The 113471-nt window shown below is 60.9% G+C and carries 108 protein-coding genes and 2 riboswitches (1 of these 110 cut by a window edge); of the genes, 51 read left to right on the top strand and 57 right to left on the bottom strand.

The annotated features are described in order from the left end of the window. The 4 genes from AB4N92_RS24500 to AB4N92_RS24485 all read right to left on the bottom strand — a co-directional run. On the bottom strand, positions 1–105 hold the 5' portion of the coding sequence (locus tag AB4N92_RS24500; protein ID WP_010210855.1) for a GNAT family N-acetyltransferase. Its footprint begins 387 nt before the window's first position; 105 of the gene's 492 nt are visible here — the first part of the coding sequence; it begins with the start codon at positions 103–105; the stop codon falls past the left edge of the window. A 171-nt stretch (positions 106–276) separates the two neighbouring features. Continuing rightward, a complete protein-coding gene (gene zapE, locus AB4N92_RS24495; protein ID WP_010210856.1) occupies positions 277–1380 on the bottom strand; it encodes a cell division protein ZapE in 1104 nt (367 codons plus the stop codon). 15 nt (positions 1381–1395) lie between these two features. Next, entirely contained in the window at positions 1396–1731 is a 336-nt protein-coding gene (locus AB4N92_RS24490; RefSeq protein WP_010210857.1) for a nuclear transport factor 2 family protein, read from the bottom strand. A 52-nt stretch (positions 1732–1783) separates the two neighbouring features. Next, on the bottom strand, positions 1784–2500 hold the full coding sequence (locus tag AB4N92_RS24485; protein ID WP_045792232.1) for a helix-turn-helix transcriptional regulator: 717 nt from the start codon (positions 2498–2500) through the stop codon (positions 1784–1786). A gap of 159 nt (positions 2501–2659) precedes the next feature. On the opposite strand from AB4N92_RS24485, the gene AB4N92_RS24480 reads away from it, so the two are divergent. After that, positions 2660–3706: an aldo/keto reductase gene (locus AB4N92_RS24480; RefSeq protein WP_236267205.1), complete on the top strand. Its 1047-nt coding sequence runs from the start codon at positions 2660–2662 to the stop codon at positions 3704–3706. A gap of 52 nt (positions 3707–3758) precedes the next feature. Here the strand turns inward: AB4N92_RS24480 and pepN are convergent, their stop codons facing one another. From pepN to AB4N92_RS24450, 6 genes are read right to left on the bottom strand one after another with little or no spacing between them, the layout of a single operon-like run. Continuing rightward, positions 3759–6416 (bottom strand): aminopeptidase N, encoded by a 2658-nt coding sequence (gene pepN, locus AB4N92_RS24475; protein ID WP_236267206.1) that lies wholly within the window; start codon positions 6414–6416, stop codon positions 3759–3761. Between the two features lie 13 nt (positions 6417–6429). After that, positions 6430–7260, bottom strand: a complete 831-nt coding sequence (locus tag AB4N92_RS24470) for a DUF2797 domain-containing protein (RefSeq protein WP_021491804.1) — start codon at positions 7258–7260, stop codon at positions 6430–6432. Further along, on the bottom strand, positions 7257–7517 hold the full coding sequence (locus AB4N92_RS24465; protein WP_010210866.1) for a YeaC family protein: 261 nt from the start codon (positions 7515–7517) through the stop codon (positions 7257–7259). Before AB4N92_RS24465 ends, AB4N92_RS24470 begins: the two co-directional genes overlap by 4 nt. Before the next feature lie 14 nt (positions 7518–7531). Next, positions 7532–8401, bottom strand: coding sequence for a rhomboid family intramembrane serine protease (locus AB4N92_RS24460; RefSeq protein WP_021491805.1), 870 nt, complete (start codon positions 8399–8401; stop codon positions 7532–7534). Next, positions 8398–9372 carry a metallophosphoesterase gene (locus tag AB4N92_RS24455; RefSeq protein WP_373422413.1) on the bottom strand — a complete coding sequence of 325 codons (975 nt, stop codon included), beginning with the start codon at positions 9370–9372 and terminating at the stop codon, positions 8398–8400. The genes AB4N92_RS24460 and AB4N92_RS24455 overlap by 4 nt, the downstream gene beginning before the upstream one ends. After that, positions 9369–10259, bottom strand: a complete 891-nt coding sequence (locus AB4N92_RS24450; RefSeq protein ID WP_010210870.1) for an NAD(+) kinase — start codon at positions 10257–10259, stop codon at positions 9369–9371. Before AB4N92_RS24450 ends, AB4N92_RS24455 begins: the two co-directional genes overlap by 4 nt. A 144-nt stretch (positions 10260–10403) precedes the next feature. Here AB4N92_RS24450 and AB4N92_RS24445 point away from each other — a divergent pair, with 144 nt between their 5' ends. Then, positions 10404–11351 (top strand): DUF1853 family protein, encoded by a 948-nt coding sequence (locus tag AB4N92_RS24445; RefSeq protein ID WP_176332207.1) that lies wholly within the window; start codon positions 10404–10406, stop codon positions 11349–11351. Between the two features lie 114 nt (positions 11352–11465). Here the strand turns inward: AB4N92_RS24445 and AB4N92_RS24440 are convergent, their stop codons facing one another. Genes AB4N92_RS24440 through cobW form a run of 4 tightly spaced genes read right to left on the bottom strand, consistent with a single transcriptional unit; the run spans position 11466 to position 18008 of the window. Further along, positions 11466–12068 (bottom strand): vWA domain-containing protein, encoded by a 603-nt coding sequence (locus AB4N92_RS24440; RefSeq protein WP_137206305.1) that lies wholly within the window; start codon positions 12066–12068, stop codon positions 11466–11468. A gap of 53 nt (positions 12069–12121) precedes the next feature. Next, positions 12122–13120, bottom strand: a complete 999-nt coding sequence (locus AB4N92_RS24435; RefSeq protein ID WP_176332208.1) for an ATP-binding protein — start codon at positions 13118–13120, stop codon at positions 12122–12124. Positions 13121–13175: 55 nt separating this feature from the next. After that, the gene (cobN, locus tag AB4N92_RS24430) at positions 13176–16937 is read right to left on the bottom strand and encodes a cobaltochelatase subunit CobN (RefSeq protein WP_021491685.1); all 3762 of its coding nucleotides are present in this window, start codon (positions 16935–16937) and stop codon (positions 13176–13178) included. A gap of 3 nt (positions 16938–16940) precedes the next feature. Further along, positions 16941–18008, bottom strand: a complete 1068-nt coding sequence (gene cobW / locus AB4N92_RS24425) for a cobalamin biosynthesis protein CobW (RefSeq protein WP_021491686.1) — start codon at positions 18006–18008, stop codon at positions 16941–16943. Positions 18009–18101: 93 nt separating this feature from the next. Continuing rightward, positions 18102–18301: riboswitch (cobalamin riboswitch) on the bottom strand. 514 nt (positions 18302–18815) lie between these two features. Next, positions 18816–19020, top strand: a riboswitch (cobalamin riboswitch). Between the two features lie 96 nt (positions 19021–19116). On the opposite strand from cobW, the gene AB4N92_RS24420 reads away from it, so the two are divergent. The 4 genes from AB4N92_RS24420 to cobM all read left to right on the top strand — a co-directional run bounded on the left by AB4N92_RS24420 (position 19117) and on the right by cobM (position 21226). Further along, the gene (locus tag AB4N92_RS24420; protein WP_010210882.1) at positions 19117–19305 is read left to right on the top strand and encodes a CbtB domain-containing protein; all 189 of its coding nucleotides are present in this window, start codon (positions 19117–19119) and stop codon (positions 19303–19305) included. A gap of 11 nt (positions 19306–19316) precedes the next feature. Next, on the top strand, positions 19317–20021 hold the full coding sequence (locus AB4N92_RS24415; protein WP_010210883.1) for a CbtA family protein: 705 nt from the start codon (positions 19317–19319) through the stop codon (positions 20019–20021). After that, a complete protein-coding gene (locus AB4N92_RS24410) occupies positions 20018–20410 on the top strand; it encodes a cobalamin biosynthesis protein (protein WP_010210884.1) in 393 nt (130 codons plus the stop codon). The genes AB4N92_RS24415 and AB4N92_RS24410 overlap by 4 nt, the downstream gene beginning before the upstream one ends. Before the next feature lie 69 nt (positions 20411–20479). Then, the gene (gene cobM, locus AB4N92_RS24405; RefSeq protein ID WP_010210885.1) at positions 20480–21226 is read left to right on the top strand and encodes a precorrin-4 C(11)-methyltransferase; all 747 of its coding nucleotides are present in this window, start codon (positions 20480–20482) and stop codon (positions 21224–21226) included. 65 nt (positions 21227–21291) lie between these two features. Here the strand turns inward: cobM and nfuA are convergent, their stop codons facing one another. Then, complete coding sequence (gene nfuA, locus AB4N92_RS24400) at positions 21292–21876, bottom strand: Fe-S biogenesis protein NfuA (protein WP_003173594.1); 585 nt, start codon at positions 21874–21876, stop codon at positions 21292–21294. A 519-nt stretch (positions 21877–22395) separates the two neighbouring features. Beyond that, the gene (locus tag AB4N92_RS24395) at positions 22396–24687 is read right to left on the bottom strand and encodes a fatty acid cis/trans isomerase (RefSeq protein WP_010210888.1); all 2292 of its coding nucleotides are present in this window, start codon (positions 24685–24687) and stop codon (positions 22396–22398) included. Positions 24688–24853: 166 nt separating this feature from the next. Between AB4N92_RS24395 and metH the strand changes: the two genes are divergently transcribed. Then, positions 24854–28564, top strand: coding sequence for a methionine synthase (metH, locus tag AB4N92_RS24390; RefSeq protein ID WP_038453191.1), 3711 nt, complete (start codon positions 24854–24856; stop codon positions 28562–28564). Positions 28565–28631: 67 nt separating this feature from the next. Next, complete coding sequence (locus tag AB4N92_RS24385; RefSeq protein WP_010210891.1) at positions 28632–28850, top strand: DUF2970 domain-containing protein; 219 nt, start codon at positions 28632–28634, stop codon at positions 28848–28850. Here AB4N92_RS24385 and AB4N92_RS24380 read toward each other — a convergent pair. Then, complete coding sequence (locus AB4N92_RS24380; protein WP_021491690.1) at positions 28847–29914, bottom strand: ABC transporter substrate-binding protein; 1068 nt, start codon at positions 29912–29914, stop codon at positions 28847–28849. The genes AB4N92_RS24385 and AB4N92_RS24380 overlap by 4 nt on opposite strands. 411 nt (positions 29915–30325) lie before the next feature. Here AB4N92_RS24380 and AB4N92_RS24375 point away from each other — a divergent pair, with 411 nt between their 5' ends. Together AB4N92_RS24375 and AB4N92_RS24370 are read left to right on the top strand one after the other, a co-directional pair. Beyond that, a complete protein-coding gene (locus AB4N92_RS24375; protein ID WP_010210897.1) occupies positions 30326–31984 on the top strand; it encodes a nitrite/sulfite reductase in 1659 nt (552 codons plus the stop codon). Continuing rightward, complete coding sequence (locus AB4N92_RS24370) at positions 31968–32465, top strand: DUF934 domain-containing protein (protein WP_010210898.1); 498 nt, start codon at positions 31968–31970, stop codon at positions 32463–32465. The genes AB4N92_RS24375 and AB4N92_RS24370 overlap by 17 nt, the downstream gene beginning before the upstream one ends. A gap of 97 nt (positions 32466–32562) precedes the next feature. Here AB4N92_RS24370 and AB4N92_RS24365 read toward each other — a convergent pair whose 3' ends face one another. After that, the gene (locus AB4N92_RS24365; RefSeq protein ID WP_236267169.1) at positions 32563–32967 is read right to left on the bottom strand and encodes a MerR family transcriptional regulator; all 405 of its coding nucleotides are present in this window, start codon (positions 32965–32967) and stop codon (positions 32563–32565) included. Positions 32968–33038: 71 nt separating this feature from the next. Here AB4N92_RS24365 and AB4N92_RS24360 point away from each other — a divergent pair, with 71 nt between their 5' ends. Then, on the top strand, positions 33039–34271 hold the full coding sequence (locus AB4N92_RS24360; protein ID WP_236267170.1) for an NADH:flavin oxidoreductase/NADH oxidase family protein: 1233 nt from the start codon (positions 33039–33041) through the stop codon (positions 34269–34271). A 77-nt stretch (positions 34272–34348) separates the two neighbouring features. Beyond that, positions 34349–36073 carry a ubiquinone-dependent pyruvate dehydrogenase gene (gene poxB, locus AB4N92_RS24355; protein WP_021491691.1) on the top strand — a complete coding sequence of 575 codons (1725 nt, stop codon included), beginning with the start codon at positions 34349–34351 and terminating at the stop codon, positions 36071–36073. Between the two features lie 105 nt (positions 36074–36178). Here poxB and AB4N92_RS24350 read toward each other — a convergent pair whose 3' ends face one another. After that, positions 36179–36736 carry an NADPH-dependent FMN reductase gene (locus AB4N92_RS24350; RefSeq protein ID WP_021491692.1) on the bottom strand — a complete coding sequence of 186 codons (558 nt, stop codon included), beginning with the start codon at positions 36734–36736 and terminating at the stop codon, positions 36179–36181. A 227-nt stretch (positions 36737–36963) separates the two neighbouring features. Here AB4N92_RS24350 and AB4N92_RS24345 point away from each other — a divergent pair, with 227 nt between their 5' ends. Further along, a complete protein-coding gene (locus AB4N92_RS24345; RefSeq protein WP_016979714.1) occupies positions 36964–37200 on the top strand; it encodes a hypothetical protein in 237 nt (78 codons plus the stop codon). A 60-nt stretch (positions 37201–37260) separates the two neighbouring features. Here the strand turns inward: AB4N92_RS24345 and AB4N92_RS24340 are convergent, their stop codons facing one another. Beyond that, positions 37261–37605, bottom strand: a complete 345-nt coding sequence (locus AB4N92_RS24340) for a hypothetical protein (protein WP_045792236.1) — start codon at positions 37603–37605, stop codon at positions 37261–37263. Between the two features lie 109 nt (positions 37606–37714). Here AB4N92_RS24340 and AB4N92_RS24335 point away from each other — a divergent pair, with 109 nt between their 5' ends. Next, positions 37715–38635: a LysR substrate-binding domain-containing protein gene (locus tag AB4N92_RS24335; RefSeq protein ID WP_042571586.1), complete on the top strand. Its 921-nt coding sequence runs from the start codon at positions 37715–37717 to the stop codon at positions 38633–38635. On the opposite strand, the gene AB4N92_RS24330 is transcribed toward AB4N92_RS24335, so the two are convergent. The 5 genes from AB4N92_RS24330 to AB4N92_RS24310 all read right to left on the bottom strand — a co-directional run bounded on the left by AB4N92_RS24330 (position 38625) and on the right by AB4N92_RS24310 (position 43635). Next, the gene (locus tag AB4N92_RS24330) at positions 38625–39191 is read right to left on the bottom strand and encodes a GNAT family N-acetyltransferase (protein WP_031290712.1); all 567 of its coding nucleotides are present in this window, start codon (positions 39189–39191) and stop codon (positions 38625–38627) included. The genes AB4N92_RS24335 and AB4N92_RS24330 overlap by 11 nt on opposite strands. A gap of 8 nt (positions 39192–39199) precedes the next feature. Beyond that, positions 39200–41455, bottom strand: coding sequence for an Orn/Lys/Arg family decarboxylase (locus tag AB4N92_RS24325; protein ID WP_236267171.1), 2256 nt, complete (start codon positions 41453–41455; stop codon positions 39200–39202). Between the two features lie 127 nt (positions 41456–41582). Then, a complete protein-coding gene (gene dnaQ / locus AB4N92_RS24320; protein ID WP_167337377.1) occupies positions 41583–42323 on the bottom strand; it encodes a DNA polymerase III subunit epsilon in 741 nt (246 codons plus the stop codon). A gap of 70 nt (positions 42324–42393) precedes the next feature. After that, positions 42394–42846 (bottom strand): ribonuclease HI, encoded by a 453-nt coding sequence (rnhA, locus tag AB4N92_RS24315; protein WP_010210917.1) that lies wholly within the window; start codon positions 42844–42846, stop codon positions 42394–42396. 30 nt (positions 42847–42876) lie between these two features. Then, positions 42877–43635, bottom strand: coding sequence for a methyltransferase domain-containing protein (locus AB4N92_RS24310; RefSeq protein WP_010210918.1), 759 nt, complete (start codon positions 43633–43635; stop codon positions 42877–42879). A 65-nt stretch (positions 43636–43700) separates the two neighbouring features. On the opposite strand from AB4N92_RS24310, the gene gloB reads away from it, so the two are divergent. The 18 genes from gloB to AB4N92_RS24220 all read left to right on the top strand — a co-directional run bounded on the left by gloB (position 43701) and on the right by AB4N92_RS24220 (position 68508). Next, on the top strand, positions 43701–44468 hold the full coding sequence (gloB, locus tag AB4N92_RS24305; protein WP_021491694.1) for a hydroxyacylglutathione hydrolase: 768 nt from the start codon (positions 43701–43703) through the stop codon (positions 44466–44468). A 98-nt stretch (positions 44469–44566) separates the two neighbouring features. Then, the gene (locus tag AB4N92_RS24300; RefSeq protein ID WP_010210924.1) at positions 44567–45982 is read left to right on the top strand and encodes a lytic transglycosylase domain-containing protein; all 1416 of its coding nucleotides are present in this window, start codon (positions 44567–44569) and stop codon (positions 45980–45982) included. Positions 45983–46193: 211 nt separating this feature from the next. Next, positions 46194–48023, top strand: a complete 1830-nt coding sequence (locus tag AB4N92_RS24295; protein WP_021491695.1) for an extracellular solute-binding protein — start codon at positions 46194–46196, stop codon at positions 48021–48023. Continuing rightward, entirely contained in the window at positions 48020–49852 is a 1833-nt protein-coding gene (locus AB4N92_RS24290) for an extracellular solute-binding protein (RefSeq protein WP_010210928.1), read from the top strand. Before AB4N92_RS24295 ends, AB4N92_RS24290 begins: the two co-directional genes overlap by 4 nt. After that, positions 49853–50929, top strand: a complete 1077-nt coding sequence (locus tag AB4N92_RS24285; protein WP_010210929.1) for a microcin C ABC transporter permease YejB — start codon at positions 49853–49855, stop codon at positions 50927–50929. It begins immediately after the preceding gene. Between the two features lies 1 nt (position 50930). Next, positions 50931–51950, top strand: a complete 1020-nt coding sequence (locus AB4N92_RS24280) for an ABC transporter permease (RefSeq protein WP_010210931.1) — start codon at positions 50931–50933, stop codon at positions 51948–51950. A gap of 1 nt (position 51951) precedes the next feature. After that, complete coding sequence (locus AB4N92_RS24275; protein WP_010210935.1) at positions 51952–53547, top strand: ABC transporter ATP-binding protein; 1596 nt, start codon at positions 51952–51954, stop codon at positions 53545–53547. Between the two features lie 121 nt (positions 53548–53668). Continuing rightward, positions 53669–53950, top strand: a complete 282-nt coding sequence (locus AB4N92_RS24270; RefSeq protein ID WP_010210937.1) for a peptidylprolyl isomerase — start codon at positions 53669–53671, stop codon at positions 53948–53950. A 130-nt stretch (positions 53951–54080) separates the two neighbouring features. Further along, positions 54081–55940 (top strand): extracellular solute-binding protein, encoded by a 1860-nt coding sequence (locus AB4N92_RS24265; RefSeq protein ID WP_069672658.1) that lies wholly within the window; start codon positions 54081–54083, stop codon positions 55938–55940. Continuing rightward, a complete protein-coding gene (locus tag AB4N92_RS24260) occupies positions 55940–57001 on the top strand; it encodes a microcin C ABC transporter permease YejB (RefSeq protein ID WP_198729709.1) in 1062 nt (353 codons plus the stop codon). Before AB4N92_RS24265 ends, AB4N92_RS24260 begins: the two co-directional genes overlap by 1 nt. Beyond that, on the top strand, positions 57001–58023 hold the full coding sequence (locus tag AB4N92_RS24255) for an ABC transporter permease (RefSeq protein ID WP_042571592.1): 1023 nt from the start codon (positions 57001–57003) through the stop codon (positions 58021–58023). The genes AB4N92_RS24260 and AB4N92_RS24255 overlap by 1 nt, the downstream gene beginning before the upstream one ends. A 10-nt stretch (positions 58024–58033) precedes the next feature. After that, positions 58034–59605: an ABC transporter ATP-binding protein gene (locus tag AB4N92_RS24250; protein WP_010210944.1), complete on the top strand. Its 1572-nt coding sequence runs from the start codon at positions 58034–58036 to the stop codon at positions 59603–59605. A 30-nt stretch (positions 59606–59635) separates the two neighbouring features. Next, positions 59636–61045: a sigma-54 interaction domain-containing protein gene (locus AB4N92_RS24245; RefSeq protein WP_010210945.1), complete on the top strand. Its 1410-nt coding sequence runs from the start codon at positions 59636–59638 to the stop codon at positions 61043–61045. Positions 61046–61328: 283 nt separating this feature from the next. Beyond that, positions 61329–62720, top strand: coding sequence for a GntP family permease (locus tag AB4N92_RS24240; RefSeq protein ID WP_010210946.1), 1392 nt, complete (start codon positions 61329–61331; stop codon positions 62718–62720). A gap of 7 nt (positions 62721–62727) precedes the next feature. After that, positions 62728–63501 carry a 3-hydroxybutyrate dehydrogenase gene (locus AB4N92_RS24235; protein WP_010210947.1) on the top strand — a complete coding sequence of 258 codons (774 nt, stop codon included), beginning with the start codon at positions 62728–62730 and terminating at the stop codon, positions 63499–63501. Between the two features lie 98 nt (positions 63502–63599). Continuing rightward, positions 63600–65558 carry an acetoacetate--CoA ligase gene (locus tag AB4N92_RS24230; protein ID WP_137206325.1) on the top strand — a complete coding sequence of 653 codons (1959 nt, stop codon included), beginning with the start codon at positions 63600–63602 and terminating at the stop codon, positions 65556–65558. 135 nt (positions 65559–65693) lie between these two features. Beyond that, on the top strand, positions 65694–68189 hold the full coding sequence (locus AB4N92_RS24225; protein ID WP_010210950.1) for a PAS domain-containing hybrid sensor histidine kinase/response regulator: 2496 nt from the start codon (positions 65694–65696) through the stop codon (positions 68187–68189). A 43-nt stretch (positions 68190–68232) separates the two neighbouring features. Continuing rightward, positions 68233–68508 carry a peptidylprolyl isomerase gene (locus AB4N92_RS24220; RefSeq protein ID WP_003174397.1) on the top strand — a complete coding sequence of 92 codons (276 nt, stop codon included), beginning with the start codon at positions 68233–68235 and terminating at the stop codon, positions 68506–68508. Between the two features lie 81 nt (positions 68509–68589). Here AB4N92_RS24220 and AB4N92_RS24215 read toward each other — a convergent pair whose 3' ends face one another. The 8 genes from AB4N92_RS24215 to AB4N92_RS24180 all read right to left on the bottom strand — a co-directional run bounded on the left by AB4N92_RS24215 (position 68590) and on the right by AB4N92_RS24180 (position 75082). Further along, a complete protein-coding gene (locus tag AB4N92_RS24215) occupies positions 68590–69501 on the bottom strand; it encodes a sugar kinase (RefSeq protein ID WP_236267172.1) in 912 nt (303 codons plus the stop codon). Between the two features lie 10 nt (positions 69502–69511). After that, positions 69512–70720: an amino acid deaminase gene (locus AB4N92_RS24210; protein WP_021491703.1), complete on the bottom strand. Its 1209-nt coding sequence runs from the start codon at positions 70718–70720 to the stop codon at positions 69512–69514. Positions 70721–70729: 9 nt separating this feature from the next. After that, entirely contained in the window at positions 70730–71494 is a 765-nt protein-coding gene (locus AB4N92_RS24205) for an IclR family transcriptional regulator (protein WP_010210956.1), read from the bottom strand. A gap of 166 nt (positions 71495–71660) precedes the next feature. After that, entirely contained in the window at positions 71661–72050 is a 390-nt protein-coding gene (locus tag AB4N92_RS24200; protein WP_010210958.1) for a RidA family protein, read from the bottom strand. Between the two features lie 16 nt (positions 72051–72066). Then, positions 72067–72849: an amino acid ABC transporter ATP-binding protein gene (locus tag AB4N92_RS24195; protein ID WP_460128452.1), complete on the bottom strand. Its 783-nt coding sequence runs from the start codon at positions 72847–72849 to the stop codon at positions 72067–72069. Continuing rightward, positions 72846–73508: an amino acid ABC transporter permease gene (locus tag AB4N92_RS24190; protein ID WP_010210961.1), complete on the bottom strand. Its 663-nt coding sequence runs from the start codon at positions 73506–73508 to the stop codon at positions 72846–72848. The genes AB4N92_RS24195 and AB4N92_RS24190 overlap by 4 nt, the downstream gene beginning before the upstream one ends. 11 nt (positions 73509–73519) lie before the next feature. Then, a complete protein-coding gene (locus AB4N92_RS24185; protein WP_010210962.1) occupies positions 73520–74182 on the bottom strand; it encodes an amino acid ABC transporter permease in 663 nt (220 codons plus the stop codon). A 51-nt stretch (positions 74183–74233) separates the two neighbouring features. Continuing rightward, positions 74234–75082 carry a transporter substrate-binding domain-containing protein gene (locus tag AB4N92_RS24180; RefSeq protein WP_010210965.1) on the bottom strand — a complete coding sequence of 283 codons (849 nt, stop codon included), beginning with the start codon at positions 75080–75082 and terminating at the stop codon, positions 74234–74236. A 333-nt stretch (positions 75083–75415) separates the two neighbouring features. On the opposite strand from AB4N92_RS24180, the gene AB4N92_RS24175 reads away from it, so the two are divergent. Beyond that, entirely contained in the window at positions 75416–75664 is a 249-nt protein-coding gene (locus tag AB4N92_RS24175) for a hypothetical protein (protein WP_010210966.1), read from the top strand. A gap of 58 nt (positions 75665–75722) precedes the next feature. Then, positions 75723–76064 carry a thioredoxin family protein gene (locus AB4N92_RS24170; protein WP_021491704.1) on the top strand — a complete coding sequence of 114 codons (342 nt, stop codon included), beginning with the start codon at positions 75723–75725 and terminating at the stop codon, positions 76062–76064. Here the strand turns inward: AB4N92_RS24170 and AB4N92_RS24165 are convergent. The 3 genes from AB4N92_RS24165 to rpiB all read right to left on the bottom strand — a co-directional run bounded on the left by AB4N92_RS24165 (position 76054) and on the right by rpiB (position 79385). Next, positions 76054–77616, bottom strand: coding sequence for a TerC family protein (locus AB4N92_RS24165; protein WP_045792241.1), 1563 nt, complete (start codon positions 77614–77616; stop codon positions 76054–76056). The two genes, AB4N92_RS24170 and AB4N92_RS24165, sit on opposite strands and share 11 nt — an antisense overlap. A 263-nt stretch (positions 77617–77879) precedes the next feature. Further along, positions 77880–78860, bottom strand: a complete 981-nt coding sequence (locus tag AB4N92_RS24160) for a sugar-binding transcriptional regulator (RefSeq protein ID WP_010210972.1) — start codon at positions 78858–78860, stop codon at positions 77880–77882. A 63-nt stretch (positions 78861–78923) separates the two neighbouring features. Continuing rightward, positions 78924–79385 (bottom strand): ribose 5-phosphate isomerase B, encoded by a 462-nt coding sequence (gene rpiB, locus AB4N92_RS24155; RefSeq protein ID WP_010210973.1) that lies wholly within the window; start codon positions 79383–79385, stop codon positions 78924–78926. A 283-nt stretch (positions 79386–79668) separates the two neighbouring features. On the opposite strand from rpiB, the gene AB4N92_RS24150 reads away from it, so the two are divergent. The 7 genes from AB4N92_RS24150 (at position 79669) to dhaL (ending at position 86867) form a co-directional block, all read left to right on the top strand. Then, positions 79669–81156, top strand: coding sequence for a sugar ABC transporter ATP-binding protein (locus AB4N92_RS24150; protein WP_010210976.1), 1488 nt, complete (start codon positions 79669–79671; stop codon positions 81154–81156). After that, positions 81153–82130 (top strand): ABC transporter permease, encoded by a 978-nt coding sequence (locus AB4N92_RS24145; protein WP_010210977.1) that lies wholly within the window; start codon positions 81153–81155, stop codon positions 82128–82130. Before AB4N92_RS24150 ends, AB4N92_RS24145 begins: the two co-directional genes overlap by 4 nt. A gap of 34 nt (positions 82131–82164) precedes the next feature. Beyond that, entirely contained in the window at positions 82165–83172 is a 1008-nt protein-coding gene (locus AB4N92_RS24140; RefSeq protein ID WP_010210978.1) for a substrate-binding domain-containing protein, read from the top strand. A gap of 87 nt (positions 83173–83259) precedes the next feature. Then, on the top strand, positions 83260–84015 hold the full coding sequence (locus AB4N92_RS24135; RefSeq protein ID WP_069672662.1) for an SDR family oxidoreductase: 756 nt from the start codon (positions 83260–83262) through the stop codon (positions 84013–84015). Between the two features lie 27 nt (positions 84016–84042). Next, positions 84043–85158: an erythritol/L-threitol dehydrogenase gene (locus tag AB4N92_RS24130; protein ID WP_010210982.1), complete on the top strand. Its 1116-nt coding sequence runs from the start codon at positions 84043–84045 to the stop codon at positions 85156–85158. A gap of 56 nt (positions 85159–85214) precedes the next feature. After that, entirely contained in the window at positions 85215–86216 is a 1002-nt protein-coding gene (locus tag AB4N92_RS24125) for a dihydroxyacetone kinase subunit DhaK (protein ID WP_010210984.1), read from the top strand. Positions 86217–86219: 3 nt separating this feature from the next. Next, complete coding sequence (gene dhaL / locus AB4N92_RS24120; protein WP_010210985.1) at positions 86220–86867, top strand: dihydroxyacetone kinase subunit DhaL; 648 nt, start codon at positions 86220–86222, stop codon at positions 86865–86867. Here the strand turns inward: dhaL and AB4N92_RS24115 are convergent. Beyond that, the gene (locus AB4N92_RS24115; protein WP_021491707.1) at positions 86824–87720 is read right to left on the bottom strand and encodes a LysR family transcriptional regulator; all 897 of its coding nucleotides are present in this window, start codon (positions 87718–87720) and stop codon (positions 86824–86826) included. The genes dhaL and AB4N92_RS24115 overlap by 44 nt on opposite strands. A gap of 150 nt (positions 87721–87870) precedes the next feature. Here AB4N92_RS24115 and AB4N92_RS24110 point away from each other — a divergent pair, with 150 nt between their 5' ends. Then, on the top strand, positions 87871–89406 hold the full coding sequence (locus AB4N92_RS24110) for an MFS transporter (protein ID WP_176332212.1): 1536 nt from the start codon (positions 87871–87873) through the stop codon (positions 89404–89406). Between the two features lie 118 nt (positions 89407–89524). On the opposite strand, the gene sohB is transcribed toward AB4N92_RS24110, so the two are convergent. Continuing rightward, positions 89525–90550, bottom strand: a complete 1026-nt coding sequence (sohB, locus tag AB4N92_RS24105; RefSeq protein ID WP_010210988.1) for a protease SohB — start codon at positions 90548–90550, stop codon at positions 89525–89527. Between the two features lie 193 nt (positions 90551–90743). Between sohB and AB4N92_RS24100 the strand changes: the two genes are divergently transcribed. Beyond that, complete coding sequence (locus tag AB4N92_RS24100) at positions 90744–91454, top strand: histidine phosphatase family protein (protein WP_176332213.1); 711 nt, start codon at positions 90744–90746, stop codon at positions 91452–91454. A gap of 56 nt (positions 91455–91510) precedes the next feature. Further along, positions 91511–91825: an SCP2 sterol-binding domain-containing protein gene (locus tag AB4N92_RS24095; RefSeq protein ID WP_010210990.1), complete on the top strand. Its 315-nt coding sequence runs from the start codon at positions 91511–91513 to the stop codon at positions 91823–91825. A gap of 56 nt (positions 91826–91881) precedes the next feature. Here the strand turns inward: AB4N92_RS24095 and AB4N92_RS24090 are convergent, their stop codons facing one another. The 4 genes from AB4N92_RS24090 to AB4N92_RS24075 are packed head-to-tail and all read right to left on the bottom strand — an operon-like array spanning position 91882 to position 93700. Beyond that, positions 91882–92370, bottom strand: coding sequence for a periplasmic heavy metal sensor (locus AB4N92_RS24090; protein WP_045792245.1), 489 nt, complete (start codon positions 92368–92370; stop codon positions 91882–91884). Continuing rightward, complete coding sequence (locus tag AB4N92_RS24085) at positions 92367–92798, bottom strand: hypothetical protein (RefSeq protein WP_010210994.1); 432 nt, start codon at positions 92796–92798, stop codon at positions 92367–92369. The genes AB4N92_RS24090 and AB4N92_RS24085 overlap by 4 nt, the downstream gene beginning before the upstream one ends. Further along, the gene (locus AB4N92_RS24080; protein ID WP_045792247.1) at positions 92795–93373 is read right to left on the bottom strand and encodes an RNA polymerase sigma factor; all 579 of its coding nucleotides are present in this window, start codon (positions 93371–93373) and stop codon (positions 92795–92797) included. The genes AB4N92_RS24085 and AB4N92_RS24080 overlap by 4 nt, the downstream gene beginning before the upstream one ends. Before the next feature lie 15 nt (positions 93374–93388). Next, positions 93389–93700, bottom strand: coding sequence for a YXWGXW repeat-containing protein (locus AB4N92_RS24075; RefSeq protein ID WP_021491709.1), 312 nt, complete (start codon positions 93698–93700; stop codon positions 93389–93391). A gap of 213 nt (positions 93701–93913) precedes the next feature. Between AB4N92_RS24075 and AB4N92_RS24070 the strand changes: the two genes are divergently transcribed. After that, the gene (locus tag AB4N92_RS24070; protein ID WP_010210997.1) at positions 93914–94054 is read left to right on the top strand and encodes a hypothetical protein; all 141 of its coding nucleotides are present in this window, start codon (positions 93914–93916) and stop codon (positions 94052–94054) included. Here the strand turns inward: AB4N92_RS24070 and AB4N92_RS24065 are convergent. Then, entirely contained in the window at positions 94051–94299 is a 249-nt protein-coding gene (locus AB4N92_RS24065) for a DUF1652 domain-containing protein (protein ID WP_010210998.1), read from the bottom strand. The genes AB4N92_RS24070 and AB4N92_RS24065 overlap by 4 nt on opposite strands. Positions 94300–94548: 249 nt before the next feature. Between AB4N92_RS24065 and AB4N92_RS24060 the strand changes: the two genes are divergently transcribed. Then, positions 94549–95493 carry a GGDEF domain-containing protein gene (locus AB4N92_RS24060; RefSeq protein ID WP_021491711.1) on the top strand — a complete coding sequence of 315 codons (945 nt, stop codon included), beginning with the start codon at positions 94549–94551 and terminating at the stop codon, positions 95491–95493. Positions 95494–95762: 269 nt separating this feature from the next. On the opposite strand, the gene AB4N92_RS24055 is transcribed toward AB4N92_RS24060, so the two are convergent. The 5 genes from AB4N92_RS24055 to AB4N92_RS24035 form a co-directional block, all read right to left on the bottom strand. Then, positions 95763–96002 carry a hypothetical protein gene (locus AB4N92_RS24055; RefSeq protein WP_236267173.1) on the bottom strand — a complete coding sequence of 80 codons (240 nt, stop codon included), beginning with the start codon at positions 96000–96002 and terminating at the stop codon, positions 95763–95765. Positions 96003–96006: 4 nt separating this feature from the next. Further along, positions 96007–96453 (bottom strand): GNAT family N-acetyltransferase, encoded by a 447-nt coding sequence (locus AB4N92_RS24050; protein WP_010211001.1) that lies wholly within the window; start codon positions 96451–96453, stop codon positions 96007–96009. Between the two features lie 122 nt (positions 96454–96575). Next, positions 96576–96905: a hypothetical protein gene (locus AB4N92_RS24045; protein ID WP_010211002.1), complete on the bottom strand. Its 330-nt coding sequence runs from the start codon at positions 96903–96905 to the stop codon at positions 96576–96578. Positions 96906–97045: 140 nt separating this feature from the next. Next, positions 97046–99547, bottom strand: a complete 2502-nt coding sequence (locus AB4N92_RS24040; RefSeq protein WP_010211003.1) for a TonB-dependent siderophore receptor — start codon at positions 99545–99547, stop codon at positions 97046–97048. Positions 99548–100445: 898 nt separating this feature from the next. Continuing rightward, positions 100446–100883 (bottom strand): DUF3995 domain-containing protein, encoded by a 438-nt coding sequence (locus AB4N92_RS24035; protein WP_010211004.1) that lies wholly within the window; start codon positions 100881–100883, stop codon positions 100446–100448. Positions 100884–100976: 93 nt separating this feature from the next. Between AB4N92_RS24035 and AB4N92_RS24030 the strand changes: the two genes are divergently transcribed. Then, a complete protein-coding gene (locus AB4N92_RS24030; protein WP_106119696.1) occupies positions 100977–101366 on the top strand; it encodes a DUF2946 domain-containing protein in 390 nt (129 codons plus the stop codon). A 95-nt stretch (positions 101367–101461) separates the two neighbouring features. Next, positions 101462–103588: a TonB-dependent receptor gene (locus AB4N92_RS24025; protein ID WP_106119695.1), complete on the top strand. Its 2127-nt coding sequence runs from the start codon at positions 101462–101464 to the stop codon at positions 103586–103588. A 91-nt stretch (positions 103589–103679) separates the two neighbouring features. On the opposite strand, the gene AB4N92_RS24020 is transcribed toward AB4N92_RS24025, so the two are convergent. Further along, positions 103680–104696 (bottom strand): ABC transporter substrate-binding protein, encoded by a 1017-nt coding sequence (locus AB4N92_RS24020; protein ID WP_021491715.1) that lies wholly within the window; start codon positions 104694–104696, stop codon positions 103680–103682. Positions 104697–104829: 133 nt separating this feature from the next. Further along, positions 104830–105279, bottom strand: coding sequence for a hypothetical protein (locus AB4N92_RS24015; protein WP_010211009.1), 450 nt, complete (start codon positions 105277–105279; stop codon positions 104830–104832). Positions 105280–105692: 413 nt separating this feature from the next. Here AB4N92_RS24015 and AB4N92_RS24010 point away from each other — a divergent pair, with 413 nt between their 5' ends. The 3 genes from AB4N92_RS24010 (at position 105693) to AB4N92_RS24000 (ending at position 106615) form a co-directional block, all read left to right on the top strand. Further along, positions 105693–105968: a hypothetical protein gene (locus AB4N92_RS24010; RefSeq protein WP_236267315.1), complete on the top strand. Its 276-nt coding sequence runs from the start codon at positions 105693–105695 to the stop codon at positions 105966–105968. Between the two features lie 111 nt (positions 105969–106079). After that, complete coding sequence (locus tag AB4N92_RS24005) at positions 106080–106310, top strand: hypothetical protein (protein WP_010211011.1); 231 nt, start codon at positions 106080–106082, stop codon at positions 106308–106310. 68 nt (positions 106311–106378) lie between these two features. Continuing rightward, positions 106379–106615, top strand: a complete 237-nt coding sequence (locus AB4N92_RS24000; RefSeq protein WP_010211012.1) for a DUF2789 domain-containing protein — start codon at positions 106379–106381, stop codon at positions 106613–106615. A 6-nt stretch (positions 106616–106621) separates the two neighbouring features. Here the strand turns inward: AB4N92_RS24000 and AB4N92_RS23995 are convergent, their stop codons facing one another. The 7 genes from AB4N92_RS23995 to AB4N92_RS23965 all read right to left on the bottom strand — a co-directional run bounded on the left by AB4N92_RS23995 (position 106622) and on the right by AB4N92_RS23965 (position 113367). Further along, positions 106622–106825, bottom strand: a complete 204-nt coding sequence (locus tag AB4N92_RS23995; RefSeq protein WP_010211013.1) for a hypothetical protein — start codon at positions 106823–106825, stop codon at positions 106622–106624. Positions 106826–106940: 115 nt separating this feature from the next. Continuing rightward, a complete protein-coding gene (locus tag AB4N92_RS23990; RefSeq protein WP_373422412.1) occupies positions 106941–108173 on the bottom strand; it encodes a methyl-accepting chemotaxis protein in 1233 nt (410 codons plus the stop codon). A gap of 543 nt (positions 108174–108716) precedes the next feature. Beyond that, positions 108717–109121 (bottom strand): TraR/DksA family transcriptional regulator, encoded by a 405-nt coding sequence (locus AB4N92_RS23985; protein ID WP_003191666.1) that lies wholly within the window; start codon positions 109119–109121, stop codon positions 108717–108719. A 423-nt stretch (positions 109122–109544) separates the two neighbouring features. Next, positions 109545–110567, bottom strand: coding sequence for an ABC transporter permease (locus AB4N92_RS23980; RefSeq protein WP_010211015.1), 1023 nt, complete (start codon positions 110565–110567; stop codon positions 109545–109547). 26 nt (positions 110568–110593) lie between these two features. Continuing rightward, positions 110594–112147, bottom strand: coding sequence for a sugar ABC transporter ATP-binding protein (locus AB4N92_RS23975; RefSeq protein WP_010211017.1), 1554 nt, complete (start codon positions 112145–112147; stop codon positions 110594–110596). Positions 112148–112212: 65 nt separating this feature from the next. Beyond that, positions 112213–113142 carry a sugar ABC transporter substrate-binding protein gene (locus tag AB4N92_RS23970; RefSeq protein ID WP_042572060.1) on the bottom strand — a complete coding sequence of 310 codons (930 nt, stop codon included), beginning with the start codon at positions 113140–113142 and terminating at the stop codon, positions 112213–112215. A 48-nt stretch (positions 113143–113190) separates the two neighbouring features. After that, positions 113191–113367: a hypothetical protein gene (locus AB4N92_RS23965; RefSeq protein ID WP_167337367.1), complete on the bottom strand. Its 177-nt coding sequence runs from the start codon at positions 113365–113367 to the stop codon at positions 113191–113193. Positions 113368–113471 lie beyond the last annotated feature (104 nt).

Here is a 113471-nt window from a genome sequence, read left to right as displayed (position 1 = left end):
GCCCATCGGGTCCTCGGCGTAATGGTTGAGCACGCGGCCAATGGCTTGCGCATGCACGGGATTGGTATAGCTGGCTTGCAGCACCAGGATATCTGGGGTGTCCATTTCCGTCCTCAATCACGACTACAAGGGAATCGGCTCCCTATAGGGGCACGATTGTAAGCGTGGAGCCGGACACAGATGAAGGAGATTAACTACAAAAATGCGCATGAAAGCGCCAAGGCTGTGCCGTTGAAAGCCGACAATCAGCCGATTCCTGTGTTTTTTCACACACCCTCAGGCGAAACGCAGCAACTGCATTTCCCGCAGGCGGCTCAATGTCCGACGGAACGCAAACTCCAGGTAACCCTCGGTATAAAGACACTCCAGAGGTACCCGCGCCTCGATGAACAATGGCACCTTGCGGTCGTAGCACTCGTCCACCAGGGCGATGAAACGACGCACACTGTCATCGTGCACCGACAATTGCGGCAACTCGCGATCACCCGCCTCCACGCGCTGTGCGCCATCTTCGGTACCTCGGGCGATCCGGCCGGGGCGTTTTTGCGCACTGAGGTTGGGCACTTCACCCAACAGGATCGCCTTGAAGCGATCGCACAGCAGCATGAAATCCATCGCCGCGAGGGGTTGCTCGCACAGGTCCGCGTAATTGCACCAGAGCACTGTGTCGCTGGACTGCTGCGCGATGATCGAGCGATGACCGACAGTCACCGGCCCACTCTGCACCGCCTGCCCTTGCGCCAATTGCTTGAATACACCGGCCAGCGCGTCGGGTTGATTGACCCAATAGCGCTGAAACGCCACGCCCGGGTGCAAGCGGTGGTCCTTTTCGCCGTCCACGGCCACCACCTGCATATGCTGTTCTATTGCCGCAATGCCCGGCAAAAAACGCTCCCGGTTGAAGCCATCGGCGTACAACTGCCCAGGCGGTTGATTCGACGTGCAGACCATCACCACGCCTTCCTCGAACATCACCTGAAACAAGCGTCCCAGGATGATCGCGTCACCGATGTCATTGACGAACAGCTCATCGAAGCACAGCACGCGCACCTCCTGGCTCAGCTCGCGCGCCAGGGCCTGCAAGGGGTCATGGGTGCCTGTCAGTTGGAACAGCCGTTGATGCACCCACGCCATGAAGTGATGAAAGTGCTGGCGCCGCGCAGGCACCCGCAGGCTCTGGTAGAACTGGTCCATCAGCCAGGTCTTGCCACGCCCCACTGGCCCCCACAGGTAGACGCCGATGATTGGCGCACGCCCCCGATGTAGGGCTTCATGGCAGGCTTGCAGCGCGTCGACCGCTCGACGCTGAGCGTCGTCGGCAACGAAGCCCGGTTGAGCAATGGCGTATTGGTAGGCAGCGCGGGGCGAGTCGAAAGTCATGCCCGCCAGTATGACCTACAGGGAAATATCCAGTCGCGAAATCTTACCCTGCTCGTTCAATCGAAAGGTGTAGCGCAGCTCCAACGGGCTTCCGGGAAAATTGCCAGACACCACATTACTGACCAGCACCTTGCCCGTTCGGTGTTGCACCTTGAGCACTTCGACCCGCGGCTGGTAACGGCGCGCGGTGTCTTCCATCCAGCGCGCGATGGCAACGGTGCCGACTTGATGCTGCCCCTCATCGAACACATTGGCGTCGTCGGCAAAACAATCGGCGACAGCCGAGGTGTCACGGCTGTTGGCCGCCTCGAGGTAGGCCATGATGGCCGGCGCCAACTCGGGAATAGACATGGCACAGCTCCTTTGTAGGTGATTGGTGACGCCATGCTAAGCCAGGGTTGTGTCAGTTTTTGTCAGGAGTAAACGGCCCGTCCTCATTCTGTTCCATCAGCTTGCGCCAGGCCCGTAGCCAATCACTGCGCCGCCCCGGATAACGCTCGCCATGGGCTTGGGCACTCGCCACGCGGTCGGTGCGGAAGGTGCGATACGCGCCACGCAATTCACACCAGGCGACGATCACCCGCACTTCGTTCAAGAACCCCAAGGCCAGGGGCCAAATCAGACGTTGGCTCTGGGTCTGGCTGGCGTCTGCGTAATCGATCTGCAATTTGGCCTGGCTGCGAATGGCTTCGCGAAACACGTTGAGGGGTACGCGGTTTTCCGGATAACCGAACCCTGGCGGGCCGGGCAATACCGTTGGGTTGCGCAAGGCTTCCTGAGCGGCCGGGTCGAGCACGTCGGCGATTTTCGCCAAAGCATTGGCGGCGGCGCGGCTGAGCACGTCATCACCGCGCTGATCCACGTAACGCAAGCCGAGCACGATAGCCTCGGTTTCCTCGGCGTTCAGCATCAAAGGCGGCAGAAACAGGCCGCTTCGCAACACATATCCAACCCCCGCCTCGCCGAAAATCGGCGCGCCCAATGCAGTCAATTCGGCAATGTCGCGGTAAAGCGTACGCTCGGACACCTCTAGCTGCGCCGCCAGCACGGCAGCAGTCACCGGGCGTTTCTTGCCCCGCAAGGCCTGGAGCAAAGTCAGTAGACGAGTGGTGCGCGACACGGGAATGCCTGCCGAGAAAAAAAGTGATGCAGCTTAGCAGAGCCCCCTGTCAGAAAACGTCAGCAGTGAAAAAGCCTCTTGACCGAATACATTACCAGCATCATATTTAATACATGTTGATAAACATGTATGAACCATCACAGCCTCAGGAGTCCTTGTATGCGCAATAAAGTCTTTGGCCGCCGCAGCGGTCTGCAGGTATCTGAACTGGCCTTGGGCACCGCTAATTTCGGTACGGGATGGGGCCATGGCGCCGAACGCGATGAAGCCAAACAAATCTTCGACGGCTACCTTGAGGCCGGCGGCAACTTTCTCGATACCGCCAACGGCTACCAGTTCGGCCAGGCCGAAAAACTGCTGGGTGAGTTTATCGCCACCGAGCGTGACAACCTGGTGGTGGCCACCAAGTACACCTTGCGCTCCCAGCCATCGGATGAAGGCACGATCAGGCTGGGCAACAATCGCAAGAACCTGGTTCGCTCGGTGGAAGACAGCCTCAAACGCCTGAACACAGACCGGATCGACCTGCTCTGGGCGCACATGAGCGACAACGTCACGCCCATGGAAGAGATCCTGCGCGGCCTCGACGACCTGGTCCGCGCCGGCAAGATCCACTACGCCGGCCTTTCCAACTTTCCCGCCTGGCGTATTGCCCGCGCCGACCTGCTGGCCGAAGTGCGCAACTTCGCGCCGATCATCGGCATCCAAGTGGAATACAGTCTGGTCGAGCGCACCGCCGACCGCGAATTGCTGCCGATGGCAGAAGCCCTGGGCCTGGTTGCAACACTGTGGTCGCCCCTCGGCGGTGGCTTCCTGACAGGCAAGTACCGCAACACCCAGGACGACAACCGTGCCAATAAACTTGGGATCCTGGTGCACGCCGAACACAGCGCCCGTGAAACCGCCGTGCTGGATACCCTGCTGGCGGTCGCCGCCGAAGTTGAAGCCTCCCCGACCCACGTTGCCATCGGCTGGCTACGGGAAAAGGCGCGCCGCTCCACCACCGCACTGATCCCGATCCTGGGTTCGCGCACTCGCGCCCAACTGGACAGCACCTTGGGCGCGTTGAATGTGCAATTGTCGGCCGAGCACGTCACCCGTCTCGACCATGCCAGCGCCATACCACTGGGTGTACCGCACGGCATCATCGCCGAGCGTTTCCCCATCGATATCGGCCTGGACTCCCCTCGCCCGCCGGTTATCTGAGGCGAAAAAAAACGGCCTGTCGAACAGGCCGTTTTTTATTCATCGCTCCAGCTTAAGCCAGGCTCTTGCTGACCACTTCGAACACATCGCTCGACAGCTCACCAGACGACCGAATGCGCTCCAGCTCTGCCCTCATCAGCGCCTGGCGTGCGCTGTCGTATTTGCGCCAGCGGGTCAACGGCGCCAACTGCCGCGAAGCGATCTGCGGATTGAAACCATTCAACTCGATCACCAGGTCCGCCAGGAAGCGATAACCCGAACCGTCCGCCGCGTGGAAGTTGATCAGGTTCTGCCCGGCAAAGGCCCCCATCAAGGCGCGCACCTTGTTGGGGTTCTTGATGTTGAACGCCGGGTGTTCCATCAACGCCTTCACGCGCGCCAGCCCGCCCGGCAAGGTGCTGCCGGCCTGCACGCTGAACCACTGGTCCATGACCAACGGGTTGTCCTTGAAGTTCTCGGCAAACACCGCCAGGGCCTGGGCCTTCTCCGCTTCGAACGGCGAATTCACCAGCACCGCCAGCGCGGTCAGGCGCTCGGTCATGTTGTCGCTGGTGTCGAACTGCTCAAGGGTCGCCGCCAACACTTCCGGCTTGCCGCTGAGCATTAGGTACGACAGCGCGATGTTTTGCAATGCGCGACGGGCGAAGTGCTCGGCGGCCGCCACGTACGGCGTTTGCTTGGACAGCTCGCGATTGGCCTGGTAACGCAGCCACAGGGCTTCATGCAGGTTATCCGCCAATTGCTTGCGCGCAAACTCGCGGGCGGCGTGGATGGCATCCACATCCGCCACCTCGCTGATTTCGGTCAGGTAGGCTTCACCCGGCAGCGACAGCATCTCCGCAACCATCGCCTGGTCCAGGCTTTCGTCGCTCAACACGCTGCGCAGCGCGGTGATCAAGCGCTGATCCATGTGCAACGCCTGGCCCTGTTGATGCTGGGCAATCAGCTCCTGCAACACCTGCACCGACAACTGCTGGCCGGCATCCCAGCGGTTGAAACCGTCGCTGTCATGCTGCATCAGGAACATCAGTTGATCGCGGTTGTACGGGAAACTCAGCTTGACCGGCGCAGAGAACCCGCGCAGCAGCGAAGGCAACGGTTGCTCAGGGATATCAACGAACGTGAAGGTCTGCTCGGCCTCGGTCACCGAGATCACGCGCGACGTGGCGCCAGCGGTCGCTTCACCGGCCAGGCGCAAGGCCATACTGCTGCCCTTAGCGTCCAGCAAGCCCAATTCCACAGGGATCACGAACGGCAGTTTTTCCGCCTTGTCCGGGGTTTCCGGGCAGCTCTGGCGGAAGGTCAGGCTGTAGGTTTTGGCCACCGCATCGTAGGACTCGCTCACCGCCAGACGTGGCGTGCCGGCCTGGCTGTACCAGCGTTTGAACTGCGTCAGGTCGACGCCGTTTGCGTCTTCCATGGCCTTGATGAAGTCGTCGCAGGTCACGGCCTGGCCATCATGGCGTTCGAAGTACAGATCGCTGCCTTTGCGGAATCCTTCGGCACCGAGCAAGGTGTGGATCATGCCCACCACTTCGGAGCCTTTTTCATACACGGTCAGGGTATAGAAGTTGGAGATTTCGATGAAGCTGTCCGGACGCACCGCGTGGGCCATCGGGCCCGCGTCTTCGGCGAACTGGTGGGTGCGCAAGTACGCCACGTCCTGGATGCGCTTGACCGTGGCCGAGTTCATGTCGGCGGAGAAGCCCGAATCACGGAACACGGTGAAGCCTTCCTTGAGCGACAGCTGGAACCAGTCGCGGCAGGTCACGCGGTTACCCGACCAGTTGTGGAAGTATTCGTGGGCGACGATTGCCTCGACCCGCTGGTGCGCGGCGTCGGTAGCGGTTTCGGCACGGGCCAGCACCGCACTGGAGTTGAAGATGTTGAGGCCCTTGTTTTCCATGGCGCCCATGTTGAAGTCGTTCACCGCCACGATCATGAAGATGTCGAGATCGTACTCGCGACCATAGGTTTCTTCGTCCCAGCGCATGGACTTCTTCAGGCTGGTCATCGCGTGCTGGCACTTGTCGATGTTTTCCGGCTCGACGTAGATGCGCAGCGCTACGACACGGTCAGTCATGGTGGTGAACGTATCTTCGACACACCACAGGTCACCTGCAACCAGGGCAAACAGGTACGCCGGCTTCTTGAACGGGTCTTCCCAGGTTGCCCAGTGGCGGCCGTCTTCGCCAGGACCGCTGGCGATCGGGTTACCGTTGGACAGCAGGATCGGGTAGCGATGCTGTTCGGCGATGACCGTGGTGGTGAAGGTACTCATCACGTCCGGGCGGTCGAGGTAGTAAGTGATCTTGCGGAAACCTTCGGCCTCGCACTGGGTGCAGAACATGCTGCCGGACTTGTACAGGCCTTCCAGGGCGGTGTTCGTTTCCGGGTGGATTTTTACCGTGGTGTCCAGGGTAAAACTCGCACTTTTCGGCTGGACCGTCAGGTGGCTGTCGGTCAGTTGGTAGTCATCAGGGCCGAGTGCCTGATCGGCAAGGTTCACACTCAACAATTCCAGCTGTTGTCCATCCAGCACCAACGGCGGCAACCCCGCGCCGCGCTCAGGATTGCGGCGCATCACCAGCTGCGCGTGGACCAGGCTGTGGTCCTCGAACAACTCGAAGGTCAGGTGCGTCTCTTCGATCAGGTAGTCCGGCGCCTGATAGTCCTTCAGGTAAATCATCTTCGGTTGTTCGGTGCGCATGGGTGGCATCCTTCTACTGATGCACGGCGAGCTGGTAGGCCGTGTACTTACGAATATTGATAACGCCGGTGTCGAAGATCAGGTATTGGCCCTTGATCCCCAGCAGCGTGCCTTCGGCAATCGGGTTCTTGTCCAGGTTGAAGCTGACGATCTTGGCCGGATACTGCTCCACCGGGTAGCGGATTTCGATCGGTTCGATGTCGGTCACCGGTTGGATGGCCTGCAGGCCAAAGCGTTCCTGCAAACCGAGCAAGCCTTCGGCGCAAGAAGCGAACAGCTCATCGCGCACCTGCTTGAGGTCGACCGCTTGGGCGTCGCCCTTGAGCAGCGCGCGCCAGTTGGTTTTGTCGGCCACCTGACTGCGGAACAAGTCTTCGACGAACCCAGACTGCTGGCGCGTCGCCACGCGCATGATCGGCAGCGCCTGGCTTGCGCCCTGGTCCAGCCAGCGCGTCGGCAACTGGGTGGCGCGGGTGATGCCAACCTTGATCCCCGACGAGTTCGCCAGGTACACCACGTGGTCGGTCATGCAGAATTTTTCGCCCCAGCCCGGATCGCGGCAGGTGCCGGCATCGTAATGGCAACGCTCGGGGCTCATGATGCACAGGTCACACTGGGCCAGCTTGGTCATGCACGGGTAGCAGTAACCCTGGCTGAAGCTGGTCTTGGTCTTGCGGCCGCAATGGCTGCAATGAATGGCACCGAGGTATTCCAGGCGCACGTGAGTACCGATCAATGGATTGACCGGTACCTCGGCATCGCCTAGGCGAAACGCATATTGAACGGTCGGCTCACCGAGTTGCGCCGACATTTTGCTGACTGCACCGCGACCAATTTCAATCAATGGATCGCATCCGACTTGAACAGGATGTTCGGCACCGGCGCGGACTTGGACGCACATTCCTGCGGGCCCATGTAGCCGGTGCGCTGGTCTTCCGGCAGGTTCTGGATTTCCCAGGCGATCATGGCCTGCAACGACAGTTCGCGCTGTTCGGCAGAGAGCTTGCGGCCATCGGACCATTTGCCGATCTCCACGGCGAGCTTGAGGCTCTCGTAGATGTCCGGCGTGATGTTTTCGATCATTTCAGCAAAAGAGGACATAAGGCTCTTCCTTATCAAATAGACGCTTTGCGGCGGCTGTATAGCCCACCCAGCAAACCCGTCAGGCAACCGATAACCAGGCCGCCGACATGGGCAGCGTTGGCGATTTCGCCGAAACCGATCATCGAGACCAGCCCCGACAGGCAGAGCAGCAGCCATACCAGCATCATCACCAGCACCCCGCGGGGCAAGCGATAGGCCGGGTTAGGCGACAATAATTGAAAAATCCAGCAATGCCCGAGCAGGCCATACAGCACGCCGGACAACCCACCGAACAGGCCGGGGCCGCCATAAGCATATTGAGCGTAGTTGGACACCAGGCTGAACAACAGCGTCAGGCCCAGCAAGTTGATGCTGCCCTGGCGCGCTTCGATGCGCCGGCCCAGTTCCCAGTACCACATGCCGTTCATGGCCAGGTGCAGGATGCCAAAGTGGATCAGCATCGGGGTGACCAGCCGCCACCACTGCCCCGCCGCCAGGCTATCGGCCAGCGGCGTGAACTGGATGTACTCGCCGACGATGCGAAATGGCAGGAACGTCAGCCAGCTCATGGCTTGCAGGTTTTCACCGAGCAAGGTCACGGCGCCAACAATGATACTTGCCAGCAGCACCAAAGCGGTCAACGGGCTGTGCCGCAGTTGCTGGATGAACCCGGGCCGCTTGACCGGAGCCTGCTCGGGAATATCCAGTTGCTGGTCCGGGTCCCCGGCAGGAAAGCGTTGGTACAGTACGCGCACGTCGTCGCTGATGTTCTCGGGCACCCACAACACCTGCTCACCCGCCTCTTCACTGACACGATGGGGGACTTGCATACGTTGCAGCAGCAGGACAAAGCCGCCCAGGTCGACGCTCAAGGGTAAGCGTAATACCGCCACAGCACTCATTTGATGACCTCGGGCCGCTCAACGTCGACCCATACGAATTTATTCGGATCCAGCCGCGTCTCCTGATCCAGACGGTAGGCCACCAGCTTGCCGTACAGCACTGCGCTGTAGTCCAGGCAGGCCAGGTTTGGTCGGATCGGCGCCGGTTTGCCGCTGCGCCAGTAATGGCCGACGAACAGCAAGGGTTCGTCGACGCCGTAGCGCAGCAGGGAATTCTTTTCGGTGGACGACAACGGCGTACGCGCCACCGGTTCCGGCAAGGCGTCGGGCTGGAACACGATATCGCCGTAGGTCTTGGGGTCGTCTTCCCAGAACTTGGTGCGGAAGAATGAGCGCGTCAGGCCATCGCCACCGGTCAGCGTCAAGCCATCCGGCAGGCGCATGTCGGTGCCACGCAGCAGGCGGTCGAACGCATTACAGGCAAAACTGCCCGGTACGGCGGCGGCCTGCAGGAAATGCTGGTCGATGCAGCCGTTCGGAAAAGTCGCGCGCAGCGGATCGATAAAGCCGTTATCCCAGCAGGCGTGCACCACGCGGAAGCGTCCGGCATCGACAAACAGCGGCATGTCGTAGAACCAGCCGAGGAAGTCGTGCCAGTCGGCCGGGTGCTGTTCGAATTGGGTCAGGGTCTCGTGGATCAACCGCGCGTGCCGTGGGTTGTGCTCGCGCACGAACTGTTTGCCACTGCCTGGCGGTGCGGGCGTGGTCCAGCCCAGGGCGTTGAACTCATGGTTGCCCATGATGCACAGCGCCTGGCCGGCCTCGGCCATGTCGTGGACGATGTGCAAGGCCTCGCGGATGCGCGGGCCACGGTCGATGATGTCGCCGAGGAACACCGCCATGCGCGACGGGTGACGCCAGGTGCCGCCCTGCTTGTGGTAGCCCAACAGGTCGAGCAGGTGCTCAAGGGTATGGGCGCAACCGTGCACGTCACCAATCAGGTCGTAGCTACGCGCGGGATCGAGCATCAGTCGCCTCCACCCCCCAAGCGGCTGCCCCAGCCCAGCTTGGTGCGGCACACTTCGTAGTAGTTGTGGTCCAGCGGGTGGATCAACCGCAACTTCTGTGCCTTCTTGCTCACGGTGATGGTGTCACCGGGGGCGCAGGTGAAATGGTTCTGCCCGTCACACGACACCTGGGGGTAGATCTGCATGTCTTTGGACACCACGATTTTCAGCTCACTGTTGCCATCGACCACAATAGGCCTGCTCGACAACATATGGGGGTACATCGGCACGATCACAATGGCATCCAGCTTGGGATGCATGATCGGGCCGCCCGCCGACAGTGCGTAGGCCGTGGAGCCGGTAGGCGTGGCAACGATCAGGCCGTCGGCCTTCTGACTGCACACGAACTGGCCGTCTATATAGAGCTCGAACTCGATCATCCGCGTGGACTTGCCGGGGTGCAGCACCACGTCATTCAAGGCATCGCCCTGGCCGATGGCTTCGCCGTGGCGACGCACTTCAGCTTGCAGCAGGAAGCGGTTTTCCACCAGGTAATGGCCGTCGAGCACCTTGGCCACTTCGACTTCCAGGTCATCGGGGCGGATATCGGTGAGGAACCCCAGGCTGCCACGGTTGATCCCCAGCACCGGCACGTTATGCCGAGCCAAGGCCCTGGCCGCACCCAGCAGGCTGCCATCGCCACCGACCACAATCACCATGTCACAGACTTCGCCGAGCATCTTGCGCGATGAAGTCTGCAGGCCGTGGCCGGGGAGGATTTCAGCGATGGTGTCTTCGAGGATCACATGCAGATGGCGTTCCAGCAGGAATTTTTTCAGCCGGCGGACGGTGTCCAACACCTGGGTACTGCCCAGGCGACCGATAATGCCGATATTGCGAAATTGCTCCATGGGGCTCCTGCGGGATGTGGGGTGTGGCAAAAAGAAGGATTATGGGCGAAAGGCCGCCCCAGGCAAAATCCTTTGTCGCCATGAAGCCTTGATGACAATAGTTCTCAGCCACCCATGCAACCTTTAAACGGCTATGCTCGGACCATGACTGTGTTCCCGGATCTGCACACCCTGCCCCGACAGCTGCGCCACCCCGAGGTGCGCGACCTGGCGTGGGTAATGCTCGCCCCGCCGATGCTCGCGCACACACCGTGGCCGCAACGCCACCCGCTGGCCGGCAGCGATTGGGTGCAGGCACCGCATCAACTGGAACGCTGGCTGCGCCAACTTGATCAGGACAGCGGCGCCTTGCAGCAATGGCTCAGCCTGCCACGCACGCGGCGCCTGGGCCTCTATTACGAACGCCTGTGGCAGTTCGCGGTGCAACATGCGCCGGGCGTGGAATTGCTGGCCGCCAACCTGCCGATCCGGCGTGCCGGGCATACCCTCGGCGAGCTGGACATGCTGCTGCGCGACCGCGATGGGGTGCATCACCTGGAGCTGGCGATCAAACTTTATCTTGGGCCACAGGATGGCAACGGCCAGGACACGGCGCAATGGCTGGGGCCAGGTTGCCATGATCGGTTGGACCGCAAACTGGCTCATCTGGCCCAGCATCAACTGCCGATATCAGCGCGTGCGGAAAGCCGCGAGGCGTTGGCGGCGTTGGATATACAGCAATTCGATGCGCATTTGTGGCTGGGCGGTTACCTGCTCTACCCTTGGCCCGGCCAGGCTCAAGCCCCCGTCGGCGCCCATCCGCAGCACCTGCGTGGGCGCTGGTTGCATCAGCGCGATTGGCAAGCGTTTGTCAGCCTCAGCCAGCCGGGCCGCTGGCAACCCCTGCCCCGGCATGCGTGGCTGGCGCCGGCGCATTACCCGGCGGATCAGGTGTGGAGCGAGGCGCAGATGCAAGGCTGGCTGGCCGACCTGGACCCCATGGCCCCGGCGCAGTTGCTGGTGCGACTGGTGCAGGTGGGTGAGGATTGGGAGGAAGCTGAGCGGCTGTTTCTGGTGGCGGACCTTTGGCCGAATGTGCCGGGGGCGGGCTGAAGGATTTTTGGTGTATTGGAGGGCCTTATCGCAGGCAAGCCAGCGGCCACATTTTGACTGCACCGCCGATCAAATGTGGGAGTTGGCTTGCCTGCGAAAGCGATCGTCCAGGCGCTACAAGTCATCGATATGCCGATAATCCAGCTGCAACCCAGCCGCCAACTCTTGAGCCCGACCCAACCTGATCGGCCCACGCTCGATATCCACCAGCACGCCAGGGCACTCCAGCAACGGTAACCCGGCGATATCCTTGAGTCGTCCGTCAGTGATCACCAGCAACCGCTGTTGCTCAGCCGGGTAACGCGCACGCCGCAGTGCCAGCCAATGCCTGGCCTCTACAAGCGCCGCGAGTAATGGCGTGCCGCCGCCCGCGCCCAACTGGTCCAGCCAACCCGCCAAGCCCTTCGCCGCCTTCAATCCCTGGACCTGCCATTTGGGCGAATGCCCGCTGGCTGTCAACAACGCCATCCGTGCCCGCTGGCGGTAGGCATCATCAAACAACTGCGCCAACACGCCCTTGGCGTCGGAAAGCGCGTGATGTCGCCGGGTGGACGCCGACGCATCGACAATCACCAGCCACGCCGCGGGGGCCGAACGACTGCGCAGGTGATAAAGCAGATCCTCACGGGTTTGCGGGCGCCCACCGAGCAAGGTGCCCGGCCAATTGATCGAGCCCTGTTTCGCGCTGCGCGCCTTGCCGTGCCTGCCTCTGTCCAGTTGCCCCGCGTTGGGGCGGGCATCCGCCCCCGCGTCAGGTCGGGGGCGAATGCCTAGGGCTTTTTTGGCCAGGTGGGGATTTCCCGGCGTGCGCCCGTGGGCAAGGCCGGTGCGGGCATGTCACCCCATTGGCCTTGGCCTGGGGAAGCGTCGGAGGACTTGGGCGATTGCCCTTCACTCGGTGGGCTCGATAGAGTGGCCTGCTCTTGGCGGCGATGGCGCAAGGCAAACTCCGCCACAGCTTCAATATCTTCCTCGCCGATAGCATGGGCACCCCGCCAGGCGGCATGGGCCCGAGCGCCGCGCAACCAGACCAGGTCCGCACGCAACCCGTCGACGCCCGCAGCGAAGCACCGTTCGGTGATCCGAGCCAGCGTCTCATCGTCCAGCGCGATGGCATCCAGCCGCGCCCGCGCCTGAGTGCAGCGCTCTCGCAAGGCTGCCTGCGACTCATCCCATTGTGCGCAGAACGCCGCCGGGTCGCTGTCGAAATCCAGGCGACGACGAATGATCTGCCCACGCTCGACCGGCAAGGTCTGCCCACTCAACGCCACGTTGAAACCGAAACGGTCGAGCAGCTGCGGTCGCAACTCACCTTCCTCCGGGTTCATGGTGCCGATCAGCACGAAGCGCGCCGAATGGCGATGGGAAATACCATCGCGCTCGATCAGGTTGGTGCCGCTGGCGGCCACGTCCAGCAGCACATCCACCAAGTGGTCGGGCAGCAGGTTGACCTCATCGACGTACAATACGCCGCCATCGGCCTTCGCCAAGACCCCGGGTGAGAACTGCGCCCGCCCCTCGCCCAACGCGGCGTCCAGGTCCAGCGTGCCCACAAGGCGCTCTTCGGTGGCGCCCAAAGGCAACGTCACGAACTGACCACTGGCCAACAGGTCCGCCAAACCGCGCGCCAAGGTCGACTTGGCCATGCCGCGCGGACCTTCGATCAGCACACCGCCGATCTTCGGGTCGATGGCAGTCAGGCACAGCGCCAGTTTCAGGTCATCGGCGCCGACTACGGCGGACAGCGGGAAATGGGGAATATCAGTCATGCGATCCCTCTTCAAATTCTGCGACACAAGCCTGCTCACCACAACGAGCCCGCCTTTAGCCGTCCTCTTCTATATCCAGCAACAGGTTTTCCAGCGCCTCGCGATACGCCCCCGGCTCCTGCCACATGCCCCGCTGCTGGGCTTCGAGCATGCGCTCGGTCATGTCCCGCAAAGCGTCGGGGTTGTGTTGCTGCACAAAGGCGCGGGTGTCGGGGTCGAGCAGGTAGGCATCGGCCAGCAGCGCGTATTGATGATCGTCGATCAGCGCCGTGGTGGCGTCGAAAGCGAACAGGTTGTCCACGGTCGCCGCCATCTCGAATGCACCTTTATAGCCATGGCGCTTCACGCCTTCGATCCACTTGGGGTTGGCGGCGCGGGAGCGGATCACCCGGTTCAGCTCTTCCTTCAGAGTGCGGATCTTCGGCAGGTCCGGTTGGCTGTGGTCACCATGGTAGCTGGCGGCCTTGTCACCGCTGAGGGTTTCCACGGCAGCGAGCATGCCGCCCTGGAATTGGTAGTAGTCGTTGGAATCCAGCAGGTCGTGCTCACGATTGTCCTGGTTCTGCAGCACCGCCTGCACCTGGCTCAAGCGCTGAGCGAATTGCGCACGGGCGGCGGTGCCTTCATCGGAACCTCCATAGGCGTAGCCGCCCCAGTTGAGGTAAACCTCGGCCAAGTCCTCACGGCTTTGCCACAGGCGACCGTCGACCGCGCCCTGCACGCCCGCACCATAGGCGCCCGGCTTGGCGCCGAAAATGCGCCAACCGGCTTGTTTCGCCGCAGCTTCTGCGTCCAGGCCAGATGTGAGCAACGCCTCACGCTCACTGCGCACCTTGGCGGCCAGCGGGTTCATATCGTCCGGTTCATCCAGCGCCGCCACTGCCTGCACCGCGGCGTCGAACAGGCGGATCAGGTTGGCGAAGGCATCGCGGAAGAACCCGGACACACGCAGGGTCACGTCGACACGCGGGCGGTCCAGCAGGCTGATCGGCAGTATTTCAAAATCATCCACCCGTTGGCTGCCGGTCGCCCACACCGGGCGCACGCCCATCAGCGCCATGGCCTGGGCGATGTCGTCGCCGCCGGTGCGCATGGTGGCAGTGCCCCATACCGACAGGCCGAGTTGGCGCAGGTGGTCGCCGTGGTCTTGCAAATGTCGCTCGAGAATCAGGTTGGCGGATTGAAAGCCGATGCGCCAGGCCGTGGTAGTGGGCAGGTTGCGCACGTCGACGGTGAAAAAATTGCGACCCGTCGGCAGCACATCCAAACGTCCGCGGCTCGGCGCGCCACTTGGGCCGGCAGGCACAAAACGGCCACTGAGGGCATCCAGCAAGCCACACATTTCCGCCGGGCCACAAGCGTCCAGACGCGGCGCCACCACGATGCGCAGGCTTTCGATAACGGCCTTCACATCCTCCCAACCGGGCTCTTCCAGCTGTTCAAGCGGCCCCTCCAGCGCCTGTTCGATCAGCCGCGCGGCATACAGCTCCAGGCGCTCGCGGGTATCGCCGGCGGTGCGCCACAACTGCGCATCGATCTTCTGCAAGACCTGGGGACGGCGCCCGGTCCAGGGCTCGGCCAAAGCGCAATCCAGCGGATCAAAGCCCAAGTCAAAGGCCTTGGCCAACACACGCAGCAGACTCGATTGCGGACCACGGCCATCGCCACGCGGGATGCGCAGCAAGGCCAGCAAAGTATCGATACGCAGGCGACCTGCCGGCGACTCGCCAAAGATGTGCAGGCCATCGCGGATCTGCGACTCTTTCAAGTCGCACAGGTACGTGTCCAGGCGCGGCAGCCAGACGGCGGCGTCGGCGTCGCTCTCCAGCTCAAGTTCCTGGTCGATGCGGGTTTCGCGCACCAGCTTGAGGATGTCTTTCTGCAACTCCAGGGCGCGACGCGGATCCAGCAGTTGCGCTTCGTAGTACTCGTCCGCCAGCAGCTCAAGGTTACGCAGGGGGCCGTAGGTTTCGGCACGGGTCAGGGGCGGCATCAAGTGATCGATGATCACCGCCTGGGTGCGTCGCTTGGCCTGGGCGCCCTCGCCCGGATCGTTGACGATAAACGGGTAGATATTCGGCAGCGGCCCCAGCAGCGCATCGGGCCAGCAGTTTTCCGACAAGCCGACGCCCTTGCCCGGCAACCATTCAAGGTTGCCATGTTTGCCTACATGGATCACGCCGTGGGCACCGTAGGTGTGGCGCAACCAGAAGTAGAACGCCAGGTAACCGTGGGGCGGTACCAGGTCCGGGTCGTGGTAAACGGCGCTGGCGTCCACCTGATAACCCCGCGCCGGCTGGATACCGACGAACGTCAGGCCCAGGCGCAGGCCGGCGACCATCATGCGGCCATCGCGGAACATCGGGTCGTGATGAGGCGTGCCCCAGCGCTCCAGCACCGCCTGGCGATTGGCCGCGGGCAAGCGGCTGAACATCGCCTCGTAGTCCTCCAGGCCCAGGCTTTGGTGGCAGGGGCGCAGGTCGAGGCTGTCGAGGTCATTGGTAACGCCGCCGAGCAAAGCGTGGATCAGTGCCGTGCCGCTTTCCGGCAATGCATCCGACACCGGGTAGCCTTCGGCCTGCAGGGCACGCAGGATATTCAACGCCGCCGCCGGCGTATCCAGGCCGACACCATTGCCGATACGACCGTCGCGGGTCGGGTAATTGGCGAGGATCAGCGCGATGCGCTTGTCGCCATTCGGCACTCGCGCCAACTCGACCCAGCGCCGCGCCAGCTCAGCAACAAAATCCATGCGCTCCGGCGCGGCGCGGTAGCACACCACATCCGACTGGCTGCGCTCACTGCGCCAGGCCAGGTCCTTGAAGCTGATCGGCCGGCTGATGATCCGCCCGTCCAGCTCCGGCAAGGCAATGTGCATCGCCAGGTCGCGGGGGCCAAGACCTTGGTCGCTCGCTTCCCAGCCGGGCTGGTTGTCCTGGGCGCAGATCGCCTGGATCACCGGGATATTGCGGCGAAACGGCCGCAAGTGCGGCGCTTCCGGGCTGGACTGGGCGAAGCCGGTGGTGTTGAGAATCACCGCCGCGCCGACCTCGTCCAGCAGGTCCTCGACCACCGCCAGGCAGCCGGGTTCTTTCAAACTGGCCACCGCCATCGGCAACGGGTTGAGACCCGCCGCCTGCAAGCGCTGGCAGAACACATCGATAAAACCGGTATTGGCTGCCTGCAAATGCGAGCGATAGAACAACACCGCCGCCACCGGCCACTCAGCATTCCAGTCGGCCTGCCAATCATTCAGCCGGGCGCTGGCACGGTGCGGGTGATAAATCGCCGTGCGCGGCAAGGTTTGCGGCTCGGCCCAGGCGTAATCACGGCCCAGGTAAGTGCTGGCCAGGCAGCGATAGAAATCCAGGGCATTGCCCAGGCCGCCCTGACGCAGGAAGTGCCAGAGGCGATCACGCTCTTCGGCGCCGACGGTACTTAGTCCGCTGAGCTCAGGGTCCGGGCGATCATCCCCCGGCACCAGAATCAGTTGAACGCCACGCTCGGCCAATTCCACCAGACGCTCAATGCCGTAACGCCAATAACCGATGCCACCATGCAGGGAAATCAGAATGACCTTGGCGTGGCGCAGCACCTCATCGACATACAGGTCGACCGAGGCATGGTTCTGCACCTGCATCGGGTTGGCCAAGCGAAAGCTGGGGTAATCGTCCGGCAACTGCTGGGCCGCTTCGGCCAGCAGCGCCAGGCTGGAATCGCCGCTGCACAGGATCACCAGATCAGCGGGGGTTTGTCCGAGGTCGGCAATATTGTCGTCCGAGACGAAACCACCGGGCTGGGTCCTGAGCAGGTGCATGGGTTAAACGCTGAGGGCTGCGCGCAGTTGCGCTTCAAGGCCCGCCGCGTCGAGGTCCTGACCGATCAGCACCAAGCGTGTGATGCGTGCTTCGTCCGGGCCCCAGGCACGGTCGAAGTGCTTGTCGAAACGCGTACCCACCCCTTGGATCAGCAGGCGCATCGGCTTGTTCGGAATCGCAGCGAAGCCTTTGACGCGCAGGATGCCGTGTTGCACCACCAACTGGGTCAGGGCGTCGAGCAGCAGCGCTTCATCGGCCTGCGGCAGGTCGATGGAGATGGAGTCGAAGGCGTCGTGATCATGGTCATGATCGTCTTCACCGTCATGGTGATGGTCGTGATGACTGTGGCGACCGTCGATATGCTCTTCAGAGCCGGCACCCAGGCCGATCAGCACGTCCAACGGCAAACGACCGCTGCTGGCTTCAATGATCTTCACCGCGGGCGGCAGTTCTTCCGCGACTTCCAGGCGCACACGGGCCAGGTCTTCAGGGCTGATCAGGTCGCTCTTGTTGAGGATCACCAGGTCGGCGCTGGCCAGTTGGTCGGCGAACAGCTCATGCAGCGGCGACTCGTGGTCCAGGTTCGGGTCGAGCTTGCGCTGGGCATCCACCTGGTCCGGGAAAGCGGCGAAGGTGCCGGCGGCCACGGCCGGACTGTCGACCACGGTGATCACAGCGTCGACGGTGCAGGCGCTGCGGATTTCCGGCCACTGAAAGGCTTGTACCAGCGGTTTTGGCAGGGCCAGGCCGGAGGTTTCGATGAGGATATGGTCGAGGTCGCCGCGACGGGCCACCAACTCGCGCATCACTGGAAAGAACTCTTCTTGCACGGTGCAGCACAGGCAGCCATTGGCCAACTCGTAGACGCGGCCGTTGGCTTCTTCTTCGGTGCAGCCGATGGAGCACTGCTTGAGGATTTCACCGTCGATACCCAGTTCGCCGAATTCGTTGACGATCACGGCGATGCGACGGCCCTGGGCGTTATCGAGCATGTGGCGCAGCAAGGTAGTCTTGCCCGAGCCGAGGAAGCCGGTGACGATGGTGACGGGGAGTTTGGCCAGTGTTTTCATCGGATGCCCTTGGGGGCGGGCATACGGGACGATAGGCCCTGCGACGGCGCGCAGCAGCGGATTTCGTCACCGGATCACCCCGCCCGGTTGAAGTAGAAAATCGGTTGCGAGGCAGGTCTCCTGGCTTGGGGCTTGCGGGTCTTGCGACCGGCGCTGGCTGCGCCTTCCCGCCTTGTCGGCAGTGGCGTGGCAGTCAGCTGAACCCTTTACAGTTGCGGGGGCAGCCGCGGCTTGGACCGCGTTCCCTTCTTAGCTTCGGCCTGGGCCGAAGAACCTCGAAGGGTGTAAGGCTACGCAGTGCTTGGGGGATGGTCAATGATGGGGTTGGATTGGTTGGGTTAGTGTACATATCCGTTTCTGCGGTAACGGCTGAAATGGGTTCCGCCCTTACGGCGGGTCACTTTGGAAAAGAGCCCCAAAGTAACCAAAGGGCTCTTGCCCCAACACTCGGCACCTCGCTCACGCTCGGTGTGCCCGTAATCCGACAGGGATTTGGGGGGCCGCCGCCACGCGCCATCCATGGCGCGGGGCGGCTAAACCGGCATCCCTGCCGGTTTACCCCCCAAATCCCTGTCGAATTCCGGCCAGCGTGTTTGACGGGGCGCTTAGGATCAAGATCAAGATCAAGATCAAGATCAAGATCAAAAGCAAAAGCAAAAGCAAAAGCAAAAGCACAGCGGCCTGACAGCCGGCTTGAGTGGTGTAGAGCAAAGGCGGTTCGCTGTAGGAGCGGAACCCATTTCAGCCATCACCGCAGCAACGGATATGTACACACCCCAATTGACTCCCCTCCCACCCCCATGCTCTCCTACACATCTTGTTTCGGGTGCCCTTCACAGGGTGAAACGGGAAACCGGTGCGTCATAGCGATATGACCAGTCCGGTGCTGCCCCCGCAACGGTAAGCGAGTGAAGCGTCAGATCCACTGTGCCTCGACGGCATGGGAAGGCGATGCTTATTAGGCACATTGCCCCTCGCAAGCCCGGAGACCGGCCCGAAAAATTCAGATAACAAACCCGCGGTGGGCGGGCGCTGTTCAAACCCTGCGTGCCTGGCTCGCGGGGTTTCCATGCGCTCGTTTCACCCAGACACCTGAAAGGGACGCGCCATGTCGATCGTCAGCAGCACCTCGCACTCCGCCAGCAGCACCGCCACCCTGAGCCAACGCCTGACCGCCGCCATCGGCGCGTCGATCCTTGGTGCGTGCCTGGTGTACTTTGCCGGTTTCTCGCACATCGAGGCCGTGCACAACGCTGCCCACGATACCCGCCACAGCGCTGCGTTCCCGTGCCACTGAGACCTGCCGACATGATCAAGCGTATCGCGCAAACTGCAGGTTTCACCGGCCTGCTGGCCGCCCTGTTGCTGACCTTGCTGCAAAGCTTCTGGGTCGCCCCGCTGATTCTGCAGGCGGAAACCTTTGAAAAGGCCCCGGCCGCCACCGAAGTGGCCCACGAACACACCGAAGGCGCTGCCGCCCACACCCACGATGCCGAAGCCTGGGAGCCGGAAGACGGCTGGCAGCGCGTGCTCTCCACCACAGGCGGTAATCTGGTGGTCGCGGTCGGTTTTGCGCTGATGCTGGCCGGTCTCTACACACTGCGCGCGCCAACCCGCACCGCCCAAGGCTTGCTGTGGGGCTTGGCCGGTTACGCAACCTTCGTGCTGGCACCGACGATGGGCCTGCCGCCTGAGCTGCCGGGCACTGCCGCCGCGGACCTGGCGCTGCGCCAGACCTGGTGGATCGGCACTGCGGCTTCTACGGCTGCCGGCATCGCTTTGATCGTATTTGGTCGTAACTGGCTGTTGAAAGTGCTGGGCGTGGCGATCCTCGCCGTCCCCCACGTGATTGGCGCGCCACAGCCCGAAGTGCATTCGATGCTGGCACCGCAAGCCCTGGAAGCACAATTCAAGATCGCTTCACAGTTGACCAACGTCGCTTTCTGGCTCGCACTGGGCCTGATCAGCGCGTGGCTGTTCCGCCGCAACCGTGACGACCAATACTCGGCATGACCCTGGTGATCGGCCTGGGTTGCCAGCGGGGTTGTGATCTTCACACCTTGCTGGCGCTGTTCGATTCGGCCCTCGCCGAGGGCGGTATCGAGCGTCACCGCATTAGCGCGCTGGCCAGTATCGATCGCAAACAGAATGAACCGGGGTTACTGGCTCTGGCCCAGAGGCTGAACCTGCCACTGCAGTGTTTCAGCGCCGAGCAACTGGCGGCGTTTGAACACCGCCTGAGCCACAAATCCGACATCGCTTTTGCCCACACCGGCTGTTATGGCATCGCCGAAAGCGCCGCGCTGGCACTCGCCGAGCACCTTGCAGGCAGCCCTGCCCGCCTGTTGATCACTCGCAAAAAAACCGCCCAAGCCACCTTTGCATTAGCCTGCGCCGGCTAAAATCCCGATAATTGCCGCCCCCGATCATGAGCAACATTCATGCTCGCCCGTTTTTCGACAGGAACCACCATGACCGTCTACTTCATCGGCGCAGGCCCCGGCGACCCGGAATTGATCACCGTCAAAGGCCAGCGGCTGATCCGTAGTTGCCCGGTAATCATCTATGCCGGCTCATTGGTTCCGGCGGCGGTATTGGACGGCCATTCGGCGCTAACGGTGGTCAACAGCGCCGAATTGCACCTGGAACAGATCATTGACCTGATCAAAACCGCCCACGACAACGGCCAGGACGTGGCCCGCGTCCATTCCGGTGACCCGAGCCTGTATGGCGCCATTGGCGAACAGATCCGCCATCTGCGGGAGCTGGGCATTCCCTTCCAGATCATTCCCGGCGTCACCGCCGTGGCCGCCTGCGCCGCCCTGCTGGAAACCGAGCTGACCCTGCCCGATATCGCCCAAAGCGTGATCCTGACCCGCTATGCCGACAAAACCCGCATGCCCGCCGGCGAGGATTTCGACAGCCTGGCCCGGCATGGCACCACCATGGCGATCCACCTGGGGGTCAATCACCTGGAGAAGATCGTCGCTGAGCTGCTGCCGCACTACGGCGCGGATTGCCCGATTGCCGTGGTGCACCGGGCAACCTGGCCGGATCAGGATTGGGCGATGGGCACGTTGAGTGACATTACCGAGAAGGTGGCGGCCAAAGGCTTTCGGCGCACGGCATTGATTGTGGTGGGCCGGGTGTTGGCAAGTGACAGCTTCAGTGAGTCGTCGCTGTATCGCGCGGGCCATGCTCACCTTTACCGCCCCTGAAACCCAGGCATAAAAAAACGGCGCTCACGGGGCGCCGTTTTTTCTGCTCGCAGTGAACGCCTTATTCAGTAGTAGGCGTTTTCTTTCTGCGTGTGGTCGGTCACGTCACGCACGCCCTTGAGCTCTGGAATACGCTCCAGCAAGGTGCGCTCAATGCCTTCACGCAGGGTCACGTCCGCCTGGCCACAGCCTTGGCAGCCGCCGCCGAATTTCAACACCGCAATGCCGTCTTCGACCACGTCGATCAGGCTGACCTGGCCGCCGTGGCTGGCCAGGCCTGGGTTGATCTCGGTCTGCAGGTAGTAATTGATGCGCTCGTTCACCGGGCTGTCGGCGTTGACGTTCGGCACCTTGGCGTTTGGCGCCTTGATGGTCAACTGGCCGCCCATGCGGTCGGTGGCGTAGTCGACCACGGCGTCGTCGAGGAAGGCTTCGCTGAAGGCATCGATGTACGCGGTGAAGCTTTTCAGCCCCAGGGCGGTGTCTTCAGGTTTCTCTTCCCCAGGCTTGCAGTAGGCAATGCAAGTCTCGGCGTATTGGGTGCCGGGCTGGGTGATAAAGACGCGGATGCCGATACCCGGGGTGTTCTGCTTGGACAGCAGGTCAGCCAGGTAATCGTGGGCGGCGTCGGTAATGGTTATGGCAGTCATGGAAACTCCTCACAGGCTTGCCAGCAGTTTACGCCAAAATATTACGCAGGTACAAAGTCCTAGTGTTTTTGTCGGGATAGGTTTTTTAGGGGGGTGTACATATCCGTTATTTGGGTGATGGCTGCTATGGGTTCCGCCCTTACGGCGGGCCACTTTTGAAAAGAGCCCAAAAGCAACCAAAAGGCTCTTGCCCCAACACTCGGTGTGCCCGTGATCCGGCAGGGGTTTGGGGGGCCGCAAGAGCACGGCGGCCTGAGTGGTGTAGAGCAAAGGCAAGGGCAAACGCAGTCCCTGTAGGAGCTGGCTTGCCTTCGATGGTGGTTAACGATGACGCGGGTAACCAGACAAAACGCGGCGTTCTCACGTTTTTCGCCGGCAAGCCGGCTCCTAAAGAGGACGAAAAGCGTATCCACGATGCGAAGCGAGTCGCGCTTGCTCTGGCTTTTGATCTAAGGCGCCGTAAGGGCGGAACCAATATCAGCCGTTACCGCAGCAACGGATATGCACTCCGAAAAGATCTCACAAGTTCTGATACCGATTCATATCCAACACCCCCTCTTCCACCGGCGTAGTCTCCCGAATGTACTGCGACACATCATGGAAGTACTGCCAAAACAAAGGATGACTGCGCCGCACACCCCAGCGGTCCACAATCTTCTCGAAACGCTTGGCATCCTTGGCCCGCTCCATTTCAGCCACAAACTCCGGCACTTCCTGGGCAGGGATATTGAACATAAAGTTTGGATAGCTGCTCAGCACGCCAGGATAAATCGTCACCGTGTCCAAGCCCGGCTGATAGCGATAAGCCTCACCCAGCAGAAACGCCACGTTACTGTGGGCACGATTGCGCAGCATGCTGTAGAGCACACGCTTACCGCTGGCGGTCTCGACACGCAGCATCGTCGCTTCAGGCAGTTGGTCGATGACCTTGAGCCCGGCGGCCGGGCGTGAAGTCAGGCGGCTCAGCGCCTGCTCCGCATCCTGAATGGCTGGGTCCACGCCGTCACGCGAGCAATAGGCGCCCGTGCAGCGGTTGATCGGATCCGGGCTCGCATTCAAATCGCCATAACGCGTGAGCAACTGGTTGGCAAAGTCGCGCTTCGGATCGTTTTCATTCAGGTGCAGGCCAGTGGGTTTATCGTCATCAATGGCTTCATAGTCCAGCCATAGCTTGAGCTTGCCGCTGTTCTGGTACCAGTCATCCAAGAAGCCCTCGCGGGAATCGGCCGGCATCAGGCGCAGGAAGTTCTGCTCGGCACCGTTGCGAATCAGGTCGAAATACAACCGGGTCTGGGCCTGGTGCGACACGTTGCCGAACACATCGAAGTTCACCGCCAACTGATAATAGGTGCGCTCCAGCAGCGGGTAGTCGAACAGCCACAGGGTTTGCGGCACCTCGCCAATCAGGCCTTTGGTCACCGAAGCGCTGTCGAAGTGGCGGAAGATGCTCAGCAAGGCATTGTCATTGCCCGCCCACAGGGTCGACCAGCTTGGCGGCGGCAAGTCAGCATAGCTGTCGCGGCGCAGGGCCTCGTATTCATTACGTTTGTCGCGGTACGCCAGCCACAGGCTGAGCACGCTGCCGACGTCATCGTTCTGCCCCGGCATCGCCAGCAACGGCGTAGCCTGGCCGCGATAGCGCGCATCGGTGATGTACAGGTCGTGGTCCGGGTCTTGGAACAGGGTCCAGAAGTTGTCACGGATCACGTCCGTGGCAATCTGCCCACGGCACACCGGCCCACGGATAAAGGTGCGTACGAAGTATTCGGCGTTGTCCAGCATGAACTGGTAACGCGCCTTGGCCGGGATGGCTTCGAAGGTTTCGAAGGGGTTGGCGCGACGGCCTGGACCATAGCCCGGCAAGGCGTTGACCTGCCAATTGCCGGCGTAGAACAGTTCTTTGATCCGCGCCATCTTCTGGGCACTGAACGGGTACGCGATGTGGGTTTTATGCACAATCACACCCTGCACCGGCCACAGGCGGTAATACACACGGGTGCCTGGATCATCATTGGGGCGACGGGTGGCGATCAGATCGATCGGCTGGCCGCTGGGCGTACGCGAACGCACCCACTGGAAGAAATGCCCCGGTTCGCCGTTTTCGAAGTAGATGTGCGCGAGAAACAGATGTTCGAACAACCAGCGCGCCACCAGGCTCTCCCGCGCACCCGGCTGGTTGAACAGGTTTTCCCACTGCTGCACCTGCAGGGCTTCCTTGGCGCTGGGCGCCAGGCCTTGTTCATCGATAGGAGCGCCGGACGCGAGCCAGCGTTGCAGGGTCTGGTATTGCTGGTCCGTCAGGCCGGTGACCGCCAGCGGCATGCCTTCCTTGGGATGGGCACCGGCGTAGGCATTGAACTCGCCGGGCATGGCGCACATGTTTTCACGGTTCAGGCCCAGTACGATATCTTGAGGCAACTTGGCGTTGGGTTGCAGCGGTGCGTTATGGCCCAGCTCCAGCATGCGTGCCATCAAGGCCGCCTGGCTGCCCTGGGCGTCCAGCACCGAGTAAAAGCCCTTTTGCTGCCAGGCCTGCTTGCCAAAGGCGTCATAGAACAGCCGCGTGGTCGGGGTCGCCTGGCTGCGCTCGCCATCATAGACCGGCACTTTGTTTGCACCCCGGGCCGCGCCCTCGCCACTGCCCAGGTTGAGCTGGCAGGCGGAGTCGTAGCAGGCGTGGCAGGCCACGCACTTCTCGGTAAAGATTGGTTGAATGTCGCGAGTGTACGAAATCGCCGGGGCGGGTCCGTCAGCCTGTGCGATGCAAGCGACCAGCGCCAGGACGGCGCTGGTGATGAGGCGAAGTGACATGTATCGGGTCCCGGTTCAATGCGTGCGCTGAAAATTTGCCGGTGATTCTACCGGGCCATACTCCCCAGCAACATGAACGATATTCATGCAAAAACTGCGCATGCTCTAAATCGGCACAGGTTTGTTATGATTCACGCCCTCCGAAATGCCTGACCAGAGTAGTCCCATGTCCGATCGTAGCGTTCGTCTGCAAGCCCTTCATCAAGCCCTCAAGGAACGTATCCTGATCCTCGACGGCGGCATGGGCACGATGATCCAAAGCTACAAGCTTGAGGAAAATGACTACCGTGGCAAACGCTTCGCCGACTGGCCCAGCGACGTCAAGGGTAACAACGACCTGCTGGTGATCACCCGTCCAGACGTAATCGGCGGCATCGAAAAAGCCTACCTGGATGCCGGCGCCGACATCCTCGAAACCAATACCTTCAACGCCACGCGCATTTCCATGGCCGACTACGGCATGGAAGCGCTGGCGTTTGAGCTAAACGTAGAAGGCGCACGCCTGGCGCGCAAGATCGCCGACGCCAAAACGGCGGAAACCCCGGACAAGCCGCGTTTCGTCGCAGGCGTGCTCGGCCCGACCAGCCGCACCTGCTCGCTGTCGCCCGACGTGAACAACCCCGGCTACCGCAACGTGACCTTCGATGAATTGGTGGAAAACTACACCGAGGCCACCAAAGGCCTGATCGAAGGCGGTGCCGACCTGATCCTGATCGAAACCATTTTCGACACCCTCAATGCCAAGGCCGCGATCTTCGCCGTGCAAGGCGTGTTCGAGGAATTGAATATTGAGCTGCCGATCATGATTTCCGGCACCATCACCGACGCCTCCGGCCGTACCCTGTCGGGCCAGACCACCGAAGCGTTCTGGAACTCCGTGGCCCACGCCAAGCCGATTTCCGTGGGCCTCAACTGCGCCCTGGGTGCCAGCGAGCTGCGTCCGTACCTGGAAGAATTGTCGAACAAGGCCAACACCCACGTTTCTGCCCACCCGAACGCCGGCCTGCCCAACGAATTCGGCGAATACGACGAGTTGCCGTCACAAACCGCCAAGGTCATCGAAGAGTTCGCCCAGAGCGGCTTCCTCAACATTGTCGGCGGCTGCTGCGGCACCACGCCGGGCCACATCGAGGCCATCGCCAAGGCCGTGGCCGGTTACGCGCCGCGCCAGATCCCGGATATTCCGAAGGCTTGCCGCCTGTCAGGCCTGGAGCCGTTCACCATCGATCGCAGCTCGTTGTTCGTCAACGTCGGCGAGCGCACCAACATCACCGGCTCGGCCAAGTTCGCCCGCCTGATCCGTGAAGATAACTACACCGAAGCCCTGGAAGTCGCGCTGCAGCAGGTGGAAGCCGGCGCCCAGGTGATCGACATCAACATGGACGAGGGCATGTTGGATTCGAAGAAGGCCATGGTGACCTTCCTCAATCTGATCGCCGGCGAGCCGGACATCTCCCGCGTGCCGATCATGATCGACTCCTCCAAGTGGGACGTGATCGAGGCCGGCCTCAAGTGCATCCAGGGCAAGGGCATCGTCAACTCCATCAGCATGAAGGAAGGCGTGGAGCAGTTCATCCACCACGCCAAGCTGTGCAAGCGCTATGGTGCTGCGGTGGTGGTGATGGCGTTCGATGAAGCCGGCCAGGCCGACACCGAAGCGCGCAAGAAAGAGATCTGCAAACGCTCCTACGACATCCTGGTGAATGAAGTCGGCTTCCCACCGGAAGACATCATCTTCGACCCGAACATCTTTGCGGTCGCCACCGGTATCGAAGAGCACAACAACTACGCCGTCGACTTTATCAACGCCTGCGCCTACATCCGTGACGAGCTGCCGTATGCACTGACCTCCGGCGGCGTGTCCAACGTGTCGTTCTCGTTCCGTGGCAACAACCCGGTGCGTGAGGCAATCCATTCGGTGTTCCTGCTGTATGCGATCCGCAATGGGCTGACCATGGGCATCGTCAACGCCGGCCAGCTGGAGATCTACGACCAGATCCCGGCCGAGCTGCGTGATGCCGTGGAAGACGTGGTGCTCAACCGCACGCCGGACGGCACCGACGCCCTGCTCGCCATCGCCGACAAGTACAAGGGCGACGGCAGCGTCAAGGAAGCCGAGACCGAAGAATGGCGTGGCTGGGACGTGAACAAGCGCCTGGAACATGCGCTGGTCAAAGGCATCACTACGCACATCGTGGAAGACACCGAGGAATCGCGGCTGTCGTTCGCGCGCCCGATCGAAGTGATCGAAGGCCCGCTGATGTCCGGCATGAACATCGTCGGCGACCTGTTTGGCGCTGGTAAGATGTTCCTGCCCCAGGTGGTGAAATCTGCCCGCGTGATGAAACAGGCGGTAGCGCACTTGATCCCGTTCATCGAACTGGAAAAAGGCGACAAGCCGGAAGCCAAGGGCAAGATCCTGATGGCAACCGTAAAAGGCGACGTGCACGACATCGGCAAAAACATTGTCGGCGTGGTGCTCGGCTGCAACGGCTATGACATCGTCGACCTAGGCGTAATGGTGCCGGCAGAGAAGATCCTGCAGGTGGCCAAGGAACAGAAGTGCGACATTATCGGGCTGTCCGGCCTGATCACCCCGTCCCTGGACGAGATGGTCCATGTGGCTCGCGAGATGCAGCGCCAGGACTTCCACCTGCCGCTGATGATCGGTGGCGCCACCACCTCCAAGGCGCACACGGCGGTAAAGATCGAGCCCAAGTACAGTAACGATGCCGTGGTGTACGTCACCGACGCTTCCCGCGCCGTGGGCGTGGCGACGCAGTTGCTGTCCAAGGAACTGAAAGCCGGCTTCGTGGAACGCACCCGCGAGGAATACGTGGAAGTGCGCGAGCGCACCTCGAACCGCAGCGCCCGCACCGAGCGCCTGAGCTATCCCGCCGCCATCGCCAAAAAGCCACAGTTCGACTGGAGCACCTACAGCCCGGTGGTGCCGACCTTTACCGGCGCCAAGGTGCTGGACAATATCGACCTCAAGGTGCTGGCCGAGTACATCGACTGGACACCGTTCTTCATTTCCTGGGACCTGGCGGGCAAATTCCCACGCATTCTTACTGACGAAGTCGTCGGTGAAGCGGCCACCGCGCTGTACGCCGATGCCCAGGAAATGCTCAAGAAATTGATCGACGAAAAACTCATCAGCGCCCGTGCGGTGTTCGGTTTCTGGCCGACCAACCAGGTGCAGGACGACGACCTGGAAGTCTACGGCGACGACGGCCAGCCGATCGCAAAACTGCACCACCTGCGCCAGCAGATCATCAAGACCGATGGCAAGCCAAACTTCTCCCTGGCCGACTTCGTAGCGCCCAAGGACAGCGGTGTGACTGACTACATCGGTGGTTTTATCACCACCGCCGGTATCGGTGCCGAAGAAGTCGCCAAGGCCTACCAGGACGCGGGCGACGACTACAACTCGATCATGGTCAAGGCCCTGGCCGACCGCCTGGCCGAAGCCTGCGCTGAATGGCTGCACCAGCAGGTGCGTAAAGAGCACTGGGGCTACGCCAAGGATGAGCAATTGGACAACGAGGCGCTGATCAAAGAGCAATACAGCGGCATCCGCCCTGCCCCCGGCTACCCCGCGTGCCCGGATCACACCGAGAAAGCCCAGTTGTTTCAACTGCTCGACCCCGAGGCCCGCGAAATGCATGCAGGTCGTAGCGGCGTGTTCCTCACCGAGCATTACGCGATGTTCCCGGCGGCGGCCGTCAGCGGCTGGTACTTCGCCCACCCGCAGGCGCAGTACTTTGCCGTGGGTAAGGTCGACAAGGACCAGGTGGCGAGCTACACCGCGCGCAAAGGCCAGGACCTGAGTGTGACCGAACGTTGGCTGGCGCCGAACCTGGGCTACGACAACTAAGCCCACGACAACTAAGCCCGGCTGGATTGTCTATGCTATCCCTCACACACCTGGTGTCGAGGGATGTATGGACGATCCAATCAACAACAAGCCCCCTACCTTCTGGCAGATGCTGCACAGCGTGATCGCGGCCGCGTTTGGCGTGCAAAGCGGCAAGAACCGCGCTCGCGACTTTACCCACGGCAGGCCCAGCCACTTTGTAGCGTTGGGCATTCTGTTCACGGTGGTGTTTGCCCTGACGTTGTTCGGTATCGTCAAGCTGGTGCTGCTGTTGGCCGGCGTCTAGCGCAGCAGCAGTTGCAGGCTGAAGGGGTAACGGTAGGACGCCGGCTTGCCGACGGCAGACAGTGCACGGAAATCCACTGGCGCCGCTGGCGCCAACAACCGTTGTGCCTGGGTGGCGTCTATCAACTGGAACAGCGCTTCCTGGCGGTCGCGCCCGCCATGGGCGTCGATTGGCACGCCCTTGGCATCATCATGGATCAACACCATCGCCCACCCGCCCAGGGTGAAATGCCCGGCGACCAGTGTACTCAGCCGTCCATCCAGCCGTGCCTGCAAAATCTGCGGCGAACTGTTCACCGCACTGAACAACACCTCCTGACCCGGCACCCGCCCACTGTCCTGTAGCGCCTGCATGGCGCCAAGCGCCATTTCGTCGTTGGCCGACCACACCAGCGCGGTCTGCGGGTAGCGCTTGAACAACAGCACCGCTTGCTCGAACGCGCGCTGGCGGCTCCATTCGCCGGAGACCAACTGGCGCAGGCGCACTTCAGGGTGCTCAGCCAGGGCACGGCGCAGGCCCTTTTCGCGCAGCTGCGCGGCCGGGGTCGTCTTGGTGCCGGAGAATGCCAGCAGGTCGATGGATTCGCCAGGCTTTGCAGGGCCGTGCTGGCGCAGCAAGTCGGTCAGCATCAAATAACCGGCCTGCTCGTCGTTGGCGACCATGCTGCCCATCACGTCGGCGTCGTTGCGGGCGTTCAGCAATTGCACCTGATCGGCGGTCAGCGCGTTATTCACAATCAGCAGCTTGACCCCGCTCCCCTGGGCCATGCGCAGGATCTGCGGGGCAACGTATTGCTCGTTCACCAACACCAGGTAATCCGGCCGCTCGCTGCCTTGCAGTGCCTCGCGCGCCTGATTCAGGGTGTTGCGGGTGTCACGCTCGGAATAGCGCACACGCAAATGCAGGCCGAGGTCCTTGGCTCCGGCCTGCATGAACTGCGCGTAGCTGACCCAGAAGGTTTCCGTCGACATGCCAGGGTTGAGAAACACCACCGACGTGGCATGGGCCATCGCCCCGTACGCCGATCCCAGCAACCACACGCACGCAATCAGCACCTTCGACATTGATGTTCAGCCCCGGATATTTGACCGTCATGATAATGGCATTGCGACAGTCAATCGAGGCTGTTTACTGGTGGCTTACCCAAAACACGGCAGTTCCCACCACCAGAATGATCAGGAACAGAATGGCCCAGGCATCTACGGTACTGTCGGGTTTACGGGCTTTTGTCGGGTTACTCATCGCATCGCCTCTTGTCGGTTTTATAGGTGATTACGTTCAAACACGCTCACAGTAAAGTTGACGATTGCCCGCATGACAAATGTGGGTATGGCGATAACGGTTCTCATTAGTCGATTTGGTTATTTGCATATACTCAAACATCACTTTTGCGCATAAACGCAAACTGGTATCTTGCCCCGGCTCCGTTGGGAGTGCGCGGCCGTGCGCGCAGATTTGCCGAGAACAGGACCTATATGTACGTATACGACGAATACGATCAGCGCATCATCGAGGACCGCGTCAAGCAGTTCCGTGATCAGACCCGACGCTACCTAGCAGGTGAACTGAGCGAAGAAGAGTTCCGCCCTCTGCGCCTGCAAAATGGCCTTTATGTTCAGCGCTTTGCGCCGATGCTGCGGGTGGCCGTGCCCTATGGCCAACTGACGTCGCGCCAGACGCGCATGATGGCCAAGATTGCCCGCGACTTCGACAAAGGCTACGCCCACATCAGTACCCGCCAGAACGTACAGTTCAACTGGCCGGCGCTGGAAGATGTGCCGGACATCCTGGCTGAACTGGCTACCGTGCAGATGCACGCCATTCAGACCAGCGGTAACTGCCTGCGCAACGTGACCACCGACCAATTCGCCGGCGTGGCCGCTGACGAACTGATCGACCCACGCCCCTGGTGTGAAATCGTCCGTCAATGGACCACCTTCCACCCAGAATTCGCCTACCTGCCGCGCAAGTTCAAGATCGCCATCAATGGCTCGACCTCGGACCGTGCAGCCATCGAAGTGCACGACATCGGCCTAGAGCCGGTGCACAACGAGGCCGGCGAGTTGGGCTTCCGCGTACTGGTTGGTGGCGGCCTCGGCCGTACTCCGGTGGTCGGTGCGTTCATCAACGAATTCCTGCCATGGCAGGACCTGTTGAGCTACCTCGACGCGATCCTGCGGGTCTACAACCGCTATGGCCGTCGTGACAACAAGTACAAGGCCCGGATCAAGATCCTGGTCAAGGCGCTGACCCCTGAGGTCTTCGCCCAGAAAGTCGACGCTGAGATGGAATACCTGCGCGGCGGCCAGACCACCCTGACCGAAGCCGAAGTGCACCGCGTGGCCAAGCACTTCGTCGACCCTGAGTACAAGGCGTTGAGCAATCAGGACGCCGAGCTCTCAGCACTGGACAAAGAACACCCCGGTTTCGCCCGTTGGCGCACCCGCAACACCCTGGCGCACAAGAAGCCAGGCTATGTGGCAGTGACCCTGTCGCTGAAACCGACCGGCGTTGCCCCAGGCGATATCACCGACAAACAGCTGGACGCCGTCGCCGACCTGGCCGAGCGCTACAGCTTCGGCCAACTGCGCACCTCCCACGAACAGAACATCATTCTCGCGGACGTTGAGCAGAGCCAGCTGTTCACCCTGTGGGGCGAACTGCGCGAAGGCGGTTTCGCCACGCCGAACATCGGCCTGTTGACCGATATCATCTGCTGCCCGGGCGGCGACTTCTGCTCGCTGGCCAACGCCAAGTCGATCCCGATTGCCGAATCGATCCAGCGCCGTTTCGACGACCTGGACTACCTGTTCGACATCGGCGAGCTGGACCTGAACATCTCCGGTTGCATGAACGCCTGTGGTCACCACCACGTCGGCCACATCGGCATCCTGGGCGTGGACAAGAAAGGCGAAGAATTCTACCAAGTGTCCCTGGGTGGCAGCGCCAGCCGCGATGCGAGCCTGGGCAAGATCCTCGGCCCGTCCTTCGCCCAGGAAGCCATGCCTGAGGTGATCGGCAAGCTGATCGACGTGTACATCGAACAGCGCACCGAAGATGAACGTTTCATCGACACCTACCAGCGCATCGGCATCGACCTGTTCAAGGAGCGCGTCTATGCAGCGAATCATTAAGAACAACGAAGTCCTCGACGAAACCTGGCACCTGCTGCCCAAGGACGCGAGCTTTGACGGCATCTCCAACTGCGACGACCTGATCGTGCCGTTGGCGCTGTGGCGCGAACACGGCCACGCCCTCAAGGCCCGCGACGGCGGCCTGGGTGTGTGGCTGGACGCCGATGAAGAAGCCGAAGAGATCGGTGAAGACGTGGAACACTTCCAGGTCATCGCGCTGAACTTCCCGGCGTTCACCGACGGCCGCAACTACTCCAACGCCCGCTTGTTGCGTGACCGTTACGGCTACAAAGGCGAGCTGCGTGCGATTGGCGACGTGCTGCGCGACCAGTTGTTCTACCTGCGCCGTTGCGGGTTCGATGCGTTCGCCCTGCGCGCCGACAAAGACCCGTACGAAGCCCTGGAAAGCCTCAAGGACTTTTCGGTGACGTACCAGGCGGCAACGGATGAACCGCTGCCGTTGTTTCGTCGTCGCCAATAAACCGTAGGAGCGGGCTTGCCCGCGAAGATCGTCAACGATAACGCGTGAATCCTGGATGAACGTGTTGTCTGTGAGGTCTTCGCGAGCAAGCTCGCTCCTACAGGTTCTCGCTGATCAATCCTAATACCTGCCTCTGCCCTACGCTGCATGGCACCCCTTCCGGCTGCGCCCGTACCGCTTCGATCACCCCCAGCAGTTGCGCCTTGCTATGGGCCAGTTGCGCCTGCATGGCTTCGATCTGCGTGACCTTGCGCTCCAGCGCCTCGATCAACTCTTCGCGCTTGTGCTCGCCCGGCGCAGGCATCAGCGCCTTGAGCTCCTGCAGGGTAAAGCCTGCCTGTTGCGCGCTCTGGATCAGTTGCAGGGTTTGCAGGGCCTCCGGCGCATAAAGCCGGTACCCATTGGACTGGCGTCCGACCTGGCTGATCAGGCCCTCGGCCTCATAAAAGCGGATACGCGACGCCGCCAGCCCACTCTGCTTTGCCAGCTCCCCAATATTCATCACGGCACCTGCTTGACATTAAAGTTAACTTTAAGCTTAGCCTGAGGCTTCCCCCACTCAGGAGTCAACCCATGTCACCCTTTGAAGCCCTGCAACTGCCCAATGGCCAGGTCCTCCCCAATCGTATCGCCAAGGCGGCGATGGAAGAAAATATGGCCGATGGCAATCAGGCGCCGTCCCGTGAGTTGAAGCAACTGTACAAGGCCTGGGCGGACGGCAAGCCAGGCGTGTTGATCACCGGCAACGTGATGGTCGACCGCCGGGCCATGACCGGCCCCGGTGGCGTGGCCCTCGAAGATGAGCAGCATCTGGCGAGCTTTCGTGAATGGGCCGACGTCGCCCGCGGCAACGGCGTGCACTTCTGGGTACAACTCAGCCACCCAGGGCGCCAGACGCCAGCCAACCTGCGCCAGCAAGCCCTTGCACCGTCCGCCGTCGCGCTCGACCTCGGCGGTTTCTCGAAAATGTTTGCCACACCCAAGGCCATGACCGAGGACGACATCCAGGACGTGATCCAGCGCTTCGCCACCAGCGCACGCCTGGCCGAAAAAGCCGGGTTTACCGGCGTACAGATCCACGGTGCCCACGGCTACTTGCTCAGCCAGTTCCTGTCGCCGTTGAGCAACCAGCGCACCGACCGCTGGGGCGGTTCCCTGGAGAACCGTGCGCGCCTGTTGCTGGACGTAATCCGGGCAGTGCGCGCCAATGTCAGCCCGGCGTTTTGTGTATCCGTCAAACTCAACTCCGCCGATTTCCAGCGGGGTGGCTTTGCAGAAGCCGACGCACGCGCCGTGGTCGAAATGCTCAACCCGCTGCCCATCGACCTGCTGGAGTTATCCGGCGGCAGCTACGAGGCACCGGCCATGCAAGGCGAAGCGCGTGACGGTCGCACCCTGGCGCGTGAGGCGTATTTCCTGGAATTCGCCAGTCAACTGGCGACGATCGCCACGATGCCGCTGCTGGTCACCGGCGGTATCCGTCGCCTGCCCATCGTGCAACAGGTACTGGACAGTGGCGTCGCCATGGCCGGGATCGCCACAGCATTGACGCTGGAGCCGCAATTGATCCAACACTGGCGCGAAGGCCGCGACCCCAACCCGCAACTCAAGCCCATCGACTGGAAGCGCAAGCCCCTGGCGTCACTGGCCATCCTCGCCGTCGTGCGCTATCAGATGCGCCGGCTCAGCCGCGGCCATTTGCCCAAGGCCAACGTCGCGCCGTGTATGGCGTTGGTACGTGACCAGTGGTTTCTTGCGCGGCGTACCCGGCAATACCGGGCAGCCATGACGCAATCTTCACATTAAAGGCTGAACATCCGCCGTGATCGAACTGTCCCCTATTGATCAGCAGTTTTTAACCTCACTGACGATTGGAGTTCTTCATGGCGAAAATCAACCTGGCCCAGCAATTGGCGACCACCCTTGAACAGGCGGGCATCAAGCGCATCTGGGGCCTGACCGGCGACAGCCTCAATGGCCTCACCGACGCCCTGCGTACCATGGACAGCATCGAGTGGATGCATGTGCGCCACGAAGAAGTGGCGGCCTTTGCCGCAGGCGCCGAAGCGGCGGCCACTGGCGAATTGACGGTGTGCGCCGGCAGTTGCGGGCCGGGCAACCTGCACTTGATCAATGGCCTGTTCGACTGCCATCGCAACCATGTGCCGGTGCTCGCGATTGCCGCGCAGATCCCATCGTCGGAGATCGGCCTGAACTACTTCCAGGAAACCCATCCCCAGGAATTGTTCAAGGAGTGCAGCCACTTCATCGAACTGGTCACCAACCCCGAGCAGATGCCCCACGTGCTGCACCGCGCCATGCGTTCGGCGATCCTCAATCGCGGCGTCGCGGTCGTGGTGATTCCAGGCGATGTGTCGCTGCTGGAAGTGGAAGACAAGCTCAAGCCATGGCCAGCCTTGCATGCGCCACGCACGCTGCCTGCGGATCAGGACCTGCAACGCCTCATCGAAATCCTGGAAAGCAGCCAGAAAACCACCCTGCTCTGTGGCAGCGGTTGTGCCGGCGCCCACGATCAGGTGGTGGCGCTGGCTGACGCCCTCGGCGCTCCCGTGGTACACGCCCTGCGCGGCAAAGAACATGTGGAATGGGACAACCCGTTCGACGTGGGCATGACCGGCCTGATTGGCTTCAGCTCCGGCTATCACGCCATGCTCGACTGCGATACCTTGATCATGCTCGGCACCGACTTCCCCTACCGCCAGTTCTACCCAACGGACGCGAAGATCATCCAGATCGACCGCAACCCCCAGGCCCTCGGCCGTCGCGCCACGCTGGACCTGGGCATTGCCGCGGATGTCAGCGAAACCATCGGCGCCCTGCTGCCGCGCTTGACGCGCAAGACTGATCGCAGCTTCCTTGAAACCTCCTTGAAACATTATGAGAAAGCTCGCCAGGGGCTGGACGACTTGGCTCAGCCGTCGAAAGCCAATCGGCCGATTCACCCACAATACGTCGCACGCTTGCTCAGTGAATTGGCAGATGACGATGCGATCTTCACCGCCGATGTCGGCTCGCCCACCGTGTGGGCTGCGCGCTATTTGAAGATGAATGGCAAGCGTCGTTTGATCGGTTCGTTTAACCACGGTTCGATGGCCAATGCCATGCCCCAGGCCATCGGGGCCCAGGCAGCCTTCCCGGATCGCCAGGTGATTTCGATGTCGGGTGACGGCGGTTTCGCCATGTTAATGGGGGATTTCATCTCGTTGGCACAGTTGAAACTGCCGGTGAAAGTCATCGTGTTCGATAACTCGTCCCTGGGGTTTGTCGCGATGGAAATGAAGGCTGCGGGCTACCTGGATGCCGGCACCGAGCTGAAAAACCCGGACTTCGCGGCCATGTCCAACGCCATGGGCATCCTGGGCATTCGCGTGGAGCAGTCCGAAGACCTGGAACCGGCCCTGCGCCGCGCCCTCGCCCACGACGGCCCAGTGCTGGTGGACGTGGTCACGGCGACCCAGGAGTTGGTGATGCCGCCGACCATCAAGTTGGAACAGGCCAAGGGTTTCAGCCTGTATATGCTCAAGGCGGTGATGAGTGGCCGTGGCGATGAAGTGATCGAACTGGCGCGCACCAACTGGTTGCGCTAACACAGGGAAGCGCCGTAGCGGACCGCGTTGGCGTTATTGCTGGCAGATCAGCTGGCCTGACAACGCGCGAAAAAGACCCGGCGGTCATCGCCGGGTCCATAGCAATCAAGCGTGCTGTTTTGCCACCCACTTGCTGTAGGCATCAATAAATGCCTGCAGGAACGGCTTGGTCTTTTCCGACACCTTGCCCGCCTCGTCAAACACGCTGCCCGCGCCGCCCAGATAGGCCTCCGGCTGCTGCATGCAGGGCACATCGAGGAATACCAGGGACTGACGCAGGTGATGGTTGGCGCCAAATCCACCAATCGCACCTGGCGATACGCTGATGACCGCGCCCGGCTTACCACTCCATGCGCTCTGCCCATAAGGTCGAGAACCGACGTCGATGGCATTCTTCAGCGGGGCGGGCACGGAGCGGTTGTATTCCGGGGTCACGAACAACACCGCGTCGGATGAGCTCACCTGTTTGCGGAAAGTACTGTAGGCTGCCGGCGGTGTCGCACCGTCAATATCTTCGTTGTAGAGCGGCAAATCGCCAATTTCCACAATGTTCAACTGCAGGTTGGCAGGGGCCAGTTCGGCCAGTGCCAGCGCGACCTTACGGTTGATCGAGTCTTTTCTCAAGCTACCGACCACGACGGCTACGGTGTAGACCTTGCTCATTGGGGTTTCCCGACGTCTGACTAAAGGAGCTTGTAGTTATAAAGTCTTCGCGGCGTGTTCACCAGAAGGTTTTGATATTCCTGCGGGCGTTTGCCCGGCATTACGACCCGTAGGAAGAGTCTGAAAATATCAGCGAATAGTATTTTTATTCCGTAAGTAAACTACCCCGCTCCGTGACGGTCTACAGAACCGCAAATAGAGTGTTTATCTCCAGAGGTTCTAAACAGATGGCAGCAGTATTAGTCGGACAGTTTCATGCCAGAGACGCAGAAGGACGCGTGTATTCGGTGCATGAGTTCCAGGAATCCAACCCGGCGCAAGGCGACCTGGCTGGCTCGGCACCTACCACCACCTACAAGCTGGCCATTGGCGACCGTGTAGAGAAACTGGAAGGCGACGAATTCAAGTTGATCCAATCAGGTACCATTCTTGTGCGCGAATCGCAAACCACCCTCGCGTCATAAGACCTCGCCTATTCACCTGCTCAGTCCTGGCCATTCAAGGCATTGACTGGGCTGGGGTGATCACGGACGACGGATCTCCGTGACCTCGATACCCTGCTCTCCCTGCACCTGCTTAAGCGTCACCATCAACTGCCCCCGCTCGCCTTCGACGGCATACATCGAACGCTGGTAGCCTGCCGAGTTGTAGCCCGGATGCGCGACCACCTGCCTGACCAACTCCACGCCCAGCACCGAGCCCACTTGCTCGACCACCTGTTCCTGGGAGCGAATAAAGGCTTCAAGTGCCAGGTTTTCCGGCGGGATTTCGCGTTGAGTGTCGAAGAGATAAGCAGCCACGCAGCCGACGGTCACCAGGACCAGCAGTTGCTTGGCCGTTACCCCGAGGAATATCGAGGGTAAAGGCATATGAGACCAGACCTGTTCTTGTTGTTAATGCCGGTAGCCGGCTGTGGTCGTTGATGATCAGCGCAGCCATTCTATTGAATACGCAGCCCGCTGCACATAGACTCCGGCGATGCGTTTACGTCATATCGAAGTGATTCAGGCCATCTTGCAGACCGGACACCTCGGCACGGCCGCCGAGTGGTTGCAACTTTCCGTGGGCGATGTAGACGCGGCGCTCAAGGACGCCGAGCAGCAGCTTGGTTTCATGCTGTTCGCCAGTGTGCGTGGACGCTTGCAGGCCACCCGGGAAACCCTCGAGCTGCAAGCCGAAATCGCCCATGTCTATGAAGCGCTGGAACCGGTGCAACGACTGGCCAGCCGCTTGAAACACCCTCACGCCCCGACCCTGCGCGCCCTCTGTACGCCGCCCCTGGCCAATCAGCTGTTGCCGCACAGCATTGCGCTACTGCGCCGGCGTTTCCAGGACACTCCGTGCAACCTGTCGAGCCAGACGACCCGAGAGATCGTCAGGAGCCTGCTGCTGCACGAAGCCGATGTGGGCTTGAGCTTGCATGACCCGGAACACCCGCAGATTCACAGCACCGTACTGGCTCAGGGCAAACTGCAGTTGCTCGCCCCCCATGGCTGGCTCAAGCCCAAACAGAAATACATCGCGCTACAGGAGCTGGCAGGACAATCGATGATCGGCCTGGAAGGCCAGGACCCGCTCAGCCGCCTGTTGGACGCCAAGCTGCAAGCCCTGCGCCCGCAGCCGGTGGTGCAGACGCGCGTACAGACCTATCAGATGATGCGCAGCCTGGTGGAAGCCGGAGAAGGCCTGGCAGTGGTCGACCCCTTCACCGCGTTCGGCGCACGGGAGGCTGGGCTGGATGCGTGCCCGGTGTCGCCGCCGATCCTGATCAGCCTGTACGCGCTCACCCTCAAGGACGGCGTGACCACCCCGGCGCTGAATGCGCTGCTGGAGATCGTCACGCAAAAGGCCGAGGGCCTGCTCGCCAGCGACACAAAACCCCTCCCCCCTACACCTTGAACAACCGATACCAGAATATCGCCACTTCGCGGGTTTGCGGGTCAATGCCTCGATAGCGCAGGTGGTCGACCCCACCCATCACGTAACCGCAACGCTCATACAATCGGCAGGCGCCGAGGTTGTTGTTCTGGGTTTCCAGCATCATGCCCGGCAGGTTTTTCTTGCGGCTCCAGAACTGCGCCACATCCAACAACGCCTTGGCTACCCCGTGGCGTCGCGCGGGCAAGGCCACTGCCAGCTCGTCGACATGGGCAAAACCATTCCAATTGGTGCTGACCACGATATGTCCCACCGGGCGATCATCCAGGTAGGCCATGAAGATTGCGCTGTCGGGCGCATCGCGGAAACTGGCGAACTCTTCAGGGTCGATGCCATAACACTTGCGGTACGGCAATATTCGCTCCACGGGCCATTGATCGACTCGCTTGCCCATCTGTGGCTCACCGTAGGCGCTGACCTCAAAGCTGAAATCATTACCCCACACGTAGGCATCAAAACCTTCGTCGGCGACGCGTACACTGAGCCCTGGATACTTCGGGTTCATTACAGCTTGCATAAACATCCTTAACCCTTGATGCAATCAACGGTGTAACAACGACCACTGCCGTCATCTTCGTGTTGCAACCCATGAACATCGGCGACAAAACCGGGGAAACTGCTATCGAATGTCCGGGCAAAAGCCAGGTAGTCGATGATCGAGCGCGTCGACTCGGTAAAGCGCTCGCCCGGCATGATCAACGGAATGCCCGGCGGATAAGGCACCAGCATCACGGCTGCGATGCGCCCTGGCAAGGCGTCGATGGAAACCGCTTCCACTTCACCCCTGACCAACTGGTCGTAGGCGTCGGCGGGTTTCATCGCGATTTCCGGCAGAACGGTGTACATCCGTTTGAGGTGTTTCGCGGTGGCGTTGCTGCGGTAACAGCTGTGCAATTGGTCGCACAGGTCGCGCAGGCCCAGGCCTTGATAGCGCGTCGGGCCTTGGGCAAAAACCGAGGGCAGGCAACTGGCCAGGCTGACATTGGCGTCGTAGCTGCGCTTGAATTCCAGCAACTCGGTGAGCAAGGTACTCCATTTGCCCTTGGTGATGCCCATGGAAAACAGTACAAGGAAAGAATACAGCCCGGTTTTTTCCACCACCAGGCCCCGCTCCCAGAGGAATTTGCTGACAACCGCTGCGGGAATCCCGCAATCGCTGAGGGCACCTCCCGCAGTGAGGCCGGGCATCACCAGTGTCACCTTGATCGGGTCCAGTAGCACATAGTCTTCGGCCACGTCGCCAAAGCCATGCCAGTCATCTTGAGGGTGCAATAGCCAATCTGCGGTGACGACGCGGTCGATTCCGGCTACCGACGGCGGCTGCCAGATCGAAAACCACCAGTCCTCTTCAGCAATGTGCTGGCGCAAGTTGGCCAACGCGCGGCGAAAACTCAACGCCTCGTCGAACATTTCCTGCAACAGCGAACGCCCGGCCGGACCTTCCATCATCGCCGACGCCACATCCAGCGAAGCAATGATGCTGTATTGCGGCGAGGTGGAGATATGCATCATGAAGGCTTCGTTGAAACGGTCACGGTCCAACTGGCGGGCGCCGCCATCTTGCACATGGATCATCGAGGCCTGGCTGAAAGCCGCCAGCAGCTTGTGGGTCGAGTGGGTGGTGAATACCAGTGGGCTGTCCGGAGTGCGCGAGGTGCCCATGCCGTAGCGCCTGGCGAAAAACTCATGAAACGCGGCGTAGGCGTACCAGGCCTCATCAAAATGCAGCACCTCGACGCTATTGCCCAGTTGCTGCTTGATCAGCTCAGCGTTGTAGCACAAGCCATCGTAGGTGGAGTTGGTCACCACCGCCAGCTTCACTTTCGGCGGGCGGCCACGGGTGAGCGGGCTGGCGTCGATCTTGGCGCGGATGGATTCGGGGCTGAACTCGCTCAAGGGAATCGGACCGATAATCCCCAGCTCGTTGCGTTCGGGGCACAGGTACAACGGGATGGCGCCGGTCATGATGATCGAGTGCAGCACGGACTTATGGCAATTGCGGTCCACCAGCACCAGGTCATCGCGCCCGACCATGGAATGCCAGACGATCTTGTTGGCGGTGGACGTGCCGTTGATGACGAAAAAGGTGTGGTCGGCGCCAAAGTTGCGCGCAGCGCGGGCCTCGGCTTCAGCCAGAGGCCCGGTGTGGTCCAGCAGCGAGCCCAGTTCGGGCACTGACACAGACAGGTCCGAGCGCAGGGTGTTTTCCCCGAAGAACTGATGAAACGCCTGCCCCACCGGGCTCTTGCGGTAGGCCACGCCACCGCCATGACCGGGGGTGTGCCAGGAATAGTTGGAGTCGGCGGTGTGCTGCACCAGCGCCTTGAAGAACGGCGGCAACAGGCCATCCAAATAAGTGCGGGCCGCGCGCGCGACTTGCCGCGCAAGGAACGGCACGGTGTCTTCGAACAGGTAGAGAATGCCGCGCAGTTGGTTGAGCTCGCTCATGGCGTCGGCGGGCGCGTTTTCCAGGGTAACTTGCTCGCCCAGGGCAAAGATTGGCAAGTTGGGTGCCCGCAGCCGCGCCAGGCGGATCAGCTCGACCATGTTTTGCAGCAGATGGGTATTCTCGCCAGCGCCCTCGGCGGCGATCAGCATGCACGCCAAACCGTGATGGGTGGAAGCCACCAGTCGCCCCTCGGCGTAATCCACGGCGGAAAAAATACTGAAGCCCTCTTGTTCCAGCTCTCGGGCGATGCCTCGGACCCGGTCACCGGCAACGGTGTCGGCCTTGATGTCACGGTGCACGATAAGGACAGGAAACTTCAGGTCTTTGTACATGAGTGCTTGTAGTCCTGAGGGCTATGCACTCAAGGGTAGAAGCTTGGGGGCGATGACGCGAATGAAGATTTTTAAAGCGCGGTAACCCACAGTAGAAGCCGGCTCGCCGGCTCCTGAGGGGTTTGACTCATTGTTGGGTCAGGGTCGACCACAACGCCGGCGCACCCGCCGATTTGGCAATCGCTTCCAACCGCGCCGCATGCTCGGCCAGATCCTGCTCACTGGCGCGGATGATCGTGGTTGGCTTGCGGTCGGCCGGCAAGCGGCGGATTTCCGAAGGGCGGTTACCCGAACCCTCCGCCGAGCCGCTGCCGTCAGAGGCGTTACCGGCCAGGGACAGGCTGGTCTGCCCGCCGGTCATGGTCAGGTAGACGTCGGCAAGAATCTCGGAGTCGAGCAAGGCGCCGTGGAGTTCACGGCCGGAGTTATCGACGCCATAACGTTTGCACAAGGCATCGAGGCTGTTGCGCTGGCCGGGGTGACGCTCACGGGCCATCATCAAGGTGTCGAGGATCGAGCAGTGCTGGGAAATGTCTGCGCGATCGGTCTGCCCCATCAGGGCAAATTCGTTGTTGATGAAGCCGACGTCAAACGCCGCGTTATGGATGATCAGCTGGGCGCCGTTGATGAATTCGAAGAACTCATCGGCGACTTCAGCGAAACGCGGCTTGCCCTTGAGGAATTCGTCAGTGATACCGTGGACGCCGATCGCGCCTTCGTCACTGTCGCGGTCCGGTTGCAGGTAGACGTGGAAGTGACGCCCGGTGAGGCGCCGACCCATCAATTCGACACAGCCGATTTCAATGATCCGGTGGCCGTCGGTCACCGGCATGCCGGTGGTTTCGGTATCGAGTACAACAGATCGGATGGCCATCAGGGTTCAGCTCTCAACGGTGTGGTGTGATTCAAGGGCCGCGATATTAACACGTGAGTCGGCATCAGCTCTGCTTGTAGCCGCGCACTTCGTCCACGCCACGGTTGGCCAATTGGTCGGCGCGCTCGTTGCCAGGATGGCCGATGTGACCACGCACCCACTTCCAGGTGATGTCATGGCGATTGCATTGCTCGTCGAGGAGTTGCCACAGGTCGGCATTTTTTACCGGTTCCTTGGCCGCCGTCTTCCAGCCGCGTTTCTTCCAGTTGACCATCCACTCGTTGATGCCCTTCATCACGTATTGCGAGTCGGTCACCAGCAGCACGTTGCAGCGGCGCTTGAGTTCTTCCAGGCCGCGAATGGCGCCCATCAGTTCCATACGGTTGTTGGTGGTATTAGGCTCGCCGCCCCACAACTCTTTCTCTACGCCCTTGCACACCAGCAACGCGCCCCAGCCGCCAGGGCCCGGGTTGCCCTTGCAGGCGCCATCGGTGAAGAGTTCTACGCTATCGGTCATCGGTTGCTCGGTATTCATTCAAAAAGAGGGTCATGCATCGCTTTGCTTGCGGTTGACCTTGGCCATCGGCATCGGCACCAGCTTGCCCATCGGCTCGCGGCGTACCGGTTGCACCGGCCGCAACCCAACCACGATCTTGCGCGCCACCAGCAGATAGAAGCCGCCACCCGACAATTGCCACGCACCTGCGCGGCGCTCCCAGCCAGCCAGGCGGGCTTGCCACTTGGTCGACGCAAGCGGCGGACGATAGCACCCGAAGCGGCGTTTCTCCAGCGCGAAGCCCAGCAGGTTCAGCCAGTCTCCTACCCGCTGCGGCGAGATACAGCGCGCCTGGCGCAAGGCGTCGTGGGCGAATACATGGCGCAAGCCCCAACTGCTCCAAGGGTTGATCCCGACAATAAGCAAATGGCCACCAGGGCGTACGCTGCTCGCCGCTTCGCGCAGCAAACCGTGGGGCGACAGGCAGAAATCCAGGCCATGCTGCAACACCACCACGTCGGCAGCGTGCTCGCTCAAGGGCCAGGCCTGTTCCTCGCAGACGATCTCTACCCCTGGCAACGGCGCGCCCAGGCGCACATTGCGCTGCACTTGGGGGGCGCACGGCGGCGTTTCGGCCGAAGGACCGTAATGCACCAGGTAGCCACCAAAGAACCGGCCCAGCTCGTCTTCGAGCATGCGCCGTTCCTCGTCCAGCAAAAATTGCCCGATCGGACCGGACAGCCATTCGCGGGCTGCGCCGATCAGGGCCAGCCACTCAGGATCGGCCTGGGCGAACGCTTTATCAGTCATTGCATTCTCCAACTCGCCTAGACGTTCTAAGATGCACCAATGTGTTCAGCTTGGCGAATCGAAGAATGATACAGATCAGTGCCCTGCCCGCCTTCACCGATAACTACATCTGGTTGTTACAAGACCCGAGTACCCAGCGCTGCGCCGTGGTCGACCCCGGCGATGCCGCGCCGGTGCTGGCTTGGCTAAAGCAGAACCCTGAGTGGGCCCTGAGCGACATCCTGATCACTCACCACCACCATGACCATGTCGGCGGCGTCGAACACCTCAAACGGGTGACTGACGCCAAGGTCTACGGCCCGGCCAACGAAAAGATCCCTGCGCGGGACGTAGCCCTGAACGATAACGATCGCATCAGCGTGCTCGGCTGGGATTTTGACATTTATACAGTGCCGGGCCACACCCTGGGGCATATCGCCTTTTATCACCTGGGCGTGCTGTTCTGTGGCGACACCCTGTTCGCCGCCGGTTGCGGGCGCCTGTTCGAAGGCACGCCAGCACAGATGCACACTTCACTTGAACGTTTGGCCGCCCTGCCCGCTGACACCTTGGTGTACTGCACCCACGAATACACGCAGAGTAATCTCAAGTTTGCCCAGGCCGTGGAACCGGACAACGCCGATATCGCCCAACGGGTGGAAATCGTCCGCCAATTACGGGAACGTGGCGAGATCACGCTGCCTTCCAACCTGGCCCTGGAAAAGCGCACCAACCCCTTTCTGCGCACCTCTGAAACATCCGTTAAACAAAAAGCGGACGAACGGAGTGGTCGCGACAACCGCTCTGGGGCCGAGGTATTTGCTAGCCTGAGGGCTTGGAAAGATAAGTTCTAATAGGAAGCAATCTGATACGTAATTTCTGAATGGTTGACCGGAACCAAACGGGTTTCTAGAATCGCCCGACATTTTTGCCCGGAACTTACTTCCAGCCAATGTCGTCATCTATTCGTAAATCCAACCATTCAGACGCATTGACCCGCCTGGCTCAAGCTGTGGCGGTGGCTGTGTCCGCCACGCTGGCGGGCTGCCAATCAAGCAATTTCACCGCACAATCCACCGTGCAACCCAAGCCAAACCTTACTGCCAAGATCAAACAGAAACCCGTCATCTGGCTTTCGGACAAGCCGGCTCCCGAAGTGCCCCAGGATGTTTGGGAGCGTATGCGACGAGGCTTTCAACTGCAGGACGGTGTAGGCGTCAACCCGCGTATCGAACAACAGCGCCTGTGGTTCGCCAGCAACCCTTCCTTCCTTGAGAATGCCGGCGAACGCGGCAGCCTCTACATTCATTACATCGTCGAACGCCTTGAAGAGCGCAACATGCCGCTGGAACTGGCACTGCTGCCAGTGATTGAAAGCGCCTACAACCCGATGGCCTATTCGCGCAGCGATGCGGTTGGTCTATGGCAGTTCATTCCCTCCACCGGGCGCTACTTCAATCTGCGCCAGACCCGTGCCTACGATGGCCGCCGCGACATCACCGCCTCCACCACAGCCGCCCTTGACTACCTGACCCGCCTGCACGACATGTTCAACGGTGACTGGCTGCTGGCCCTGGCTGCCTACAACGCGGGTGAAGGCACGGTGAGCCGGGCGATCGAGCGCAACGAAAAGCTCGGCCTGCCGACCGACTACTGGAACCTGCCCCTGCCCCAGGAAACCAAGGACTACGTGCCCAAGTTCCTGGCGCTGTCCCAGGTGGTGCTGGCGCCCGAGGCCTATGGCGTCAACCTGAACCCGATTGCCAACACGCCGTACTTCGAGGTGGTTGAAGTCAAGCAAAGCATGGACCTGTCACGGGTTGCCGCGCTGGCCGAGATCGACGAAGACGAACTGTTCCAGCTCAATCCCGCGCTGAAACAACGCACCACCCTGGATGGCCCGCAGCATCTGCTGGTGCCGAGTTCCAAGGCACAACTGCTCACCAGCACCCTTTCGACGATGAAGCCTGAAGAATTGCTGGCGATGCGCCCGAAAAAGCAGGTGTTCGACGAAGTCGAGACCGCACGCGTTGCCGGCCGTACCCGCAACTACAAGGTACGCAGTGGCGACAACCTGACGCTGATTGCCAAGGCCAACAAGGTCGATGTGCATGACCTGCAGCGCTGGAACAAGCTCAACGGCCAAGCCCTCAAGGTCGGCCAGACCCTGGTGATGCAGGACACGCGCAAGCGGGTGGCCAAGGCCGACAGCAAGAAGCCGGTGCAATACAAGGTCAAGAAAGGCGACTCGCTGTACATCGTCGCCAAGCGCTTCAACGTTGAGATGCAACATCTCAAGCGTTGGAACCCACGTACTGGCCAGGCGTTGAAGCCGGGGCAGATGCTGGTGGTTTCCGGACCAAGATAAGCCCTCCCAAGAGCACCGGGGAGCAAACGTGGGAGCGGGCTTGCTCGCGAAGGCAGTGTGTCATTCGACATGTTCGGTGACTGACACTCCGTCTTCGCGAGCAAGCCCGCTCCCACATGGGCGCTCCATCATCCGACCGGCTTTTTCCAACCGGAACAAGCTGTTACTGTACCGATCATAAAGCCCAAGCCGCCCGGATCGGATCTCTGACTTGAAGCGTCCCCTCCTTCTACTAATAAGTCTGGCCTTGAGCTTTGGTGCGAACGCGGCGATTACCGAGAGCCACGGTTATACGCAGTTCGGCGTGCTCAAGTACCCGGCCAAATTCACCCACTTCGATTGGGTAAACCCTGCAGCGCCGAAAGGCGGGACATTGCGGGTCATGGCCTTTGGCACTTTCGACACCCTCAACCCCTACACTTTCAAGGGCTCAAGCCCGGTCTCCACCCCCAATTTCCTGCAATACGGCGTCAATGAGCTGAACGAACCGTTGATGGTCGGCACCGGCCTGTACGCGCCCTCCGGCGACGAGCCGACCTCCAGTTACGGGCTGATCGCACAGTCGGTGGAGTACAGCGAGGACCGCAGTTGGGTGGTGTTCAACCTGCGCCCGGAAGCGCGCTTCCACGATGGCAAGCCGATCACCGCCTATGACGTGGCGTTTTCCTATCGCACCCTGCTGACCGAAGGCCACCCGCAATACCGTACCAACCTGCAGGAGGTGGCACGGGTGGATATCCTCAACCGGCATCGCATTCGCTTTGTGTTCAAGCGCGCCGGCAACCCGTTGCTGATCCTGCGCCTGGGCGAATTGCCGGTCCTGCCCCAGCACTATTGGAAAAACCGCGATTTCAAGGCGACGACTTTCGAACCGCCGCTGGGCAGCGGGCCGTACCGCATCAGCAAGGTCACGCCTGGCCGGCAACTGGTGTTCGAACGGGTGAAGAACTACTGGGGCAAGGACCTGCCGGTCAACCGGGGTTTCTATAACTATGACAAGGTCGAAGTGGAGTTCTACCGCGACAGCGACGTGGCCTTCGAAGCGTTCAAGGCCGGTGAGTTCGATATCTACATTGAGCACCAGGCCAAGAACTGGGCCAATGGCTACAACTTCCCTGCGGTTAATCGGGGCGACGTGATCAAGGCGCAGATCGCGCACCAGATTCCGACCCAGAGCCAGGGTCTGTTCATGAACAGCCGGCGACCGATCTTCAGCCAGACCAAGGTGCGAGAAGCCCTGGGGCTGATGTTCGACTTCGAATGGACCAACCGCACCCTGTTCAGCAGCGCCTACAAACGCACCTTGAGCTACTACCCCAACAGCGAATTCTCGGCCTCCGGCGTTCCAACCGGGCATGAATGGCTGATGCTCTCGCCGTACCGCGATCAATTGCCGGCCAGCCTGTTTACCCAGCCGTTCAGCCTGCCCCAGACCGACGGCCGTGGCATCCCCCGCGAAACCATGCGCCGCGCCCTGGCCCTGCTCGGCGACGCCGGCTGGAAACTCTCCGGCCAACGCCTGCTCAACAAGGACGGTCAGCCGCTGCGATTCGAAATACTGCTGGTCAATCCGAACCTGGAGCGCATCCTGCAGCCCTATGTCGAAAACCTGATCAGCATCGGCATCGACGCGCGCCTGCGCACCGTCGATCGCGCCCAGTACAAGCAGCGCCTGGATCAATTCGACTTCGACATGATCCTGATCACCCTTAACCAGACCTTGAGCCCGGGCCTTGAGCAGTGGCAGTACTTCCACTCAAGCCAGGCGGCGATCAAGGGCAGCAAGAACTACGCAGGCATCGCCAACCCGATTGTCGATCACCTGCTGGAACAACTGCTGGCCGCCAAGACCCGCGAAGAGCAACTGGCCGCCGGCCGTGCCCTGGACCGGGTGCTGCTGTGGCAGCATTACAGTATTCCCAACTGGTACCTCAACTATCATCGCTTGGCGTACCGCAACCGGTTCGCCTTTGTCACCACGCCGCCCTATAGCCTGGGCCTGAGCGCGTGGTGGCTGAAAGCTTCGGAGAAAGCCCAATGATGTATTTGCGTACTGCACTGCTCGGCGGCCTGCTGCTGTGCACCGCGGCCCAAGCCGCCCCGCAACATGCGTTGACGCTCTACAACGAACCCCCAAAATACCCCGCCGACTTCAAGCACTTCGACTATGTGAATCCGGACGCGCCCAAAGGCGGCACCTTCCGCGAGTCGGCCATGGGCGGCTTCGACAGCCTCAACCCCTACATCAGCAAGGGCGTGCCAGCCGACAACCTCGGCCTGATTTACGACACCCTGGCTATGCAAAGCCTGGACGAGCCCATCACCGAATACGGCCTGGTCGCCGGCAAGATCGAAAAAGCCCCGGACAACAGCTGGGTACGCTTCTATTTGCGCCCCGAAGCACGCTTTCATGATGGCCACCCGATCCGCGCCGAAGACGTGGTGTTTACCTTCCAGGAACTGATCAAGGAAGGCTCGCCGATCTATCGCACTTACTACGCCGACGTCGACGAGGTGGTCGCCGAAGACCCACTGAAGGTGCTGTTCAAGTTCAAGCGCACCAATAACCGCGAATTACCACTGATCCTCGGGCAACTGCCGGTATTGCCCAAGCATTGGTGGGCCACCCGTGATTTTGCCAAGGGCAACCTCGAAGTGCCGCTGGGCAGCGGGCCGTACAAGGTCGCCGAGGTCAAGGCCGGGCGCATGATTCGCTACGAGCGGGTCAAGGATTACTGGGCCAAGGATCTGCCGATCACGCAAGGCTTCTACAATTTCGACAACCGCATCACTGACTACTACCGCGACAGCACCGTGTCCCTCGAAGCCCTCAAGGCCGGGCAGTTCGACTACTGGCTGGAGTTCAGCGCCAAGAATTGGGCCAACGCCTACAACATCCCGGCGGTTGCACAGGGGCGCCTGATCAAGGAAGAAATCCCCAACGGCAACCCCACGGGCATGCAGGGCTTCGTGTTCAACATGCGCAAGCCGATGTTCCAGGACGTGCGCGTGCGCAAGGCCATCAGCCTGTTACTGGATTTCGAATGGAGCAACAAGCAGCTGTTCAACGGCGCCTATACCCGCACCCGCAGCTATTTCGAGAACTCCGAGATGGCGGCCACCGGCCTGCCCGGCCCGGATGAACTGGCGATCCTCGAACCGCTGCGCGGCAAGATCCCGCCTGAAGTCTTCACCCAGGCCTTCGAACCTTCCAAGACCGACGGCAGCGGCATGATCCGCACCCAGCAGCGCGAGGCCTACCAACTGTTGCAGGAAGCCGGTTGGCGCATCGTCGACGACAAGATGGTCGACACCAGCGGAAAACCGGTAACCATCGAGTTCTTGCTGGCCCAGACCGAGTTCGAACGCATCCTGCTGCCGTTCAAGCGCAACCTGGCCGACTTGGGTATCGACCTGGTGATCCGTCGGGTGGACGTCTCACAGTTCATCAACCGAATTCGCTCGCGGGACTTCGATATGCTGGTGGGCAGCTTCCCGCAGTCCACCTCGCCGGGGAACGAACAGCGCGAGTTCTGGAAGTCCTCCAGCGCCGACAAGCCCGGCAGCCGTAACTACATGGGCCTCAAGGACCCGGCCATCGACCAACTGGTGGAAGAGCTGATCGACGCCGATTCGCGCAAGAGCCTGGTGGCACACGCCAAGGCCCTGGACCGTGTGTTGCAGTTCGGCTACTACGTGATCCCAAACTGGCATATCAAGACCTTCCGCGTGGCGTACTGGGATCACTTGGGCCATCCCAAAGTCCCGCCGCGCTACGACGTCGGCACCGCCACCTGGTGGGCCAAACCCGACGTAAAACCTGCGGTTACCCTGGAAACAAGCGCCGATCCGGCGAGCGGAGGCGATTAAATGCTGGCCTATATCTTTCGCCGCCTGTTACTGATCATCCCCACGCTGTTCGGGATCCTGCTGATCAACTTCGTCATCATTCAGGCCGCCCCCGGCGGGCCGGTAGAACAAATGATCGCCAAGCTCGAAGGTTTCGAGGGTGCCACCAGCCGCATTGCCGGCGGCGGTGCCGAAGTGTCGGTGGCCGGTTCCAGCAGCTACCGTGGCGCCCAGGGCCTGGACCCGGCGCTGATCAAGGAAATCGAAAAGATGTACGGCTTCGACAAATCGGCGCCGGAACGTCTGTGGATCATGGTCAAGAACTACGCCCAGCTGGATTTTGGCGACAGTTTCTTCCGTGACGCCAAGGTCATCGACCTGATCAAGGAAAAGATGCCGGTGTCCATCTCCCTCGGGCTATGGAGCACGCTGATCATGTACCTGGTGTCGATTCCCCTGGGGATCGCCAAGGCCACGCGGCACGGCAGCCATTTCGATGTGTGGACCAGTTCGGCAATCATTGTCGGCTACGCGATCCCGGCCTTCCTGTTTGCGATTTTGCTGATCGTGGTGTTTGCCGGCGGCAGTTACCTGGACTGGTTCCCCTTGCGCGGGCTCACGTCGAACAACTTCGACGAACTGAGCTGGGGCGGCAAGATCCTCGATTACTTCTGGCACCTGGCGCTGCCCATCACGGCCCTGGTGATCGGCAACTTCGCCACCATGACGCTGCTGACCAAGAACAGCTTTCTCGACGAGATCAACAAGCAGTACGTGGTTACAGCCAAAGCCAAGGGCCTGACCAATCACCGTGTGCTGTACGGCCATATATTCCGCAACGCAATGTTGCTGGTGATCGCCGGTTTCCCTTCGGCCTTCATCGGGATTTTCTTCACGGGGTCCCTGCTGGTGGAGGTGATCTTCTCTCTGGACGGCCTGGGCTTGATGAGTTTTGAAGCGGCGATCAACCGCGACTACCCGGTGGTGTTCGGCACGCTGTTTATCTTCACCCTGCTGGGGCTGATCGTGAAACTGATCGGCGACCTCACCTACACCCTGGTCGATCCGCGTATCGACTTTGCCAGCCGGGAGCATTGAGATGAATCTATCCCCCCTCAATCGCCGCCGGTTCGAGCGATTCAAGGCCAACAAGCGTGGCTGGTGGTCGCTGTGGCTGTTCCTGAGCCTGTTCGTGCTGAGCCTGGGCGCCGAGCTGATCGCCAACGACAAGCCGCTGGCCGTGCACTACGACGGCGGCTGGTATTTCCCGGCGCTCAAGCGCTACCCGGAGACCACCTTTGGCGGTGAATTCCCGCTGGAGGCCAACTACAAGAGCCCGTATATCCAGGAACTGCTCAAGGCCAAGGACGCCTGGACCTTGTGGGCGCCGATTCCGTTCAGTTACCAGAGCATCAACTACGACCTCAAGGTGCCCGCGCCGGCGCCGCCCTCTTCCGTGAACTGGCTGGGCACCGATGACCAGGGCCGCGACGTGCTGGCGCGGGTCATCTACGGCTTCCGCGTGTCGGTACTGTTTGCCCTGACCCTCACGGTACTCAGTTCGATCATCGGCGTGATCGCCGGGGCCCTGCAGGGTTTCTATGGCGGTTGGGTCGACCTGGCCGGGCAGCGCTTCCTGGAGATCTGGTCCGGATTGCCGGTGCTGTACCTGCTGATCATCCTTGCGAGTTTTGTGCAACCCAACTTCTGGTGGCTGCTCGGCATCATGTTGCTGTTCTCGTGGATGAGCCTGGTGGACGTGGTGCGCGCCGAGTTCCTGCGCGGGCGCAACCTGGAATACGTGCGCGCCGCCAGGGCGTTGGGCATGCAGAACGGCGCGATCATGTTCCGGCACATCCTGCCCAATGCGATGGTGTCGACCATGACCTTTATGCCGTTCATTCTCACCGGCGCCATCGGCACCCTCACCGCCCTGGACTTCCTCGGCTTCGGCTTGCCGGCCGGTTCGCCGTCTCTGGGTGAACTGGTGGCCCAGGGCAAATCCAACCTGCAAGCGCCGTGGCTGGGCATGAGTGCCTTTGCCGTGCTGGCGATCATGTTGAGTTTGCTGGTGTTTATCGGCGAGTCCGCTCGCGATGCCTTCGACCCGAGGAAATGAGATGAATCAGGACAATCTGATCGAAATCCGCGACCTCTCCGTCGAGTTCGTCACGGGCGACCATCACCACCGCGTGGTGAACAACGTCAGCTTCGACATCAAGCGTGGCGAGACAATCGCTCTGGTGGGCGAAAGCGGCTCGGGCAAATCGGTGACCGCCCATTCGATCCTGCGCCTGCTGCCCTACCCGCTGGCGCGGCACCCCTCCGGCACCATCAACTATGCCGGGCAGGACTTGCTCACGCTGAAAGAAAAAACCATCCGCCATATTCGCGGCAACCGTATCGCGATGATCTTCCAGGAGCCGATGACCTCGTTGAACCCGCTGCATTCCATCGAGAAGCAGATCAACGAGGTGCTCGGCCTGCACAAGGGGCTGCAAGGTAAAGTCGCCACCCAGCGCACCCTGGAGTTGCTGGACCTGGTGGGCATTCCCGAACCGCACAAGCGCCTCAAGGCCCTGCCCCATGAGCTGTCCGGCGGCCAGCGCCAGCGGGTGATGATCGCCATGGCCCTGGCCAATGAACCGGAGCTGCTGATCGCCGATGAGCCGACCACGGCCCTGGATGTGACGGTGCAGTTGAAGATCCTCGAATTGCTCAAGGAACTGCAGGCGCGCCTGGGCATGGCGCTGCTGCTGATCAGCCACGACTTGAACCTGGTGCGGCGCATCGCCCATCGCGTGTGCGTGATGCAAAAGGGTTGCATCGTCGAACAGGCCGATTGTGAAACGTTGTTCCAGTCGCCCCAGCATCCGTACACCCAGGAGCTGCTTGCGGCTGAGCCCAGCGGCGGACCTGCGAGCAATGCAATCGGCCCTCCACTGCTGGAGGTGGATAACCTGAAAGTCTGGTTCCCGATCAAGAAGGGCTTTTTGCGCAACACCGTCGATTACGTCAAGGCGGTGGACGGCATCAACTTCAGCCTGCCCCAGGGGCAGACCCTGGGCATTGTCGGCGAAAGCGGCTCGGGCAAATCCACCCTGGGCCTGGCGATCCTGCGGTTGATCGCGAGCAAGGGCGGCATTCGTTTTGAAGGCCAGCAACTGGACACACTCAGCCAGCAGCAGGTGCGCCCGCTGCGCCGGGAAATGCAGGTGGTGTTCCAGGACCCGTTCGGCAGCCTGAGCCCGCGGATGTGTGTCAGTGAGATCGTCGGTGAAGGGTTGCGCATCCACAAGATGGGTACGCCGGCCGAGCAAGAGGCGGCGATTATTGCGGCGCTCAAGGAAGTGGGGTTGGATCCAGAGTCGCGCCATCGGTATCCCCATGAGTTCTCCGGTGGCCAGCGTCAGCGCATTGCCATTGCCCGGGCGTTGGTGCTCAAGCCGCGCCTGATCCTGCTGGATGAGCCGACGTCGGCGCTGGATCGCACGGTGCAGCGGCAGGTGGTGGAGTTGTTGCGCAGTTTGCAGACCAAGTACAACTTGACCTATCTGTTTATCAGCCATGATTTGGCGGTGGTCAAGGCGCTGAGCCATCAGTTGATGGTGGTGAAGCATGGGCAGGTAGTGGAACAGGGAGATGCGGCCGAGATCTTTGCTGCGCCGCAGCATGGGTATACGCGGCAGTTGTTGGAGGCGGCGTTTTTGGTTTGATCGTGTACCAATCCGTTTTTTCGGTAACGGATATGTACACCACCACTCCAACGGAACTTTGCCAAGAAATAACCGCCTGAATCCGGTAGGCTCACCCTTTTCATTCAAGGAGTTACTCCCCATGGCCAAAGCAACCGCCCGTCACATCCTCGTTTCCACTGAAGACAAGTGCAACGAACTCAAGGCCCAAATCGAAGGCGGCGCCGATTTCGCAGAAATCGCCAAAGCCAACTCCAGCTGCCCATCCAGCCGCGACGGCGGCAACCTGGGTTCGTTCGGCCCCGGCCAGATGGTCAAGGAATTCGACACCGTCGTATTCAGCGCCCCGGTCAACACCGTGCAAGGCCCGGTGAAAACCCAGTTCGGCTACCACCTGCTGGAAGTCACCAGCCGCCAGGACTGATCCTGTCTGTGCTGATGGTCTAAACGACGGCCCGCCTTTTGGTGGGCCGTTGTGCATGTGATGACTGGCGACGCTGATGCCGTTAGCGTACAAATCCCTTTTCTACTTCACACGGCATTCAAGGCTGACAATGCGATTGGCTTTTTCCTACATTTTTAGTTCGACACTGGCCCTGCTGCTGGCCAGCAGCGTCGTGATCGCGGCGCCCCAACCGTACCTGACCGTTTACGGTGAACCGGCCAAGTACGCCGCCGGCTTTACCCATTTCGACTATGCCAACCCGAATGCCCCCAAGGGCGGCAGCCTGCGCCGTTCGGCCATCGAGATCGGGCGCTTCGACCACGTGCTGCCGTATATCGACAAAGGCATCGGGGTTTCACAGGTCGACGGCTGGCTGTATGCGCCCCTAGCCCAGCGCTCCCTGGACGAGCCCTACACCGTCTACGGCCTGGTTGCCGAAAAGATGGAGCGCGCCGATGACGGCCTGTCGCTGCAGTTTTTCCTCAACCCCAAGGCACGTTTCGCCGACGGCAAGCCAATCACCGCCGAAGACGTACGCTACAGCTTCGACCTGCTGATGACCCAGGGCAGTCTGCGCTTTCGCACCCTGTTCGCCGACGTCAAGCACGTCGAGGTCGAGGGCGAGCGCCAAGTGCGTTTCGACTTCTCCAGCAATGAAAACCGCACCCTGCCCCTGGATATCGCCACCCTGCCGGTGTTCCCAGAGCACTGGTGGAAGACCCGCGACTTTGCCAACGGCGGCGGCTATGAAGCCCCACTGGGCAGCGGCCCTTACAAGGTCAGCAAGATCGACTCCGGCAGCACCATTACCTTCACCCGCGACCCGAACTGGTGGGGCAAGGACCTGCCCGTCAGCCGTGGCCTGTACAACTTCGATCACCTGAGCCTGGAGTACTTCGGCGACACCGAGGTGGCCCGCCAGGTATTGCGCGGCGGTGCCTACGATTTCAACCGCGAATTTTCTGCCACCGGTTACTCCATCGGCTACAACGGCCCGGCCCTGGATGATGGCCGCCTGCAACGCGCGCACTTGGCCAAGGAGATGCCGCAACCGGCCCAGGGTTATGTGTTCAACGTGCAAAAACCAGTCTTCAAGGACCGCCGCGTGCGCCAGGCCCTCGCAATGCTGTGGGACTTCGAATGGGCCAACCGGCAGATGATGCGCAATATGTACATCCGCCAGCAAAGCTTCTTCTCCAATAGCCCGCTGGCAGCCACCCAGCCGCCGACCCAAGAGGAACTGGCGATTCTTGAACCCTTGCGCGGCCAGGTGCCCGACGAGGTGTTCACCCAGGTGTTCAAGGCACCGGTGACCGACGGCAGCGGCATGATCCGCGACAAACAGCTGCAAGCCTTGGCGTTGTTGGAAGAGGCCGGCTGGAAACCGCACGGCGACAAGCTGGTTAACGCCGAGGGCGAGCCGCTGGAGTTTACCTTCCTTAATGCCCAATCTGGCCTCGAACGCCTGTTGCTGCCGTACAAACGCAACCTCGCGCAGATCGGTATCACCCTGAATATCCGCCGTATCGACGCCTCCCAATATGTGAACCGGGTGATGGCACGGGACTACGACATGATCGTCACCGGCTTCCCGGTCACCACCTCGCCGGGCATGGAACTCTACAACTACTTCGGCTCGGCCGCCGCCTTTGACCCCGGCGCCAATAACTACATGGTGCTCAAGGACCCGGCCGTCGACAGCCTGATCAAGGGCCTGGTCAAGGCCGACACCCAGGCGCAGATGCTCACCTACGCCCACGCACTGGACCGGGTACTGCAATGGAATTACCTGTGGATCCCCAACTACTATCCGCCCGGCACCTCTGCCGCGTGGTGGAACCGCTTCGGCCGCCCGGCCATCGAGGCGAAAAACGATGAAGCCCTGGAAACCTGGTGGGAAATCAGCCCCACGCCCCTGACCAACGAGCAAATGAACGCTGAGCTGAAAAAACGCGGAGGTGCGCGCTGATGTTTGTCTATATCGTGCGGCGCCTGCTGCTGATCATCCCAACGCTGGTGATCATCCTGCTGGTGAATTTCGTGATCGTCCAGGCAGCTCCGGGCGGCCCGGTGGAACAAGCCATTGCCCACTTGCAAGGCATTGGCGGCGGTGCCGTCGGCGGATCGTCCGGCGAAGGCATCAGCGGCGGCTCCCGCGCCAGCCGCGGCCTGGACCCGAAGTTGATCGCAGACATCGAAAAACAATACGGCTTCGACAAACCGGCACCGGAGCGTTTGTGGCTGATGCTCAAGAGCTACGCCCAGCTGGACTTTGGTAACAGCTTCTTTCGCGGCAAGACGGTGATCGACCTCATTCTGGAAAAAATGCCGGTCACCCTCTCGCTCGGCCTGTGGGCCACGCTGATCACCTACCTGGTGTCGATCCCCCTGGGGATTCGCAAGGCCGTGCGCCATGGCAGCAGCTTCGATGTGTGGAGCAGCACCGCGATTGTCATCGGCTATGCCATGCCGGCGTTCCTGTTCGCGATGTTCCTGATCGTGGTCTTTGCTGGCGGCACGTCGCTGAACTGGTTCCCGGTGCGCGGGCTGGTGTCGGAAAACTTCGAAGAGCTGAGCACCGTGGGCAAGATTGCCGATTATTTCTGGCACCTGGTATTGCCAGTCACCTCGCTGGTCATCGGCGGGTTTGCCACCCTGACCATCCTCACCAAGAACTCGTTCTTGAATGAAATCACGCGCCAGTACGTGGTGACCGCCCGCGCCAAGGGCTTGAGCGAAAGGCGTGTGTTGTATGGACACGTATTCCGCAATGCCATGTTGCTGGTCATCTCAGGGATTCCCCAGGCGTTTATCGCCGTATTCTTCGCCGGCTCCCTGCTGATCGAGGTGATCTTCTCCCTGGATGGCCTGGGCCGCATGAGCTACGAAGCCGCCGTCTCCCGCGATTACCCGGTGGTATTTGGCTCGCTGTTCATCTTCACCTTGTTCGGCCTCTTGATAAAACTCATCGGTGACCTCTGCTACACCCTGGTGGACCCGCGTATCGACTTTGCCGCGAGGAACGCCTGATGCTTAACCTGTCTCCCGTGGCGCGCCGACGTTTCGAGCGCTTCAAGAAGAACCGTCGCGGCTGGTGGTCGCTGTGGCTGTTCATCGGCCTGTTTATCCTGACACTGGGCGGTGAGTTGATCGCCAACGACAAGCCCTTGGTACTGAGTTTCAAGAACGAACTGTATTTCCCGGTATTCAAGCGCTACACCGAGCAGGCGTTCGGCGGCCAGTTGCCATTTCAGGCCGACTACCGCAGTGACTACGTGAAAAAGCTGATTGAGCAGGACGGCGGCTGGATGCTGTTCCCTCCAATTCCGTTCAGCGACGACACGCCCAACTACGAGCTGACCCGCCCTGCCCCCAGCCCGCCATCGGCGGTGAACTGGCTGGGCACCGATGACCAGTCGCGGGATGTATTGGCGCGGGTGATCTTTGGCGCACGGGTGTCGATCCTGTTTGCCTTGGCGCTCACGGCCATAAGCGCCGCCATCGGCATCGCGGCCGGGGCTTTGCAGGGCTATTACGGCGGCTGGGTGGACCTGATCGGCCAGCGCGTGCTGGAAGTGTGGTCCGGGTTGCCGGTGCTGTACCTGTTGATCATCCTGTCCGGCTTTGTCGAGCCGAACTTCTGGTGGCTGCTGGGGATCATGGCGCTGTTTTCCTGGCTGGCCCTGGTGGACGTGGTGCGCGCAGAGTTCCTGCGTGGGCGCAACCTTGAATACGTCAAGGCTGCTCGGGCCTTGGGCCTGGGTGACGGCAAGATCATTCGCCGGCACATCCTGCCCAACGCCATGACCGCCACCTTGAGCTACTTGCCGTTTATCCTGACCGGCGCAATTTCAACCCTGAGCGCCCTGGATTTCCTCGGTTTCGGCATGCCCGCAGGCAGCGCCTCGCTGGGCGAGTTGATCGCCCAGGGCAAGCAGAACCTGCAAGCGCCCTGGCTGGGCCTGACGGCGTTCTTCACACTGGCGCTGATCCTGTCGCTGCTGGTGTTTATCGGCGAGGCATTGCGTGATGCCTTCGACCCCCGCTCATGAGTGACCGCCTATGAACCTGATCGAAATTCGCGACCTCAGCGTCGCCTTCAGCGGCCAGACCGTGGTGCGCAACCTGAGCCTGGACGTACGCCCCGGCGAATGCCTGGCGCTGGTAGGCGAGTCGGGCTCGGGCAAGTCGGTAACCGCCCACTCGATCCTGCAATTACTCCCCGAAGCCGGCACTGAAACCACCGGTTCCATCCAGTACCGTGGCCAGGAACTGATCGGCGCGTCGGCGGCGACCCTGCAGAAGCTGCGCGGCAACCGGATTGCGATGATCTTCCAGGAGCCGATGACCTCCCTGAACCCTTTGCACAGCATCGAAAAGCAGATCGGCGAAACCCTGTTGCTGCACAAGGGCCTCGGTGGCAAGGCAGCCCAGGCCCGCATTCTGGAATTGCTCGACCTGGTGGGCATCCAGAAGCCCCAGGAACGGCTCAAGGCCTATCCCCATCAACTGTCCGGCGGGCAACGCCAGCGGGTGATGATCGCCATGGCCCTGGCCTGCGAGCCGGAACTGCTGATCGCTGACGAACCCACCACCGCGCTGGATGTAACGGTGCAGCGCAAGATCCTGCTGCTGCTCAAGTCCCTGCAAAAGCGCCTGGGCATGTCGCTGCTACTGATCAGCCACGACCTCAATCTGGTGCGCAGCATTGCCCAGCGCGTGTGCGTGATGCGGGCTGGCGAGATTGTCGAGCAGGCCGACTGCCAGACCCTGTTCAATGCGCCGCAACACCCCTACAGCCGTCTGCTGCTGGATGCGGAACCGGACGCGGATGCGCTGTGCAGCGACGAACGCGAGACGGTGTTACAGGTGGATGACCTGACCGTGCAATTCCGCCTTGGCGGTGGGTTGTTCCGCCGCAAGACCTACCTGCGTGCAGTGGACGGCATCAGCCTCAGCGTGCAGCGCGGCAAGACCCTGGGGATTGTCGGCGAGTCCGGCTCGGGCAAGTCCACCCTGGGCCAGGCGATTCTGAGGCTGCTGGACTCCACCGGCAGCATCCGCTTCCAGGGTGAAGCCCTCGACCCGCTGAATAACCAGCAGATGCGCCCATGGCGCAAGCAGATGCAGGTGGTGTTCCAGGACCCTTACGGCAGCCTCAGCCCACGCATGACCGTAGAACAAATCATCAGCGAAGGCCTGGAGGTGCACGCGCCGTGCAGCCTGGCCGACCGCGATGCGCAGGTGATCCAGGTGCTCAAGGATGTGGGCCTCGACCCCGCCAGCCGTCACCGTTACCCCCATGAGTTTTCCGGCGGCCAGCGCCAACGCATCGCCATCGCCCGCGCCCTGGTGCTCAAGCCGGCGCTGATGCTGCTGGATGAACCCACGTCGGCCCTTGACCGTACCGTACAGAAACAAGTGGTGGCGTTGCTGCGTGAGCTGCAAGACAAGTACGGCCTGACCTACCTGTTTATCAGCCATGACCTGGCGGTGGTGCGCGCCATGGCTCACGATATGATCGTGATCAAGGACGGCCAGGTGGTGGAGCGCGGCGCCAGTCATGCGGTGTTCGATGCACCACAACACCCTTACACCAAAGAGCTGCTGGCAGCGGCGCATATCCCCTTGTAAGCGCTCCCCCACTTGTGTGACGGCATAAATATGAACATCACCGACAACCTCAAGGACTACCAGCAGGTTCGTGGCCTGGCCATCCAGTCGCTGTTCGAGATCATCGAGCAGTCCAGCGAAGGCACGGTGATCGTCGACCGCGACGCCAACATCGTGTGGATGAACGAGCGCTACGCCAAGCGTTTCGGCCTCAAGAGCGCCGACGAAGCCATCGGCCAGCCGTGCGAGCAGGTGATTTCCAACAGCCTGTTGCGCCAGGTGGTGCGCAATGACCAGCCGATCCTGCTGGACATCCAGGACACACCCAAAGGCCCGCTGGTGGTGATGCGCTTGCCGATCCACAACGAGGCCGGCGCGGTGATCGGGGCGATCGGCTTTGCCCTGTTTGATGAACTGCGCAACCTGTCGCCGCTGATCGAGCGCTACCTGAGCATGCAGCAGGAACTGGCCTCCACACGCTCGCTGCTGCGTTCACGCCAGAGCAAATACAACTTCGCGCACTTTATCGGCACGAGCGCCGCCAGCCTCGAAGTCAAACGCCGGGCGCGACGCAGCGCCAGCGCCGAGTCGCCGGTATTGCTGCTGGGGGAGACCGGCACCGGCAAAGAGTTGCTGGCCCAGGCGATTCACGGCGCCTCAAGCCGTGCGCACAAGGCCTTTGTCAGCATCAACAGCGCGGCGATTCCCGCTGATCTGCTGGAGGCCGAGTTCTTCGGCACCGCGCCGGGTGCGTTTACCGGCGCCGACCGCAAGGGCCGTCCGGGTAAATTCCAGATTGCCCAGGGTGGCACGCTGTTCCTCGATGAGATCGGCGACATGCCCCTGCCGCTGCAAAGCAAATTGTTGCGGGTGTTGCAGGAAAAGGAATTCGAACCGGTGGGCTCCAACGAGATGCTGCACAGCGATGTGCGGGTGATCGCGGCCACGTCCATGGACCTGGAAGCGGCGATCAAACGTGGCGAATTCCGCGCGGACCTGTATTACCGGCTGAACGTGCTGCCGATCCAGGTGCCGCCGCTGCGTGAGCGCCTGGAGGATATCCCGGCGTTGAGCGAGGCGATTCTTGAGGAACTGCGCAGCCAGCATGAGCTGGACCGTGAGGCGTTGGCGCTGCTGGCACAGCATGCGTGGCCGGGGAATATCCGTGAGCTGCGCAATGTGCTGGAGCGGGCGGCGTTGCTGAGTGATGACCTGGTGTTGGATGCCAGGGAGATTCGGGCGGCGATTGGCACCTTTACGCCGGTGGAACGTGCCAGCGCGGTGGCGGCGGTCGAGGGGGAGAGTTTCAGCGCGGCGCGGGAGCGGTTTGATCGGCAGGTGATTGGCGCGGCGTTGCGGGCGTGTGAGGGGAATGTGATAGAGGCGGCCAATCGATTAGGGCTCGGGCGCTCGACGCTGTACAAGAAAATGGTGGCGCTGGACCTCACTCAGTCTCAATAGAGAGACTTCATTCCAAATATGAAGACAGTCCAATGTGGGAGCGGGCTTGCTCGCGAATACGGTGTGCCAGCCGCCTAATTCGTTGCTGAGATACCGCATTCGCGAGCAAGCCCGCTCCCACATTTGATATTTATGAGTCTCGAATACGGGACAAATCTGATAACGCCAATCCAATCGCTATAATTTATCCTTATATTTCAAACAGTTAGTTAATTGGCACGCATCTCGCTATAGCCTTCCCACAGTATCACCCACAAAAATAACAATCCGATGGAGACACACCATGAGTGTGATCATTGCCTTGGCAGCGCTCGCGTTGCTGATGCTGGCTGCCTACCGTGGCTATAGCGTTATCCTGTTTGCCCCCATCGCCGCCCTCGGCGCTGTCCTGCTGACCGATCCGTCCGCCGTCGCACCCGCCTTTACCGGGGTGTTCATGGAGAAGATGGTCGGCTTTATCAAACTGTATTTCCCGGTATTCCTGCTCGGCGCGGTGTTCGGCAAGCTGATCGAGCTGTCGGGCTTCTCACGTTCGATCGTGGCGGCGGCGATCCGCTTGCTCGGCACGCGCCAGGCGATGCTAGTGATCGTGCTGGTCTGCGCACTGCTCACCTATGGCGGTGTGTCGCTGTTCGTAGTGGTGTTTGCGGTGTACCCGTTCGCGGCGGAGATGTTCCGCCAGAGCAATATCCCGAAACGTCTGATCCCGGCGACCATCGCCCTCGGCGCGTTTTCGTTCACCATGGACGCCCTGCCCGGCACGCCGCAGATCCAGAACATCATCCCCAGCACCTTCTTCAACACCACCGCCTGGGCCGCGCCATGGCTGGGCTTGATTGGCACGATCTTCGTGTTCTGCGCCGGCATGCTCTACCTGGCACGCCAACGCAACAAGGCCCAGCGCGCCGGTGAAGGTTACGGCACCGAACTGCGCAACGAACCGGAAACCGCCGACAACCTGGCGCTGCCCAACCCCTGGCTCGCGCTGTCACCGCTGATCCTGGTGGGCGTGATGAACCTGTTGTTCACTCACTGGATTCCGCAGTGGTACGGCAAAACGCACAGCCTCTCCCTGCCGGGCATGACCACGCCGGTGACCACCGAAATCGCCAAGCTCACCGCGATCTGGGCGGTGCAGGCGGCATTGCTGGTGGGGATTATCGTGGTGCTGGTGTTCGGTTTCTCGGCGATCAAGAGCAAGCTCGCCGAAGGCAGTAAAAGTGCGGTCAGCGGCGCGTTGCTGGCAGCGATGAACACGGCGTCGGAATACGGCTTTGGTGCGGTGATCGCTTCGCTGCCGGGCTTTCTGGTACTGGCGGACTGGCTCAAAGGCATCCCCAACCCGCTGGTCAACGAAGCGATTACCGTGACCCTGCTGGCCGGTATCACTGGCTCTGCGTCGGGCGGCATGAGCATCGCTCTGGCGGCCATGTCCGAGAGCTTCATTTCGGCGGCCCATGCGGCCAATATCCCCCTTGAAGTCCTGCACCGCGTCGCGGCCATGGCCAGCGGCGGCATGGACACCCTGCCCCACAACGGCGCGGTGATCACGCTGCTCGCGGTCACCGGCCTGACGCACCGCGAAGCCTACAAGGATATTTTCGGTATCACGATCATCAAGACCCTCGCGGTGTTCGTGGTGATCGGCACTTTCTACGCCACCGGCATTGTGTGAGGTTTTCATGACGACATTGAACGGCAAGACCGCCCTGGTCACCGGTTCCACCAGCGGTATCGGCCTGGGCATCGCCTTGAGCCTGGCCAAGGCCGGCGCCAACCTGATCCTCAACGGCTTCGGCGACGCCAGCGCGGTGATCGCCCAGGTGCAGGCGTTCGGCGGCAAGGTCGGCCACCACCCGGCCGACGTCAGCGACCCAGCGCAGATCGCCGACATGATCGCCTACGCCGAGCGTGAATTCGGTGGCGTGGACATCCTGGTCAACAACGCCGGCATTCAGCATGTGGCGGCGGTCGAAGACTTCCCTGTCGAACGCTGGGACTCGATCATTGCGATCAACCTGTCTTCGGTGTTCCACAGCACGCGCTTGAGCTTGCCGGGGATGAAGGCCAAGGGCTGGGGGCGTATCGTCAATATCGCGTCTGTGCATGGGCAAGTCGGCTCGGTGGGCAAGGCGGCGTACGTCGCGGCCAAACATGGCGTGATCGGCCTGACCAAAGTGGTGGGCCTGGAAACGGCCACCAGCAATGTCACCTGTAACGCCATCTGCCCCGGCTGGGTACTGACGCCACTGGTGCAGAAGCAGATTGATGATCGCGCCGCCAACGGCGTAGACCCGCAGCAGGCTCAGCATGACTTGCTGGCGGAGAAGCAGCCGTCGCTGGAATTTGTGACGCCGCCGCAGCTGGGTGAGTTGGTGTTGTTTTTATGCAGCGAAGCCGGCAGCCAGGTGCGCGGCGCCGCCTGGAACATCGATGGCGGCTGGCTGGCCCAGTAACACGAGACACTGGAGTTCAAAATGTGGGGGGGCAAACCCCCTCCCACATTTGAACTGTATTGTGTGGAAGACCTAGATAAGAACAAGAGACCTCGCTGATGTCCGACATCCTCTGGCAACCCTCCCCCGAACGCATCGCCCACACGCGGATGGACCAGTTCCGGCGCTACATCAACGAACGCTATAGCGTGCAGCTCAGCGATTACCCGGCGCTGCACCAGTGGAGCATCGACCGCCGTCCGGATTTCTGGCGGGCGATCGTGGACTATTTCGACGTGCAATTTCGCAGCCCGCCGACGGCGGTGCTGATCGAGGACGCCGAGATGCCCAGTGCGCAATGGTTTCCCGGCGCCACCCTGAACTTTGCCGAGCACCTGTTGCGCCGCCGCGACGGCCACCCCGCCGTGGTCGCCCTCAGCGAAGACGGCCAGCGCGAGCAATTGACCTACGCCGAACTGGCCGCCCACGTCGCCGGCCTGCAACACAGCCTGCGCGCCGCCGGAGTTGTCCAGGGTGACCGCGTCGCCGCGTGCATGCCCAACACCTGGCAAACCCTGGTGGGCATGCTCGCCACCACCAGCCTCGGCGCGATCTGGTCGTGCTCATCGCCGGACTTCGGCACCCAGGGCGTGATCGACCGTTTCGGCCAGATCGAACCCAAGGTGTTGATCACCTGCGCCGGTTATCGTTATGCCGGCAAAGACATCGACCAAAGCGCCAAGCTCAATGAAATCCTCGAACGCCTGCCGTCCCTGGAGCAACTGATCATCGTGCCGTACGCGCGGCCCCAGGCCCAGGTTTCGGACTATCAGACCCACGCTGGCGTCGCGCTGTGGCAAGACTTCTACCAACCCGGCGGCGAACCCCAATTCGTCGCGGTGCCGTTCGATCATCCGCTGTACATCCTCTATTCCAGCGGCACCACCGGCGTGCCCAAGTGCATCATCCACGGTACCGGCGGCGTACTGCTCACTCACCTCAAGGAACACGGCCTGCATGCCGACCTGTCTCGCGACGACTGCCTGTTCTACTACACCACCTGCGGCTGGATGATGTGGAACTGGCTGGTGTCGGTCTTGGCCATCGGCGCCACGGCGGTGTTGTATGACGGCTCGCCGTTTCACCCTGGGCCGGAACGGCTGATCGATCTGATTGACGCAGAAAAGATCAGCGTATTCGGCACCAGCCCCAAGTTTCTCGCCACATTGGAAAAAGCCGGCTTGCAACCGCGCCTGAGCCACGACCTGGGTAGCCTCAAAGGATTGATTTCTACCGGCTCGCCGCTGTCGCCCCAGAGCTACGACTACGTGTACCGCGAGATCAAGGCGCAGCTGTGCCTGTCGTCCATGTCCGGTGGCACCGACATCGTCTCCTGCTTTGTGATCGGCAACCCGGTGCTGCCGGTGCGGCGCGGCGAAATGCAGTGCAAGAGCCTGGCAATGGCCATCGAAGTGTGGGATGACCAGGGCCGGCCGCTGATCGGCGAGAAAGGCGAACTGGTGTGCACCCGGCATTTCCCGGCCATGCCTATTGGCCTGTGGAACGACCCGGAGTGCAAGAAACTGCGCGCTTCGTATTTCAGCCAGTTTCCCGGTGTCTGGGCCCAGGGCGACTACGCCGAACAGCGCCCCAACGGCAGCCTGCTGATTCACGGGCGCTCCGACGCCGTGCTCAACCCCGGCGGCGTGCGGATCGGCACGGCCGAGATCTACCGCCAGGTGGAAAAAATCCCCCAGGTGCAGGAAAGCCTGGCCATCGGCCAACGCTGGCAGGAGGACGTGCGCGTGGTGCTGTTCGTGCGCCTCAACGAGGGTGTCGAACTCGACGAAACCCTGGAGCAGCAGATCCGCCAGGTGATCCGCGCCAACACTACGCCCCGCCATGTACCGGCCAAGATCCTCGCTGTCACCGACATCCCCCGCACCATCAGCGGCAAGATCGTTGAATTGGCGGTGCGCAATGTGGTGCACGGCGAGCCGGTGAAGAACACCGACGCGTTGGCCAATCCGCAGGCTCTGGAGCAGTTTCGCGACCGCCCTGAACTCGCTCAAGGATGAAAGGTTTCAGCGCTGTCGTACTCATTTGAAAATAACCCCCGAATGCATGCTATTTTTCGGGGGTAGTCACCCGTTCCCGAGTCACGGGATAATGGGTCTTGTCATTTTTCAAAGCGTTACGCTCAGGGCTTTAACATGAAGGGAACATCCACCGTCAGCGAAGCCGCCGCATTGATTGCGCGGCTGGACTGGGCACAAAGCCCGCTCGGTGAGGCCAACGATTGGCCGCAAAGCCTGCGCACCGCCGTGGACATCGTTGTTCACTCGCCAATGCCCATGCTCCTGCTGTGGGGCGACCAACTCACGCAACTCTACAACGACGGCTTTGCCCAGTTGGCCGGCAACAAACACCCCGCCGCCATGGGCCAGCCCGCGCACCAGACATGGCCGGAGCTGGAAAGCTTTACCGCACCGGTCTACGACGCCGTGCTGAGTGGCCAGGTACGCACCTTCAGCGAGCAGCGCTTCGTGCTGCAGCGCAACAATCGCGACATGGAAATCTGGCTGGACCTGACCTACAGCCCTATCCGCGATGAAAGCACCCGCGTGGCCGGCATCCTGGTCACCGCCATCGAAACCAACGAACGCCGCAAGGCCCAGCACAACACCGAACAACGCCTGCAGCTCGCCCTGGCGGCGACCGACGCGGTGGGCACCTGGGACTGGGACATCGGCGAAGACCGCTTTATCGCCGACGCGCACTTTGCCTACCTGCACGGCGTCGACCCCAGCGATGCGCGCCTGTTGCCGATCAGCGACTACCTGCACGGCGTGCACCCGGAAGACCGCGGCATGGTGGCGGGCAGCATCAAGCACTGCATCACTTTCGGCACCGAATACGCCGAGGAATACCGCCTGTTGCTAGCGGACGGCCAGGTACGCTGGGTGTTTGCCCGTGGCCGTTGCTACAAAGATCATCAAGGCCGTCCGGCGCGCTTCCTCGGGGCCGCACTGGACCTCACCGAGCGCAAACACACCGAGCAAGCCCTGCGCCAGAGCCAGACCGAGCTGCAGTTGATCATCAACGCCATGCCGGTGCTGATCGGGTATGTCGACCATGAACAGCGTTTCCGCCTGAACAACAGCGCGTACCTGGAGTGGTACGGCATGACGCCCCAGGAGCTATACGGCAAGACCATCCGTGAAGTGCTCGGCGACGAGGTGTATGCCGGTCGTGAAGACAAGATCGCCGCCGCGCTCAAGGGCAAGGCCTGCAGCTTCATGACCATCACCCCCCACCGCGACGGCCGCCCCCGCCACGCCTTGATGAAGTACCTGCCGCGTTTCAGCAATGACGGCTCGGTGAACGGTTTCTACATCTTTGTGATCGATGAGACCGAACGCAAACTCACCGAAGAAGCCTTGCGCCACCTCAACGAAAACCTTGAAGAGCGCGTGGCCCAGCGCACCCAGGCCCTGGCCGAAGCCAACCAGCGCCTGCAGAACGAGATGTTCGAACGCGAGCGCGCCGAAGACGCCCTGCGCCATGCGCAAAAGATGGAAGCCGTGGGCCAGCTCACCGGCGGCATCGCCCATGACTTCAACAACATGCTCACCGGCATCATCGGCAGCCTGGACCTGATGCAGCGCTATATCGCTGCCGGGCGCAGTGACGAAATCGGCCGTTTTACCGATGCCGCCGTGTCCTCCGCTCATCGCGCGGCCGCCCTCACCCACCGCTTGCTGGCGTTCTCCCGCCGTCAGTCGCTGGACCGGCGCCCGCTGGATCCGAACCAATTGGTCGCCTCCCTGGAGGACTTGTTCCGCCGCACCAAAGGCGCGCACATCACGCTCAAGGTGAAACTGGGCCACGACATCTGGCCGGTAAACACCGATGCCAGCCAACTGGAAAACGCCCTGCTCAACCTAGTGATCAACGCCCGCGACGCCATGCCCGATGGCGGCGAACTGCTGATTGAAACCGCCAACAGCTACCTGGATGGCACCGACATCACCACCCTCGAACCGGTCAAGGCCGGCGACTACGTGATGCTCGGCGTGTGCGACAACGGCACCGGCATGGCGCCGAAAATCCTTGCCAAGGCGTTCGACCCGTTCTTCACCACCAAGCCCATTGGCCAAGGCACCGGACTGGGTTTGTCGATGATCTACGGGTTTGCCCAGCAGTCCGGCGGTCATGTGACAATCCAGAGCGAGCCGGGCCAGGGCACGTGCGTGCGCCTGTACCTGCCTCGCCTGTACGGCACCGCGCTGGAAAGCAGCCTGCCGCCGCACTTGAGTGAAGCGCCGGTGGCCCTGGCGGGTGAAGCGGTGGTGGTGGTCGAGGACGACCCCGCGGTACGCATGCTGGTGGTCAATGTGCTCGACGAGCTGGGCTACACCGCACATCAGGCGGCGGATGCCCGGACGGCGTTGCCGCTGCTGGAGTCGGATTTACGTGTCGACTTGCTGGTGACCGATGTAGGCCTGCCGGGCATGAACGGCAGGCAACTGGCAGAGATCGCCCGCCAGTATCGCCCTGGCTTGCGCGTGTTGTTCATGACGGGTTACGCCGAGAAAGCCGCCGAACGCCAGGGGTTCCTGGAGGACGGCATGGACATGGTGGCCAAACCGTTTTCCATCGACCTGCTGGCCACGAAAATCCGCAGCATGATCAGCGTCGAAGAATGAGTTCAGGCATAATCGCGCGCCGTCGCACACCTGGTAGAGATCAATGAAAGCCCAAGCCCGTCACATTCTGGTGAAAACCAGTGAAGAAGCCGAACAACTCAAGCAGCGCATAGCCAAGGGCGAAGCGTTCGATGTGCTGGCCAAGAAGTACTCCACCTGCCCATCCGGCAAGCGTGGCGGCGACCTGGGTGAAGTGCGACCCGGGCAGATGGTGGGGGCGATTGATGCGGTGATCTTCAAGAAGCCGGTGAAGGTGGTTCACGGACCGATCAAGAGCAAGTTCGGCTATCACTTGGTGCAGGTGTTCTACCGCGACTGATGAATCGGGTGTCAAACCGGCTTTTTGTGGTGAGCAGGCTTGCCCAGCGCGAGGCAAGCCCGCTCACCACACGGGTTTGGTTTACACGCGAGGAATGAGTGCGCCAGGCACCTGGATGACCCGGCTTGCCAACCGATGCCCGGCCAATGCAGCCTGCTCCGGCGAGCTGCCCTTGAGCCGACTGGCCAAGTACGCCGCGCTGAATGAATCCCCCGCCGCCGTCGTATCGACAACCTTTTCGACCTTCACCGCCGGCACCGCAAAGCGCTCCCCCGCCCAGCGGATCAGACAGTCATCTGCCCCACGCTTGAGCACCACCTCGTCAATGCCAGGATACGCCGCGAACACATGCTCACTGTCGGCATAACCAAACAGCGCGCGTTCGTCGTCCTCGGTCAGCAAGGCGATATCCACCTCGGCCAATACGCGGTGATACGCAGTGCGCGCCGCTTCAATACCGGCCCAGAGACGCGGCCGATAGTTGTTGTCAAACACCACCTTGCCCCCTCGGCGACGGGTCTCGACCAGAGTTTGCAGCAAGCGCTCGCGGCCGATATCACCCAATACCGCCAGGGTAATGCCGCTGAAATACACCACGTCGTAGTCCGGCAAAGCGGCCAGGATCGGTTCGGCGGCAGGCGTAGTGAAGCAGTCGCGCACGGCGGCTTCGTTGCGCCAGTAAAGGAATTTGCGCTCGCCATTGGCGTCGGTCTGGATGCAGTACAAACCCGGCAGGCGTCCGGGCAGGCGCTGGACCCTGCCCAGGCCCAGGCCCTCATCCTTCCATTGCTTGCACATGGCATCACTGAAGCTGTCATCGCCCAGGGCGGTGACGTAATCCACGCTGCCGGTTTCGCCCAGCTCACGGCGCAGGTACACCGCCGTATTCAAGGTGTCGCCACCGAAGCTCTGGTGCAGGCTGCCGTCAGCGCGGTGTTGCAGTTCGATCATGCATTCGCCGATGAGGGCGATGCGCGGAGACAAACGGGTCATGGCTTTACACTCAGAATCGGGTTTCCAGGGATTCGATCACCTGCAATTGCTCATCCACCAGGCAGCCGACCTGCCACTTATCGAACGTGAGGCAAGGGTGGGAGGTGCCGAACGAAATGATGTCGCCAATGCGCAGCTCAACCCCTGGCGCCACGGTCATGAACGCGTGCTGGTCCATCACGGCAGTGACTTTGCACGCAGTCACATCATCGCCTTCAGCTGGAAGAATACCGGCCTTGTAGCGTTTGAGCGGCACCGGCAGACCGGCGTCGTAGGCCACGTCGCGCTTGCCCAGGGCGATCACGGCGAAGCCTGGCTCCGGCAAAGATTGCACATGGGCCCAGACTTCCAGGGCTGGGCGCAGGCCTTCGTTGAGGTCGCTGCGACGGTCGAGCACACAGCATTGCGCTTCTTTATAGATACCGTGGTCATGGGCCACGTAGCTGCCGGGGCGCAATACGCTGAGGAAGCGGCCGGCGGCGTTCTGCTGCTCAAACGACTCGGCAATCAGGTCGTACCAGGCCGAGCCCGACGCGGTGACGATGGGCTTGGGCAGGTCGAAAGAGCCGTTGTTCTGCAGGTCCACCGCCAGGCGCACCAGGCTGGCGGCGAAGTCGCGGATGCCGCTGATGGCGTGCTCGCCGTGGATCACGCCTTCGTACCCTTCGATACCGGTGAGGGCCAGGGCCGGCTGCGCCTTGATCGCCCTGGCCAGGTCGCGCACTTCCTGCTCGGTGCGGCACCCGCAACGGCCACCGACCACACCGTATTCGATCATCACGTTCAGGCGCAGGCCACGGGCGGCGAAGAACAGGCCCAGGTCGGCGACGTTATCCGGGTGATCAACCATGCAATGGAAGTCGAAATCCTTGTCGGCCAGCAGGTCGGCGATCAGCGCCATGTTCGGCGCGCCCACCAGTTGGTTGGCCATCAGCACACGGCGCACGCCACCGGCATAGGCGGCGCGGGTCTGCACCGCGTTGGCCAGAGTGATACCCCAGGCACCCGCCTCGATCTGACGCTGGAACAACGCCGGCATCATGCTGGTCTTGCCATGGGGTGCCAGCTCGGCGCCGCTGTTGCTGACAAAGTCCTGCATCCAGCGGATGTTGTGCTCCAGGGCGTCACGGTGCAGCACCAGGGCAGGCAGGCTGACGTCACGGACCAGGTAGGCCCCGACGGCGGCGGCGCCCTTTTCAACGGCATTGATGGCAGACATGGAAAACTCCTATTCGTTGATACGCCGGGCCAGATTGTTGGCGCTGTCGATCAACACCCGGCGATAGTCGTTGTAGTGTTTGATGGCATCGGCCCGTGGAGCGACGATGCACAAGGTCGCAATGCTGACGCCTTGCGCATCCCGCACCGGGGCGGCAAAGCAGTGGGTAAAGGTGTCGGCCACGCTGTCGAAGGAAAAGAAGCCATCGAGGGTGGCCTGACGGATTTGCGCCAGGAAGGTATCCAGCGGCAGGCGCTGGCCGTCCGGCAGGATGAAATCGTCGTGATCGATCAGGTCGATGATCTGCTGGTCGCTCAAGTGCCCCAGCAACAGGCGCCCGGACGCGGTCCACGGAATCGGTGCGTTTTCGCCGATGTCCGAGGAGATACGAAAATGCCGCTCGCCCTCGCGCATCAGCGCCACCGTGTATTTGCGCCCGTTTAGCAGGCACATCTGCGCGGTTTCGTGGGTCTGGCTGACGATCTCCTGCAGGGCATGGTCGGCCTCGCGGGTCAGGTCGAAATGGCGCAAGTGCGCCTGGCCGAGGAAATACAGCTGACGGCCGAGGTAGACGTGACCGTCCTTGCCCACCGTTTCCAGAATGCGCCGTTCAAGCAGGGACGCGACCAATTCGTACACGGTGGACTTGGGACTGCCGATGCCGCTGGCAATATCATTCGGGCGCAGGGGCTGGCCGATTTCCTTGAGGAAATCGAGGATATCGAATGCACGGTCCAGGCCTTTGGCGCGGCGTTTGATGGTGTCTTCGGTCATGGCGGTTTCGGTCCGGTCAGAATGTTGCTATCAACACATACCCCCTGTGGGAGCGGGCTTGCTCGCGAATGCGGTGGCTCAGCGACAGATGCATTTACTGATACGCCGCATTCGCGAGCCCGCCCGCTCCCACATTGGATTTGTAGCGACGTCAGGATCCAGGCATTTAGCCTTTTTTCTTGTACGCCACGCAATCGATCTCCACCTTGCAGTCGACCATCATGTTCGCCTGCACACAGGCCCGCGCCGGGGCGTGTTCCGGGGTGAAGTACTCGCCGAACACCTTGTTGAAGCTCCAGAAGTCCCGCGGGTCTTCCAGCCACACGCCGACGCGCACGACATCTTTGAGCTCGTAGCCGGCTTCTTCGAGGATCGCCACCACGTTACGCATGGTCTGGCGGGTTTGTTCGATGATGCCGCCGGTGATGATTTCGCCGTCCACCGCAGGCACTTGGCCTGAGACGTACAACCAACCGTCTGCTTCCACCGCGCGGGCGAAAGGACGAGGTTGGCCACCGCCGGCTGTGCTGCCGGCACCGTAACGAGTGATGCTCATAACAATATGCTCCTGATTAAAAACGAATGTTCTTGAGAAATTCCGCCAGGCGCGGCGATTGCGGGCGTTCGAAGATGTCCTTCGAGGTGCCCTGCTCTTCAATGCGGCCCTGGTTCATAAAAACGATCTTGTCCGAGACTTCATAGGCAAAGCGCATTTCGTGGGTGACCAGCAACATGGTCATGCCCTCTTCCGCCAGGCCTTTGATCACACTGAGTACTTCGCCCACCAGTTCCGGGTCGAGGGCCGAGGTGACTTCGTCGAACAGCATCAGGCTGGGGTTCATGGCAATGGCGCGGGCAATCGCTACACGCTGCTGCTGGCCGCCGGACAATTGACCCGGGAAGTGGTTACGACGCTCTAGAAGTCCTACGCGGTCCAGCCATTTTTCTGCCAAAGCCACCGCCTCGTCCTTAGGCATTTTCTTAACTTTCAATAAGCCCAGGGTGACGTTCTGCAGCGCAGTCAGATGCGGAAACAGGTTGAATTGCTGGAACGCCATGCCAGTCATCGCACGGTGCTGGGCAATCACCCGCTCAGGGTGGCGCACGCGCTTGCCGGCGATTTCGCTGTAGCCGATGGACTCGCCATCCAGGGTGATCTGCCCGCCCTGGAACTCTTCCAGCAGGTTGACGCAACGCAACAGCGTGGTCTTGCCCGAGCCGCTGGAGCCGATCAAGGTCACCACGTTGCCGCGCTGCATGGACAGGTCGACGCCCTTGAGCACTTCCACCTGGCCATATTGCTTACGCAGGCCACGGACGTTCAGCAGCGGTTGGTTGGTGTGAGGTTGGTTCATGGCAAGGCCACCCGCTTTTCAATGTAGCGCCCGAATAACTCGATGGCGTAGTTGATGACAAAGAACATAAAGCCTGCGAACAGGTAGAACTCCAGGGTCATGAAGGTGCGCGCGATCACTTGCTGGGTACTGAGCAGCAACTCGGCCACGCCGATCACCGACAGCAGGGTCGAAGCCTTGACGATTTCCGTGGAAGAGTTGACCCAGGTCGGCAAGATCTGGCGCAGCGCCTGGGGCAGCAACACGTAGCCCAGGGACTGGTAAAACGTCAGGCCGATCGCCTTGCCCGCTTCCAGTTGCCCACGGGGAATGGCTTGCAGCGCACCGCGCACGATCTCCGAGACGTGGGAGCCGCAGAACAACGTCAACCCGACTGCACCGGCCTGGAACGCGGTGATCTGCCAACCGAGCGCCGGCAGCATGTAGAAACACGCCAGCACCAGTACAAACACTGGCGTACCACGGATCAAGTCGACATACAGCCGAAACGGCGCACGCATCCAGAACTTGCCGTAGGTCAGGATCAACCCGGCGACGATGCCGATCAGGGTGCCAAAGATAATCGCCAACGCGGACACATAAACGCTGGCTTGAAAACCCGCCCAGAGGGTCTCCCGGGCGATCCACAACTCATGCAGCCAGCTGGGGGATTCGTACATGGAAACCTCGCTTAACGACGGATCGCCAGACGCTGTTCCAGGTAACGGAGCAGCATGGCAATGAGGTAACAGGCAGCCACGTAGAGCGCGGTCGTGACCAGCCAGGTTTCAATCACCCGGTAGCTTTCGACGTTGATCTTGCGGGCATAGTAGGTCAGCTCCGGCACCGCGATGGCGGCGGCGAGCGAAGTGTCCTTGAACAGCGAAATGAAGTTGTTCGACAGCGCAGGCAGCACGTTGCGCAGCATCACCGGCACGGTGATGTAGGCGCGGATACGCCACTCCCCCAGACCGATGGCCAGCCCGGCTTCCCGCAACCCTTTGGGAATGTTCAACAGCCCGGCGCGGAAGACTTCGGTCAGGTAGGCACCGGCGTACAACGATAGGGTGATGATGAACGAAGGGATCTTATCCAGACGAATCCCGAGGCTGGGCAACGCAAAGTAGATCAACAGGATCAGCACGAGAATCGGCGTATTGCGCACCACCGTCACATACACCGAGGCGAAGACGCGCAACGCACGGTGCTTGGACAGCATGGCAAACGCCATCATCAGGCCGATCACACAGCCGATGGCAATCGACAGCAGCGCCAGCTCAAGGCCCAGGCCGAGCCCCGCCAGCAAGCTGGGGAAGTCGCGCCATACGGCGGCAAAGTTCAACTGATAGTTCATGGTCAGCAGTACCTGATTGAGGCGCCGTCAGCGGCGCCCCAGGTTTTCGATTTACTTGAACTCAACCGGGAAGCCGATCGCGGGTTCCGGCAGGTCTACACCGAACCATTGCTTGAACGAGGCCTTGTAGGTCGGGAACTCCACACCGGTCATGGCTTCATGCAGCGCGGTGTTGACGAAGTTCAGCCAGTCCTGGTCGCCACGCTTGACGGCGCACGCATAGGTCTGCGGGCTCCAGGCGTAGGCCGGGCTGCGATAGCGGCCTGGGTTCTGCACCATCAGGTACTTGACCGAGGACTGGTCGGTAGCGGCGGCATCGGCGCGACCGGAGTTCACAGCCTGGTACATCAGGTCGACGCTGTCGTACTGGTCGACCTTGGCCTTGGGCAGCGCCTGGTGCACCAACTCTTCGGCGTAGACGTTTTGCAGCACAGCCACGGTGACGCCGTCGCCGGCGGCCTGCAGGTCTTCAATCTCTTTGTACTTGCTGTTGTTCGGCAGCAGCAGGCCCACGCCTTCGCGGTAGTACGGCAGGGTGAAGGCGACCTGCTGGGCACGGCTGGCGGTAACGGTAATGAACTGGCAACTCATGTCGACTTTGTCGGTCAGCAGGTTGGGAATCCGGGCGTCAGACGACTGCACCACGAACTCGACCTTGCTCGGATCGTTGAACAAGCCCTTGGCCACGATACGGCCGATGTCGATATCAAACCCCTGCAACTTGCCATCCGCTCCCTGGAAGTGCCACGGCGCATTGGTACTGCCTGTACCCACGATCAAGTGCCCACGCTTGAGCACATCATCGAGCTTGCTGTCCGCCGCCTGCACGATGCTGGCGAGGGAAGCCGATGCGGCGAAGAGAAAAACACACGCTTTAAACACGGAAGGTCGGTGATGCATGACAAGCACTCCAGAAGTTGTGTATTCCGCTATACCGGAACTTAGTATGTAACAACGGAATAGACAGCAGAAAGTGTGCCACACGCGGTAACAGAAAAATATGACGCATATAAATTTGTTATAAATCAGTCAGATGACTATTCATGAGCAGCAAGGCGTTACGCCAGCATCTGGAATCACGTTGCTACCCAAGGCCCCAAATGCCGGTGACAGGCCTCAATCGAGTGCGCCACAACGACTTTGCCGCGCACCGTTGCAGTGCGCATGCAGCCTGGAAAAATCCCCACACTGGACTAGCCTTGGCGCATCTCTACCGCCAAGGACCCCGCCCTGATGAAGCTCCGTCTCACTCTGGTTTTGCTCGCTTTCCTGACGGCCGGCAGTGCCTCGGCCAACAACGACCGTCGCGAATGCAAAGCGGAACTACGCAAGCTCAATGACGCCTTGAGCACCAACTACACCAGTCAGAACCACCATGGCTACCGCCAGGCAAAGGCCTCACGAGACAATCTGGAATACAAGAAATGTGCGAGCCAGGCACGCAAGGCGCGTGAACGGGTGGAGCGTAACGGCGACCTGTGAAGGTTGACAGTAGACCCGAACACCTTCCCGCCTTAGCGTGAGCCATGCCTGGAGGGGAATGTCGATGAACTATGTGAATGCCGTGATTGCGGACAAGGCTGCGTTTGAGCGCGAACTGGAGACGGCGCAGCCCGTTTTTGTGGTGTTTATGTCACATGACTGCACGGCGTGCAGTGACGCACTGCCACGCTTCATGCGCATCAGCGAACACTACAAGGACCACGTCAAAATCTTGATCCTTGATTGCCTCGACACCCCACGACACCCAAGTGTCGACCGCATCCCGATGCTGCTGGTCTACCACAACCAGAGACTGCTCGAAGCCCTTCCCGGCCTTGGCGAGCAAGCGCTGAAAAGTGCCTTCAAGCAGTACACCCAACTACCCGCCGTTACGCCTTAGGCAAAGGCGTCAGGCAAACTTGCGTCACCCGCCGCTCCTCCACCGCCGCGACCGTCAGGCGCCAGCCCTCATGTTCCAGGCTATCGCCCACTACCGGAAGGCGGTCGAGCAGGCTCATGACCAGGCCGGCCAATGTCTGGTAGTTCTCGGTCGCAGTCGCCCTGAAGCCGGTGCGCTGGCGAACCAGGTTAAGGTTCAAGGCGCCATTGGCGCGGAAGCCATCGCCCTCTTCGACGATATCCGGGCCCTCGATTTCGCTGGCGTCCGGCAACTCACCCGCGATGGACTCCAGGATATCGGTCATGCTCAACACCCCCATGAAATCACCGAACTCGTTGATCACGAACGCGATATGGGTCGACTCCTGGCGCATTTGCTCCAGGGCATTGAGGATCGAAAAGCTCTCCAGCAAATTGATCGCCCGGCGTGCCAGGTGCTCCAGGTTCGGCTCGTTGCCGGCCAGGTATTCCTTGAGCAATTCCTTCTTGTGCACGAAGCCCAGCGGCTCATCGACGGCGCCGTTGCGGATCAATGGCAGCCGTGAGTAGGACGAATGCATCAGCTTCAAGCGAATACTGTCAGGATCGTCCGCCAGATCGATGCAGTCGACCTTGGCCCGCGGGGTCATCAACGTGCGGATCGGGCGTTCGGCCAGCTGCAGCACACCGCTGATCATCACGCGCTCACGTCGGTCAAATAGCGGACCTTGCGCGGCATCCGGCTCGCCCAACAGGTCAGCGACCTCTTCACCCACTTCTTCCACGGCCAGGCTGCGACCACCCAACAAGCGCATCACGGCATGGGCCGTGCGCTCACGCACCGGCAGCACGCCTTGGGCCGATTTCTTGCGACGTGAACGGGCGATCTGGTTGAACACTTCGATCAGGATCGAGAAACCAATCGCCGCGTACAGGTAGCCCTTTGGAATATGGAAACCCAGGCCTTCGGCGGTCAGGGCGAAACCGATCATCATCAAGAAACCCAGGCACAGCATGATCACTGTCGGGTGCGCATTGACGAAGCGGGTCAGCGGCTTGCTTGCCACGATCATGAGGCCGATGGACACGATCACCGCGATCATCATCACCGCCAACTCGTCCACCATGCCCACGGCGGTAATCACCGCATCCAGGGAGAACACCGCATCCAGCACCACGATCTGCGCCACGATCGGCCAGAACATCGCGTAGGCGACATTGCCGGTACGCTGGGCCACATGGCCTTCCAGGCGCTCGTGCAATTCCATGGTGGCCTTGAACAGCAGGAACACACCACCAAACAGCATGATCAGGTCACGGCCCGAGAAGCTCTTGTCGAACACCTCGAACAACGGCTGGGTCAAGGTCACTAGCCAGGAAATACTCGCCAACAGGCCCAGACGCATCAGCAGCGCCAGGGACAAGCCGATCAACCGCGCGCGGTCACGCTGCTCCGGTGGCAACTTGTCCGCCAGGATCGCGATAAACACCAGGTTGTCGATGCCCAGCACCAGTTCCAGCACAATCAAGGTCAACAGGCCGAGCCAGGCCGTTGGATCCGCTAACCATTCCATTTATTGAGTCTCTTCAGTCATCGATTTTCAGAATGCCGGGCACGGCAAGGCGCGGTCAGTGGACCGGTACAAGGTTAGCAGTCGGAATACGGGGTGCTTCAGAGGGAACAGCGGCAGCGTAAGTCTTGGGGAAAGACGACTGGGGGGCTCCGAGAGGGTGTTCATGCAAGTCCTGACATAGCAAAAGGACTTGAATCCTACATCTGAAACACAAATTTCCTACAGCGCGAAACTATTACTAAATCTGTACCCCCCTGCAGGCGTCAGGATTTTCGGGTAGCGTCGTCCAACGCCAGAATGGTGTGCGCATTGGTCACCGTCGTGGCCAGCGTATTGATCACCCCCGACCGCAACGCCCCCAGGGTCGCCGCCGCCTTGGTGTTCTCGCTGGCAATCGCCACCACATCCGGGATGCGAAACAACTCCGGCACCGTCAACCCAATCACCCTGCCCTGTATGGCGTTGACCGCAGGCTGGCCGTGAATGTCGATAAAGTCATACCCCATCATGTCGCCGACAGTGCCGGACAAACGCGCCTGGGCGATTTCCTGCGGTGAAAACCACCCCATGCGCACCATATTGCTGTTTTCGCTCATGTCGCCAATACCGATCAACGCAATATCCGCACGCCGCGCCCGATCCAGCGTGGAGCGCACGGTGTCGTTATTGATCAGCACCCCGCGCAATTCCGGGTTCGCCACCAGGGCCGGAGCATACAAGCTTTCACTCTCCCCCCCGAAGCGCAGCGCCAGGCGCCGACAGATATGGTCGGGGTTCATGTATTCGCCGGCCTTGAGCGAACCACCGATGGCGCAGACAAATGTGCAATTACGTGTCACCGGCAAGAACACGTTGTCGGCCACGGCCCCGACGTTGCGCCCCATGCCCACCGCGACAATCATGCCGTCGCTCAACGTCTTGTTCAGGTAGTTGGCCACCAGGCTGGCGACGGCCGAGCGCTGGGTGTCAGGCTCACTGTGGTCGACGGCGATCAATGCGCGATCCAGCTTGAAGCGCTCCACCAACGCGCGCTCCAGCTCATTGTTCATTGCCGGATGCTGCAGCACGCGCACCTCGACAATCCCTTCATCGCGCGCACGCTTAAGCAGGCGGCTGACCTTTGCCCGCGACAGATCGAAGCGCTTGGCGATGGCTTCCTGAGTGACGTTCTCGAGGTAATAGAGCATCGCCACTTCGGTCATCTGATCGATATCGCTGGCAATGCGCTGGGTACTGTCACTCATGGGGACGGGCTTCCGTTTCGGCGTCAAAGGCGCATTCTCCCGACTCTTGCCCCGTTTAGTCCACTACTGATGCCCGTCGCGCTCGATCGCATTGATACGCTCGACCTTGGCGCCGGAACGCGCCGACTCAAACTCCGACTCCAAAAACGATTTGACGATGCTTTTGGCCAGCTCCGCACCGATCACCCGCGCACCGATGGACAGGATTTGCGCATCGTTGCTCTTGCGCGCCCGCTCCGCCGAATAGGTGTCGTGGGCCTGGGCCGCGCGAATGCCCAACACCTTGTTGGCGGAGATGGCCATGCCAATCCCGGTGCCACACACCAACACACCCAGCCGCTGCTGCCCGGCATTGATCGCGTTGGCCACGGCCAGGGCGATGTCCGGGTAAAGCACGGGCGCGGTGGAATGGGTGCCGAAGTCGGTCACCGGGTAACCCAGCGCCTCGATATGGCGCTTCAACAGCTCTTTAAGCTCAAAACCCGCTTCATCGCATCCGATAGCCACCGGGAAAGGTGTGTTCATGGCGTCTGGCTCCACTGCTGTGATCGTGTTTATGACCGATCATATGATCAGTCAGTGAAATTATGCTCACACATTTCGCGATCAACCACCCCTCACTGTCAAGCATGATTTAACTGACTCGCCAGTCAATGGCGCCTAAATAGGCGTTATTCACGGATAAGATCAGAATTATGGCTTTTACATGAAAGAGATTGACTGATCAGAATTTCATTTGATACACATATGCTCACAGCGAAACATGACTGTGCGACCTAATAAGAATTCACAGCACGAGGACACGCCAATGGCCAGGCCATTACTGCTCCAGGCTGAACACGTCGCCAAGGCTTACGCCGGGGTCCCAGCCTTGCGTGACGGGCGCCTCTCTCTGCGGGCCGGCAGCGTCCACGCCCTGTGCGGCGGCAATGGCGCGGGCAAATCGACATTTCTGAGCATCCTGATGGGCATCACCCAGCGTGACGCCGGCAGCATTCTGCTCAACGGCGCGCCGGTGCAGTTCAACCGCCCGAGTGAAGCGCTGGCAGCGGGGATCGCGATGATCACCCAGGAGCTGGAACCTATCCCCTACATGACAGTCGCCGAGAACATCTGGCTGGGGCGCGAACCACGCCGCGCCGGTTGCATCGTCGACAATAAGGCCCTTAACCGCCGCACCCGCGAATTGCTCGACAGCCTTGAGTTCGACGTCGATGCCACCAGCCCGATGCACCGCTTGAGCGTCGCGCAGATCCAACTGGTGGAAATCGCCAAGGCCTTCAGCCATGACTGCCAGGTGATGATCATGGACGAACCCACTTCGGCCATCGGCGAACACGAGGCGCAAACCCTGTTCAAGGCCATCCGCCGCCTGACTGCCCAGGGCGCCGGCATCGTCTATGTGTCGCACCGCCTGAGCGAACTGGCGCAGATCGCCGACGACTACAGCATCTTCCGCGACGGCGCCTTTGTTGAAAGCGGGCGCATGGCGGACATTGATCGCGACCATCTGGTACGCGGCATCGTCGGCCAGGAACTGACCCGCATCGACCACAAGGTCGGCCGCGAATGCGCTGCCAACACCTGCCTGCAAGTCGACAACCTGAGCCGCGCCGGGGAGTTCCACGACATCAGCCTGCAACTGCGCCAAGGCGAAATCCTCGGCATCTATGGCTTGATGGGCTCGGGGCGCAGCGAGTTCCTCAACTGCATCTACGGCCTCACGGTCGCGGACTCCGGCAGCGTCACCTTGCAAGGCAAACCCATGCCGATCGGACTGCCCAAGGCGACCATCAATGCCGGCATGTCCCTGGTCACCGAAGACCGCAAGGACAGCGGTCTGGTGCTCACCGGCAGCATTCTTTCCAACATTGCCCTGTCGGCCTACAAGCGCCTGTCGAGTTGGTCGCTGATCAATGCGCGCAAGGAAACCCAGCTGGCCGAGGACATGGTCAAGCGCCTGCAGATCAAGACCACGTCCCTGGAATTACCGGTGGCGTCCATGAGCGGCGGCAACCAGCAGAAAGTGGTACTCGCCAAATGCCTGTCCACCGAGCCGGTCTGCCTGCTGTGCGACGAACCGACCCGCGGCATCGATGAAGGCGCCAAGCAGGAGATCTACCACCTGCTCGACCAATTCGTACGCGGCGGTGGCGCCGCCATTGTGGTGTCTTCGGAAGCCCCGGAGCTGCTGCACCTGAGCGATCGCATCGCCGTATTCAAGGGCGGCCGGCTGGTGACCATCAGCACCGACACCGCCCTTTCCCAGGAAGCCTTGTTGAGACTTGCCTCATGAATGCCAAAACCATCACAGCCCCCGTTACTGCCGCGCCGCGCAATCGCCTGCGTCTGTCCCTCGACCGTTTCGGCCTGCCGCTGGTGTTTATCCTGCTGTGCGTGGTGATGGCGTTCTCCAGCGAGTACTTCATGACCTGGCGCAACTGGATGGACATCCTGCGCCAGACCTCCATCAACGGCATCCTCGCGGTAGGCATGACCTATGTGATCCTGACCAAGGGCATCGACCTGTCGGTGGGTTCGATCCTGGCCTTTGCCGGGTTGTGCAGCGCCATGGTCGCGACCCAGGGTTATGGCCTGCTGGCAGCGGTCAGTGCCGGGATGTTTGCAGGCGCGATGCTTGGCGTGGTGAACGGCTTCATGGTCGCGAACTTATCGATCCCGCCGTTCGTGGCCACCCTGGGCATGCTCAGCATTGCGCGCGGCATGACCTTCATCCTCAACGATGGCAGCCCGATCACCGACCTGCCCGACGCCTACCTGGCGCTGGGCATCGGCAAGATCGGCCCGATCGGCGTGCCGATCATCATCTTTGCCGTGGTCGCACTGATCTTCTGGATGGTGCTGCGTTACACGACTTACGGCCGCTATGTGTACGCGGTGGGCGGCAATGAAAAGAGCGCACGCACCTCAGGCATCGGCGTGCGCAAGGTGATGTTTTCGGTGTACGTGGTCTCGGGCCTGCTCGCCGGACTGGCTGGCGTGGTGCTATCGGCCCGTACCACCTCCGCCCTGCCCCAGGCCGGGGTTTCCTATGAGCTGGACGCGATTGCCGCCGTGGTGATCGGCGGCACCAGCTTGTCGGGCGGCACCGGCAGCATTGTCGGCACGCTGTTCGGCGCACTGTTGATCGGGGTGATCAACAACGGGCTGAACCTGCTCGGCGTGTCCTCTTATTACCAACAGGTCGCCAAGGGCCTGATCATCGTGTTCGCAGTACTGATCGACGTGTGGCGCAAGAAAAAACGCTAGAGAACGACCTACAACAATAACCGGAGTTCTACTCATGAAACTTGGTACCACCCTGGCCGCCACAGCGGCCCTCTCCCTGCTCGCCTGCAGTATCGCCATGGCCGCCGATGGCAAGACCTACAAGGTCGGCGCAGCCGTCTACGGCCTCAAGGGCCAGTTCATGCAGAACTGGGTCCGCGAGCTCAAGGAACACCCGGCGGTCAAGGACGGCACCGTGCAGTTGACCGTGTTCGACGGCAACTACGACGCCCTCACCCAGAACAACCAGATCGAAAACATGGTGACCCAACGCTACGACGCCATCCTGTTCGTACCGATCGACACCAAGGCCGGCGTCGGCACCGTCAAGGCGGCCATGAGCAACGACGTGGTGGTCATCGCCTCCAATACGAAAGTAGCCGATGCCTCCGTGCCGTATGTGGGTAACGATGATGTCGAGGGCGGCCGCCTGCAGGCCCAGGCCATGGTCGACAAGCTCAATGGCAAAGGCAACGTGGTGATCATCCAGGGGCCGATTGGCCAGTCGGCGCAGATCGACCGGGAAAAAGGCGAACTGGAAGTGCTGGGCAAACACCCAGACATCAAGATCATCGAGAAAAAGACCGCCAACTGGGACCGCGCCCAGGCCCTGGCACTGACCGAAGACTGGCTGAACGCCCACCCCAAAGGGATCAACGGCGTGATCGCGCAGAACGATGACATGGCCCTCGGCGCCGTACAGGCCCTGAAGTCCCACGGGCTGACCTCCAAGGATGTGCCCGTCACCTCGATCGATGGGATGCCCGACGCGATCCAGGCGGCGAAAAAAGACGAAGTCACCACCTTCCTGCAAGACGCCCAGGCACAGTCCCAGGGCGCGCTGGACGTGGCGCTGCGCGCACTGGCCGGCAAGGACTACAAGCCGCAGTCGGTGATCTGGGAGCGCTATGCCAAGGAGGTGAAATGGGGTGACGGCACGGCCAAGAACTACATCCTGCCGTGGGTGCCGGTCACCAATGCCAACGCCGATGCACTGTACAAACAAGTCAGCGGCGGCAAATAACGGTTTTGACCTGTAAATGCGTGCCAAATGTGGGGGCGCCACCGCCCCCATATCGGACCGCCACCGTTTTCGAAAATGGAGTTATTCATGTCTGGATTCTGGAACCAAGCCTTCGACCTGACCGGCCGTTGCGCGGTGATTACCGGTGGCGCCGCCGGGATCGGCCTGGCCTGCGCCAGCCTGCTGGTGGAACGCGGCGCGCGCGTGGCCCTGCTGGACCGTGACCCCGCGGTGGTCGAGGTAGCCGCCGGCCTGGGCGCCGGGCATCTGGGCATTGCCGTCGACCTCGGTCAGATCGGCCAGATACAACACACCATCGATACGGTTTTCGCACACTTCCAACGCCTGGATTACTTGATCAACAGCGCCGGCGTGGTGCTGCTGGACAAGGCCGTCGATGTCAGCGAAAGCGCCTGGGACACCACCCTGGACATCAACCTCAAGGCCAGCTTCTTCGTGGCCCAGGCCTGCGCCCGGCACATGCTCGCCCAAGGCAGCGGGCGCATTGTCAACCTCGCTTCCCAGGCCGCCGTGATTGGCCTGGACCGGCATGTCGCCTACTGCGCAAGCAAGGCCGCCATTGTCGGCATGACCAAGGTACTGGCCATGGAGTGGGCCCCACAGATCAACGTCAATGCCATCTCCCCGACCATCGTCGAGACAGCCCTGGGCAAGAAAGCCTGGGCCGGCGAAGTGGGTGAAAAGGCCAAATTGCAGATCCCGGCGGGCCGCTTTGCCCAGCCGGAAGAAATCGCCGGGCTGGCGCTGTACTTGCTCAGCGATGCCGCACAGATGATCACCGGCGCCAACATGGTGATCGACGGCGGCTACAGCATTCAGTAATTCATCTTCTTGTCGTGAGGTTTTGTCATGTCCACCGTCACCGAACGCACACCTGAACAACTGTCCCCGGTCATCCCGAAAACCATGCAGGCCGTGGTTTGCCATGGCCCGGAAGATTACCGCCTGGAAACCGTCGACGTGCCCGTGCCGGGCCCCGATGAAATCCTCACCAAAGTCGAGTTGTGCGGCATCTGCATGGGCGACATCAAGACCTATCGCGGCGCCCCGTCGTTCTGGGGTGACGCCGAACAACCCCGCTACGTGAAACCGCCCATGATCCCCGGCCATGAATTCGTCTGCCGCGTGGTTGCCTTGGGCCCAGGCGCAGAGAAACGAGGGGTGAAGGTCGGTGACCGGGTGATTTCCGAACAAATCGTGCCGTGCTGGGGCTGCCGCTTCTGCAACCACGGTCAATACTGGATGTGCCAGAAGCACGACCTGTATGGCTTCCAGAACAATGTGCAGGGCGCCATGGCCCAGTACATGATCTTCACCAAGGAAGGCATCATTCACAAAGTGCCGGACTCTATCGCCCCGGACGAAGCAATCCTGATCGAACCACTGGCATGCTCACTGCACGCCGCGGAACGCGCCAATGTGGATTTCGACGACGTGGTGGTGGTCGCCGGCGCTGGCACGCTAGGCCTCGGGATCATCGGCGCGGTGCGCATGCGCAACCCGAAAAAGCTCATTGTCCTGGACATGAAGCCGGAGCGCGCCGCCCTCGCCCTGCGCATGGGCGCCGACGAGGTCTGGAACCCGGCCGAGGAGGACGTGCTGGCGAAAATCCGCGAGATCACCGACGGCTACGGGTGTGATATCTACATCGAGGCCACCGGGCACCACAAGGCGGTGAACCAGGGCCTGGCCATGCTGCGCAAGCTGGGCCGCTTCGTCGAATTCAGCGTGTTCAATGACGAGGCCACCGTGGACTGGTCGATCATTGGCGACCGCAAGGAGTTGGACGTGCTGGGCTCGCACCTGGGACCGTACATGTACCCGCGCGCCATCGATTTCATCGGCAACCGCAAGATCGACATGCGCGACGTCGTGACACACACATTTGCGCTGGCGGATTTCAAGGAAGCGTTCGCTGTGATGGAGCGCGGCGATAAGTCGCTGAAGGTGGTTCTGCAACCCTGACCACGCACCCACCGCTTCTGCGCCTACCGTTAACAACAAGAACAGGAACCCGCGTTATGAATCGAGTCATCAACGATCCGGACCAGGTGGTCGAGGACATGCTGCGCGGCATTCTGGTCGCGCACCCCGAACTGCGCCAGTACGAGACCAACCCACGCGTCATCGTCAAGGCCAAGCCTTCTGGGCCTGGCCGCGTCGGCATTGTCACCGGGGGCGGGTCGGGCCATGAACCGGCCTTTCTCGGCTATGTCGGCCCGGGACTGGTGGATGCGGTGGCCGTCGGCGAGATCTTCTCCTCGCCCACTGCCAAGAGTTTTTTCGACGCGTTTCGCGCAGCCGACCATGGCGCAGGTGTGGCTTGCCTTTACGGTAACTACGCTGGCGACAACATGAACGTGAAGCTGGCGATGAAAATGGCCGCCAGCAAAGACATGCGTATCCGCACCGTGGTCGCCAACGATGACGTGGCGTCCGCGCCCAAAGCCGAGATTGCCAAGCGCCGTGGCGTGGCCGGGGAAATCTTCATGTGGAAGATCGGTGGCGCCGCTGCCGCCCAGCATTACGACCTGGACGGCGTGATCCGGGTCGCGCAGAAGACCGTCGACCACTGCCGCTCGATTGGTATCGGCCTCACGCCGTGCACCATTGCGGCAGTGGGCAAGCCGAACTTCCAGATTCCCGACGGCCAGATGGAACTCGGCATAGGCCATCATGGCGAACCGGGCATCGACGTAATCCCGATCGAACCGGCCGCCGCCATGGCCGAACGCATGCTCGCGCCGATCCTTGCCGACCGCGACTTCAGCCAGGACAACAGCGTGGTGGTGCTGGTCTCGGGCCTGGGCGCCACGCCGGTCATGGAGCTGTATATTTTCTACGCCGAGGTCGAAAAACAGCTCACGGCCAAAGGTTTGAAGATTCACCGTTGCTATGTGGGCAATTACTTCACGTCCCTGGAAATGATGGGCGTAACCCTGACCCTGCTCGGCCTCGACGCCGAGCTTACAACCCTGATCGATCAACCCTGCCGCTCCATCGGCATGACCCAGGCGGAGTGAACCATGAGCCAGTATTTTTCCACCCGCGACGGCGGCGCCATCGTCAGCGACCTGGTCAGCGTGATCGTCGCCAACCGTGAATACCTCAGTGAAATCGACGGCGCCATCGGCGATGGCGACCACGGCATCAACATGGCCAAGGGCTTCGCCCATTGCGGGCGCACCCTCGAAGGACGCCAACTGACCCTGGCCGAAGCACTCGACGAGCTGACCCTCAGCCTGATGGAGGGCATCGGCGGTTCCATGGGTCCGCTGTATGGCAGCCTGTTTATCGGCATGGCCGATGAAGTGCGCAACAGCGACGACATCGACGCCGCGACTTTTGCTCATTTGCTGCGCGGCGGGTTGACCTCGTTGCAGGACATTACCGAAGCGGGGGTGGGCGACAAGTGCCTGATGGACACCTTGATACCGGCGGTCGAAGCCTTTGAGCAGGCACACGCCACGGGGGCCTCCTTCAGCGAAGCACTGGACGCAATGAAAGCCGCCGCATCACAGGGCCGCGACTCGACCAAGGACCTGGTGGCAAAGATCGGCCGCGCCAGTCGCCTGGGCGAACGCTCCCTCGGGGTGTTGGATGCCGGCGCCGTGTCGTGTTGCCTGATCCTTACGCGCCTGGCCGACTCGGTACAGCCGCGACTGTCTGCTTGATCTGCTGGAGATACCGCGCCACCGCCGGCGCTTGCTCGAAGCGCCGGTGAATCAGCGACAGCCACGACGACGCGTCACTGCCCTGAATGCTGCGGTACACCACGCCAGGCAAACTCACATGCCCCACCATTGACGCCGGCACCACCGCCACACCCTGCCCGAGTGACACCAGCGCCACCACCGCCACCAATCCACCGGGTTGCGGCCCCAGGCGCGGCGCGTAGCCGCCTTGCGCGGCCACCTGCAAGGTGCCACTGATTTGCTCCGGCAAGATGAACGTCTCGTTTTGCAGGTGCTCGCAACCGATGGCCTTGAGGCCCAGCAGCCACGAGTCCTGCGGCAGCGCCAATACAAACCCCTCACTGTCCAGACGCACCGCCTCGACACCCTCAGGCAGGGTCATGGGCGAGCGGATATAACCGATATCGACACGTCCGTCCGCCACCGCGCCAGGCAACGTCGCCATCGCACATTCGCGCACATTCACGCTCACATCCGGAAACGCCTGGGCGAACGCCTGCATTTGCCGCTGCAACAGCCCCGAATACACCGCCGACGCCACGTAGCCCAATTGGATATGACCGATCTCGCCACGCCCAGCGCGCTGGGCATTGCGCTGGGCGAACTCGAACTGGCGCACGGTAGCTTCGGCTTCGATCAGCAAGGCGGCGCCGGCTTCGGTCAAGCTGACCTCGCGCTGCTGGCGGACGAACAAGCGCGTACCCAGCGTCGTTTCCATGTCCTGGATCTGGCGGCTCAACGTCGGTGGCGCAATGCCCAACTGCTCGGCGGCCCGGGTGAAGTTGCGCTGGCGGGCTACAGCCAGGAAGTAGCGAAAATGACGGATGTCCATAACAGGATTAGCTCAAAGGTAATGAAGTGCTTCACGGCGGCTAACAAAGACGTCGCCGGCCGAGATTAAGCTAACGGCACGTGAACACTAGAGAGCCTTTGCAATGTCCGTCAACTGTCTTTTCCGCATTGCCTGCAAGGTAATTCAATCATGAGCCGAGTCAGTCCGCGCCTCACCTTATTGACGGCGTCCGGCGTCTGTTCGCTGATCGTGCTCGACACGAACATCGTCGCCGTCACACTGCCCAGCATCGCCCGTGATCTGGGAGCAAATTTTGCCGACATCGAATGGGTCGTCAGCGCCTACATGCTGGCCTTTGCCGCACTGTTGTTACCCGCCGGCAGCATCGCCGATCGCTTCGGCCGCAAGAAAACCCTGGTCTGGGGGCTGAGCATCTTTATCCTGGCGTCCCTCGGCTGCGGTGCCGCGCCCAACGCGTTGTTTCTGGACATCGCTCGCGCGATCAAAGGCGTCGGCGCAGCCCTGCTGTTGACCTCGGCACTCGCCACCATCGGCCACACCTTCCACGACGATGTGGAACGGGCCAAAGCCTGGGCCTTCTGGGGCGCCTGCATGGGCGTGGCCATGACCGCCGCACCGACCCTGGGCGGCTTGATCACCGAGTACCTGGGCTGGCGCTGGATTTTCTATCTGAACCTGCCAGTGGGCCTGGCCTTGATGGCGCTGGTACTGCGTGCAATCCCGGAATCCCGCGATACCCAGTCGGCACGGCTCGACCCCTGGGGCAGCCTGGCCTTCAGCGCCAGCCTGTTGTGCTTGATGTGGGGCCTGATCGAAGCCAATCGCATTGGCTGGGACAACCCGTTGACCTACGCCCGGCTCATCGGCGGCGCGGCATTACTGGGTGTATTTGTCCTCGTCGAACGTGTGCAACAGCGGCCCATGGTCGACCTGCAACTGTTCCGCCACCCGCGCTTTATCGGAGCCTTGCTGGGGATGTTTGCCTACGCCGGTTGCGCCCAAGTGATGATGACCTTGTTGCCGTTCTACCTGCAGAACGGCCTGGGGTTCTCCGCGATTGACTCGGGCCTGGGCATGTTGCCGTTTGCGCTGACCCTGTTGATCTGCCCACGCATTGGCGCACGCCTGGCGGGGCGATTGACACCCGCTACGATGATGGCTGGTGGCCTGACACTGGTGGGCAGTGGCAACCTCTTGAGTGCCTGGGCGGTAAACGTGGGAGGTTACCTGCCTTTTGCCTTGGCGATTGCAGTTACAGGCGCCGGGGCAGGTCTGCTCAATGGCGACACGCAGAAAAACATCATGGTCTGTGTGCCGCGAGACCGTGCCGGTATGGCTTCGGGCATGAGCACCACCATGCGCTTCAGCGCGATCATGTTGGCGATCGGCGTGTACGGGGCGTTATTGAGCCGTCATAGCGAGCAGTTGTTGAGCGCAAGCATCGGCGCACAATGGCAGGCTCAGGTTAACGGCATTGCTTCACGCGTAGTCGCCGGGGATATGTCGGCAGCGATGGGTTTGTTGCCGGAGTCGGCACGCGCACTGGTGCAGCCGCTGGCGCGACAGGCGTTCGTGGGTGGGTTCAGCGCGGTGTTGTGGGTGGCGGGCGTATTGGGGTTGATGGGGGCGCTGGTGGTGGGGATGTTGATGCGTAACCCGATACCTTCAGCCCCACCACAACTCCCCCTGCGGGCACCGAACTGAATGTGGGAGCGGGCTTGCTCGCGAATGCGGTGTGTTAGGAGCAGATGCACTGACTGAGACATCGCATTCGCGGGCAAGCCCGCTCCCACAGGGGGGCGTCTACGTTCTGGAGGTCGGGTTACCAGAAGCGCTGCTGGGTCAACCGGCTCCACCAGGTCAGCAACACGCGGTCCACTGAGCCACTGGCCGCCAGCCCGACTCGCTCCTGCAAGCTCTTGCGCTCGGCATAATGCAGGTGGAACACCTCGGCGGTCTTGGCCTTGGTGGCCAGGTATTCGTCGCTGGTCTGCAGTTCGTCGACCAATTGCTTGTCGAGCGCTGCAACACCCAGCCACACTTCTCCGGTCGCCACGTCATCAATCGCCAACTGCGGGCGGTAGCGCGAGACGAAGTTCTTGAACAGTTGGTGAGTGATGTCCAGGTCCTCCTGGAACTTCTCGCGGCCCTTTTCAGTGTTTTCGCCAAACACCGTGAGGGTGCGCTTGTACTCACCGGCGGTCAGCACTTCGAAGTCGATGTCGTGCTTCTTCAGCAGGCGGTTGACGTTAGGCAACTGCGCCACGACGCCAATGGAGCCGAGGATGGCAAACGGCGCACTGATGATTTTCTCGCCAATGCACGCCATCATGTAGCCGCCGCTGGCTGCGACCTTGTCGATGCATACGGTCAACGGCACCCCTGCCTGGCGGATACGCGCCAGCTGCGATGAGGCCAGGCCGTAGCTGTGGACCATGCCACCGCCGCTTTCCAGGCGCAGCACCACTTCATCCTTCGGCGTGGCCAGGCTCAGCAAGGCCGTGATTTCATGGCGCAGGCTTTCGGTGGCGGAAGCCTTGATGTCGCCATCAAAATCCAGCACAAACACCCGTGGCTTGGCCTCGGCTTTCTGCTTGCCCTTCTTCTTTTCGGCCTTGCCTTCGGATTTACGCAGGGCCTTGAGCTGGTCCTTGTCGAGCAGGGTCGATTCCAGGCGCTCGCGCAGGCCCTTGTAGAAGTCATTGAGCTTGCTGACCTGCAACTGGCCGGCGGATTTGCGACGCCCTTTGCTGCGCAGGGCCGCGAAACTGATCAGTACCACCAGAATAGCGACCACCAGGGTCACGGTCTTCGCCAGAAAGCTCGCGTATTCGGCCAGAAAATCCATAGTTCTCCTTACAGGTGCGGTGCGCCAGGCGCGGATTGCCCAAGCATACCGACGGGGCTTGCCGGGAGCCAGTGCTCAAACCGCCACCAGGCGCCCTCCAACGAGCTTTTAAAACAAGCGTATGTTTTTTCATTGACAGCTCGCAGGCATCCTCATAACCTCGCCAGACTTTCAACGTACCGGGAAAACGGACGTGGGCAGCATCTATCTGATTCGACATGGCCAGGCCTCCTTCGGTGCAGACGACTATGACGTCCTGTCGCCCGTCGGCGTGGAACAGGCACGAGTGCTCGGCCGCCACTTGGCCGACATGGGCCTGGTGTTCGACCGCTGTGTGGCCGGCGATCTGCGTCGCCAGCAGCACACCGCCACCGCCGCCTTCGATCAGTACAGCGCCCTGGGCCTGCCGGTGCCGGCGCTGGAAATCGACAGCGCCTTCAACGAATTCGACGCCGACGCAATCATCCGCGCCCTGCTCCCCGACCTGCTGACCACCGAACCTGAAGCCCTGGAAATTCTGCGCAATGCCGCGCAGAACCGCAGCGAGTTCCAGCGTATCTTCGCCCTGATCATCGAGCGCTGGCTGGCCGGCACCTATGACCCACCGGGGCTGGAAAGCTGGCTGGGTTTCGTGGAGCGTGTGCAGGGAGGCCTGCAACGGATGCTCGAGGCGGCGGACAACGCGCAGAAGATCGCCGTGTTCACCTCCGGCGGCACCATCACCGCCCTGCTCCACCTGATTACCCGAATGCCTGCCGCCCAGGCCTTCGAACTGAACTGGCAAATTGTTAACACCTCGCTCAACCAGCTGAAATTCCGCGGTCGCGAGGTGGCACTGGCTTCCTTCAACAGTCATACCCACTTGCAACTGTTGAAGGCGCCGCAGCTCATCACGTTCCGATGAACTGCGGCCAACCGTGACCCCAAGGTCACTGGACTCTACCCTAAAGGATCGAAACCATGACTGACGTAGCCAAAGCTGTAGAAGCAATGAAAGCCAAATTCAACCCAGCCGCCGCTGACGGCCTGGACCTGGTGTTCGGTTTCCGTATCGACGACACCCAGAACTTCTCGCTGGTGGTGAAAAACAACACCTGCGAATTGCTGGAAGGCGAAAACCCAGACGCCCAGGTCACCCTGGTGATGGACGCTGAAACCATGAAAGGTATCGTCAGCGGCGAGACCGACGGCATGCAGGCCTTCATGGGCGGCAAGCTGCGCACCGAAGGCGACATGATGCTGGCCATGAAACTGAGCGAGCTGTTCCCGGCGTGATGCACGGGCACGCCTGAAGCCCGATCCCGCCTCTCCAGGCGGGATTTTTTTGCCTGCTACTTTGATTCCATTGTTGGCGCGTTGAGCTTGCCTTTGGGCCTCCCTTGCCCACGCTGGTACAACGCCTCCACCAGCTTTTGCCGCTCGTCCTGCGCCAAGGTGCTGGCAAACTGCGCCAGCGTGCTATCCACCAATGCACGAAGCGCCATGTCGGCTTCGCGGGCCTGGGCCAGTTCGGTCGTCAACGCTCCCCGATCCAGCGTCGGCGCTTCCATCTGCTTGATTACCCCCAGGCGCGCCGCACGCCCGGCCATGATCAGCGGCTGGCTATCGGCGGTGTTATGACGCAACAGTTGGCGCAATTCCCTGCGCCGCTCCGGCGATAACTTGACCATGGCCTGACGCAACCCATGCTGGTTGACCACCACTTCGGCAGGTTGGGTGCTGGCTATCCAGTGGTAAAGACCACCAGCCAGCCCGCCGATCAAGAACACATTGAGCAATACCGAGACCAGCAGCCACGGTTTCAGGGATTGGGCGCTCATTGCTCGGCTTCCTCGGCGTTGACGGTAAAGATGACTTGCGCATCGCCCTGGTCAAACACACTGGGCAATACCTCGGCGGACACCCATGGCAATGGCACGCTCATGGACGCCACCAGCATGCCGGTGACGACACCCGCAATGCCGGCGCCCACCAGCCCTGCCGGTGACAACCAACCGGCGTAGCGCGACCAGAACGACGCGCGACGCGGCACCGACTGACGGATCTGCCGAGCCAGCGCCGGGTCGGTCAAGGCCAGTTGATGGCTGTCCAGTTCGGCGTCGAGCCAACCGGCCTGATTCAACGCTTCACGGGCACTGGCGTTAGCGCTGTCGAGCAGCTCCTGGGCGGCGCCGCGTTCAGCCACAGGCCAACGCTGTAGGTCGGCCCCATAGGCGTCGGCCAGATAAGCAAATCGTTCAGGTGTCATGATGTTCCCCTTCCTGGGCGGGCAAGCCCGGATGTATCGGCAAGTTGGCTGCGCAACTGGCGTCGGGCCCGCGACAGCAGGCTCTCCAGTGCCTCGACGCTGATGTTCATCAGGGCCGCGGCGTCGATGTTCGACAGCTCCTGGTAGTACTGCAACACAATCGCCTCGCGCTGGCGCTCGGGCAAAGCGGCCAAGGCGGCGGCCATGCGTGCGCTGCGGTCGGCGCTTTCCAATTGCTCATCCAGAGGCGCTGCGCTGTCCGCCAGCTCCAGCACCTCCTCCTCGGACAAAGGACGTTGCTTGCGCCGACGCAATCGGTCATGGCACAGGTTGAGCGCCACCCGATGCAGCCAGGTGTCGAAACGCGCCTCGCCACTGCGCCAACTCGCCGCCTGGCGCCAGATGCGCAGGAAGCTTTCCTGGGCCACGTCCTTGGCTTCGTCGGCATCCCCCAGGATCCGGCTGGCGAGCGCCAGCAGACGCGGCAGTTTGCGCGTCACCATTTCGTTGACGGCCGCAGGGTCGTTGTTGCCGATACGTGCGAGCAGTTCAACGTCCGGATCAGAGTCTTTCAATCGGGCAATTCTCGGTCAGCGGATCCAATGCCCTTCGCGCCAGTACCAGTTCGGACCATGGGCCTCCCAATGGCCGGGCGCCCAACGCGCATTGCGCATCACCGGCTGCCAGTGGCCTGGCACCCAGCCATAGCCGCGCCCTTCCCAGCGCCAATGGCCACGGTCCCAGGCGTAGCCCGGTCGCTCCACGGGAACCATTTCCACACGCTCCGGTGGCGGCGCCTGGCGGATGATGATTTCGGTCTGGGCAAACACCGAGGTGCTGACAAACGCGGCGAGTGTCAGCGGAGCAAGCAAGGCAAAGCGCACTGTGGCCAGGGGTCTCATGGCAACTCCTTCATGCAACGAGCGAAAGTGCCGGTTGCTGATGGGTTGAACGGGGCAAGTCGAAAAATCCGTCGCAGGACGCGCGGATTATTTACGCAGGCAGTATTGCCCAGGGGATGAAGGGGCTTGATGAAATGTTTGAAAGCTTCGCGACGGATTTACGCAGATGGCGACGTTGAAGGATTAACGCTGATCAACCGAAGAGGAAACACCATGTCCCGCCGACTTTACCTGCTGATTGCCGCATTGCTGATCGTCAGCCTCAGCGGCTGCGTGATCGTGCCGGAACACCGCCATTGCTGCTGGCGCTATTACGGCGCGCTCGATACGCCGACCCACAGCGTCAACGGCTAGCCAACCGCCGCAAAACCACGGCGCCCGGCCTTGATCTCGGTGCGCAACTCGCCAATCAGGTTTGAGATGGAACGGATGCTATCCAAACCGTCAGGGGACACGCCGGTCAGCAGCAAATCAACCCGGCCCGACACTGGCTCGAAGATGCTGATGCGCAACGAGCCGTCGCTGTTCAAGGTGCAATCGCACGCCAGCGGCAGGAAACCCGAAGCCATGATGCGGTTGAATTCAACGAATGAAATCATGACAAGTCCCCATCCCCGGGCCTCACCCGGTCATTGAGATAGAGACAGCGTAGATGAGGTTCTGCAGGGCATGAAAGCATCCATGCAAAAGTGTTAGCCGGGCCTCATTTCGCCCTGAAAACGCCGAATCACTGACGCCAGAAAACCCGTCTTTTCGACCTCTCGTCTGCTGCTCCGGCGAGCGCTTGACTCGGCGCGTCGATCACAAGACGCTGTTGGCCTTTGGCCATCACTTTGAGCAAAACCACCATGAGCATCGACCCGCCGAGCCAGCCCGACAGCGATGTGTACAAGACCTTGCTGGAGTCGACCAAGGCCATTCCCTGGCGCATCGATTGGCAAACCATGACCTTCAACTATATCGGCCCGCAGATCGAAACCCTGCTGGGCTGGCCCCCGCAGAGTTGGGTCAGCGTGGACGACTGGGTCGAGCGCATGCACCCGGATGATCGTGAATACGTGGTGAATTTCTGTGTGTCGCAATCCCGCGCCGGCGTGGACCACGAGGCGGATTATCGCGCGCTGACGGTGAATGGCGACTACGTGTGGATTCGCGATGTGGTGCACGTGGTGCGCAAGGACGGCGAAGTCGAAGCGCTGATCGGGTTCATGTTCGATATCAGCGAACGCAAGAAGACCGAAGAGCACCTGCTGCGCCTGCAAAAACAACTGGAAGAATATTCCTACCAGGACGGCCTGACCGGCATTGGCAATCGGCGCATGTTCGACACCGTGTTGGAGCGCGAATGGACCAGCGCCCAGCGCAGCCAGCTACCGCTGTCGTTAATCATTCTGGATATCGATTTTTTCAAGCAGTACAACGACCACTACGGCCATATCAAAGGCGACGAATGCCTGCGCCAGGTTGCACATACCCTGTCCCAGGCGGCTAACCGGCCACGGGATTTCATTGCGCGTATCGGTGGTGAAGAGTTTGTGTGGCTGCTGCCGGAAACCGATGCGCAATCCGCCCGGCAGGTGGCGCAGCGTTGCTTGCACCTGATTCGCCAGCAGCAGATCGAGCATGGTTTTTCGGCGGTGTCGAACCTGCTGACCCTGAGTCTGGGCGTCGGCACGTGCATCGTGAAACCCGACAGCCCGATGCTGGGATTTGTCGAAGAGGTCGACAAGTTGTTGTACCAGGCCAAACGCAATGGGCGGATGCGCGCGGAGTTCGCTGACAGTGAAGTCTGACGCGAAGGTCAAATTGCAGGCAAAAAAAATCCCAAGTAGCTGATGGAAACTTGGGATTTAAAAATGCATAAACCGTGGGAGGTGAACGCCCGGCTATAGTAACGATTGTAAAAAGCCGCAACAAGATTATTTTAATCCTTTCGTCGGATTAAAAACGCTGTAAGTCATTCAATAACCACACATTTTTTAAGGTAGCGAGGTCTATAAGTGCCACTTTTTGGTGCAACTACCCACCCTATTTCCACTTATAAAAAAGGGCTATTCGATTATCACGGCGTGCCATTCAACGACTTGCAAGCTTCCTGCGGTTCAGGGCTACGTGGCATTACCGAACGCCCCACACTTTGCACTTGCCGGCACAGTGCCAAGCGTTCATTGGCCGCTTCCCTTTCGCGGTCAACCTCGGCGTTGAGCCGCACAAAATAGATTCCCAGCAACACCGCGGCGCAGAGCACGCCGAGCACAAAGTAGCGAAAGCTGTTGGACGATGCCGGCTCTGGTGCGTTCATGACGTTACTGCGCCCTGCTCTTCTCATAACGCACATCATCGCCGTCCACTGGGCCGACCACGCTCCAGCCTAACCGCTGATAAAACCCGTTGGCACGGATGCCGTCGCGGCCGTCGGTGATCAGGAACAAGCGGTCGTGGCGTTCAAATAACGCAGCCTCGGCCACCGCCATCAGTTGACGGCCCAGGCCCCGATTCTCGTAAGTCGGGTGCACGAACATTGCGAACACCTCGCCTTCGGCCAGGTCGACCATGGCAAAGGCGGCGGGCTGACCATCCACCTCGGCGATCCAAACGCAGGGCGCCGCGCGGATGCTGTCGGCCAGCACCTGCGGCGTGATACCCAGATCGGCCATTTGCTCGGTACTCAAATGGTTTTGCACCACCGAGGTGCGAATGGTGAAGACCGTGTCGACATCGTCCTGCGTCGCTACGCGGATTAGCGTTTGCATACTGGCCTCCCTAATAGAGGACGCAATTGTAGGCAAATAGAAACGCAGTGAATGTCGTGGATTTGTAAAACGGCCTACAGGGCCTCGCCCTGATGCCAGCTCGCCGCTGTCACATTAAGCCGTCATTTGCGTGCGACTTTGTAGCGCACGCAATCCTGGTAGAAGCCCTGCCGAATCGCTTCGGGCTTAAGCCGTGAACGGCTGTCGTAGGTTTGTTCGGTGATGCCCATGGCCATCATGCGCATCCAGGATTTGTTGAATTTCATGGTCTGGATCTTCTGCCGCGCCGCGTAAAGCGACACGCCCGACAGCTTGAGCTCCTGGGCCCTGGCGGCGGTGCCGGCGCCCCAGCTGCACATGTACTTGTCCCCCTCGCGCAGCTCCCGAGCCTGCACGGCAGCCGCGCCGCCGGCCAGGGAACAGGCGATCAGCATGAATCCAACAGTGCGCATTTGCATCCTCACCTAACCACCTGAAAATAAAAGCGATTCTGGCGAGGATTTTGTTACAAAGGGGCCATTAAATTGCCTTATTGCGCAATGTTTCAGCTAGCTGCCGCAGCGGGCAGTCAGGCCGTTGAACAGCCCTCACTTCACCATTGGTAGGTCGCGCTCGCCTGCACGGTGCGCTGCGAACCATACCAGCACCACGAATAGGAGTAGCAGGACGCGACATACTCTTTATTCGCCAGGTTGGTGGCATTGAGCGCCAGGCGCAGGTTGTCCTTCAGGCGGGCGATGTTCGGAATGTCGTAGTGCACCGCCGCATCGAACAGGGTGTAGCCCGGGACCTTCAGGGTGTTGGCGGTATCCCCCCAGGACGAGCCGACATACCGCGCCCCCGCACCGACGCCGAAGCCCTTGAGTTTGCCATCGTGGACGGTGTAGTCAGCCCACGCCGAGGCAGTGTGACGCGGCACGCCGTAGGTGGTGGTACCTTCGGCGGCGATGGCCGGGCCTACGCCGATGTCGCTGATGGGTGCATACCGCACGGTGTTGTTGGACTTGCTGATGCGGTTATCCAGATAAGCATAGGCCGCGGTGATGTCCAGGTTGTCGTTGAGGCTGGCCTTGCCCTCCAGTTCAAAGCCTCGGGATTGCACTTCGCCGTCCTGGCTCTGGCAGCGTCCGGTGCCACACAGGTGAGTCGGGTCTGGGTCGGTGGTCAGCACATTGGTCTGGCGTAGGTCGAAGATCGCCGCAGTGATAAAGCTGTTGCTGCCTGGTGGTTGGTACTTGATGCCGATTTCATACTGCTTGCCTTCGGTCGGCTTGAACACCGAACCGCCGTAGCCGGTGCCTGACTGCGGGTTGAACGACTCCGCGTAGCTGGCATACGGTGCCAGGCCATTGTCGAAGAGGTAGACCAGGCCGATGCGACCGGTGAAGGCTTTGCTGTCCAGAGAGGATTTGCTCTTTGCCCCGCTGCTGAGGGTCTGGGTGCTGTTATCGGTACTGGCCCAGTCGTAGCGACCGCCCAGCAGCAATACCCATTTGTCCCACTTCATCTGTTCTTGCAGGTACACGCCGGTCTGCTCGCTGCGCGAGGTGCCGTCGGTGGTGTAGGCCGGCACCGGCACGGCCGCGCCATAGACCGGATTGAAAATATCCAGGGTCGGGCCCGCTGTGTATACACCAGAACCGGACAGGGTGTCGGTGCTGGTGTTCTGGTAATCGAGCCCCATCAGCAGGGTGTGCTGCAACGGGCCGGTGTCGAATTTGGCCTGCACCTGGTTGTCGAGGGTATAGGCATCCAGGTCGACATCGCTGGCGATGGTCGAGCGGCGGATGGTGCGGTAATCCGCCATCAGGTAGTTGCTGTAGAGGCTGCGGTACTGGCCTTCGCTGCGCAGGTAACGCGCATTCTGGCGCACGGTCCACACGTCATCGAAGTGATGCTCGAACGCCCAGCCGATGCTGTAGTACTCGCGGTCACTTTTCTCGAAGTTTTTTTCACCGTCGTAGAAATCCACATCGATACTGCGCCCGGTCGGGCTGTGCAGCACCGAGCCCCAGGCCGGCACCGAGCCGTAGGACGCACCTTTGGGATCCTTCTGGAAATGCCCGAGCAGGGTCAACGAGGTGGCGTCGTCCGGGCGCCAGGTGAAGGCGCTGGACAGTGACTGTCGGCGCGTCTCAGTGTGCTCGACCTGGCCATCGGCGTCGTCGAAAAGCCCGGCCACGCGGTAGGAATACACGCCCTGGTCGTCCATTGGGCCACTCAAGTCGAAGGTCGTACGCTTCTTGTTGAAGGTGCCGTACTCCACACCCACTTCATGAAACGGCGTATCCAAAGGACGCTTGCTGACCATGTTGATCACGCCGCTCGGCGTACCCTGCCCGTACAGCACCGACGCCGGGCCGCGCAGCACTTCCACGCGCTCCAGGTCAAAGGCGTCTTTCTGCGGCAAGGCATCACGGCTTGAGGGCATGCGCAGGCCGTCGAGGTAGGTCGCCGGCGAGAACCCCCGGATGGTCAACTGGTCCAGGCGCGATGCGGTGGCGCCACGGGTCTCCGGGATAACGGCAGCGCTATAGCGCAGGATCTGGTTGAGGCTCTCGGCGTTTTGCGCGCGCATCTGGTCTTTGGTGACGATGGAGATCGACTGCGGCGTTTCGATCAACGCGGTGTCGGTCTTGGTGCCCGACAAACTGCGCGTGGCCACATAACCGGACACCGGCCCGGTCGGGCTCTCAGCCTGGTACGCGCCGCTGATGGTGGTGGCCTGCAGCTCCATGGCCCCGCCGTTATCCGGGATGGATTCCAGGCGGTAGCGGTCGGCGGAGAGCTTCAAGGCTTGCAAGCCGCTGCCGGAAAGCAATTGGGTCAGCGCCACGTCGGTGTCGTATTGCCCACTTAGCCCCTGGCTGCGTTTGCCACGCGTCAGGCTTGCATCAAACGCCAGCACCAGGCCCGCCTGCTCGGCCAGGCTATTGAGTGCCTGGCTCAAATCACCGGCTGGAATCGAGAAGCGGCCCACAGCGCTGCTGCTCTCTTCGGCATGGGTGGACTGGACGGTCAGCAACGGCACGGCGGCAAAAGCCATCGCCACTGACAAGGCCAGTGGGTGCAAGGGACGAGCAAGGCGCGACATGGGAAATCCTGCGTAAGGGAGGTTCTATTAACCATGACGGCCAGGTCGGAAAATCGGGCAAGGATGAGAGCGATTTTTATTTGCTCTGCCGCGCTGCAATCAGTTTTGTCGCTTTTTTGTGTAGCCTTTGGGTTGGTTTTTAGTGGTTTTTCCCCGTGTTCAGTCAGCCCTTTCTGAATGTATTAACCGCTCTTCCTAAAGAAAATGGTCCCCGTTTTACATTTTGAAGGAAACAAAAAAATGCTGATTACGTTAACTAAAAGGTTTGCAAAAAAATGAGCCACCTTGACGACGGGACAATTGAAGACTTTAAAAAATCAATACGAAAATCACTGCTTAACAAAAACCAAACATGACCTAATGGTAGAAACAATGAGTCAGAACATACCCTAGCGATCTTTAGTTAGATGCTCACTGCTCCAAATGAAGACAATGCCTAAGACTGGAAGGTCTCGCACAATCCAAATCTACACACTAGAAACTCTTATATCGGAATGTCTGGGCAAGTAGGGAAAGCAACGGAATGCCTCAAGCGATCGTTCGAAACCAAAAAAATGCGTGGGTTATGGTGCCCCAAGAACATTTCGCGGCGAGGCGCTGTCGCCAATGACGTGACCTACGAATTGCATGGCATTCGTTGTTGGGTTTGCCTGTCTGCACCTATGTATCAACTTTGATTAAAGCCCTGGCGATAAGGTCGACGAATTTGACCTTTGGCGATTATATATTGACGCCTGTGAGCTACCGCAAAAAAAACATACCGAAAAGAGTACGTGGCGCATGAATTCGGCGCGTACCTGAAACGAGGAAAAGCCAAGAAAATGCCCGATTCGATGTCCAACTTGTACTTCATTCAACCTTTAATAAGGACTGCCCATCCTGACGAGCAATCAGCCCTTCACCCCCACGCCACCACCAACAACCCTGCCCCCAACACCAAACACAACGGCGAATAAAAATACGTATCCAACCTCGCAAACCGCGACCCACCGACCTTCTTGAAAAACCCCACCAACTCCGAATCCCCAATCGCCCTGGCGAACATCACCACCGCAATTGCGCTGATGCCCCACTGCAACGCCCCATGGGACACCGCCGAGAAGTACAATCCGGCCCGCAGGCACACCAGCAGCGCAATGGCCACCAGCCCCATCGCCACCAGGAACGTCCCCAGCGCCGAGGGCTTGAAGGCCGGTTTTGGGCCGCTGGCGAATTCGCCGGGCAGCTGGGGGATGGCGGCGAGGCTGCCGAGTTTGCCGCCGGCGGCCCAGTACAAGTGGACCATGCTGATGCAGGTAAACACCCCGACAATCCATCGTGCGACAACGAAGCTCATGGCTGGCTCTCCCTGAAAAGGTGCGAAACAGGATAGTCGTCCTGAGATTTTCTGCAGGCATTTCGTCGGCGGCTGATGGTAAAGTGCCGCCCCATGAAAATCGCCCGTGCCGACCGCTCGCTCATTGCCTGGATGCTCTATTGCTGCGTCCTGTTCAATGTGTTCGCCTGCAGTATCGGTCACGGGCAGATGGTCGGGATGCAGCTCAATGGCATCGGCGGTCGGTTTTGTACGGTGGACCCGCGTACTCAGGCGCCCAAGCCGTCCAACTCGACTGAAGAGAACCTGCCGACGCTGTCCAAGGCCTTTGGTTGCCCGCTGTGTTCCACCGGTGGCATGGGCCCGGCGCTGAGTTCCAGCCTGAATGTGGCGGTGTTGCCACAGCCCCATGCACCACCGCCGGCCATTGTCCTGGCTGCTGACATCCCTGCCCGCTTCACCTGGCCTGCGGCTAATCCGCGCGCACCGCCTGCTTTCGCCTGATCCCTTCGCTTTCCAATCTGCACTGACCACCGTTTCCGCAAGGATGTACGGGCGGCTGTGCGTTGTTTTCAAGCCAAGTTTTTCAGGATTCAACCATGAAACATCTACCCCTGTTGGCGGGCCTGTTCGGCTGCCTGCCTGTCTGTGCCTGGGCCCTTGAGTTGGCCCCGACCACCATTGATGGCGAACAAACCGCCGAGCCTGGCCTGGCCTTGGACCAATCCAGTGGCATGGCCTCGCGCTTGGGCTTGAGTGTGCGCGAAACCCCGGCGTCGGTGGCTATCGCCAACCGCAATGACATCGAACGCCACGGCGCCAAGACCTTCCGCGACGCAGCCAACACCTTGCCTGGCGTGAATGCCAGCGCCCCGCCAGGATTTGGCGGTTTTGTCTCCTACCGCGGCTTTACCAGCAGCCAGATCACCCAGATGTTCAACGGAATCAATGTCGCGACCGGCCTGGCCCGGCCAGTGGATGCGTGGATCTACGACCGGGTAGAGCTGGTAGGCGGCCCCTCCTCCTTGATCAACGGTGCCGGTTCCGTGGGCGGTTCGCTCAACTACGTGACCAAACTGGCCACCCGCGAAGAGCAGGCGGCCGAAGGCCAGCTCACCTATGGCAGCTATGACACCGCCGGCATGGCGTTTGGCGTCAATCACGCCCTGACCGAACCCGGCGCCGATGTGCAGCACTACGCGCGCCTGGACGTGAGCCGCAACACTAATCATAGCTACATCGACCGCGACCAACGCGAGGCCTGGAGCCTGGCGTTCTCCCTGCTCAGTGACCTCACGCCCAACCTGTCGCATACCCTGGCGCTGGAATACCAGGATGAGCATGAAGACAGCCCTTACTGGGGCACACCGGTGCTCAACCCCAAAGTGGGCGAGCTGAAGATCGACAAGCACAACCGTTTCAACAACTACAACGTTTCCGACGGTCGCTATGAGCAGCGCACGATCTGGGCGCGTTCGATCATCGACTACCGCCTCAACGACAGCACCACTCTGAAAAACACCCTCTACCACTTGGACAGCCAGCGCGACTACCGCAACCTGGAAACCTACCAGTACAACGCCGACAACAGTGCGGTGAACCGTTCGACGGCCTATCAAGTGCGCCATCAGGGCGAACAGAACGGCAACCAGTTCGAGCTGCGCCACGACAACAGCCTTTTCGGCCTGTCGACCACCTGGTCCGGTGGTTTCGAGTACAAGGTCAATAGCACCACCAACACCCCGCTGAATGTGCCGGGCAACAGCAGCGTGGACCCGAACAACTACAACCCCGGGCACTTCTACGACATCCCGCGAACCCGTGAGAAGTTCGGCAAGGACAAGACCAACGAGGTCACCACCCAGGCGTTATTCGTGGAGAACCGGCTGGGGCTCACGGATAAACTCTCGCTGCTCACCGGCCTGCGTTACGACGCTATCGACCTGGATGTCACCAACCACCGTGCGATCACCGCCACCAATCCCCGCCACTTCAAGCGCAGCTGGGAACCGGTGACCGGTCGCGTCGGCCTGACTTACCAGTTCATCCCATCGGCCAACGTGTATGTGCAATACAGCACGGCCGCCGAGCAGCCGAACACCACCACGCAGGTGTTTGATGTCTCGACGGGCAAACAGTGGGAAGTGGGCAGCAAATTCGACTACCTGGACGGCCGAGGCTCGGCCACCGTGGCCGCTTACACGATCGAGCGTAAGGATTTTGCCGTGACCGACCCGCAGGACCCGACCAACAGTATTCCGGTCGGCGCGCAGTCATCCAAAGGCATCGAGTTGGCCAGTTCGTTACGCATCACGCCAAGGTTGCTGGCGGAGGGTAACTTCGCGTGGGTCGACGCCGAGTACGACGACTTCAACGAGAAAATCGCCAGTGGCGCGGTGGTCTCGCGCAAAGGCAATACGCCAACCAACGTGCCCAAGCGCGTGGGCAACCTGTGGCTGACCTATGATTTTGCCGAAGATTGGCAAGGGGGCGTGGATGCGCGTTATGTGGCCGAGGTGTATGCAGATAATGCCAACACCCAGACAGTGCCGGCCTACACGCTGTTCGGCACGTTCCTGCGCTATAAAGTGGACTCGCACACCTCGGTGACGGGCCGGGTACGCAATTTGACGAATGAGGTGTATGCCGAGTTTGCCCATGTGTCGCCGGCTTACTACCTTGGTGCGCCAAGGACATTCGAGCTGGCAGTACAAACCAGGTTCTAAACACTTGAACGCAGGAGCCCGGCTTGCCGACGATGGCGTCCGATAGAACGCCATCGCCGGCAAGCCGGGCTCCTACAGTACATGCGCAGTGTTATTTCAGGCTGGCTTCAACCTTCTGTGCCACATCTTCTGTCAACCAAGCCTTCCACACCTGCGGATGTTCCTTCAGAAACACCTGGGCCACTTCCCGTGGCGCCGTGTGATTTTCACTCATGGTCGCCAAGGCTTTGTTCAGCGGCTCAATCGGAAACTCGACCTTCTCGAAGAACTGGGCAATCTGCGGGTGTTCCTTCTGGAACGGCGTCGAGACGCCGATGCTCAGCTTGGAGGCCAACGACCGCGTAGGTTTTGGATTCGGGTTATCCGCATCCGTCAGGGTCTTCCACGCCTCGGCATCAAACGGCGGCTCTTCCAACTGGATCAACTTGTAGCGCCCCATCAGCGGCGTCGGCGACCAGTAGTAAAACAACACGGGCTTGCCCCGGCGGATCGATGAGGCGATCTCGGCGTCCAGTGCCGCGCCCGAGCCGCTGCGGAAGTTCACATAGCTGTCGTCCAAACCGTAGGCCTTGAGCTTCTGTTTGTTGACCACTTCCGAGGTCCAGCCGATGGGGCTGTTGAGAAAGCGCCCCTTGCCTGGAGATTCCGGGTCCTTGAACACATCCTTGTAGCGCGCCAAGTCCTTCACGCTCTTGAGCTCCGGCGCGAGGGGCTTGATGCCCTTGGCAGGGTCGCCCTTGACCACGTATTCCGGCACCCACCAGCCTTCGGTTGCGCCTTTGACCGTATCGCCCAGGCCGACCACTTTGCCTTCGGCTTCGGCCTTGACCCACACCGGGCTGCGGCCCGCCCATTCTTCACCGATCACTTGGATGTCGTTCTTCGCCAGGGCGGTTTCCAGGGTGATGGTGGTGCCAGGCAATGTATCGGTGGGCAGGTCGTATCCCTTCTCGACGATCACCCGCAGCACTTCGGTGATCAGGCTGCCGCTTTCCCAGTTCAGGTCGGCAAAATGCACCGGGGCCTCGGCGGCCGACACCGGCAATGCCGCCACTGACAGCCCCAGCGTCGTCAGGGAGGCCGCCAACAGTGTTTTCAATCCTTTCATGCCCTTGCACCTCGCGATATCGCAGCAGACAGCGGACGGCTTTGCTACGTAAGCGCGAAGCCTCTGAATAGTTAAGTCAACTCAACTGTAGTAGAGGTTCCGGGAGATAGCGGGTGTTCGCGGAATTTTATGCTTATTCGCTGGCCTTGAACGTCACCAGTTCACCCTTGCGCCATTTGGCGGCTTTGCCGGTCACGGCTTTGAGGGTCTTGGTCAGGCCTTCTTGCAGCTGCTCGTTGGCGGCAAACACCAGCATCACGCTGTGGCCTTCCTTGAACACGATGCCATGGCCTTCGGCCGACGACACAAAGGCGTAGTCGCCCAGGCCGTAGACGGTCAACTTGATGTCGCGGAACTTCAGTTCGAACTTGCCACCTTCACGGCTGGGCAATACCGCTGCGCGGAAGTGATCGCCCACTTTGAGCTCCAGACGCGGCTTGTCATCCACGACCATCGCTGCCTCGGTATCGATCTCGGCGATGTAGATACCTTCCGGCGTCTGCTCTGTGATGTAAACGAAACGGGATTGAAACTGCTTGACCAACTTTGCGCGCAAATCACCCAGCACGAACAACGCGTGCATATCCAGATTACTGACTGCCAAGGAAACGCCCCCACATCAAAAAGAGCGCCGCCCGCCAGAGCGGGCAGCACAAAAAAACGGCCATTACGGCACGATCCCATCACTCATTCTTTAAAAAACTGAAGAAGAACCCACTGTCGCGCCGCAAGACTAGTACGGACGTACGCGATGGACCTTGCAAGGTCATCAGGCACCACAGGAGATCACAGGTTAAACGGCCCGAGAATACGGGCCGACCAACTTCAGAGAATAACCCAATTAAAAATGCAGTTTTCCGACAAGCAAACACAAATAAACACGCTGTCATGGAACCGGGCGCAGATCGCCGACGACAATACTAAAACAGCAGCACCGATCAAAACCACCCAAAACGTTGCAATCAAGTCAACCGGATCGATCGAAAGGAGCAGGCCATGCAACGATCAACCTACAATGCAATGTCTTCGCACACCCGTCCATCATCTCAGGGCGAGGCTCAATACTACTGCTTGGGCGGCTTCGAGGGGTACTCGGATTCGGTTCTTTTCCAAGTCGTACCTGCCGGCAAAAACTTCTTCCACATCCGTGAAGTGCTCAGCGGCCGAATAAAAGGCTTTCGCAGCGGCCATGTCAAGGCCTGCGAACTGGCCAAGAAACTTGAAGCCCAGTTGCAAGCACCTCATGGAGCGGTCGTTTCGTCCGTCCGATAACTTAACTGCGCCGCCGACCCGCAACAACTGCCATACTGGCCCGTCCACTGAAGTTTGTGCCCTGCGGGCCCAGGTTTCTCCAGTGCAGTTATCTCCAAGGGAAGGCTCTACGTGACGGAATTTGATATCGGCGAATTTTTCATCCATGGCGACGCGAGGGAAGTCGACGGAGAGTTCCAAGCAGTGATCATCATGCGGGCCAAGCCACCGCTGACCACCGTCACCACCCACCAGGTGGAAAAAGACCGTTGGTTCAAAACCGTCGACGCGGCGGCCACCGCCGCAAAAGAATCCGCCAAGGCCCTGAAGGCCGCCGTGGATTCCGGGGCACTCAATTCCTGATAATCCGATAGAACTCTGCTGCACCACAACCCTCCCATGCATAACGACCACCCTGCATGGAGAACGAAATGGACGCGCCAATCCCTACCCTGGAAACCCTGTTTGAACAATTGGGCCTGGACTCAACCCCGGAAGCCATCGACGCCTTTATCGTCGCGCACCCTTTGCCTGAGGACGTGAAACTGATCGATGCACCGTTCTGGTCCGATCAGCAAGCTGCCTTTCTAAAGGAAGAGCTGCGCGACGACGCTGAATGGGCGATTCCCGTGGATGAACTGAATCAACGCCTGCATCAATCACAGTAAGCCGAATCAATGCAGGCTGTCCGACTGCTCCAGGCGCAACAGCGCCTGCCAGGCGGCCCTGCACTCTTCAGCTTCATCACGACTGGCGAAGGCGGTGCCGCGCTGCTCACCGTTGAGCAACACCACCCAGCAAGCCTTCTGGCCCAGCGCACGCAGGGTTTGGGGTACGCCACTGCCAATCATCACGGCGACATCGACTTTGTTTTGCATGGAGCTTCTCCGCAGCATTAGTTAGCTGGCTAACAATGTTGGCCATGCTACGGTTTTCCTCGCGTTGGAAAAAGCTATCCCCGGAATAGCTCCATTGCATAAACAGCAATAATCCCTAGCGCCCGCCTTTCATCTCTTCGGGCTTATAGCCCAGCCGCAAGCCGCCCCAATGCCGACCCTTGACCATGATCGGCACCGACAGGTCGTGCATCAGCTCTCCGGTATCGCGGGTATAGGTTTGCAGCAAGACTGCCTGCTGGTGGCTTCCACAACGGATCCCGGTGCGGTCTTCGAATTTGCGCTTGGTGCGGTTCTGCACGGCATCCACCTGAACATCGCCGGTCAGCGCATGGGAAAACGCCTTGTTGTGCGTCGGCACATAGCCCTGCGGCGTGCAGGCAATGGCGAAGACCAAGCCTTCATGCCGTGGCAACAGCGCTTCCTGGATCGCCGGCAACACCTGGTCGGTGTAGCCGTCGAACCGGGTGTGGTATTTGCTCGGGCTGGTATTGGCAATCAGCGTGTAGCTGCGGTCAAACAGATCATCCAGGCTGATGCGGTTCTGCTGCACATCGGCTTCGAACTGCGCGGCAATCTGGCTGGCGCCTTCACGGGCCAGGTCATAGATGCGCTGGTGATAATCATCCAGCCCTACTTCCGCCAGACGCTCGCTGATGGTTTCGGCCTGCCCTTCCATCTGCACGGCGGCATCGGCCAACTGACGGGTTTGCTGGTCGCTGACGGCCAGGTCGCTGCGCATCTGCTCAACAGCATGGAACAAGCTGTCGAGCTGGGTGCGATTGGTGTCAGTGCCCTGGGCGATCTCATTAACCTGGCCTTCCACATCTGCGGACAACCTGGCGATGTTTTGCAGCTGCTCGCCGGCGTGCTCTACCTGTTCAACGCCAGTCTGCAAGTCGGTCGAGAGCTGACGAATCTGCTCCACCACCTGGACGGTGCGTTGCTGGATATCCGCGACCATCACGCCGACTTCATCGGTGGCCGTAGCCGTACGCCCTGCCAACCCGCGCACCTCATCCGCGACGACCGCAAACCCACGCCCATGCTCACCGGCCCGCGCCGCTTCGATCGCGGCGTTAAGCGCCAAAAGGTTGGTCTGGCTGGCGATGGACTGGATCACCAGGGTCACCCGCTGGATTTCCTCGCTGCGCAGGCTCAAGGCTTCGATCAGCTCACGACTGGCGTTGGCACGCTGGCTGAGCTGATGCATGCGGGTGATCGATTGGGTCAGCACTTCGCGGCCTTCAGTGCTGCGTTGATGGGCCTGGCTGGCGGCACCCAGCGCGTCGCGGCTGAGTTGAGAGGTGAGCTTTTCGGTGCCGATCATTACTTCGGCACTGCTGACAATCTGCTTGGCCGCGCCCAATTGCGACTGCAGGCGAGCCGCCAGTTGCTTGACCGAATAGGCTACCGCGGCTGCGGACAGGGCGTTATGGCTGGTGGTGTAGGACAGGTCGCGAGTCAACTCGCCCATCCCATCGCCGACCTCAGAAGGCGCGCTGGCAGGCGCGCGACTTTTCAGGCGAGGCAGCCAGATCACCAGCAGGGCCAGTGGCAGGCAAAGGTAGAGCGGCAGGCTGGCGAGCGCCAAGCCAAGCAGGACCAACACCAGGGCGGCGCTCTGCAACAGTGGCGTCAGCCAGCCGGGCAGCCCGCGCGCCACCGCTTGCGGTGACACTGCTGCGCCCATCAGAGATCCGTCTCCAGCCATCTTCGTTACCCCACTGTTTGTCATTATTGTCGCTGCATTAAACGCCACTATCGGGCCATTATCCATGGGCCTTTAGTGGGGTAGCTTGCAGCAGATCAATAGACGGGGTGTAACGGGTCTTTCCCGGGGAGCCGCAGGACGGCCCCCCGCTTCACCGCATCAGGCTTGGCGCTGATGCTTGTCGATCTGCTCGTGGCGCTCTTGCGCTTCGATGCAGTACTTGGTGGTCGGGCTGATCAGCAGGCGCTTGAGGCCGATAGGCTCGCCGCTGTCATCGCACCAGCCGAAGGAATCTTCCTTGATACGCTCCAGTGCGCGCTCAAGTTGCGGCAGCATGCGCTGGTCGCGGTCGATGGCGTTGACCAGCCAGGTACGCTCTTCTTCAACGGAAGCGGCGTCGGCCGGGTCGGCCGGGGTGTCCAGGCTTTCAATGGCGATACGGTTCTGTTCAATGCGCTCGTGGTGTTCCACTTTCATGTCTTGCAGCAACTTCTCGAAAAAAGCGTGCTGTTCGGCATTCATGTAGTCATCCGCCGGCATGGCCAGCAACTTTTCCTTTGTCATTGATTTCTCTATAAAAAATACGTGCATTAAGGCGAATAAGGGAGCGTTCCGGCCGACCTTTGCAGGTCTCGGAAGGGCGCCATCCATTTCAAGCGCCACCCGGCACTCAATTTACGAGGGGCGGCAGTCTAAGGCCGACTTGAGGGCGCAGCAACTGAAAAGACAGGCAATTTTTCCGAGATAACCCCCAAAAGCACCAGGACGGGCTCGGCGAATGGTCATCGGAGTGCGTTTATAGCAAGAAATTCAGTGTTGTGGAGCTATATAGAAGACAAACGGTTAGAACTGATCGACGAGGGATCCCATGTGGGAGCGGGTTTGCTCGCGAATGCTGAGTATCAGTCAGCACATCCGGCACTGATACACCGCATTCGCGAGCAAGCCCGCTCCCACAACTTGTCTCGCGTCAGACAGGAAATTCAGTCAGCGTTTGAGTTTGCGCTTGTTGCGGTATTGGTCGATCACCACCGCCACCACAATGATCAGGCCCTTGATGATGTCCTGGATGTACGCGTCCACCCCGACAAAGGTAAACCCGCTGGCCATCACCCCAAGGATCAGCGCGCCAATCACGGTGCCGGTGATGCGCCCTACCCCGCCCGCCAGGCTGGTGCCGCCGATCACTGCCGCAGCAATCGCATCCAGCTCATAAGACATGCCCATGCCGGCCTGGCCGGTCGCGGCACGTGCCGAGGCCACCACACCCGCCAGACCAGCCAGGAGACCGGCGATGCTGTACACGATGATCAGGTGGCGCTTGACGTTGATCCCCGAGGTACGCGCGGCCTGCATGTTGCCGCCAATCGCATAGGTGTACTTGCCGTACTTGGTGTAACGCAGCGCAATATGGAAGATCACCGCCACCACCAGGAAGATGATCACCGGCATCGCGCCATGGCCGATGGCCGTGTACGAGTCCGAAAGCATGCTCACCGGCTGGCCTTCAGTGTAGTAACGCGCCAGGCCACGGGCCGAGACCATCATGCCGAGGGTGGCAATGAACGGCGGAATACCGGTGACGGCGATGATGCTGCCGTTGATCGCACCCGCCAGCAGTCCCACACCCAGCCCCATCGCTACGGGGATCCACACCGGCAAGTCGGTCAGGCTCGGGAACACCGCACGGGAAAAGTCGGAAGTCTGTGCCAAACTCGCCGCGATCATCGCCGACAGCGCCAACACCGAGCCGGAGGACAGATCAATACCCGTGGTGATGATGACTTGAGTCACGCCGATCGCCAGCAGGCCGATGATCGACACTTGCAGGATCATCAGCACCAGGCGCTGGGAGTTCATCAGGAAGCTCTGGTCACGCACGATCCAGCCAAACAGCTCGAAGACCAGGCCGATGCCGATCAGCACCAGGAAGATGCTCAGCTCGGTGGGCAGGCGTCGACGACTTTTGGTGGGTACCGTCGCGGGTTTGTTATCTGTTATTGCGTTCATAGCCCTTCACCTTCTTATTCTGTACGTCAGTGGACTGCCGTCATCCCGGAGGCCAACTGCATGACTTTTTCCTGGGTCGCTTCGCTGCGGTCCAAGGTGCCCATCAACTCGCCTTCGTGCATCACCATGACCCGATCGCTCATGCCCAGCACTTCGGGCAATTCGGAGGAAATCATGATCACGGCCATGCCTTCGCTGGCGAGGAAAGCGATCAATCGGTAGATCTCGGCCTTGGCGCCCACGTCGATGCCACGGGTGGGTTCATCGAGGATCAGCAGACGCGGGTTGGTCATCAGCCAGCGCGCCAGCAAAGCCTTCTGCTGGTTGCCGCCGGACAAGGTGTCGATGCACTGCTCAAGGGACGGGGTTTTCACCCGCAGCTTCTTGCACATGTCTTCGCACAGCGCACGCAGGGCTTTCTGCTGGATAAAGCCGTTGCCGGTGTAGTGCGGCAATACCGCCATTTCCATGTTTTCCAGCACCGACAGGCAGGGGAACAGGCCGCTGAGCTTGCGGTCCTCGGTCAACAGCGCAAAGCCTTTCTCGATGGCCATGTGCGGGTCGCTAATGCGCACCGCCTTGCCATCCAGAGTGATCTGGCCGCTGCTGCTGGGGGTGATACCAAAAATGGTTTCCGCCACATTGGTACGGCCCGAGCCCATCAAGCCGGCAATACCGAGGATTTCACCGGCGTGCAGGTCGAACGACACATCCTTGAATACGCCGTCCAGCGTCAGGTCGCGCACCGTCAGCAACAGGTCGCCGATGGGCGTCTCGCGTAGCGGGAACAACTGGCTCAGCTCACGACCGACCATCATCGAAATCAGACTGTCGCTGTTCATGCTGTCGGCGCGTTGCAGGCCGATGTAGTGCCCGTCACGGAACACCGCCACTTCATCGGCGATGGCGAACACTTCGTTCATTTTATGGGTGATGTAAACGATGCCTTTGCCCTGGGACTTGAGGTCGGCAATGATCGAAAACAGGTGGGCCACTTCCTTCTCGGTAATGGCCGATGTCGGTTCATCCATGATCAGGATGTCGGAGTCGTAGGACACGGCCTTGGCAATCTCGACCATCTGCCGCTCGGCGATGCTCAGGTTGCCCACCTGTTCCTCGGGGTCCAGGTTGATGCGCAGGCGCGCCAGCAGTTCGGCGGTGCAGCGGTGCATTTCGCGGTGGTTGACCATGTGCAGGCTGTTGAGCTGCTCGCGGCCAATCCAGATATTCTCGGCGATGCTCATGTGCGGCATCAGGTTGAGTTCCTGGTGGATCATCGCGATCCCAGCCTTCTGGGCCGCCAGGGGCGTTTCAAACACGATCGGCTTGCCACGCAGGCGGATTTCCCCGGCGTCGGGCTGGTAGATGCCGGCGATGATTTTCATCAACGTCGACTTGCCCGCACCGTTCTCGCCCATCAGCGCCAGCACGGTGCCAGGGCGCACCCGCAGTTGCACGTCGGCCAGGGCCACGACGCCGGGAAAGCCTTTGCTGATGTTGACGATTTCCAGCAGGTAGGGTTCTTCCAGCGTCTGAGGCTGAAGACTGGGAGGCTGCGAGACAGTCGCTTGAGCGAGCATAAGGAGGTACTCCATCTGCAGGGCGACCGAAACCGCCCTGCCGGCTTATTGTTGTTATCCAGGGGCTACTTGAAGTCTTTGACGTTGTCCGGGGTGATCAGTTGGAACGGGATCACCACGTTCTGCTCGATAGGCTCGTTCTTGGCCATCTTGCGCGCCGTCTCCACCGACTTGTCGGCCTGGCCCTTTGCATCCTGGAAGGCCGACACCGTCATGTCACCCTTGGTGATCGCATTCAGGCCATCCGGCGTGCCGTCGACACCGGCGATCAACACGCCTTTCTTGCCCGCCGATTTCAGGGCCATGGCGGCACCGATCGCCATCTCATCGTTGTTCGACAGCACCGCCTGGAAGTCACGGCCCTGGGTCAGCCAGTCGTTGACCAGGGTCATGCCCCTGTCACGCAGCCAGATACCGGTCTGTTCCTGCTCGATCTTGATGCCTGGGTACTTGGTCAGGACCTCCTTCACACCTTTGGTACGGTTGGTGGTGGAGTTGTTCGCCAGGTCACCCAGCAGAATCACGATATTGCCTTTGCCGCCGAGCTTTTCGGCGATGTACTGCATCTGCAGCTTCCCGGCCTCGACGTCATCGGACGTCACCGCCGCAACACCGGGGGCCAATGTTGGGCTGTCAGGACGACGGTTGACGAACACCAGCGGAATTTTCGCAGCGGTGGCGGCCTTGATGATATTGGCCGTCGACGCGGTATCCACCGGGTTGACGATGATCGCGTCGACTTTCTGGCTGATAAAGTTCTCGACCTGGCTCAGTTGCTTGACCACGTCGGCACGGGCGTCTTCGAACTGCAATTGCACGCCATCACCCTTGGGATAGGACTTGGCTTGCTTGTCCATGTCTTCGCGCAGGTAGGTGAGAAAGGTGTCATCAAAGGCGGACATGCTCACGCCTATCTTCAGATCGGCGGCAGAGGCAACACCGCTGGCGAGCAGCATGGACAGGGCCAGCGCGGTAAAACGGATCGGGGTCTTCATGAACGGTCTGTCTCCACTTTCTTGTTGGTTTTTTGGACGTTGCGTTTATCAGAGCTCTGCAGGCAGCCGGACGACGGGGGCACCCGGAATACAGCACACCAGCGCACCTTTGTTTTCGACGCACAGCACATTAAGGAAGGAGAAGTAGAACGGCCGGGCGCGGGGCAGACCGCGTGGCGCAAGAGCGGGGCGTAAAACTCGCAGTACAGCGTTGAAGATTTTCATCTGACGGTACCTGGTTGTTTTGATCTTGTTTTTGTTGAGTCGCGCGGATCAAGCCGAACGTACTTTATGCAACCTGGAAAAGACTTTATTGGAAAATAATTTCC

The sequence above is a fragment of the Pseudomonas sp. S3_A09 genome (assembly GCF_054668065.1).
Note: the sequence above shows the minus strand (reverse complement) of the source record. Positions and strands in the feature narration are given on the sequence as shown.

Excerpts from the sequence above, each read along its gene's own strand:
- gloB (WP_021491694.1), top strand. The coding sequence starts at position 43,701 with ATGATACAGATCAGTGCCCTGCCCGCCTTCACCGATAACTACATCTGG.
- AB4N92_RS23970 (WP_042572060.1), bottom strand. The coding sequence starts at position 113,142 with ATGAAGACCCCGATCCGTTTTACCGCGCTGGCCCTGTCCATGCTGCTC.
- AB4N92_RS24020 (WP_021491715.1), bottom strand. The coding sequence starts at position 104,696 with ATGAAAGGATTGAAAACACTGTTGGCGGCCTCCCTGACGACGCTGGGG.
- zapE (WP_010210856.1), bottom strand. The coding sequence starts at position 1,380 with ATGACTTTCGACTCGCCCCGCGCTGCCTACCAATACGCCATTGCTCAA.
- AB4N92_RS24195 (WP_460128452.1), bottom strand. The coding sequence starts at position 72,849 with ATGAACCAACCTCACACCAACCAACCGCTGCTGAACGTCCGTGGCCTG.
- AB4N92_RS24240 (WP_010210946.1), top strand. The coding sequence starts at position 61,329 with ATGAGTGTGATCATTGCCTTGGCAGCGCTCGCGTTGCTGATGCTGGCT.
- AB4N92_RS24125 (WP_010210984.1), top strand. The coding sequence starts at position 85,215 with ATGAATCGAGTCATCAACGATCCGGACCAGGTGGTCGAGGACATGCTG.
- AB4N92_RS24350 (WP_021491692.1), bottom strand. The coding sequence starts at position 36,736 with ATGAGCAAGGTCTACACCGTAGCCGTCGTGGTCGGTAGCTTGAGAAAA.
- cobN (WP_021491685.1), bottom strand. The coding sequence starts at position 16,937 with ATGCACCTGCTCAGGACCCAGCCCGGTGGTTTCGTCTCGGACGACAAT.
- cobW (WP_021491686.1), bottom strand. The coding sequence starts at position 18,008 with ATGAAAACACTGGCCAAACTCCCCGTCACCATCGTCACCGGCTTCCTC.
- AB4N92_RS24330 (WP_031290712.1), bottom strand. The coding sequence starts at position 39,191 with ATGCAAGCTGTAATGAACCCGAAGTATCCAGGGCTCAGTGTACGCGTC.
- metH (WP_038453191.1), top strand. The coding sequence starts at position 24,854 with ATGTCCGATCGTAGCGTTCGTCTGCAAGCCCTTCATCAAGCCCTCAAG.
- AB4N92_RS24175 (WP_010210966.1), top strand. The coding sequence starts at position 75,416 with ATGAAGCTCCGTCTCACTCTGGTTTTGCTCGCTTTCCTGACGGCCGGC.
- AB4N92_RS24385 (WP_010210891.1), top strand. The coding sequence starts at position 28,632 with ATGGACGATCCAATCAACAACAAGCCCCCTACCTTCTGGCAGATGCTG.
- AB4N92_RS24280 (WP_010210931.1), top strand. The coding sequence starts at position 50,931 with ATGAATCTATCCCCCCTCAATCGCCGCCGGTTCGAGCGATTCAAGGCC.
- AB4N92_RS23965 (WP_167337367.1), bottom strand. The coding sequence starts at position 113,367 with ATGAAAATCTTCAACGCTGTACTGCGAGTTTTACGCCCCGCTCTTGCG.
- AB4N92_RS24260 (WP_198729709.1), top strand. The coding sequence starts at position 55,940 with ATGTTTGTCTATATCGTGCGGCGCCTGCTGCTGATCATCCCAACGCTG.
- AB4N92_RS24480 (WP_236267205.1), top strand. The coding sequence starts at position 2,660 with ATGCGCAATAAAGTCTTTGGCCGCCGCAGCGGTCTGCAGGTATCTGAA.
- AB4N92_RS23975 (WP_010211017.1), bottom strand. The coding sequence starts at position 112,147 with ATGCTCGCTCAAGCGACTGTCTCGCAGCCTCCCAGTCTTCAGCCTCAG.
- AB4N92_RS24200 (WP_010210958.1), bottom strand. The coding sequence starts at position 72,050 with ATGAGCATCACTCGTTACGGTGCCGGCAGCACAGCCGGCGGTGGCCAA.
- AB4N92_RS24370 (WP_010210898.1), top strand. The coding sequence starts at position 31,968 with ATGCAGCGAATCATTAAGAACAACGAAGTCCTCGACGAAACCTGGCAC.
- AB4N92_RS24135 (WP_069672662.1), top strand. The coding sequence starts at position 83,260 with ATGTCTGGATTCTGGAACCAAGCCTTCGACCTGACCGGCCGTTGCGCG.
- AB4N92_RS23990 (WP_373422412.1), bottom strand. The coding sequence starts at position 108,173 with ATGATCGGCACCGAAAAGCTCACCTCTCAACTCAGCCGCGACGCGCTG.
- AB4N92_RS24160 (WP_010210972.1), bottom strand. The coding sequence starts at position 78,860 with ATGAGTGACAGTACCCAGCGCATTGCCAGCGATATCGATCAGATGACC.
- AB4N92_RS24025 (WP_106119695.1), top strand. The coding sequence starts at position 101,462 with ATGAAACATCTACCCCTGTTGGCGGGCCTGTTCGGCTGCCTGCCTGTC.
- AB4N92_RS24010 (WP_236267315.1), top strand. The coding sequence starts at position 105,693 with ATGCAACGATCAACCTACAATGCAATGTCTTCGCACACCCGTCCATCA.
- AB4N92_RS24015 (WP_010211009.1), bottom strand. The coding sequence starts at position 105,279 with ATGCACGCGTTGTTCGTGCTGGGTGATTTGCGCGCAAAGTTGGTCAAG.
- AB4N92_RS24445 (WP_176332207.1), top strand. The coding sequence starts at position 10,404 with ATGACTGTGTTCCCGGATCTGCACACCCTGCCCCGACAGCTGCGCCAC.
- AB4N92_RS24180 (WP_010210965.1), bottom strand. The coding sequence starts at position 75,082 with ATGCATCACCGACCTTCCGTGTTTAAAGCGTGTGTTTTTCTCTTCGCC.
- AB4N92_RS24420 (WP_010210882.1), top strand. The coding sequence starts at position 19,117 with ATGTCGATCGTCAGCAGCACCTCGCACTCCGCCAGCAGCACCGCCACC.
- AB4N92_RS24460 (WP_021491805.1), bottom strand. The coding sequence starts at position 8,401 with ATGAGTGCTGTGGCGGTATTACGCTTACCCTTGAGCGTCGACCTGGGC.
- AB4N92_RS24340 (WP_045792236.1), bottom strand. The coding sequence starts at position 37,605 with ATGCCTTTACCCTCGATATTCCTCGGGGTAACGGCCAAGCAACTGCTG.
- AB4N92_RS24290 (WP_010210928.1), top strand. The coding sequence starts at position 48,020 with ATGATGTATTTGCGTACTGCACTGCTCGGCGGCCTGCTGCTGTGCACC.
- rnhA (WP_010210917.1), bottom strand. The coding sequence starts at position 42,846 with ATGACCGATAGCGTAGAACTCTTCACCGATGGCGCCTGCAAGGGCAAC.
- AB4N92_RS24215 (WP_236267172.1), bottom strand. The coding sequence starts at position 69,501 with ATGACCCGTTTGTCTCCGCGCATCGCCCTCATCGGCGAATGCATGATC.
- AB4N92_RS24450 (WP_010210870.1), bottom strand. The coding sequence starts at position 10,259 with ATGGAGCAATTTCGCAATATCGGCATTATCGGTCGCCTGGGCAGTACC.
- pepN (WP_236267206.1), bottom strand. The coding sequence starts at position 6,416 with ATGCGCACCGAACAACCGAAGATGATTTACCTGAAGGACTATCAGGCG.
- poxB (WP_021491691.1), top strand. The coding sequence starts at position 34,349 with ATGGCGAAAATCAACCTGGCCCAGCAATTGGCGACCACCCTTGAACAG.
- AB4N92_RS24300 (WP_010210924.1), top strand. The coding sequence starts at position 44,567 with ATGTCGTCATCTATTCGTAAATCCAACCATTCAGACGCATTGACCCGC.
- AB4N92_RS24380 (WP_021491690.1), bottom strand. The coding sequence starts at position 29,914 with ATGTCGAAGGTGCTGATTGCGTGCGTGTGGTTGCTGGGATCGGCGTAC.
- AB4N92_RS24345 (WP_016979714.1), top strand. The coding sequence starts at position 36,964 with ATGGCAGCAGTATTAGTCGGACAGTTTCATGCCAGAGACGCAGAAGGA.
- AB4N92_RS24235 (WP_010210947.1), top strand. The coding sequence starts at position 62,728 with ATGACGACATTGAACGGCAAGACCGCCCTGGTCACCGGTTCCACCAGC.
- AB4N92_RS24095 (WP_010210990.1), top strand. The coding sequence starts at position 91,511 with ATGACTGACGTAGCCAAAGCTGTAGAAGCAATGAAAGCCAAATTCAAC.
- AB4N92_RS24170 (WP_021491704.1), top strand. The coding sequence starts at position 75,723 with ATGTCGATGAACTATGTGAATGCCGTGATTGCGGACAAGGCTGCGTTT.
- nfuA (WP_003173594.1), bottom strand. The coding sequence starts at position 21,876 with ATGACTGCCATAACCATTACCGACGCCGCCCACGATTACCTGGCTGAC.
- AB4N92_RS24465 (WP_010210866.1), bottom strand. The coding sequence starts at position 7,517 with ATGTCCTCTTTTGCTGAAATGATCGAAAACATCACGCCGGACATCTAC.
- AB4N92_RS24220 (WP_003174397.1), top strand. The coding sequence starts at position 68,233 with ATGAAAGCCCAAGCCCGTCACATTCTGGTGAAAACCAGTGAAGAAGCC.
- AB4N92_RS24415 (WP_010210883.1), top strand. The coding sequence starts at position 19,317 with ATGATCAAGCGTATCGCGCAAACTGCAGGTTTCACCGGCCTGCTGGCC.
- AB4N92_RS23980 (WP_010211015.1), bottom strand. The coding sequence starts at position 110,567 with ATGAACGCAATAACAGATAACAAACCCGCGACGGTACCCACCAAAAGT.
- AB4N92_RS24165 (WP_045792241.1), bottom strand. The coding sequence starts at position 77,616 with ATGGAATGGTTAGCGGATCCAACGGCCTGGCTCGGCCTGTTGACCTTG.
- AB4N92_RS24245 (WP_010210945.1), top strand. The coding sequence starts at position 59,636 with ATGAACATCACCGACAACCTCAAGGACTACCAGCAGGTTCGTGGCCTG.
- AB4N92_RS24060 (WP_021491711.1), top strand. The coding sequence starts at position 94,549 with ATGAGCATCGACCCGCCGAGCCAGCCCGACAGCGATGTGTACAAGACC.
- AB4N92_RS24490 (WP_010210857.1), bottom strand. The coding sequence starts at position 1,731 with ATGTCTATTCCCGAGTTGGCGCCGGCCATCATGGCCTACCTCGAGGCG.
- AB4N92_RS24030 (WP_106119696.1), top strand. The coding sequence starts at position 100,977 with ATGAAAATCGCCCGTGCCGACCGCTCGCTCATTGCCTGGATGCTCTAT.
- AB4N92_RS24325 (WP_236267171.1), bottom strand. The coding sequence starts at position 41,455 with ATGTACAAAGACCTGAAGTTTCCTGTCCTTATCGTGCACCGTGACATC.
- AB4N92_RS24075 (WP_021491709.1), bottom strand. The coding sequence starts at position 93,700 with ATGAGACCCCTGGCCACAGTGCGCTTTGCCTTGCTTGCTCCGCTGACA.
- AB4N92_RS24210 (WP_021491703.1), bottom strand. The coding sequence starts at position 70,720 with ATGTCTGCCATCAATGCCGTTGAAAAGGGCGCCGCCGCCGTCGGGGCC.
- AB4N92_RS24110 (WP_176332212.1), top strand. The coding sequence starts at position 87,871 with ATGAGCCGAGTCAGTCCGCGCCTCACCTTATTGACGGCGTCCGGCGTC.
- AB4N92_RS24230 (WP_137206325.1), top strand. The coding sequence starts at position 63,600 with ATGTCCGACATCCTCTGGCAACCCTCCCCCGAACGCATCGCCCACACG.
- AB4N92_RS24090 (WP_045792245.1), bottom strand. The coding sequence starts at position 92,370 with ATGAGCGCCCAATCCCTGAAACCGTGGCTGCTGGTCTCGGTATTGCTC.
- AB4N92_RS24145 (WP_010210977.1), top strand. The coding sequence starts at position 81,153 with ATGAATGCCAAAACCATCACAGCCCCCGTTACTGCCGCGCCGCGCAAT.
- AB4N92_RS24055 (WP_236267173.1), bottom strand. The coding sequence starts at position 96,002 with ATGAACGCACCAGAGCCGGCATCGTCCAACAGCTTTCGCTACTTTGTG.
- AB4N92_RS24035 (WP_010211004.1), bottom strand. The coding sequence starts at position 100,883 with ATGAGCTTCGTTGTCGCACGATGGATTGTCGGGGTGTTTACCTGCATC.
- AB4N92_RS24310 (WP_010210918.1), bottom strand. The coding sequence starts at position 43,635 with ATGACTGATAAAGCGTTCGCCCAGGCCGATCCTGAGTGGCTGGCCCTG.
- rpiB (WP_010210973.1), bottom strand. The coding sequence starts at position 79,385 with ATGAACACACCTTTCCCGGTGGCTATCGGATGCGATGAAGCGGGTTTT.
- AB4N92_RS23995 (WP_010211013.1), bottom strand. The coding sequence starts at position 106,825 with ATGCAAAACAAAGTCGATGTCGCCGTGATGATTGGCAGTGGCGTACCC.
- AB4N92_RS24265 (WP_069672658.1), top strand. The coding sequence starts at position 54,081 with ATGCGATTGGCTTTTTCCTACATTTTTAGTTCGACACTGGCCCTGCTG.
- AB4N92_RS24435 (WP_176332208.1), bottom strand. The coding sequence starts at position 13,120 with ATGACTGATATTCCCCATTTCCCGCTGTCCGCCGTAGTCGGCGCCGAT.
- AB4N92_RS24335 (WP_042571586.1), top strand. The coding sequence starts at position 37,715 with ATGCGTTTACGTCATATCGAAGTGATTCAGGCCATCTTGCAGACCGGA.
- AB4N92_RS24190 (WP_010210961.1), bottom strand. The coding sequence starts at position 73,508 with ATGTACGAATCCCCCAGCTGGCTGCATGAGTTGTGGATCGCCCGGGAG.
- AB4N92_RS24410 (WP_010210884.1), top strand. The coding sequence starts at position 20,018 with ATGACCCTGGTGATCGGCCTGGGTTGCCAGCGGGGTTGTGATCTTCAC.
- AB4N92_RS24205 (WP_010210956.1), bottom strand. The coding sequence starts at position 71,494 with ATGACCGAAGACACCATCAAACGCCGCGCCAAAGGCCTGGACCGTGCA.
- AB4N92_RS24285 (WP_010210929.1), top strand. The coding sequence starts at position 49,853 with ATGCTGGCCTATATCTTTCGCCGCCTGTTACTGATCATCCCCACGCTG.
- AB4N92_RS24130 (WP_010210982.1), top strand. The coding sequence starts at position 84,043 with ATGTCCACCGTCACCGAACGCACACCTGAACAACTGTCCCCGGTCATC.
- AB4N92_RS24360 (WP_236267170.1), top strand. The coding sequence starts at position 33,039 with ATGTCACCCTTTGAAGCCCTGCAACTGCCCAATGGCCAGGTCCTCCCC.
- AB4N92_RS24140 (WP_010210978.1), top strand. The coding sequence starts at position 82,165 with ATGAAACTTGGTACCACCCTGGCCGCCACAGCGGCCCTCTCCCTGCTC.
- AB4N92_RS24185 (WP_010210962.1), bottom strand. The coding sequence starts at position 74,182 with ATGAACTATCAGTTGAACTTTGCCGCCGTATGGCGCGACTTCCCCAGC.
- AB4N92_RS24085 (WP_010210994.1), bottom strand. The coding sequence starts at position 92,798 with ATGACACCTGAACGATTTGCTTATCTGGCCGACGCCTATGGGGCCGAC.
- AB4N92_RS24225 (WP_010210950.1), top strand. The coding sequence starts at position 65,694 with ATGAAGGGAACATCCACCGTCAGCGAAGCCGCCGCATTGATTGCGCGG.
- AB4N92_RS24000 (WP_010211012.1), top strand. The coding sequence starts at position 106,379 with ATGGACGCGCCAATCCCTACCCTGGAAACCCTGTTTGAACAATTGGGC.
- AB4N92_RS23985 (WP_003191666.1), bottom strand. The coding sequence starts at position 109,121 with ATGACAAAGGAAAAGTTGCTGGCCATGCCGGCGGATGACTACATGAAT.
- AB4N92_RS24150 (WP_010210976.1), top strand. The coding sequence starts at position 79,669 with ATGGCCAGGCCATTACTGCTCCAGGCTGAACACGTCGCCAAGGCTTAC.
- AB4N92_RS24270 (WP_010210937.1), top strand. The coding sequence starts at position 53,669 with ATGGCCAAAGCAACCGCCCGTCACATCCTCGTTTCCACTGAAGACAAG.
- AB4N92_RS24065 (WP_010210998.1), bottom strand. The coding sequence starts at position 94,299 with ATGATTTCATTCGTTGAATTCAACCGCATCATGGCTTCGGGTTTCCTG.
- dhaL (WP_010210985.1), top strand. The coding sequence starts at position 86,220 with ATGAGCCAGTATTTTTCCACCCGCGACGGCGGCGCCATCGTCAGCGAC.
- AB4N92_RS24395 (WP_010210888.1), bottom strand. The coding sequence starts at position 24,687 with ATGTCACTTCGCCTCATCACCAGCGCCGTCCTGGCGCTGGTCGCTTGC.
- AB4N92_RS24115 (WP_021491707.1), bottom strand. The coding sequence starts at position 87,720 with ATGGACATCCGTCATTTTCGCTACTTCCTGGCTGTAGCCCGCCAGCGC.
- AB4N92_RS24375 (WP_010210897.1), top strand. The coding sequence starts at position 30,326 with ATGTACGTATACGACGAATACGATCAGCGCATCATCGAGGACCGCGTC.
- AB4N92_RS24255 (WP_042571592.1), top strand. The coding sequence starts at position 57,001 with ATGCTTAACCTGTCTCCCGTGGCGCGCCGACGTTTCGAGCGCTTCAAG.
- cobM (WP_010210885.1), top strand. The coding sequence starts at position 20,480 with ATGACCGTCTACTTCATCGGCGCAGGCCCCGGCGACCCGGAATTGATC.
- AB4N92_RS24365 (WP_236267169.1), bottom strand. The coding sequence starts at position 32,967 with ATGAATATTGGGGAGCTGGCAAAGCAGAGTGGGCTGGCGGCGTCGCGT.
- AB4N92_RS24250 (WP_010210944.1), top strand. The coding sequence starts at position 58,034 with ATGAACCTGATCGAAATTCGCGACCTCAGCGTCGCCTTCAGCGGCCAG.
- sohB (WP_010210988.1), bottom strand. The coding sequence starts at position 90,550 with ATGGATTTTCTGGCCGAATACGCGAGCTTTCTGGCGAAGACCGTGACC.
- AB4N92_RS24050 (WP_010211001.1), bottom strand. The coding sequence starts at position 96,453 with ATGCAAACGCTAATCCGCGTAGCGACGCAGGACGATGTCGACACGGTC.
- AB4N92_RS24070 (WP_010210997.1), top strand. The coding sequence starts at position 93,914 with ATGTCCCGCCGACTTTACCTGCTGATTGCCGCATTGCTGATCGTCAGC.
- AB4N92_RS24040 (WP_010211003.1), bottom strand. The coding sequence starts at position 99,547 with ATGTCGCGCCTTGCTCGTCCCTTGCACCCACTGGCCTTGTCAGTGGCG.
- AB4N92_RS24045 (WP_010211002.1), bottom strand. The coding sequence starts at position 96,905 with ATGCGCACTGTTGGATTCATGCTGATCGCCTGTTCCCTGGCCGGCGGC.
- AB4N92_RS24275 (WP_010210935.1), top strand. The coding sequence starts at position 51,952 with ATGAATCAGGACAATCTGATCGAAATCCGCGACCTCTCCGTCGAGTTC.